The sequence below is a fragment of the Legionella feeleii genome, from assembly GCF_001467625.1.
GTDB lineage: Bacteria > Pseudomonadota > Gammaproteobacteria > Legionellales > Legionellaceae > Tatlockia > Tatlockia feeleii.
This window is the reverse complement of the sequence record NZ_LNYB01000080.1, coordinates 188433-303775: the sequence shown is the minus strand read 5'-3', so window position 1 is coordinate 303775 and position 115343 is coordinate 188433. Positions and strand designations below refer to the sequence as shown.

The following is a 115343-nucleotide window of genomic DNA, read 5'->3' as shown; positions in this document are numbered from 1 at the left end:
TTTGTCTGCCGTTAAGCCCTATTTGCATCGAACACCGCGTCAAATGGCTCTCTTACTCCCGCTAACCGGGCCTCTGGCTGGACCAGGCAATGCTATTCGTGATGGTTTTGTCAGCGCAGCGGAAAGTAATCCTGCTTCAGGAGCGAAAATTCGGTTATACGATACGGCGGCAGGAAATGTTTCTGATTTATATCAGCAGGCAGTAGCAGATGGTGCCGATTATGTTGTTGGTCCTCTAAGTAAAACAGATGTTGCCAGTGTTGCAGCCATGGATCATCCTGTTCCGACACTTTTGCTGAATGATATGGAAACAGGAACTAATACAAATGCTTATCGCTTCGGGCTGTCACCTTCTAACGAGGCAAGGCAGGTTGCAGTCAAGGCGCGCAAAAGAGGGTTAAGACGTGCCTTAATCATTGCTCCAAAAGGGAGTTGGGGCGACGAAATTGTTGCTGCATTTTCGTCTCAGTGGCGCTCGAGTGATGGGATCATCTCTGATCAATTGAGATATGCCAATAATGAGGATTTGAATATTGCTGTACGGGATATTCTTCATATCTCTGATAGCCAGGCACGGGAAAAGAAACTTAAACAACTATTGGGCAGTAATATTCAATCAGTTCCTGCACGACGACAAGATTTTGATATGATTTTTATGCTTGCTTACCCTTCAAAAGCACGACAAATCATGCCTCTTTTAAAATATTATTTTGCTGGTGATGTCCCGGTTTACGCTACTTCCACCGTATATAGTGGAAGTTTGAACATCATGAAAGATAAAGATTTGAATGGCATCATTTTCTGTGACATGCCTTGGGTCTTTGCTCATCAGTTGGGGAATAAGAACTGGCCTGAACAACTTAACAGTTATAATCGTTTATATGCTTTAGGTATGGATAGTTATGCCCTGGCTAATCAACTGAATCAGCTATTACTCTTCCCAGCGATGGGTGTTAATGATAAAAGTGGTGCTCTTTATCTGAATCGGGCACAGCAGGTTGCAAGAATTCCTGCCTGGGGACAGTTTAGAAATGGTGTAGCAGTGGCGATGGCCGACTAATACAGACGTATAGGTAAGACAATGTCGCAAAGGATTGGGTATATCGAAGAACAGCAGGCACGGATGCATCTTGCTGCTCAGGGATTGAAATGGGTAGCGAGTAACTATCGATGCCGCTGGGGCGAAATAGATTTAATAATGCGAGAAGGTGCTTATCTTGTTTTTATCGAAGTGCGTGCCCGTACCTCACTTACATTTGGAGGTGCTGCAGCCAGCGTGACTTACAGCAAACAGCAAAAACTTTTAAAAACGGCTACCCATTATTTACTTACAAATAAAATTAATGAAACACAACCCACACGTTTTGATGTACTGACTTTAGATGGCAAGCCTGCAAAAATTGAGTGGATAAAAAATGCTTTTGGTTTGGGCTTTTAGAATAATACAAATTACTTGGGAAACTAAAGATGACACAGATGGAAGACAGAGTTAGGCAACTCTTTGGTATTAGCATCGAAGGGAAAATAGCTGTTGCTGATACTATGTCTGCACTCATAGCCAAGGCAGGGTTACGCTTGGTTAACTGCCTTCTTAACGATGGGAAAATATTGTTGTGTGGCAATGGCGGCTCAGCTGCAAATTGTTTGCATTTTTCTGCTGCCATGCTTAATCATTTCGAAGTAGAACGCCCTCCTTTACCTGTGATTGCATTAAGTACAGATATGGCCTCGCTAACATCAGTTTCCAATGATCATCATTATGATCAGATTTTTGCTCGCCAGATCCATGCATTAGGACAAGAAAAAGATGTCTTACTCGCGCTTTCAACGTCAGGTAATTCGGATAGTATTTTGCATGCTGTCAATGCAGCAAATGATCGTGGGATGGATACGATTGCGTTAAGCGGGCGAGATGGTGGTGTTCTTGCTAATCATCTGGGGCCTGAAGATATCGAACTAAGAGTGCAGGCTGATAGTGCAGCACGTATTCGTGAAACACATTTATTCATCTTGCATTGTTTTTGTGATTTGATAGATCAATCATTGTTTGGTCAAATGTTGGGGTAAGTTATGAAGATTCGCTCAATAATTTTTTTACTCGTTAGTTCATTGCTGACAGGCTGCGTCGCAGCAGTGGTAGCCGGTGCTGCCGCTGGTCTTGTTGTTTATGATCGCCGCAGCGTTGTTACATTAGAAAGTGATGCCCGTATTTTTCATAAGGTTCATACTGCTATAGTTACTGATCCTCGTTTTCGTGATTCACGCATTCTGGTAAGCAGCTTTAATCGTGTTGTATTGCTTGTTGGTCAAACACCAACAGCCTCACTAAGAGTGGTAGCGGAAAAAATCGCGCAAAATACACCGAATGTGAGAAGAGTCTACGATGAGATTTCGGTCGATTATCCCTTGCCTATAAGCCAACGAACAAAAGACACATGGATAACTAGTCAGGTACGTAGCTTAATGTTAACCAAAAAAGGGTTGGAATCTGGCTCCATTCGTGTTGTGACCGAAAATGCTGTTGTTTACTTAATGGGAATTGCTACACGTGAGCAAGCCAATTTGGCGGTCAATGTTGCCAGACAGGTACAAGGTGTTCGTAAAGTGGTTAAAGTCTTCCAATATATTGTCTAGGAACTATGAGAAAACAGGGATGTTTTGTTGTCATTTTTTTAGGCTGCAGTCTTTTGACTGGTTGTCTTGGTGGCGTATGGACCGGGGCTACTTTAGTGTATGACCGCCATAATGTTTATAAAAAACTCAGTGACTATGAGCTTTCCGCAGAAGCTCATCGGGTCTTGTACGGCGATAAAGTTTTTAAAGCAGAGGGTTGCGCAATCGACTTGGCCGTTTTCAATGGAGATATTCTGTTGGCAGGTCATGTCCCCAGCCTGGAACTGCGTGAGACGGCGATTAAACGGATATCGGCTCTATCGGGTTATCGTCGTTTGTTTAACCAAATGGATATTAGCCAACAACCAGGTAACACCTTAGAGGATAGCTGGATTACAACTAAAATTCGCAGTCAGATTTTTGCTGACTCAGCGATTGATCCCAATGCGTTTAAGGTAATTACTTCTGATCGTATTGTTTACCTGATGGGAGATGTGAGGCCAGCTCAAGCTGCTGTTGTCATCAATATAGCCAGGAATACTGCCGGGGTCGAGCGAGTCGTTAAATTACTCAAATACTACAATTTAAGCGTCCAGCCTGTAAAAGATGCCTAATCTGCATTAAAAGAGTGTGGCCTGAGTAGACTCAAGCCACCGTGCGCAGTTCCAAACCAGGAAGTGGCTAACCTGGAGGATACCATTACTTTATCAATGGATGCGACCTTTATCCAGTCGTTTACGAATTTTTCTTAATTTAAAAGCACGCAACAATCCCGTCGAGGAATTTGCTTCGTCTTCTTTGCTATGTCCGTTCATTAGTTGTACAGGGTGAGATTTACAATGTTTTCGATAGGGGTTATGGTTTTTATCATGTTTGTGGTGAAGTCCATCACCGTACCGATTGAGCATTTTTTCCCGCATACTGGCAGCGGTGCGTTGTTGCTTTTCTGACATATCATAATTCCTTACTTCGAGGTAAACACTGCAGGTGACAATAATAAGTGCACCTATTATAAAATATAAGCAATATACGCCTAATATTCCAGCGCAGAACGCCGTTAGGTCGATTACAGATTGGTTGCGCCAAAAAAAAACACCTGGATTTAAAATAATTAATAAGATTAATAAAAATTCAATTTCGAAAGTAATTGATTTAGCAAAAAAAACAGCAAATAGAGACGAAACTTGCTGCTGACGTTGCTTATCCAGCTTGATTACTTTATAATTTGCGCGTTGAAAGATGGGTGAAAATGTGAAAGATAGGCGGAGCGTACGAGGCGTGATAGGCTTGATGGGAGCTCAGCTGGCTACCAGTGTAATAATAGCATTGGTTTTTCTGCTGACTTTCGGAACAAAAGAGGCGCTATCCGCAATATTAGGAGGACTGGTAGCAGTCATACCTTCTATATTGTTCGCAAGGAAACTGTTTCGCTACCAGGGCGCCAGAGCGGCTCGACAAATAGTCAAAAGCTTCTATATAGGTGAAGCATTGAAAATTGTGTCGTCTGTTATCCTGTTTACGCTGGTGTTTGTACTGTTTAAAGTAGCCCCTCTTGCGTTTTTTTTCACTTACATTATGGTGTTGATGAACCATTGGTTCGCACCACTGATTTTTGCTAACAAACAAAATAGGCCAGAAAGTGACTGAAATGGTATCAAGCACCCAATATATCAAACATCATTTAACGTATCTCACCTTTAACCTCAAAACGATGAGTTTTGGTTCGGGTGGTTTTTGGACGGTCAACCTTGATACACTGTTTTTCTCAGTTGTATCAGGTATTTTTATCCTGACGTTGCTGTACATTGGCGCACGCAGGGTAACGACAGGTGTACCAGGCAAGCTACAGAATTTTGCTGAATTAATGCTGGAGTTTGCTGATAATCAGGTTAAAGACTGTTTCCACGGAAAGAATAAATTAATCGGGCCCCTGGCTCTGACCATTTTTGTTTGGGTTTTCCTGATGAATTTTATGGATATTGTTCCAGTTGATGTGCTGCCTATTCTGGCTCAATCAGTTGGTATTCACTATCTAAAGGTCGTACCTACGAATGATCTGAATCTAACTTTTGCCATGTCGATATCAGTTTTCATGCTTATTATTTTCTATAGTGTGAAAATCAAGGGTGTCAAAGGGTTCGCAAAAGAATTAGCCTTACAGCCTTTCAATCATCCCGCATTTATTCCTTTCAACTTATTGTTGGAATTGGTGGGATTGATTGCTAAACCGATTTCGCTTGCACTGCGTCTATTCGGAAACTTATATGCTGGTGAATTGATCTTTATTCTGATAGCCTTGCTAACCTTGAATGCAACTGTATCCTCATTGGCTGGAACAGTTACTTTGGGCGTGGCACAGTTTTTATTAGCTTTGGCCTGGTCAATATTCCACATTTTGGTGATCACGTTGCAAGCGTTTATTTTTATGGTACTGACTATCGTTTATCTAAGTCTGGCCCATGAAGACCATTAATCATTTTTTAATTTAAACAATTGTCCATTAAGGGGATTTATATGCAAGCTGCAAGTTTGATAGCACAAGTTCAAGGTATGACTGTTATCGCAGTCGCCCTGCTGATAGGTTTAGGTGCGTTAGGTACCGCGATTGGGTTTGGTTTACTGGGTGGAAAATTCCTTGAAGGTTCTGCACGCCAACCTGAAATGGTTCCTATGTTACAAGTAAAAATGTTTATTGTTGCAGGCTTACTTGATGCGGTAACAATGATTGGTGTGGGTATTGCGTTGTTCTTCACTTTCGCTAACCCTTTCCTCAGCAATTTAGGTTCTTGATAACACTAAATGGGGGCGGTTTTACGCCCCAAATGCTACAGGAGAAATTACCTTGGATATAAATTTGACCTTGATTGTTCAAATGTTGGTTTTTGTCGCGTTTGTCTGGTTTACCATGAAATTTGTTTGGCCACCTTTGGCTAAAGCAATGGAAGAGCGCCAAGACAAAATCGCTGACGGCTTATCCTCTGCAGAGCGTGGCCGTAAAGAATTGGAACTGGCCCAACATCGTGTCCGTGATGAATTAAAACAAGCCAAATCACAAGCTTCAGAAATTATTGAAAAAGCAAATCATCGTGCTGCTCAACTCATTGAAGAAGCTAAAGAAGAAGCGAAACTGGAAGCACAGAAGCAAGCCAAAATTGCTCATGAGCAACTACTGCAAGAGATCAATCGTGCGAAAGAGAACTTGCGCAAGCAGGTAGCTCAGTTGGCAGTAGCTGGTGCTGAAAAGATTCTTATGCGTGAAATCGATAAACAAGCGAATAGCGCGTTATTGGATAACCTGATTAAAGAGATTTAACATGGCAGATACCACAACGATCGCTAGACCTTACGCAAAAGCAATTTTTGAGCACGCGCTGGCTGTCAAAAAACTTAGCCAATGGTCTGAAATACTGCATAGTTTGGCAATATCAGTGTTGGATGATAAAGCCACGCAATTTATTACCAATCCTGCAGTAACAGAAAAACAGCAGACAGAACTATTAATGATTCCTTTTGCAAAAGCTAGCGATAAAGAAGCAACAGCAATAGAAAGTCTGATAGCATTGTTGGCTTATAATAAGCGCTTGATGCTATTGCCTGATATTAAAGTGTTGTTTGAGGTATTGCGTGCCGAGCAAGAAAAAACGCTGGTAGTTAAAGTTCATAGCTTTTCAGAACTTTCAACTGAGCAACAACAGCATTTAATCAGTTCACTTAGCCAACGGCTACAACGCCAGGTCACGCTTGATGTCAATGTTGACCAATCACTGCTGGGCGGTGCGGTTATTCAAGCTGGCGATTTAATTATTGATGGCTCGGTGCGAGGCAAATTAAGTAAGCTTATCACCGATTTAGCCGCCTAGAGAGAGGATAGATTTCATGACAGAACAAGTAGCGTTAAACCCATCTGAAATCAGTGAATTAATCAGAAAGAAGATTGAAGAATTCAACGTTGTTTCCGAAGCGCGAAATGTAGGAACCATTGTTAGCCTGAAGGATGGTATTGTTCGCCTTCACGGCCTTGCCGACGTTATGCAAGGGGAAATGATTGAATTCCCTGGGGGAGTCTATGGCCTGGCACTAAACTTGGAGCGCGACTCAGTCGGTGCGGTAATCCTCGGGGATTACTCAAGCCTGTCTGAAGGCCAAAAAGGAAAGTGTACTGGTCGTATTCTTGAGGTTCCTGTAGGTAAAAATCTCCTTGGACGTGTCGTCGATGCACTTGGTAATCCAATTGACGGTAAAGGACCTATTGAAGCCGCCAAGATGTCTCCCATTGAAAAAGTGGCTCCTGGTGTAATTGCTCGTCAATCAGTTGATCAGCCAGTACAAACCGGCTTGAAAGCAGTTGACGCGATGATTCCAGTCGGACGTGGTCAGCGTGAATTGATTATTGGTGACCGCCAAACTGGAAAAACAGCTATCGCTATTGATGCGATCATTAACCAGAAGGGTACTGGAGTAAAATGTATCTATGTAGCCGTTGGCCAAAAGGCGTCTTCAGTAGCAGCCATTGTGCGCAAGCTGGAAGAACATGGCGCTATGGAACATACCATTGTAGTCGTTGCCGGTGCTTCTGATTCGGCTGCCCTCCAGTTTATTGCTCCTTACGCCGGTTGCACCATGGGTGAATATTTCATGGAGCGCGGTGAGGATGCTCTGATTGTTTATGACGATTTAACCAAACAGGCATGGGCATACCGACAAATATCGTTATTACTCCGTCGCCCACCAGGTCGCGAAGCGTATCCTGGGGATATTTTCTATCTGCATTCACGTTTACTCGAGCGCGCAGCAAGAATCAACGCGAAGGAAGTCGAGAAATTGACCAATGGTGAGGTGAAAGACAAAACGGGTTCACTGACCGCGTTGCCAATTATTGAAACGCAAGCAGGTGACGTATCGGCCTTCGTACCAACCAACGTAATTTCGATTACAGACGGACAGATTTTCCTTGATGTCGATCTATTCAACTCTGGCGTCCGTCCTGCAATCAATTCCGGTTTATCTGTATCCCGGGTTGGTGGTGCAGCACAGACCAAAATCATGAAAAAGCTGGGTGGTGGTACGCGTTTGGCCCTTGCCCAATTCCGTGAGTTGGAGGCCTTCTCACAATTTGCTTCTGATTTGGATGATGCAACACGTAAGCAACTGGAGCGTGGACAACGTATTACTGAGTTGATGAAGCAAAAGCAATACTCACCCCACTCCGTAGCTGAAATGGCTGTGTCCCTTTTTGCCGTAGAGAAAGGCTATCTGGATGATGTTCCAGTTACCGAGGTTAACGCATTTGAATCAGCATTACATGGCTTTATGCAGGCTTCACATGCGGCACTTTTGCACAAGATCAATGAATCTGGTGCTTATGATGGTGATATTGAATCCCAATTAAAGGCAGCTGTCGAAGACTTCAAACGCACTGGTAGCTGGTAAATTCACTAGCCACCTTTGTCAGGCAGAGGTGGCTTAATTGATTACGCAGGTTTTTTTAGCAAAAAATCTGTTAATTAAAGGCGAAGCAAGATATGGCTGGAGCGAAAGAGATCCGTACAAAAATTGCGAGTATTAAAAACACGCAAAAAATAACTCGCGCGATGGAAATGGTTGCCGCAAGTAAAATGCGCAAAACGCAAGATAGAATGCGAGCATCCAAGCCCTATGCAAACAAAATATATAAAGTTGTTAGACATCTGGCTCGCGCGACATCTGAATATAGACATCCATTTATGACCGTGCGTGACATTAAGCGTATTGGTGTCATTGTCGTAACTACGGATAGAGGCTTGTGTGGTGGTTTGAATGCTAATTTACTGCGCGAAACAATACGCCACATGCGCCAGTGGCAGCATGAAGGCAAAGAAATCGATGTTTGCGTTATTGGCAGGAAAGGGCAAGCATTTTTCAAACGGGTTGGTGGAAATATTATCGCTTCTGTTGATCAACTGGGTGATAAACCCAGCGTAAAGGATTTGATTGGCGTGGTAAAAGTCATGCTGGACGCCTTTGATAAGGGTGAAATAGATGCGTTGCACATTGCGTATAATGAATTTGTTAATACCATGACGCAAAAACCGACCATTAAACAGCTTTTACCCTTACCTGCTTCTGAAGAAGATAGTAAAGAGCTTGGCCATCATTGGGATTATATTTACGAACCCGATGCCAAAGAATTATTAGACGCTTTGTTGGAGCGCTATATCGAGTTGCAGGTTTATCAGGCTGTTGTGGAAAATATTGCCTGTGAGCAAGCTGCAAAAATGATTGCAATGAAGAGTGCAACTGATAATGCAGGTGAGTTAATCAAAGAATTTCAATTAGCGTATAACAAAGCTCGACAAGCTGCTATTACTCAGGAATTGGCAGAAATTGTCGGTGGTGCGGACGCTTTATAAGAGGGCATATGATGAGTTTAGGAACTGTAGTTGAAGTTATTGGCGCGGTTGTCGACGTTGAGTTTCCTCGTGATAACGTTCCCAAAGTTAACGATGCGTTAAAACTCGTTGAAGGGGATCTGGTATTTGAGGTGCAACAGCAATTGGGTGACGGTGTTGTTCGTACTATTGCAATGGGTACCACTGATGGTTTGAAACGTGGAATTCAGGCTAGAAATACTGGCGAACCAATTCAAGTACCTGTTGGTAAGAAAACCCTGGGTCGTATTATGGATGTACTGGGACGTCCGGTCGATGAAGCTGGTCCTATCGATGCTGATGAGCATTGGGCAATTCATCGTAAGGCACCAAGCTACGAAGAACAAGCTGGTAGTCAGGAATTGCTGGAAACCGGTATCAAAGTTATTGACTTGTTATGTCCTTTTGCCAAGGGTGGTAAAGTGGGCTTGTTCGGTGGTGCCGGTGTGGGTAAAACCGTTAACATGATGGAGTTGATTCGTAACATCGCCATTGAACACAGTGGTTATTCCGTATTTGCCGGTGTGGGCGAGCGTACTCGTGAAGGGAACGACTTCTATCATGAGATGAAAGATTCTAACGTTCTGGATAAAGTATCATTGGTTTACGGACAAATGAATGAGCCACCAGGAAACCGATTACGCGTAGCCTTGACTGGTTTGACCATGGCGGAAAAATTCCGTGATGAAGGACGTGATGTACTCCTGTTTATCGATAACATTTATCGTTATACGCTTGCCGGGGTTGAAGTATCTGCATTACTTGGCCGGATGCCATCTGCAGTGGGTTACCAACCAACACTGGCAGAGGAAATGGGTATGCTGCAAGAGCGTATTACCTCCACCAAGACAGGCTCTATTACCTCCATTCAAGCTGTCTATGTTCCTGCGGATGACTTGACCGACCCTTCACCTGCAACCACCTTCGCGCATTTAGATGCGACAGTCGTTTTGTCCCGTCAAATCGCTGAGCTGGGAATTTATCCAGCCGTAGATCCATTGGATTCTACTTCACGTCAATTGGATCCATTGATTGTTGGTCAAGAGCATTATGATACGGCTCGTCGGGTTCAACAAACATTGCAGCGTTATAAGGAACTGAAAGATATTATTGCTATTTTAGGTATGGATGAGTTGTCTGAAGAAGACAAGCGTGTGGTTTCCCGTGCCCGTAAAATTCAGCGTTTCCTTTCCCAACCGTTTTTCGTTGCTGAAGTATTCACTGGTTCTCCTGGTAAATATGTATCACTAAAAGATACTATCAAAGGATTCCAAGGTATTCTGGCTGGTGAGTATGATGATTTGCCTGAACAGGCATTCTACATGGTTGGTAGCATCGAGGAAGCTGTTGCTAAAGCGAAAACCCTATGAGGCAAACAAACATGGCAAGAACAACGCACTTGGATATCGTTAGTGCTGAGCAAGAAATTTTTTCGGGTGTTGTCGAAATGGTTATCGCCACAGGCGAATTGGGTGAGATCGGAATTGTTCCTGGTCACGCCCCTTTATTAACCGTGCTTAAACCCGGAGAAATTCGTGTTACACACCAAGGTGGTGCACAGGAAATCTATTATGTTTCTGGTGGTATGCTCGAAGTTCAGCCTCATTATGTAACCGTGCTGGCTGATACAGTCGAGCGTGCGGAAGAAATTGATGAAGCTGCTGCACTGGCTGCAAAAGCACGCGCAGAAGAGGCAATTACTCATAAAGGTGCGGAGCTGGATTATTCAAGAGCAGCAGCAGAATTAGCTCGTGCAGTTGCACAGATTCGTGCAATCCAAAAACTACGCAAGAAAACTAAATAAGGTTTTATTCAGATTTTTTTGCCAGTCCCAGGTAAGAAGCCCATGAGATTGAGTCAAAGCAAAACTAACTTCGCTGGAGGTTAGTTTTGCTTGGCTGATTGGCTACCATTTTAAATTGATCTACTAATTTTCCTGGACGCTTAGAGCTACAGGTTTTTTTATTTGTTTACAAAAAGTTATTCTTTTAATTCACAAGGTTATCCACAGGTTCGACGTAGCCTAGAAGAAAATATTTGATTTAAATCTTATTTAAATCAATAAGTTATATGTTTTGTCATGATTTCACAAAAATTTTATTAACAGGTTATTCATTTGTTTAGTTCGCGCTAATGATGATTAATTGTTAAAATAGCTTTTCTTATTAACCCTATTTGCACTACGATGATAGTTATTAGCAAATTGAAGTATAAAATCCCAGTGTTATGAACGATGCCATAGAACGTAAACCACTTACTGAATTTACTGAAAAAGCCTATCTTGATTATTCCATGTACGTTATTCTCGATAGAGCCCTACCCCATATTGCTGATGGTCTAAAACCAGTACAGCGACGTATTGTCTATGCAATGTCGGAATTGGGTTTGAAAGCCAGTGCAAAGCATAAAAAATCAGCACGTACCGTGGGGGATGTCCTCGGTAAATTCCATCCTCATGGCGACTCAGCCTGCTATGAAGCAATGGTATTGATGGCTCAACCTTTCTCTTATCGTTATCCTTTTGTTGATGGGCAAGGTAACTGGGGTTCTGCAGATGATCCGAAATCTTTTGCTGCAATGCGATACACCGAAGCCCGTTTGTCAGCATACGCTGACTTGCTTTTAGCGGAGTTGCAGCAGGGAACCGTCGATTGGATTGATAATTTTGACGGCACTCTACAAGAGCCTTCGTTATTGCCGGCCAGATTACCCAATGTACTGCTCAATGGTGCAACAGGAATTGCGGTCGGTATGTCTTCTGATATCCTGCCTCATAACCTTACAGAAGTTGCTAATGCCTGCATTCACTTACTTGATAATCCCAATGCAGATTTAACTGCTGTGTGTAACCACATTAAAGGTCCTGATTTTCCAACAGAAGCAGAAATTATTACACCCAGCCATGTAATTCGTACTATTTACGAGACAGGTGGGGGATCAATAAAAATGCGGGCGATTTATCGTCTGGAAAAACATGATATCGTGATTACAGCCTTACCCTACCAGGTTTCTGGCGCAAAAGTAATAGAACAGATAGCTGCACAAATGCAGCAAAAGAAACTGCCCATGGTTGAGGATTTGCGCGATGAATCCGATCACGAACATCCAACTCGTCTTGTTATCGTACCGAAATCAAATCGAGTGGATGTCGAAGGTTTAATGTCACATTTGTTCGCTACGACCGATTTGGAGCGCAGTTACCGCATTAATTTCAATATGATTGGTTTGGATGGCAAGCCGCGTGTTAAAGGGCTACTAACCATTTTACAAGAATGGTTAACTTATCGTCTGACAACCGTTAAGAGACGTCTGCAGTTTCGCCTCGATAAAGTACTTGAACGGATCCATATCCTGGAAGGCTTGCTGATAGCCTATCTGAATATTGATGAGGTGATTGCCATTATTCGAGAACATGACAATCCTAAACAAGAGCTTATTGCACGGTTTAAATTAAGTGAAAGGCAAGCAGAAGCTATTCTGGAGATGAAGTTACGACATCTTGCCAAGCTGGAGGAAATCAAATTACGTGCAGAATTGGATGACTTGAATAATGAACGTGATTCCTTGCAGACAATTTTAGCCAATGAAAAGCGGTTAAAAGCCCTGGTGAAAGATGAAATTACTGCTGATCGTAATCAATTCGGGGATGCCAGACGAGCGCCATTGGTTGAGCGTCAGGATTCTCAAGCGTTGAAAGAAGAAGATATTCTTCCTAATGAACCCATCACGGTAGTGCTTTCACAAAAAGGATGGATTCGGGCCGCGAAAGGCTATGATATTGATGGCCGTGAATTAAGTTACAAAGCGGGCGATGAATTCAAAGCGCAAACGAATGCCAGATCTAACCAGCAAGTTGTGTTTTTTGATAGTGAAGGTAAGGTTTATACTTTGCCCGGCCATGTTTTACCCTCTGCACGCGGCCAAGGAGAACCCTTAACCGGTAAGTTAAACCCCAGTGATGGGATGCATTTTGAAGCGCTTATTAGTGGTGAGGCAGAGGATTGGGTATTATTAGCCAGTGATGCTGGATATGGTTTTGTTACCCAATTGAAAGAGCTCTATGTTAAAAATCGCAACGGAAAAGCCTGTATTAAATTGCCTGAAAACAGCCGGGTATTACCACCACGCTTATTTGTAGCGAAAGAATCGCAATTTATCGCCTGCGTTACCAATGCAGGACGGTTACTTGTGTTTTCAGCAAGTGAGTTACCGGAACTTTCCAGAGGCAAAGGGAATAAATTGATTAATATCCCCTCTGCCAAGGCACAACAACGCGAAGAGTTTGTCATCGATCTGCAAATATTATCTGCTGATGATTCCTTAACCGTGTATGCCGGTAAACGTCATTTTACCCTGAAAGCGACTGATCTTGGCCATTACCAGGGTGAGCGAGGCCGTCGTGGTAATCGCTTGCCGCGTGGTTTGCAAAATGTGACGGCCATGCAGGTATCTGGTAATACCACCGGTGCGTAAGCTTCTATGAAATTATCGGCTCGCACGCTCCATTTTATTTTGAATTGCTGGCCGCCCTTTTGGGGGGCTGGAATCAAAGTAGAGAAAATTGCTAAGGATTTTTCTTTTGCTCAAGTCTCTCTGGCTTTCCGTTGGTACAATAAAAATTACATGCGTACTCAATTTGGTGGCAGTTTGTATTCAATGACAGATCCTTTTTTTGCTCTCCTGTTGATCCACCGTTTAGGACCTGATTACGTTGTGTGGGATAAAGAAGGAGAAATTAACTATATCAAGCCAGGAAAAGGCCGCGTTTATGCTGATTTCACTCTGGATAATGAACAGCTGGATGCCATAAAACAGGCTCTGAGTGAAAATAATGGTAAAACATTACCCATTTTCCATACTCAGATTTATGATGAAAGCAAACAGATCATTGCGACGGTCAAAAAAACGCTTTATGTGAAGCGTATTCAGAAAAATAAGGTCGATTGAAGAAATCCAGGCCTTCTTATCTTAGAGTGCCTTTTGTAATAAGACAGTCAACGCGCTCTTAAGCTTGGTGTCTAAATCAGTTATTGGTAGCGTAGCAAGTGCAGCATGGCGGTAGAGTTCATTTGCAAAGCAATTTTTCAAAGCCTTTAAATGCCTGCTAATAGTATTGAAATCGCCACGTGCCAAGGGACCGGTAAGTGCATTTTTTATCTCGCTTGCTTGTTGCACATTATTAAGGCTGCTAGTCATCAAATTTACGATCATTTGTTGAGCCGGCTTGGCCTCAATACCTGCTTCTTGCAGTAAATCAGCGGCAGTTGCTGCCAAAGTTACCAGATAATTAGAGGCAATGACTGCAGCCGCATGATAGATAGCCTTGCCATCCGCTTTAATGGGAATAATCCTTGCCCCCAATGTTGTGAATAGCGGGGTAAGTAATTCAACCGCCAGTTCATCACCTTCAATAACACAATCGCAATGCATAAAGGCACGTTGATCCAGATTCCCTTCGCTAAATGCTTTTAATGGATGGAGACTGGCAATATGACAGCCACGGGTTTTTAGCGGCATTAATTCAGCAGAACTCAAAACACCACTGCAGTGCACAATAAAGCAATCTGTCGGTACTTGTTCCTTCAATTGCTCGGCAATGGAGTAAATAAGATCATCGGGTGTAGTAATAAAAGTTAAATTCACTTTAGGCAGATCAGCTAACTGGGTAACTGCAAAGCCTGAACCGATTTGCTGGATTGCTTGTTCAGCGCTGTCGAGGGTGGTGTTGCAAACTGCGGCAAGCTGTGCCAAACCGGAGTTAGTCAGAGCTAAGGCAATATTTTTTCCTAAGCGACCAGCGCCAATAACATTAAACTGCATAACAACGTTTCTCACTAATCAAATCTATTTCCAAGCTTTGTCAAAGAAAGAGTTAAGATGAAGGTTTTTTATTCTTTTTGCAAGTATTGATGCTTGTGTTGGCAAGCTAGATAGAAGAACTTAGTTCGTCTTTACAAATGATGTATAATGGCAACAAAGTGATTCAAAAACCTACTTACCTTGTATTATCTCCATGAAGCGAAAAGCCTTACTCCTTGTTTTAGCGCTCGTTTTTCTAGAATGGCTAGATTTCAGTCTTTATCTTTATTTAGCTAAATCAGTGTTTGCCGTGAAGTTTTTCCCGCCTTCTGAGTATAGCCTGGAACTGACTTTTGCTTTGTTTGCTGCAGCCTATTTTGCTCGCCCTGTGGGGGGGTGGCTTTTTGGTTGTAAAGCTGATTTGAGTGGTCGTCGTAATCCAATGGTATTTTCAGCTGCACTGATGGGTTTGGCTACATTAGGTATCGCCCTTTTGCCGGATTATGCACAAATAGGCTTATGGGCTACTTGGGGTTTACTTTTATTACGCATGGCACAAGGTTTAGCGTTGGGAGGAGAAATAAATACTTCTGCCATGTTTTTAGTCGAGCATCATCCTCACAGGGTGTTGTTAGCAGGCGCCTTGGTTGCAGCAGGTGGTGCTTTCGGTATGTTTATAGGAAGTGCTTTAGCAACTTTGTTGCAGTACATTTCATTACCGGAAGTTTGGCGAATCATTTTTGCTTTAGTGGGTTTTGTTTCCTTATGGGTTTGTCATTTACGTAAACAATTACAAGAGTCGCCGGAGTTTCGTAAAAATCAATTGCCGATGGCCGGTATTTGGCGACGTTACTGGCGAGGATTTGTAAATATTGCTGCCATTGCTTTTTTTGTGAGCATAACTGTTTATATCTGCAATGTGTTTTGGGTGTCTTTTGCAATTGATAGGCAGTTGTGGAGTGAGAAGGCTTGTGCATGGACCGGTTCGCTGGCGCAATTGGCTTCGGCCTTATTGGCGATACCTATTGCTTATTTTGCCAAGCCTAAGCAGGTGTATCATTTGATGCGCGCAAGCATGTTGCTGGCAATTATAACTGCTCCGGCCCTTTTTTATTTTACTCTACAAGCAAAGACGGTCGGGGTTTTAATTGCTATTACTGGTTATGCACTAACCAATGCATTAATTTGCGCCTCATTGTATTATTTACTTTATCTTCAACTCCCCGCTCAATACCGTTGCCGTGGTGTCTCCACCATCTGGGCAATAGCCGCAGGTCTTGGTGCAGTCGGACTCCCTATTGCAGAGCAAGCCACCATCATGAAAATCTTTTGGTTACCGGGTTTATTAGTCGCTATGACAGTCACTTTATGCTTCATTCTACTTTCCAACTATCAATACCAGTTTGGGTATTCGACAAATGATAAAATGACAGAGGGACTTTAATAGCGGCAAGATATTAGCCTTTTAAGTGGCTATTATTTTTAATACTCAGATAGGACAGTAAGGTTACGAACATCATCGTTAAAATAGTAATTAAAGCGATGGGCCCATAAATTTCCATATGACTTGAGGCACTGAAAGGTTCCAGTATTTGTATCAAACTTTGGATCCCATAAATTGCCACGGCTTCCAACCAGAAGAATCGATTAGAAAAGACATTTATTTTGCTTGCTTGTTCAAGATCATATTTAGCAATGTAAAGAGCAAAAAATTGAAAAATAAGATAAACGACCAGAAACCAGCCAAAATAATTTTTTAAAGGGACACCAAAATAACTGCCTGCCTCTTTCCATACCCATAAGGAACCAACAGTGGATGCCAATGGATCCATGCAGAGATCCCACATAACCATGATGAATGCTGCAATCAAGGGGATTAAAAAGATTTGTTTCCCTTGAAGCCTCTTGGCGTATTGATCGAGCAATATATGGGATAAAATCCAGGAAGCATAACCAGTTCCAAAATAAGCCAACATGATAATAAGAGGGACTTGAAATAAACGTGGCCCCGCTAATTTATCGTAGTGGTAATAACTAAAAGGAAAACCGGTTTGAATGCTAAGGGCCTCGAAAAAATGACTGACAAACCAGGTAATGATAAAAAATATCAGCAGATTCTTCATCCCGTAACGTTCTTTGCCATGTAGTGAGACAGCAATAAAAATAGAAAAGACGAGTACGATGGGTACAATATCCCAAGCCAGTGGGGAATGCCAAAAAACGGAGGCAACAGTAAGAATAAGATAAATAACAATAAATGCCCATCTGACTGGATTAAAGCCTTCCATAGGGTTTTGTTTGTTAATCATAAAGTACGTCCCTTTTTAATAACAACTGTCCTGAGTCAGGTCGGGTTATCTACCTTGATTTCTAGTACTTATCTTATATGACTATGCCTGCGATAGGAATCTTTGAGTTGATAGTATCGGATGACGATAAGAATGATTTCTTAAGCAAATTCTATTAACGGAAATTAAGAGCAGCTTGAGGTTTAAATTTTAAATTAATTGTTTTTTTTTAAGTCCTATTAATTGGAAATTAAACCTTAGATGATTTTGCTATCCTTAAAGTTAAATTTAAATCCACAAAGACTTTTTATAACTCAAAAAGGCAATTCAACGAGTCCATTAAATCATCAAATTAATTTATGACGACTCAATATTGTCATAATAATACCATTGAACTGGGTGTCCATTTCTGCTTAATATGAATATTCCTCTGGAATCGGACTCTAAGGAATGGATCAATGACCCTGCCAGTGAAGGCGTTACGTTATCAACAGTTAAAATTTTTGGGAGCTACAACGCCCTCTGGTCATGAGGTTTCGGAAGTTGAATTTGTTGATGTTGATGGCCAAACAAAGACCGGATTTTTTAAACCTTTGGATAGCACCTATCCACCCTTACTTGCCAAGTACTCTGTCGCTATCAGTGTAGCGCTTCGTCTTGCACTCGGTGATCGTGCAGCGGAAGATCGTCTTGTTTTTGATGATGAGGGCAAAATTGTAGGTTCAATATCGATTAGTTTAACCAACTTTAAACCCTTGCTTTGTTCACTGGAAACAATTCCTGCTGATCCACAAAAGAGGGAGCAGGTATGCCCTTCTGTGGCTTCGTTACTGCGTTACAATGTCGTTGAATGGCTGGTCGCTGCCTTCCACTACAAATGTGATGATCGTCATCCTGGTAATATTGGCCTCGTCGGCATGATTGACTGGGATATGTTTCTTTACCATATCACTTCCATTATTAAAGGCCAACGCTTGATTGATGGCATTCTCAAGGAGGCGCCGGAAAAAGGGATGAGGTTAAAGTCGACCAATTTGGATAATTTTCCAATCCTTGACGATAGAACACATTGGCCTTCTAATGCACTCCCAGGCAATCTTAATGTTAATAAACGTTGCATGTCTTACGCTGCATTTCAAGCCTTAGCCGAGAATCCGTCTACAGAAATTAATGAGAAGACGGTTCATTTTCAAGAGCAGCTTTTTGCTGCATTATTGAAGGAATTGCTCACTTTTGACCCCAATGTATTGCGTGTGCGTTTAGAAGAGTATCTGGGCGATTTACCTTTAGATTATTTTTCTCTTGGCGATGAAAAGAAAGAGAAACTGCAAAAAAGCCACCCTAAATTATTTACGGAACAAGCTGACAAGCAATTATTTATTGATCATATGATGGCAGTTTTACAAGAGCAATATGATGAGTTTTATCGAGCTGTAGTGTTCTATATTGGCTGTGATAAGAACAAAAGTGGTGTGCCTGTCGTCTCTTTTAGCAGTTTTTTGCGTAATAGACCGTCGGTTTATCATGAGATTAAGGGGTGGGCAACGTGTCAAAATAAAAGGATGGATCATTGTTGGAGCCAGTACCAATCGAAGAAATCCACTACTACAACCATAACTCCAGAAACCGGTGATGCAAGCCCTTTGGATGCCTATTGTGTAGGACCCGAGGGGCGATACAATTTGGAAACGCTGGAGCAGCGCTACCATAAAATCTGGCGCGATGCTCATGTACTTCAATTGAATAACATTATTCTTGAGGCGCGTATTTTAGCTCATGAATTGGCCAATAATTTGTCAACGGAGTCCATGCCTTTAGAACTAGGTGAGTCGGTGATGATCGATGAGTTGAGCTCATTAACAGAAGCTTGGCAGCTCCTTGGTGAAACACCCTCTCTTAGTGAATCAAGGCGGATAGAATGCGATTCAAATAGTAGCTTACGTCAGGGGTTATATATTCTGGAACAATTTATTGAGCAATTAAGTAAATGTGCTCATCAGTACTATCGTTTAAATTTAACTGAACTGACGATAGAAAATAATCAGGCTTTTTGTGATGATTTAGCAAAAATAATCAGAGACCATGAAAAGGATATTTATAAGACTTTCGGTAGAAGTACCTGGGCGTTTAAATTTGTTAAAATTGTTGAAGAGTTACAGCGTTACTATGGTGGATTGCATTTTCAACGTCATTTGCGTTCTACCGATGCAGAGTTGTTCACTAGCGTAAGATACGATTATCCTGCTTTACTGAAGCGCTCCCATACGGAAGAGGAAATCGTTAATGCTTGTTTAAGTGCTTTATTTGATTGGGCTAATGCGCTGGATAAAAAGATTCTTGAAGGCCATATTTTGGCAATTATTAAAGAATGCTATCAACCCAGTCCATGGAATATCGTAGCAAACCGTACACGAGCTGAAGAGGTGCAGCTTTATTTAAAAGACTGTGATGACGATGGCGCTAATTGCCTGGCTTCTATTTTAAGTGTAGGTGGACATGAAACCACCTCTTTGAATACGCTGCTCATTACTCATTTGATCCCTGAAATGCTCAAAGACACTATTGGTCAAGTGGATGTCAATCTTATGGGGGTGCGTGATGCTTGTGAGCGCGGTGAGTTTGATGCACTCGCTTATACTTGTAGCGCAACAAAGTACGCACGAGAAGAGGGGCGTTTTACGCATGTTTATACTCATAAAAATATGGCCCAATTTAATAGCGCGGTCTATAGATGGATTAACAGTATGGATGTAAGCGCTTTTCAAAAAATGGTTGAAGCCGCCCTGGGAGAATATGAACCTTACAGGCTTAATTTTCTAAGTCAGAAAAGAAGGGGACCGGAGGTACGAGGTTATCTTTATGACCAGCAGGGTCCGAGTAATCGTCAAGTTCTTGCCAATATTTTTGCCAATGGAAAGGTAAATGAGAATTCATTAAACACGTTCTTATTTAAAAGAGTTATTAAGGCAATGCAGGAAGATTTTAGTCGTTATAGAAATGAATTCCCACCAGGATACAGTACGATAATGAAAATGGATAAGCTGAATATGCAGGTTTTTCTTAATTCGTTGGAAGCGTACGCAGAAATTTATAAGAAAATGAATGAAAAGACAGCCAATGTCGTATCATCTTGCCAATAACATCAAGTGGAAATCTATCATTTAACTATCAAGGCTATGATAATGACGGTCTTTCACGGTATTATTCGCAACTGATTTTATTTTACTTGTTTCCTATGGTTAATGATTATTTAAAAACGTTGCCCCAATATTTGATACCAAAACCGGCTCTTACTCATTTGGCTGGCTTCTTGGCGAATGTACGTACTCCTGCCATTAAAAATACGCTGATTCGGTGGTTTATTCAAAAATATGGTGTGGATATGAAAGAGGCAAGAGAAGAAAATCCCAATAATTACGCTTGTTTTAATGACTTTTTTATTCGTCATTTAAAGCCTGAATGCCGACCTTTTGCCAAAGCCGATATTATTTCTCCCGTAGATGGGGCTATCAGTGAGTTGGGGGCTATCGAAAAAGGACAGATCTTCCAGGCCAAAGGGCGCTATTACACGACAACAGAGTTATTAGCCTGTGAAGAAAGCGTAAGCGGGCAATTCTCACAAGGGCGGTTCGCCACGCTTTATTTGTCACCAAAGGATTATCACCGCATTCATATACCTATTGATGCAACGTTAAGAGAAATGATTTATGTGCCGGGAAAATTATTTTCTGTCCAGCCTACTACTGTGCGTGTTATACCTCAATTGTTTGCTCGTAATGAGCGGTTAGTTGCTTTTTTTGATACCCGGGCTGGTTTGATGGCAATGGTTCTGGTCGGTGCAACAATTGTAGGCGCTATTGGTACCCGCTGGAGTGGGGATATCAAGCGTTCAGTGGAAAAACAATATTTTTCCGCCAATCAAATCACCACCAGTAAAAGTATACGGCAAGGTGACGAAATGGGCTATTTTAAATTGGGTTCAACGGTGGTGCTTTTATTTGCTGATGGTCGGCGTGTGGATTGGCTGGATACTCTGCGTGCCGGAACAAGCATTCGTTATGGCGAATCTTTGGCTGTAATGAAGGATTAGATAGGTTACAGTGCAGAAAACGCCTGACCAGATAATGATAGTTGAATTGCCAATTTTAGAATGTTAAAATCCAGCCGCCCCAGTGCTCTAGATTATTGCCAGGCATGCTGCGTATAGACTTCTATGGATTTTGTACCTCAACATCCAAGAGTATTTAAATTCTCCCCCACGCAAGATAAGGAAATCAAAATGCAAAAAGGTATGGTATCGAAAACGCATACAATAAATATCAGGGCCTCTCACGTAAATACCGGGACAATAGCCCGTCAAACCTGGTTTCCAATTATAAGCGCGAAATGTCAAACCCAAATTGAAAAGCTGGTGCGTGCGGGAGACAAATTCAGTCAGGAAAAAGCTACTCAAATTAGGTTGGCAGTTCAGCGACTCGATGATTTAATTACGTTGAAAGAAGCTATATCAAAACCTGGGGTTACTCGTGTTGACCAGGAGAATGGCGGGGAAAACATGAGAAAATTGTCCCGGGCAGATTTTTCTGATCTGGGAACATTAATACGTTATCAATCCGAAATATGGACTTGGTATGGACCGTATCCAGGGGCTAATAATCCGATAGACTTAAAGGATGAATACGATAATGATCGCACCGATAGGTTTGATAAACTCCATTCAATTCAGGATGCGGTAAATATTTCCTATACCAATATATTTAACCTGGGTTTTTTCAAAATGAATGCCTATTATGGTCCATTATGGGGTAAAACAAATATGCTTGCTGAATTCGAACAAGACATGTCGGCAGGGCTAACACCATCGGGCAATCTACAGTATTAATTGAGCACGTCCCTTGGCATTCTATCGAATTGATGGTCCCAGGGGGCTTAGAGTCGGACCCAACGGGGAAATGCCTGCGGGACCTATGTCAAACCCTAATGGTAAAAGTGTGTAATCCTGGTCTTTTCACTGAAAAGCAGTGTTTTTAATGGTGATTGTCATACACGTTCCCATTGCGGAGAACAGGCCTTCCTACAGAGTAATACCAGGCAAATTGCGCTTCTTGTACCCGGTACCAATCCAGACAGTTGCGTCCATCGATGAGGGGGGCCTTTCTAAGGGCTTGTGATAAGACCTCTAAGGGAAATTGTTTAAATACAGGCCATTCCGTGGCAATGACTAACGCATCAAGGTTGGGGTTCAAAACAGACTCGGCATCTTCACACCATACAATGGCGGACTCTGCCGTGAAAAGGATTTTTGCTGCGCCCATGGCCGCTGGATCATAGACCCGTACAGTTGCGCCAGCTTCAAGGAGTGCACGTATTAACTCCAAACTACTTGCTTCCCGCATATCATCAGTGCCTGGTTTAAAGGCCAGCCCCCAGATGCCAATGGTTTTATTCTGGAGGCCATGATCAAAATGCCTGAATAATATATCAATGGCCCATTTTTTTTGTACTTGATTAATAGTCTCGATTGCTTCCAATAGGCTTGTCTCGGCATGAATGGCTTTTGCCGTGTGCAGTAAGGCGCGAGTATCTTTGGGAAAACATGAGCCGCCGTAGCCAATGCCTGCCTGTAAAAAATGGGGGCCAATACGGTGATCTAACCCTATTCCTTGTTGAATGTCATCGATATGAGCCCCCATTTTTTCTGCAATACTGCCAATTTGATTAATAAAACTGATTCTGCAGGCAAGCATGGCGTTGGCTGCGTATTTCGTCAATTCAGCGGAGCGTCTACTCATACAGAGAAGAGGGATCCCTTGATCTGTCAGTGGCTTATACATCTCTTGTAGTGGTATGAGTGCAGATTTTTCTCCACCAATTATAATCCGATCGGCATATAGAAAGTCATTAACAGCACATCCCTCCCGTAAAAATTCAGGGTTGGAGACAACTTGAACACGATAGGAAGCATGGCGGCGCAATAACCCATCAGAAATTCGCTGTTGTATAATATCGCCGGTTCCTACAGGGACAGTGGATTTGATTATTAATGTTGCGTCTGAGCAAATTTCATTAATAAAAGAATCAATTACTGAGAATACCTGGGATAAGTCCGCACTTTGGTCAGGCAACTCAGGAGTTCCGGTTGCAATTATATGCAAACTGCTTTGCTGGATTGCCTGTGTTAACGAGCTGGTAAATTGTAAGCAGCCGTTTTGCAATTGTTCTTGTATCAACTCAGGGAGTTGTTCTTCATAAAGAGGGCAACGACCTTCTTGCAGATCACGAATACGCTGCGTATGAATATCAACACAAAGAACCTGATGCCCAATTTTTGCAAGACATGCCGCAGAAACCAAGCCGACATATCCCGCACCATACACTGAAATAATCATAGCCGTTGTCCTCAAGGATTTGTGTGGAAGATATTCATGCTGAATTAGAACAAATTTGTATGTATAAATACTTCTGCAATTAGCGTGTTTTCATTAAATCCTTTGTGTTGCTAATACTACATATTGCTTGAGGCTGGATAAAATAATAGAACACCAAGTTTTGCTTTATGTGCAGAATTTCCTGGAGATATAGCTTACAAGAAAACACTTCTTTTAACATTAGCTTTTTAAGGAGGGGAGTAAAAAAGAAACGGGTAATTCTTAAACTCTTTAAATCGCAGTGGCATGATTCACTTTACGCTTGGTCTTGGCAACGCCTGGTTGATCAAAGGGATTAATACCCCAAATAACACCCTGCGCAAAAATTTTATGTTCATATAGTGCAACCAGCGCGCCGATAGTATAGGGTGAACACGAATCTAAATGAAGGTGGTTCATGGTTATATTTCCGGGAGTAAAATCAGAAGCACTATCAAAACCAGTTTCACCTTTAGCTAATAAATTTATCTTTAAATTACATAGCTCATTAATAAGTTGCCCGTTATTTGGTTTTAGTGAAATAAAATCGGCTGTAACTTTATGTGTGCCTTGAGATAGTAATTGGTAATAACTATGTTGCGCTTGATTCCCTAAGCCACCCCAGACGATAGGGCCAGTTTTGTAATTCACTGTACGTCCATATATATCAACAGATTTACCATTGCTTTCCATGTCGAGTTGTTGAAGATAGGGAACAAAGAGTTCAAGATTTTTGGAATAAACCCAAAAGAGTAAATTGTTAATGTGTAAAAAATTATTATTCCAGATGCCTAAAAGTGCCAGAAGTATGGGTAAATTCGTTGAAATATTACTGTATTGAAAATGGTTATCCATCTCATGAGCTCCCGCAAGAAGCTCGCTAAACATTTCAAAGCCGATGCCAATAGCTGTGATTAAGTTAATTGCGGAACACAGTGAGTAGCGCCCCCCTACCCATTCCCAAATTGGAATAATAGTCTTAATCCCATATTGAGCTGCCTTTTCCTGATTAGCTGTTACGGCGATTACATGGTTTGCCACATATTGTTTGTTGCCTAGCCATTCTATGGCTTTTTTAGCATTATAGAGTGTTTCTTGAGTGCTAAAAGATTTTGAAGAGATAATAAACAAGGTGGTTTCTGGTTTTAAATGGCCAAGTGCATATTGAAAGTTAGAGGGGTCAGCGTCTGATATAAAATGTAGGCCCAGGCTAGGGCTAATATATTCTCTTAGGGCATTAACGCAAAATCGAGGGCCTAAATCTGATCCCCCTATGCCGATGTTAACGATATCTTTTATAGGTTCCCCAGAAAAACCAAGCCATTGTTTGCTTCTAATCTTCTCTGCAACATGCTGTATAGTTTGGCGTGCTTTCAAGATTTCAGGCATCACATCCTGTCCATCTACAAAAACAGGGGTACCAGCAGGTGCTCGAAGCGCGGAATGCAAGGCGGGCCGGTTTTCGCTTATATTAACTTTTTCTCCTTGAAACAGACCTGTTATTTTGGTGAATAACTCTCGCTCTTTGGCTAAATCAAAGAGAAAAGATAATGTTTCTGTAGTGATACGTTGATAGGAATAATCAAGTTGGATACCACAGGTTTTCGTCATAAAATCCTGGGTATGTACGCTGGGGTTAAAATCACTTAATAGTCTAAATTTACGAGCATCGGCATGTTGCTGTAATGTCTTCCAGCTGCTGGTAGAAGTAAGGTGCATTATATAGAAATATCCATATTTTTGAGACTTGTCGTATTAATTTTAAAAAAGCATAGTGTACTTTAAAAGTTACTGAAGAAAAACATCACTTTATTTGAGAGAAGGCGCTCTTGAGCGCTTAAACGTTTAAAATTAATATGGTACCGAGAAGAGGACTCGAACCTCCACGGGGTCACCCCCACTAGCACCTGAAGCTAGCGTGTCTACCAATTCCACCACCTCGGCATAGGTCGCTAAAATACTCAAGATCAGTTAAGCTGTCAATCTTTATTGGGCCTGCTCTTAAAAATAGACCAATTAATTTTGTCTATGAGGTGAAGTCTGGTAAAAATTTTAGTGGATACTCTTCGGGCGTATGAGATGGCTATACTTAATTTAATTGAAAAATCGGTTGATTGTTGTTTTGCTTTTCTACCACGAAAAAAACCAGATAAAAACGTACTATCAGAGGTTTGCCTTATTGCCCACCGGGGTGCACATGATAAGAAACTGCAATTAATAGAAAATACTGACGCCGCCTTTGAACGTGCTTTGGCTTTAGGATGCTGGGGTATAGAACTTGATATTCATGCGACAGCAGATGGTGTGTTGGTAGTCAATCATGATCCTACCCTAACGCGGCTTTGGGGTAAGGATCTCGCCATCAGAGACCTAAGCTTTACGGCTTTGCGTAAATTGGTCCCTACTCTGCCTAGCCTTGCTGAAGTGATTGATCGATATGGCAAACGGCTTCATTTATTCATTGAGCTTAAGGCGCCTTTTACTCAGGAAGCCGCGTTGATTTCTACCTTAAGACCATTGACCCCCTGTATTGATTACCACTTACTTAGTTTGAATGAACCCCTCTTTGCTTCTTGTTCAAAGTTGCCACGTGAAGTGATGTTGTTAGTCGCCGCCCATAACAATGTTACCCAGTTCTGCCAGCTCAGCTTAAAGAGGTGTTATGCTGGGGTCTTGGGTCACTATTTACTATTGAACAATAATAAAATTAACCAGTTGCGCTCAGCTAATCAGCGGGTTGGTGTGGGTCTTGTTGATTCAAAATTTGGCTTATATAGAGAGTTAAATCGTGGTCTGCATTGGGTGTTTAGCGATAATGTCAGCTTGCTTCGTTCTTGTTTGCAGGAGTTAGAAACAGGAAATCGAGTGTGAAATGAAATTGGTTGGCGGCTCATTGTTTCTAATAAGTGACACTCAGGCCAAGAGGCCTGAGCGTCATTGAAATGGAGCCACTTAGCGAGGATTTACCATTTCTTCAGGTTTAACATAGTCATTGAATTGTTCAGCGGTTAAAAATCCGAGTTTTACGGCTGCCTCTTGCAATGAAATGTTTTCATGATGAGCAGTTTTAGCAATTTTAGCTGCTTTATCATAACCAATATGCTGGTTTAAGGCGGTTACCAGCATGAGAGAGTGGTGGAGGTAGTAATCAATGGTTGTCTTATTCGCCTGTAAACCCTCCACACAAAACTCTTGGAAAGAATGACAGGTGTCGGCTAACAGGTTTAATGAATGCAGGACATTAAATATAATGACGGGTTTAAACACGTTTAGCTCAAAATTACCTTGGCTGGCAGCAATAGCAACCGTCGTATCATTGCCGATTACCTGAGCGCAAACCATGGTCATTGCCTCGCATTGGGTAGGGTTCACTTTGCCAGGCATAATCGAAGAACCAGGCTCATTTTCAGGTAGAATCAATTCGCCAATACCGCAACGTGGACCTGAACCCAGCCAGCGTACATCATTAGCAATTTTCATTAATGCACAGGCTAGGGTTTTCAGTGTGCTATGGGCTATTACCAGGGGCTCATGTGAAGCCAAGGCTGCGAATTTATTGGCGGCAGAGATAAAAGGCAGTTTGGTAATGGTGGCGATATGGGTTGCCGCTTTAACTGCAAATTGGGGATGGGTATTTAAGCCTGTACCGACAGCGGTGCCGCCCAACGCCAATTCATACAGTTCAGGCATTACCCCTTCGATGCGATGGATACAAGCGTCCAATTGCGCGACATAACCAGAAAATTCTTGTCCCAGGGTTAGTGGTACAGCGTCTTGTAAATGAGTTCGGCCAATTTTTACAATGTCTTTGAAGCTGTTCATCTTGGCAGCCAAGGCATCACGCAAGTTACGTACAGCAGGCAGTAGTTTATTATGAAAGGCAATTGCCGCGGCAATATGCATCGCAGTAGGGAATGTGTCATTTGAGGATTGTGACATATTGACATGATCATTAGGATGGATTGGTGTTTTACTACCTTTGATGCCACCTGCCATTTCAATTGCGCGATTGGAAATAACCTCGTTAACATTCATATTGGATTGAGTGCCGCTACCCGTCTGCCAGACATGGAGAGGAAAATGTTCATCTAATGAACCGCTGCTAACCTCCTCTGCTGCTTTAACAATTAAATCAGCTTTATCTTTGGGCAATTTGCCAAGCTCAAGATTAGTAAGCGCTGCTGCTTTTTTCAAAATACCGAAGGCGTGTGATACTTCAATCGGCATAATATCGCGGCCAATATTGAAGTGATGCAAGGAACGCTCTGTTTGCGCTCCCCAGTATTTATCGGCGTCAACAGCAATTTCGCCCATACTATCTGTTTCGATACGCGTGCTAGCCATCGTAATTATTTCCCCTTAGATAAAAACAAAATTCTAGCATAGAGCATCCGGTCACTTAATTAATTTTTATAAGAATAGGTAATTAAATTGATTATTCACCTAAGAGGATGAAATCGTATGTATTTTTTAAATACTGCCTTCCGGACCATGCTTTAACTCCATGAAATCTGACGTATACTAGGGCAAAATTGCCTGCTGCGAGTAAACGTGAGAGTTGTTCGTATTTATCAACCTGGACCCTATCATTGTGGTCAGGAGTTCGAGTTATCCGCTGAGGCGGCACAACATGTCGGTGTGGTTTTGCGTATGCAGCCAGGCCAACAAATTGTCCTATTTTGTGGGGATAATCGTGAATTTGATGCAACCATTGCCAGTGTGCACAAAAAGAAAGTCCTTGTTACTGTGCTAACAGAACGAAACGTTAATAGGGAGTCGCCAAGAATCATTCATTTAGCCCAGGCTGTTTCAAAGGGTGAGCGTATGGAGTTTGTCGTGCAAAAAGCAGTGGAATTGGGTGTTACTGCGATTACTCCTCTTATTACGGCGCGCTCGGTGGTCAAATTAGACAAAGAGCGAATGGAAAAGAAGCTTGCGCAATGGCAGACCATTGCGGTTTCCGCTTGTGAACAATCAGGGCGTAATCAAATTCCTGTTATTACACCTACTCTCTCTTTAGACGATTATTTAAAAAAAGAGCAGGCCTCCTTGAAATTTATTTTATATCCTGAGGCGGCAAAGACCTGGCGAGATTATAATTTTTCCCAGGCAGACATTGCTTTGTTAATCGGACCTGAGGGTGGATTTAACCAAGAAGAGATCGAACATATTTTTTCTTTTAATTTTAGGCCCTTATGTTTAGGGCCACGTGTATTACGTACAGAAACTGCGGCAATTGCAGCGATTAGCGTGTTGCAAGCTATCGGCGGTGATCTATAATGCTAGTCAGACAATTTAATCAAGAGGTTTTTCATGAGCGATAACATTAAGACAGTTACTGATGGCAGCTTTGAGCAGGATGTATTGAATTCTACTAAGCCCGTGTTAGTGGATTTTTGGGCTGAGTGGTGTGGTCCTTGTCGTGCATTAACACCAATCCTGGAAGAGGTGGCGGCTAATCACAGCGATAGTATCAGTTTTGCCAAAATCAATATCGATGAAAACCCACAAACGCCTTCTAAATATGGTGTTATGAGTATTCCGACACTTATTTTATTTAAAAATGGCCAAGTCGAAGCAGTAAAAATGGGTTTGCTTTCCAAGTCGCAATTAAGTGCTTTTGTTGAGAGTAATGCCTGATTTTAATCAATTCCATCTTCTCTCCAGCTTATAATTAAAGATGGAGAGATAAAAAAACAGTGGATCTCTTGGAAAAGCTATGTTAGGCTCTTAGTTCAATATGTGGCTATACTCAGAGCCGCCACTTCAAGTTAACCCAATTTAGTTTTATAGCGCTACTGGTTTGTTGCTGTATAGTATAAGATGGGTAAAGTAAGTCTGGCGAACTTAGAGTGATGCCAAGTTGTCCTTCCTAAAATTATCTCGGAAATCCATTTCGTTTAACCAACACATCAAGTGAGAAGTATGAATCTTAGTGAACTTAAGCAATTACCCATTGCCGATCTTGTTAATATCGCTCAAGAAATGGGGGCTGAAAATACTGCCCGCATGCGTAAACAGGATATTCTTTTTGCCATCCTCAAAGCACATTCGCACAAAGGAGAAGATATTCTTGGCGGTGGAGTTTTGGAAGTATTAACCGATGGTTTTGGCTTTTTGCGATCTGAAGACGGCTCCTACCAGGCAGGGCCGGATGATATTTATGTTTCTCCCAGCCAAATAAGACGGTTTGGTTTGCGTACTGGAGATACCATAACAGGCAAAATTCGGCCACCTAAAGACAATGAGCGTTATTTTGCCCTGCTGAAAGTCGATCAAATCAATTTCGACTCACCAGAAAGCGCTAAGCGTAAAATTTTATTTGAAAACTTGACTCCTTTATTCGCTACCCAGCGGTTGGTCATGGAACAAGGAAATGGCAGTACAGAAGATCTGACGGCTCGTGTTGTTGATCTTTGTGCTCCTTTTGGTCGTGGTCAGCGTGGCCTTATCGTTTCTCCGCCGAAAGCGGGTAAAACATTAATGCTACAGAACCTCGCCCATTCGATTGAGAAAAATTACCCTGAATGTTATCTGATTGTGTTATTAATTGATGAACGTCCAGAGGAAGTTACCGAAATGCAACGTTCGGTAAAAGGTGAAGTGGTAGCAAGTACTTTCGATGAGCCAGCGAATCGCCACGTACAAGTTGCGGAAATGGTTATCGAAAAAGCAAAACGTCTGGTTGAACATAAGCGTGATGTGGTTGTTTTACTTGATTCTATTACCCGGTTAGCGCGCGCTTATAACACCGTTGTTCCTTCATCAGGAAAGGTGCTGACAGGTGGTGTGGATGCTAATGCTTTACAGCGACCCAAGCGTCTTTATGGTGCTGCACGTAATATCGAAGAAGGTGGTAGTTTAACTATTATAGCAACAGCGCTGGTGGATACTGGTTCCAAGATGGATGAGGTGATTTACGAAGAGTTTAAGGGAACCGGTAATATGGAAATCCACTTAAGCCGTAATATCTCCGAGCGCCGTGTATTCCCTGCCATTAATATCAATCGTTCTGGTACACGTCGTGAAGACCTGTTATTGAGTCCGGAAGAATTACATCGTACCTGGATTCTGCGTAAAATTCTGCAATCTATGGATGAATGTGATGCCATTGAGTTCTTACTCGAGCGCATGAAAAATCACAAGACAAATGCTGAATTTTTTGAAGCGATGAAACGCCAGGAATAAAGTTGGTTTCGGTGTTGCTGGGAGTCGCTATTTGCGCAGCCCTGCTTCACCCCGTTCTCGCGGATAGACAGGCGACTTAAGTTTACCCTTTGTTTTTGTATGAGGTCGCCTGTACCATAATCAACGCAATTAATTTTCCCGAATTCTTACTCATGAAATATGCTGATCTTCGTGACTTTATCGAGCAGTTAGAAACTCGCGGCTTATTGCGTCGTATCGCTTATCCTGTATCGCCAAATCTTGAAATGACGGCTGTCAGTGATAGGGTTTTACGAGCTGGAGGGCCAGCATTACTGTTTACTCATCCTAAAAATAGTACGATGCCTGTATTGACCAACTTGTTTGGTACCGTTGAACGGGTAGCACTCGGCATGGGTGAAGAAACTATTACAGCCTTGCGTGAAATAGGTAAACTTTTAGCTGCATTAAAAGAGCCTGAACCACCAAAGGGTTTTAAAGATGCATTCAGTAAATTACCGCTGCTCAAACAAGCTTTGAATATGGCACCAAAATACGTCAGTAGCGCAGCATGCCAGACTCATGTTTGGGAGAAAGATGAGGTGGATTTAGCTCGCTTGCCCATTCAAACCTGTTGGCCGGGTGACGTTGCACCACTTATTACCTGGGGATTAGTGACTACTAAAGGACCCCATCAGCCACGTGAAAATATAGGGATTTATCGCCAACAAGTAATAGGCAAAAATAAACTAATAATGCGCTGGTTGTCACACCGTGGGGGCGCTTTGGATTATCAAGCCTGGCAGAAAGCCTATCCTGGCGAGAGATTCCCGGTTGCGGTAACGTTAGGTGCTGATCCTGCAACCTTGCTGGCAGCGGTTACTCCTGTACCTGATACGTTATCAGAATACGCTTTTGCCGGGTTATTGCGAGGGCAACGTACACAACTTACTACCTGCATTGGTAGTGATTTACATGTGCCGGCCAGTGCTGAAATTATTTTGGAAGGGTTTATTGAGCCCGGCTTGGAGGCTGATGAAGGACCGTTTGGCGATCATACTGGTTATTATAATGAGGTGCAGTCTTTTCCTGTATTAACTGTTGAACGAATTAGTTATCGCGACAAGCCTATTTATCATAGTACTTACACGGGTCGGCCTCCTGATGAACCGGCGATTTTAGGCCTGGCTCTCAACGAGGTATTTATTCCTTTACTACAAAAACAATTCCCGGAAATTGTAGATTTTTACTTGCCTCCAGAGGGATGTTCTTATCGTTTAGCGGTTGTCACCATTAAAAAACAGTATCCTGGCCATGCAAAGCGAGTAATGATGGCGGTTTGGTCTTTTTTAAGACAGTTTATGTACACCAAATTTGTTATTGTCTGTGATGACGATATTGATGCACGGAATTGGCAGGATGTAATTTGGGCTATAACTACTCGTATGGACCCTTTGCGCGATACGGTAATGGTTGATAATACACCGATAGATTATCTTGATTTTGCCTCACCAGTCTCTGGTTTGGGTTCGAAAATGGGAATGGATGCAACCAATAAATGGCCAGGAGAAACTCAGAGAGAATGGGGTACGGCAATTACTATGGATAAAGGCGTCTTAGAGCGAGTCGATAATTATTGGTCTCAACTGGAATTGGATACATGAGTAGTACTGTTGTTAGTGCGCGAATAGAGAGTATTACTCCCCTTACCGATACTATTTTACAAGTTATTTTGCTGCCTGAGCGCTATGTTGATTACCAGGCAGGACAATATTTGCAAATTTTATCTGGCGGTGAAGAATTAAGTTATTCAATTGCTAATGCACCCTTAGGTTCCTGCAAATATGAATTACATATACGCCATAGCCAGGGGAATGCCAGTAATCAACGTCTACTTGCTGAAATCAGGCAACGAGGGGTAGTAACTATTCGGTTACCACTGGGTGAGTGTCACTTGGACAAACTACAAACTACACGGCCCATTTTATTTATTGCCGGGGGTACAGGATTTGCGCCCATTAAGGCAATGATAGAGCAATTGCTGGCAAGTGGAGATAAACGGCCCTTTGAGTTATTTTGGGGTGCACGTTCGCAAAGCGATTTGTATCTCGATGATAAGGTTATACAATGGCAGGCTCATGTGGAACGCTTTCGTTATTTTTCTTTATTTTCTAACACGAATAAAGAAACACTGATCTCTAAAGTACTTGAGCATCACCCTAACGACCTGAGTAAATGGCAGGCAGTCATTGGCGGGCCTTTTGATATGGTTTATACCATCAGAGATTGTTTAGTGGCTGCCGGGTTACCACGTACACAACAATTCGCAGACGCGTTTAGTTTTGAAGAAAAAGGAAGCTAGTAAATGGAAACTTTATATCAACTATTAGGATTATTAGCTGCAGGGTTAATTGTCTGGGTGTTATATCGCAGTATCAAAGGGCGTCCTGAGCAATTTAGTCGTGAAAATCTCAGTAAAAGCTTTTCCACTATGGGTGTATTAGGTGTTCTGCTCATTGGCTTTGTTGCTTTATTAGTTTTTGTGCTAAGACATACCTAGATGGTACAACTTCTCCAGGGTTTGTTGATATTTCGCTAGCTTGAGTCGAGAAACGTTAATTTACGAGCATCGCAGGAAATTAATGTTTTTCGGCCCAGATAGTAGAAATATCACAGACCCTAATGACGGCTTGCATTACTATAATAGTTCCCTTGTCGTTCATTCAGATAATGACCAAGAAGAGGGTTATTGATTGCTGAAGAGTCAGGGGCTTTCCTTAGTAAGCATTCTTCTACATACGTTATCAAACTGCTTTCATCAACCAATAAGCGATACCAGGGATTCCGGGTCGCAAAGGCCCGCTTAATTGCCTGGGGATTATAACGGCCAGATGCCTGGAAAAGTGGATCGACATCAATAATGACAGCACGATAACCCTGTTGTGTATGAATTACCTGCTCACCAACATTAAATTTTGCTGTTTTATTCATCGCTTTCTCCTGGTTTTAGCCAGTCCTTGCGTTTTTACTCTGATATCGGTTAGCCTCGATAAATCTTGAATTTGCTGCAATAAAAAGTATGAATAAGGATATCACGCGCTATAAGGTGCACTTTGTAACGGTTGCCCTTCTTCTTAGTTATGCTTACATTCATACAGCCCTTACTGGTGTCTATACTGAAGCACCACTGACGGAATTAATCGATTTTTCGGTTCGCTTGCCTTATGGACAGCGAATATTAGTACCCGCCTTGGCCCATTTTCTTGCTTATATTCTGCCCTTGGAAGTCGATCAATTATTCTTTTTACTGGAATGGTTATTTGTGAGCCTTTTCTATTATGCCCTCACTAAATTACTTGCTTATGAATTTGAGCCACGGGCAGCGCAGTTACTAAGTTGGCTATTTATTCTGCTTTTGCCTTTGATAACAGTCATTAATTTCCGTTTTAACAGTGATGGTGATGCCACATTTTTTTATCCTTGTGATTCTGCCGCGCTTTTTTTTATGGCTACCGGCTTTTTATTTTGCCTGCGTGCGCAATGGTTTTACCTAATCCCTTGGGTGTTTTTAGCCACGTTTAATCGCGAGAGTAGTATTTTGCTGGTTTTATTGATACCTGCTCTTTATTGGCAACATCCCCGCACAATTTTTAAGCCCTTAGTGTTTGCGATCTTCGCTTATCTTTTGGCACGTTTTCTTATTGTGATGAGTTTACAGGACATTCCGGGGCAGTTAATGGAGTGGTACTTTCGTGGTTCTTCTTCCACATATTTTGAAGTTAATTTGCTATGGTTGTTCAATGAACAGAATATTTTTTTATTTATCTTTTGTTTTGCGGGGTTACCATTATTTTGGTTTGCTTTTTATGACTTTATCCCTACGCAATATAGACCCATTCGTTATGTTAGCCTTTGTTATTTTCTCGGCCTGTTACTGGTTGGTAGTTTCATGGAAGCAAGGATCTTTAGTGAAATTATAATTCTTCTTTATTTGCCAGTTTGCGTAGCCATACGTTGTTGGCTCATTTCATCAGAGCCCAACTATGCCCCTGTAAGAAATTTTGCTTATTATCTTAATAGATATAGTGTGCTTGCTATTTTAATTGTTGTTTTGTTATTTAGTCCAACCTGGAACAAACTGGTTATTTGGTTATCTCATCATAGTTACTAATTATTTTGCTTGGGGTGTATTTTGCCAAAATAATGCCTAGCTCATATAAAAGACAAAGAGGAACAGCCAGCATAATTTGGGAAAAAACATCCGGCGGGGTCAACAGCATGCCTATTGTGAACGCAGCGACAATGACGTAAGGCCGCACTTTTTTCAATGCGTGAACATCAATCCACCCCAAACGAACCAGGGTCAAACAGAGAAGTGGTACTTGGAAACAAAAACCAAAGAGTAATAACATTCGGGTAATAAAATCGAGGGCATAAGTCATATCAGGCATAAATTTAACGCCTAAAGGAACTGCTTTGGCAAAAAACTGAAACATAAAGGGCAAAACCAAATAAAAACAAAATAAAACCCCCAGAACAAATAATAAAAGACTACCTGTCAGTGCCCCGCGCAAATTGTAACGTTCATGCCGATAAAGCCCTGGGGCGACAAAACACCATAATTGCAAAAGCGCAAAAGGCGCGGTGCACAACATGGCGGCATCAGCGGCAAGTTTGATAGGGGTTAATACCGGAGAGGTAATTTGAGTGGCGATTAGCGAGTCTTCTTTCGGTAACGCATTGATTAAAGGAGAAATAAGAGCATGAAACAAATCATTTGCACAGAAAAAAAATAATAAAAAAAAAGAGAAAAAAGTAATAATAATATGTAGTGCACGTTTACGAAGCTCTAGCAAATGACTTAACATGAGCACTATTTCTCTTCTCGATACCTAACTCACTAACCTAACATGGCTATTCGCCAAGTGATAGTTTTTTATTGATTGGCAAGCAAAAAAATGATTTTAAGGATAGAATGGGCTCCGATATAAAAATGTTAATTCTTTGTTTTAGGTGAAGAAGTGAATCATCGCCCCCGAAAACGGTTTGGTCAAAATTTTTTACAAAACAAGCATATTATTACTGATATTTTAAATGCTGCGCATTTGCATCAGGACGATAAGGTCGTTGAAATTGGTCCAGGGTTAGGTGCGTTAACCCAGCCTTTATTAAAACAGCTCAATCATTTAATAGCGATTGAAATCGATACCGATTTACAGGCTCACCTGGCTACTTTGCCTACGGCTACCGAAAAATTGGATATAGTCCCTGCCGATGCTTTAACGGTTGATTATAGCCAATGGGGTAAAGAGCTGCGCATTTTAGGTAATTTACCGTATAATATCTCCACCCCTCTACTGCTTCATCTTCTTGATTATGTACAATGGATTGAGGATATGCACTTCATGTTGCAAAAGGAAGTTGTTATGCGCTTAGCGGCGCAGCCTGGAACGAAAGCATATGGACGACTAAGCGTTATTGTCCAATATCATTGTGACGTGGAGCATTTGTTTGATGTGCCGCCAGAGGCGTTTAACCCTCAACCTAAAGTGGATTCGGCCATTGTGCGTTTAACACCCTACCGATCATCACCTTATCCAATAGTGGATACTAACAGGCTTGAACGGTTAGTCGCACAGGCATTTTCCATGCGGCGTAAGACGTTGGCAAATAATTTAAAACCCCTATTTAGTGCAACCCAAATAACAGAATTAGGGCTCGATCCCCTTTCGCGCCCCGAACAAATAGCAGTGATAGATTACGTACGACTAGCGAAATTTATGGTCAATTAGTGTAAAATATTAATAAATGCTGAATTTGGAGGCTGATTTGTTTCATCGTCCCGGAAAAAAGGCAGGATCGTTGAATGCCAAACCACTCAAGGATTTGACGCGTATTACGCCCGCCGCGCTAATATTAGCGGAAGAAAAACGCAAGACGCTCATGGTGCAAATTCGTGAGGCGAACGCTCTGGAAGAAGTGCGCTTCGACAGCCTATGCTTGAGTCTAGTGCATAATCTAATTAATCATTGCCAAAATTTACCTGACACGTCTAATAGTTATTATTCACAACAAGGTGGTTTGCTAGATCACGCATTAAACCGCACCGAAGCTGCACTAAGTCTTTTTCGCCAGTACCTCGTACAAGAAGGCGGAGCCGAATTATCAGAAGAGCAGAAATTGTGGCAATACGCACTGTTTTCTGCCGCTATCTTACAAGGTGTAGGTAAACTCTATATCGATTATAGCCTTGATTTATACGATAACAACGGCCAGTTTTTAAAGCAGTGGAATCCCTTACTGGAAAGCCTTGTGGCGGTGGGGAGTCATTATAGTTATGAATTCCAAAAAGAATCGGACGATGAGTTCCGCCGCCGCCTTAATATACTGATAGCGCGATTGTTAATGCCGGCTGGTGGTTTCGCCTGGATTGCTGCAAATCCGCAAGTATTGGCTGTATGGCTTGCTTTGCTCAATGAAGATGCTCATGCAGCGGGAACGTTGGGTGCGATTCTAATCCGTGCAGATGCAATTGCTATTCAGCGGTATTTTAATCAAATGATGCTGCGTAATTATGGTTCACGCGGGAATCGCTATGGACGAGTGGGCACTTTTACCGGGGGTGTACCTGAATCAGTAGCTGAAATAGAACAGCAGATTGGAGTAGAGTTTATTCAGTGGCTTACTCGAGCTTTAGAGGCAGGTCGTATTCATGTCAATAAAGCACCTTTATTCATGGTGCCAGGTGGTATGTTGATGACACCAGAGATATTCCAACTCTTTGTGCGAGAGCATCCCGAGTATAAAAATTGGCAGGCGATACAAAAAGGCTTTTTATCTTTAGGCTTACATAGTGTAGCGGCGGATGGTAGTGTTTCCACACGTTTTGAGCAAACCTCTAATCAACAAATGCATAATGGTATTGTTTTTGTGAATTATGCTGTTGCGCTTCCTGCCCAGGTTCAGTTGCATAACTTGAATACCGGTAAATCGGTGGCGATTTCGGCAACTGAGTTGGTCAATCAAGCTCAATTTAATAACCATTTTACCCGACAACAGAATGCACATATTGCCAATGCGTTACAGCATTTGACAGTGGCGGGCCAATGGCAGGCAGCGCCAGTCGCCCCTCCTCCACAGGCTTCGATACGCCCAGGGGTACTTAACGGTGCCTGATTATGTAATAGGCGATGTACAAGGTTGTTATGAACCCTTACAGCGCCTGCTTGCTCATGTCGATTTTGATGAGAAGGTTGACCGTTTATGGTTTGTGGGAGATTTGGTCAATCGGGGGCCTGAGTCCCTGGCTGTTTTACGTTTTATTAAAAATTTACCTCTTTCTGCGCGGATTACGTTAGGTAACCATGACTTGCATTTGTTAGGTAAGCTTTTTGGCGGCCATCCCTGGAGTAATCATGATGATACTCTGCATGATATTTTAGTTGCTAGTGATGGTGAAGAGCTTGGGCATTGGTTACGCCAGCAGTCAATCTTATACCACGAACCGGAATTAAATATTGTCATGTGTCATGCAGGGATTGCTCCTGTTTGGGATTTAGCTTTGGCAAAATCCTGTGCCCTTGAGTTAGAACAGGTTTTGTCTGGTGCCGATTATCGTAGCTATCTAGCCGAAATGTATGGGAATGAGCCTGGTTACTGGTCATCCGATCTGGCAGGTATTGAGCGATTACGTGTTATTACCAATTATTTTACCCGGATGCGTTTTTGCGATAATCAGGGGCGCCTTGTTCTCAATTACAAAGGAACCATTGCTCAGGCTCCTGCCGGGTTAATACCCTGGTTTGCCGTCCCAGGCCGTAAAAAGATCAATGCGGATCTTGTTTTTGGTCATTGGGCTGCATTGGGCGGACTGTGTTCGGAGCCATCGATTTATGCAATTGATACTGGCTGTTTGTGGGGTGGTCAATTAACGGCATTACGTTTGCAGGATAGGCAGCGTTTTTCTGTTCCTGGTCTTAAATCCTGAACCAGGGATAGCATTAGATCTCTTGTGATACGACCTGGTTTTTTCCAAGCTCTTTTGCTTTATAAAGCATTTTATCAGCGGTTGAAACAATTCTGTTCAGATCGGGCTTATGTCCGGGGACAATGCAGATAATACTCATACTAAGTGTGATATTGAAATGTTCATTTTTTTTGGCAAACGCGTCTCTAATGGAATGACATAGACTCTTTGCCTGTTCCATATCCATGTTTGCCGCAATAATAGCAAACTCATCACCTCCCAGACGTATAATAAGATCGTTGGCGCGGCGTAAAGAGTTTTTTAGCACGCCTGCAACCAAACATAAGAATTTATCGCCGTAAGGGTGGCCAAAGGTGTCATTAAGGTATTTAAAATTATCAATATCAAGCAAGATAAGAATTAGAGGATAAGCGTTGCGTTTAGAACGATCCAATTCTCTGGCCAGAGCGGTGTCAAAGTAACGCCTATTGAATAAACCGGTTAAGGCATCGGTGACTGACATGGTCCGTATTTCCTCATTTGATTTTTCTAATTTTTTATTAGAGATAAATAATTCATTAATCAGAGAATCTTTTTGAGTATTTAATTGGAAAATTCTATTCACTAAATCGTAATTAATTTTGGCAATAACAAGGAGCATAACAACAAATAATAAAAACATGGTTGCCAAAATACTTCTTTCGGTCTGCAGAAAAGAATAGTTGTAAATTATAACCGGTAAGAACATGGGTAATATATAAACGTAATAAGCAGGTAGAAAAGCTGATAGCGATGCGACTCCTCCAGCGGCCATACCACCTAGCACCAAAATAAGCACACTTTCATGAACTCCGGTAAGAAGAGGTAAAAAAATTAAATAACTTGATCCCCAGACACAACCGTTTAGAAAGGTAAGGGCTAAAAAAATAAATAGGGAATGGTGCAGCCCTGATAGATATAGCTTTCGCCTAAGTGCTTTTTTACAGTAAGCAAAGCGGATTACACTGGTGATGACTACTGCCATAAACCAGTAAAGGATGAAGGGAAATGGAATTTGGTTGTAAAACAAATCAAAAGAAAGCAGAGCTGCTACCAAGATATTAAATGGAATGGCATTTAATGAATTCTCTATTAATAACAAATAGTTATCGATTTTCACTGAAGGTGGTTTTAATCTATCCATAATAAAACCAGGGTTATATCCTTATACTGATTAATATAGTTTAGTGGTCGATTTTTTGCCAAATCCGGATCGTCTCTAATCTTCAGTACAACATTGAATCGCCTGACATTTTTCAGCCCCATAACGCGTAAGCATGTGATATACTCGCGCCGCGGTAAAGGATTTCGTAAATTTTTGGAGAGCTATATGAAGCTAGCACGACTCGCTGTTTTATTGATGGCAGTAAGCGGTAGTTTAGCCGCTGAAGATGTTAAACTCGTAGGGACAATTACACAAACAGTTAAATCCCCCCCTTCCTCCCCAGTGACCATGAAAGCTACTCGACGCGCAGTAGTCATACCCAAAGCCCAGATAAAAAAAATTACCTTACTCAAAGTAAAACTTTCAGAACGTGCCAGGCAAAAGCTTGTCCATAAAGCACAAAATGCATTGACTGATATAAAACAATTGGTTCATCCTGCCGAGGAGCCTATAGCAGGTAACTACCCCATGCAGATTCAACTTGGGATGAATAATGTGCCAGTATTAAACCAGGGGGCCCACGGTACCTGCACAACGTTTGCTTGTACAGCAGCAATCGATGCTGCTTTAAACAAAGGCGACTACATTAGCCAATTGTGCCAGTTACAGCTGGGTAGTTACCTGGAAAAATCAGGTTATGCTATCAGTGGCTGGGAAGGTGCTTTCGGGCGTACAATCATGAGCCAAATGGAGATTTTTGGTATAGTGAGCAAAGAGCAACAGGCTGCTCATAGTTGTGCTGGTATGTCAGAGTATCCTCTTTATGAAAATGCCCCGGCAGACTCTACAATGAATGTTGAGGATTTTCATCAAATTAGTGAGCGTTTGGATGACAAGCAGATTGTTTGGTCGCCTATATTAGATGTTTATCAAGCCTTTACGGATCGTACCAATGGCAGGAAAATCCTTAATGACGTGAAAGCCAGTCTGAGAGCCGGCGATCGATTGATTTTGGGCGTGTTGTTAGTAGATCTTGATATAGGAACAGTAGGGGCAGTAGGGACCCATAACGCAGTAGAGGACACCTGGTTATTAACACCTGAAATTGCTCTGGATATTTTGCTGAACCCAAGCTTTGCCGGCCATCAGATGATTATTACTGGTTATGATGATAATGCGGTAGCTGTTGATAATAGAGGTCATGAGCATCATGGCTTACTGACATTGCGTAATTCCTGGGGTGATAAAATTGGTGATCAGGGCGATTTTTATATGTCGTATGACTACTTTAAATTGCTGGTTACGGAAGTACTGCGTATTCGCAGTGCCTCACTGTAATAGTCTTCGTCATTAGCAGCCTTAAATAAGGCTGCTAGATGCCCTTCTGGCGATGGAGGTAAATTCGCTTTCAATTTCATCTGCCATGGCTTCTGTCGATGACTTGCGGGTAAGCATTTTGCCTAAAAAGCTTTGTTGCCTTAGCTGACTAATGACATCCTTATAAGTTGCTCTCCACCGATGGATACTAATGAGAGCATCAGTAATATTATCATTTGAAGAAAAGCCCGCTTGCTCAATATACAATTCTTTTAACGCTTTAAATTTATCCCGAGTGTTTTGCTCGTAGGGCGCTTTAGTCAATAGCGCTTCCATTCGCGTATATATTTTGGTTAATAACGCCGTTTTTTCTTTCCCTGCTCTATAGGCGACGGGAGGAAGGGGGAAAACGTAAAAGGGATCAGCAGGATCGCCGCCTGTGAAAGTGGTTGCTAAGGGCAGCCCCCAAAAAAAGAATCTGGAAATATTATCTCTTAACTTATTGATTCCCAAAACATACGCAATTAGTTCAATTGCTGTGTGTCTGCAGGTATTGGTTATTTTTAAATTATGAGTAGAGGCAACTATTCTTCTTTCCTGCTCGGTGTTTTCTGGGCCAAACTCATCCTGTTGGATAATTTCCCTAAATTGCAAAATACTTGTTCCTCCTACCTCCCTGGCCGGTAAATAGCATCGAATAGCTTCGGATCGTTTACCATCGGCCTCTTTCCGATGTACCAAGGCCATGAGCTTAGTGAATTGCAAGTATTGGTTGTAGCTTATCGCATAGGCTGCATAACTGATTTTTCCGTATGGATGGAGTGATTCTTTGCGTAATTCAGCTTCAGCTTGTGAAAACAACTGTTTCATTGCCAATTTACATTGTGAACCAAAGTTCCCGCCATAGTCTTTATCAACGGCATTCGTTTTTCCCACTCGAGCAAGTATTTTTGGCTTGTTATCTTGCATGATACCAAGCATAACAAAAGAATGAATGCTGTCTTGACACAGCGCGATAAAAAAATCACCACTCGCATTGTCAACAGCAATTTCTCCCTCTGCCAAGGCTGGCAGGTCTGTTAATGGCTCTGCAGATGCCGCCGCAGGTGGGTCTGCTTCCATGGAGTTTGGGATAGCTGGTAAGTCTGCCAAGACATTAATTTGTAGAGGATTGACAGGTTGCCCCCTATTTCTTCGGCGGGTAGACATTATCAGACCTCTGAAGACTGTAATGGGGTCGATTATAAAGAACGCTCATTAATAAATCAAAATGCTTCGCATAAGCCCTATGTGCTTTGCCTGCAAAATTAGCTTAGTCGTCGCCAAGACGAAGATGCAAGCTTTAAGTCTAGATAAGCAAGTAGGCAAATTTTAATTTGTTGAGCTTAACGGGCGAATTGTTGTTTGCTGTAAGCGACTCGTGCGGCAACAGACTCTTTTCCTTCTGCAGCTCGAGCTTCGATTTGTCTGTAGCGTTTAAGGCCGCCTTCGCGGTTGGCGATTTGAATGTTTAAGCCGGGGCGAGCGTTGAGCTCCAGCATAAGTGGCCCATGCTCTTTGTCAAGGACGATGTCAACACCTAAATAACCCAAGCCAGTTAGCTCATAGCAGCTGGCAGCAATTTCTAAAATCTTATCCCAATAAGGTACGGTAATATCAACGATGGGGGCCAGCGTGTCGGGGTGGAAGTCAATCGCGTCATTGTGAAATACACCGCCCAGCGTTTTGCCTGTAGCCAAATTAATACCTACTCCGATGGCACCCTGGTGCAGATTCGCTTTACCGCCTGATAAACGAGTAGGCAAACGCGCCATGGCCATGGCTGGATAACCTACCAGGGTAATAATACGAATATCAGGGATCCCTTCGTAACTCACTTCCTTAAAGACAGGATCAACAACGACACGATGCTCTATAATCGCGTAATCACTGTGGCCGCCTAAACTATAGGCGCCCGATAATAAGCAGGATAAGTGATAACTCATTTCCTGCAAGGTAGTTAATTTGCCATTAATTTGGCGATATCGTCCAAAAACGCGATCAGTAACCACCAGGATGCCATCGCCCCCTGCACCATGTGCTGGTTTAATTACAAAATCTTTATAGGGTTGCAAAATTTGCTCAAGATTCTTTATTTGATGTTCGCTTTCAATCGTTTCATATAAGCGAGGCACGGCTATTCCGGCTTCCATTGCCAGTCGCTTGGTTTGCAATTTATCATCAACCAGGGGATAGCGTTTGCGTTCATTGTATTTAAGAACGTAATCACTATTTCGTTGGTTGATACTCAGGATGCCGCGCTGGGATAAACGGCGGTACAAATTCCACATTAGTGTTCCCCGCCAAGTACTTTAAAGCGAAACAATTCCGTAACTCGGTACCCGCGGTATTGGCCAAACCATAAAATCAACGCCAGAAGAACCAGTAATAATTCAGGGAAAGCAAAAATTAAATACTGCATGGGGGGGTAATTCATTGCACCAAAAGCAATAACTGCTGCAATAAGGCTGCCTACCCCTGATTTAATTGCATCGGAGGCTCCGCGCTCATCCCAGGTTATACACATGCGTTCAATGGTCATGGTGAGAATAACCATTGGGAACAAAGCCACGGATAAACCAGAATCCAAACCTAAATTTTGGCATACCACCGAGATAAAAATCATGAGCAAAATAACAACAGTAAGAATAGCAGCTAACCTTGGGACCAAAAGGAGACGGAGTTGATCGAGGTAAAACCGTGCCAGTAAACCAAATGAAACAATAATAGTAAAAAGAGTGATTCCCCAAACCACGTGTGTTTCACGAAACGCGAGCGCAATTAACACGGGCATGAAGGTTCCGAATGTTTTCAAACCCACAAAGTTACGCAGTAACAAAATGATAAAAGCGCCAATGGGTACCGTAAGTAAAATCTTATAGGTTTCCTGGACATTCACTGGTAATTGCAACAGCGAGAAACGGAGTAGCTGCGAATCAGTTTGCAGGCCGCGTGCCTTGGCAATGGTTAAAGCATTAATAGGGGTAGGAGACACCGTCAAACTAAAGATTGGTTTTTTACCGCCAACCACTTCAAAGAGTGGATCAAAGCCATACTGCCAAACAAGGAAATTTTTGGGGAAACCAGCCCCACCGGTGCGAGGGTTGATGTAAACCCAATCTTTTCCATTGTAAACCACCATAAACAACTTAAAGTCAGCTTTATTTTGTTGATTCAAATAAATGCCTTTGACTGGCATGGCATAGATTCGGGCTTGATTTAAGATGGTAATCGCAGCTTTTATAACGTTTTCATCATTAAATTCATTGCCCACCAATAATCTTGCATTACCGTCTTTCTTATTTAATTCCTTAATGGTTCCTTGCGCAAAGGTTTGAATGTCAGCAGAGGATTGACGTACTTGAGTGGTAATGGTGTCGACGGCCGATTTCTGATTTTCAAGAAGCGGTTGCGCTTTTACTATAGGTGGTTTGCCCAATGAAGATTCATTGTTATCTATTTCACGAAAGATAGCGCGATAGTAGAGAGATTGTGCCCCGCTACTACGTCTAAGCGACCATACTGTTTGACGGTTATAACCATTCAGATTGGTCGTTACCCCATAATTATGGGAAACGAAATATTCATCCAGAATTGCAAAATAGGGAGGCATATAGGGAATAGTAAAACTTGCCTTAACAGGGGTATTACGCTCCGCTGTAAAACGCAAATTGGCTTCCACCATCCAACTGTTCACTGTTTCTGTATCAGTTAAAGGAACATCCAAGACAAGATGACGGTAAAAGAACAGTCCTATTCCTACTAAAAAGAGGGTGAGGATTAAGCCATAAACATGGCGTTTATTTGACTTCATTTTTTTCTACTTTCTCGGTTCTCATCATAAAGGCTTGACTTGGGTCAACCAGTCCATTAAAGGCAATAATTGCGTCTCTACCAAGAAGTAGCGGGTAATTAAAGCGTTTGCGATTGGTTAAATTAACAGGTATCGCACGAATTTTTTCACCAATTTTAATGTTTATCAAAACGATCGGCCGCTTGATTGGTTCAGCCGCTAAATTTTCCCCGGCACGCACTTTTATTCTAACTTTACCCAGGTATTCGCAGGTAAATTCGACTTCACCTTCTTTGCCGGGAACTTTAAAGCGTAAATGGGGTTTCCCGTTTTTTTCTACTTCATGGATATCAATAGCGCTAAGCGAAGCAGATTTCGCACCAGTATCTAATTTGGCTGATAAAGTCATGTTTTTATCGATCAGAGTCGCTTTTTCAACATAGCCATAAATCTTTTTTTCATCTGCTGCCATGGAGCATCCCGCTAAGATTGATAAAACTAGAACAAATAAATTACGCCAACGCATTAAAAAAACCTTTAAATAATCGTGAAAAATACCCGCAATACTAGCAGATTTGTGGGCCTACGCCCAGAGCTAGATCGTGCAAATGCAGAGCAAGTACTAGTATACGGATTTTTGCTCGCAAATCTACCATGCTGCGCAGTATATATTCTTTCCTGGGGTTTAAAATAAGCTATTTATTACTTTTGGTAAGACTCCTCAATTTCCAAGAATCTTCTGGACGCGATAAATTGATCGGCAAAGCGCTGTATATATCGAACGGCAATTATTCTTTTAATCCCTTAAGCAAAAAACTGGATTTTAAAATCACTTCATCAATATAAACCTTAGGGCTTAGTTGAAGAAGATAATGAATGGTTTCAATGATATCCTGGCAGAGAATTTTCTCGTCATCTGGGAAATCAGGCATCATTCTCGTCATATCTGTGTCAATAACGCTGGGGCAAATGGCTGTTACTCTAATATTGTCTTGACATAACTCAAGACTGAGGGACTGGCTATAACCGACTACACCATACTTGGTCATGCAATAAGCACCTGAACGTGCGACAGGCCGCTTACCTGCGTAGGATGCCATGTTAAAAATATAGCCTGATTGTTGTTTTTTCATGTAAGGAACAAGGGTATGAACCATATTATAAATGCCACGCAGATTGACATCGATCATGGCATTAAATTCAGCTGGCTCGATTGCACTACTACCAAGGGACCAAAGTCCAGCGTTATTAAATAAAACATCGATAGTTGGATAGCGTGAGGCAAGGTATTGAGTGCATTTGGAAACGGCTTCATAGTCGCTTACATCGAGAGCAAATACGCTGGTCTTGATAGCAAATTTGTCAGTTAATTCCTTACTGACTTCAGTCAATAGTGCTTTATTTCTGGCAATTAAAGCCAGGTCAAAACCTTGCTCGGCAAAATAATAGGCGGCACGTTTCCCGATACCTCTGCTTGCGCCAGTAACGATTGCTAATTTGTTCATAGAATTAATCAATTAGGGAAAAGCAGAATGGTCAAGCTACTCGATTATAATAATTTGTGCAAGTTTGTTAGTCATTATAAAGACAAACAGGTAAATTTCGTTGCATAATTTGCCATTAGGTCTTGGTGGTCAATAATCTTCGCTGCCCCTTTCTTGGCGGTATGTGCTATATAGACTATAACAAGATTAATTTTTTTAGCTTTTTCAGGACTTATCCCTATTAAGTTACTGGCAAATTAAACCTTGGTTGTGAAAGCCTGAAAGTAACTGGACAGCAGTCATCATGAATATCATAGAATTGTTAGATGTTTCACTAAGAGATGGGGGGCATAGAACTAACTTTCATTTTAAAAAAAATGAGCTGCAAGCAATTTTAACTTCCCTCGATAATTCCGGTATTGAGTATATTGAAATTGGTTACCGCAATGGCTCCATTGCTCCTATTGAGAATATTGGTCCAGCAGGGTTATGTGAAAAGGATTATCTTCTTTTTTGTACTTCCCTGCTAAAAAAAGCAAAAACTGCCGTCATGGCGCATCCTAAGAACGTAACAGCAGATGATATTAAGGAATTAAGGGACTGTGGTGTCCAATTACTTCGAATTTGTGTTATCAAAGGTGATGTGGAAGAGGCGTGTCCACTCATTGATATGGGAAAACAATATGGTTTGGCAACCTCCGTCAATTTTATTCATACCTCACATTATAAAGAAAAGGAGTTGGATGAAGTATTAGCGAGAGTTAATCCGCATAAGCCAGATATGATTTATTTCGCTGATTCGAATGGTAGTCTATTGCCTGCAAGAGTTGACCAGATTTACCGTAAATACAGCAGGGAATATTCGATTCCTTTGGGTTTTCATGCCCATGATAATTTAGGATTAGCCCAGGTTAATACTTTGGCGGCAATGAATGCTGGAGCACACTATATTGATGCGTCACTTGCTGGTATGGGCAAGGGTATAGGCAACTTAAGAACGGAGTTTTTTACTGCGTATCTACATGCCATAAATATTAAAAAATACAGACTTGCTCCTGTTTTAATGGCAGCAAATTATGTGCGTAAGGCTCTGGGGATCGGCAGTGAAGAGATTGAAATGGACGAATTTATTCGTGGCATTTCTGATTTTTCAACGGCAGAAATGAAGAAATTTAAAGAAACTACCGATACGCTGAATTTATTGTAGTCGGGGAAAACATGCTGGTAAATAAACATTTCCTGTCAAATCAAGCGCTATTTTTATATGCTCTGCTAGCTTAATCTAAACTTGGGATTAATATGAGAAAAAAAATATTAACTATTGCTCCGGTTATGCCTCAGCAATCTGATATTGAATCTATTGCAAGTACGCTTTCCTTTTTAGAGGTAGTGTACCAGATCGATTTTATCGACCCATTAGCAATTAACGAGACTTTTTCTGTCAATACTTCCAATGAAGTTTATTATCAGCTTTGGCAAGATCATCTCAAAAAATGGTTAGCAACTTATGATGCATTCTTTGGGTTCTCTTTTGGCGGGGTTATTTTGCAACAATGTTTTTCTTTATTTGCTGACAGCAAAAAACCCATTGTTTTATTTTCTACCCCGACTTTTGCTGATAATGCCCTGCAAAAAAAACTGGGTGATGTTATTGCGCTTTGTAAAGCAAATCGAGTGAATGATGCTCTGATTTCTTTATATAAAGAGGTTTTTTCTCCCAATGAGGCACCCTTGCAAATTCTTCCAGAAAACAGGGTGATGAGTGCAGCTAATCGGTTGATTTTCGGTTTGCAACGTGTTTTAGATACCGATGCAACAGCAATTTTAGAACAAACGATGGTTGACCATTTACATTTGATAGGTGAATGCTCAGCGCTAGTCAATAAGGAAAATGTTTTGGCTCCAGGAATAGGTGATTTATGCATTGTGCCACAGGCAGGAATGCGTGTATTACAGGACAATCCCTCTTATTGCAAAAAACTGATCTTGGAGAGATTAAATAGTGAAACCTAAGAAAGTACTCAAGATAGCAGTTTTACCAGGTGATGGGATAGGTGTTGAGGTTATTGAGGCAGCAATACCTGTCTTTACAGCCCTTAAGATACCAGTGGAGTTAAATTTTGGTGAGGTAGGCTGGTCCTTTTGGCAAAAAGAAGGGAATCCCCTTCCTGAAAGAACATGGAAACTAATTAACCAGTCAGATACCACCTTGCTTGGAGCAATTACCAGCAAACCCAAACGGGAGGCTATACAAGAGCTAGCCCCAGAGTTTAAGCAGGCTAAGCTCAATTATGTATCCCCAATTATCCAATTAAGGCAAAAATTGGATCTTTTCGCTAATGTTAGACCTTGTTTTAATATTAAGAGGGATGTAAAGGATTTTAATTTTTGTATTATTCGTGAGAATACGGAAGGCTTATATTCTGGTTTTGACTATTATCCGTTGCCTACACAATTGCATAGTCTCCTGGATGAAAATAAACATTGGCAAAAAATCGCAAAAAATGAAATTAGCTGTACGTTGCGTCTACAGACCAAGGTAGGATTAATACGTTTGTTTGAGTTTGCATTCAAATATGCGAATGAGCAAGGAATCAAACGAGTCACCTTTGCGGATAAACCCAATGTTTTACGCCAGAGCAGTGATTTTGCCCGCGAACTTTTCGAGGCGGTATCCAGTCAGTATTCACACATTACCGCCGATATTTTGAACATAGATGCAATGGCTTTATGGCTGGTAAGACGGCCAGAAGAATTTGGCGTTATTGTTGCAGAAAATATGTTTGGTGATATTTTGTCTGATTTAGGGGCCGGTGTAATGGGCGGTCTTGGTTTTGCGCCAAGTGCGAATATTGGAATCAAAGGTTGTTATTTTGAACCAGTGCATGGGAGCGCGCCCCGCATCGGGAGCAATCGGTCAAATCCGAGTGCAATGTTTTTAACTATTGGTTTGTTATTGAATCACTTTGGTTACACGGAAGCCGCAGAAAAGATTAAGCAGGCAGTTGCAGCAATTGTGCGGCAAGGTAAATTTGTAACCTATGATGTAGGTGGTCATGCCACTACCCAAGAGATGGCACAGGCTATTATTGAGCACTGCTTAAACCAGGCCGAAGAAACTGACATGACAAAGAAAGAACAGGCTTCCCCTATTAGAGGGCAAGAGAGCAAGCAACAGATTGAGGCTTTGAGGATGTTTAACTCTGCCGAAATTGCGGATGCACTTGATGCTTGCGGTGTGGAAGGGGCTATAACCAATCTTAAACCGTTATCCCCAGGCGTGAAGTTAATAGGTCCTGCTTATACCATTAAATATCTACCTTACGAGCAGCAACCAGATGCATTTAAGGGGGCAGCAAATTATATCGATGCGGTTCCTGCCCAATCAGTCATTGTTATTGATAATCAGGGACGCAATGATTGCACTACTTGGGGAGAGATTTTAACCCAGGTTGCCCTAAAGAAGTCCATAAATGGTACTATAGTGAATGGTGCCGTAAGAGATGTTAAGTTTATTCGCGAGGCCAGCTATCCGGTATTTTGTACGGGTTACTTTATGCGCTCGGGTAAAAATCGTGTATACATGGCAGATGAACAATGTCCTTTGAACATTAACGGCATCGCAATCAAGCCCGGCGATATTATTTTTGCTGATGATAATGGTGTTTTGGTTATCCCTGCTTATTTAGTGACAGAAATCATTGAGAAAGCTCACAATATAAAAATTACGGAACAACGAATTAATGCGGCTGTTCAAAGAGGAGTCAGCCTGGAGCAGGCACGTAAGGATTATCGTTATGATCAACCTTGGCTAAAACATAGTGATGAGTAAACTTTTGCAGAAGTTGGCAGATTACCAGTTTATAGATATTCATTATCATGCTGAACCCGATCTTTATCAGCGGCGTTTAACTGCGCTTGAGGCAGGAAAAATTTACCAGTCTTTACAAGGAATTGTGGTATTAAAGAGTCATTTGGGGGCTACGAGCGTTCAAGCAACCTTGGCACAAAGACAAGGATTACCAGTTCTACCCTCTTTAGTTTTAAATCATATTGCTGGGGGGATAGATTATCGCGTAATTCTGAGGGCTCTGGCAGAGTATCAACCTTTAATACCTGCTAAAATGATCGTGCATTTTCCCACAATTACAGGCCGCAAATTTCAATCGAAATTACCTCGGCAATTGGTTCATCCGGCTTTAAGTGAGCAGTGTTTTGTTGGAGAAACAGTATTTGATGAGAGAAAACGCCTCAGGCGAAAAGTCATCGACGTTTTGAAAATGACACGGGATTATCCCCTTGTTTTATCGACAGGTCATGCTTCCAAGGACGAAACCTACGCTTTGCTTGATGCTTGCGTTAGGTATAGGGTTCCTGCGTTATTACTAAATCAGCCTGCCCACCCTTTAACGGCTTTAATTGCTGAAGAATTACAAGAAATTAGTCAACATGATTTTGTTTGGATTGAACAAACGGTACTTACTCATTTACTGGGGCATCAGGATAGCGATGATCTGGCAAAGGTTTTACGTCAGGTACCGCGGGTTATTTATAGTTCTGATCTTGGACAAACCAGTCAAATGGATATTACTGACTGGATTAATTATTCGGCAAATCTTTTTGCTGAGATGGGGTTATCAAGCCAGCGAAAAGAGGCTCTGTGTCGTACTAATGCGTTGGCTTTACTAAGTTTATGACGATTAGGGGCTGTTGACAGCGCTTTTGACCCAAGCTGGCGAAGTGCCAACAGACCCAGGTTAACTAACCTTTGTGTAGCGATATAAAAAGCAGGATCTATTTTTTATATCGAATGCACATTAATTCGCAAATAGTTCGTTTAAAAATAACTCCATACTGATCCAGGAACGGCGATCGGCGGTTTCATTATAATGGAGACCCATCTCATCGTCGTTCGCTTCTGGATTAGTGAAGGAATGGGCAGTAAGGCCATACATATGGATTTGCCAATCGGCTTTTCTTGTTGTCATTTCCTGAGCAAATTGATTGACTTGTTCAGGTAAAACCAGGGGGTCGTCATAGCCATGTAAAACCAGAATTTTGGCTTTAAGTTTGGTCGGCTCCTCTTCTTCTGGTGCGGTGAGTATCCCATGAAAGCTGACGACTCCTTTTACATCAGCGCCGGTACGAGCCAGATCTAATGCGCATAAACCACCAAAACAATAGCCGATTACTGCGATTTTTGTCTTATCCACCTGGGGTAATTGGGTCGCTGTATTGAAAGCCGCAAGGATACGGGCAGCTAATTTTTTGCGATTTTGTACAAGTGGTGTCATTAATGCTCTTTTTTCTATCTTGTCCTGCCCCAATTGTGCCTGGCCATACATATCGATAGCAAAGCCAATAAAACCCATTGTGGCTAATTTTTGGGCTTTATTACAGGCATCTTCATTACGTCCCCCCCAATCATGGGCAACCATCACACACGGTTTTGGATTTGCAGGGTTATTATCATAGGCGATGAAACCACGACAAATGGTTTCGTGATCTTGGTAGGTAATTTCTCTGGTTAGAATCATATTAACTTTTAGTTGGATCGGAAAAAAATTGCCTAACTGTAATGGAAAAAACGATTGATATACAAGTATCTGCTTCGCCAACTGGCCGGCTCTTTGGAGCTTGGGGCGGTTCTATTTTTTGGTTGCCAGGGTTGACTGATTCTCTGTGTCTTAATTTCAAGCAAAAATGAAAATTTAAGTTGTTATTTAGCGCTTAATTACGTACAATTCTGTCATCTTAGCCGTTATCCATGGTTAATCATGACGCGCCATGGCTATTTTCGGTTGTTCAGCAAACAAGTTCCATTTTTTATAGATCTTTGCCCATGAGTAATAAACGCCCAGTAGAGTTAGCAGCTCGACTGCACAACGCAGGCGCTGTCTACGTGTTTTACGGGGCGATAGATGGCTTGAGCCTCTCCTACAGCATGATCAAATACCTTTTTGATCTTCTTTTCACTACCGGTGAAATTTCCTCTGCAGACGCGATGCGTGACTGGATGATGTCGCAAGAAGGGATGGAGGCAGTTGCGGCAACCTCAGTAAGTCTGGTTGTGTTTTCCATGCTGGCTAATCATTTCAGCGATAACGATGCCAATTTATTTAAGCGCTATATAGCGGTAGTGTGGCCTTATGGCCGTGATGCCATGAAAGGGCTAAAAAATGCTTACAAAGGGGTGCGTAGCACTCTTATGGTCTTTGAGCTATTAAATTTAACCCAGGATTTGAGCCATCTTATCGTTCCTGTCGGCCTGTTATTAGGCGGTTTGTCAGTACTGAACCGTTTATGGTTCCGCATGCTGGTCGGTCAAGACCGTAAAGACATGACGAAAGCGAATACCACATTAGCTTCGGCGATCCAGAAAGGTCCCGGATTATCTGAAGAGGGGATGGCTGCCGAACGCAAGAAAATAAACAAGCACTCTGAGCGGGTGCGGACAATGGCTTTACTCTCAGCTGGTTATGGCGGCATTGTTGACGGCCTTTATCTCTATGTTGGTGTTTTGGGTATTTGTAGCTTGGCGCCTGCTGTGCTGGAAGCGATGAGCGTATTTTGTGCGATCTATTTTCTAGCTTGTGTAGCAACACGTATTTATGAAGAATATTATTTTCAACAGTTACTCTCTATATCCGAGCTAAGGGTTGAGTTGGCCATACAGGGTAAAGGGATAGAATCGTTACTGAGCCAGCTTGCGTCTTTAAACACAGACATCTCCAAAGCAAAGGAAGAGGAAGAAGTTGCAGATCTTGTCTTGCGACGAAAGAAACTTGTTGAGAGTATTGCTGCAGCGGTGGAAAAGTTTAGAAATCAGCGTGAGGAACTTCGTTCTTTATCTTCTTTATCCTATCCCACTGCCGTTTTAGCCGGATTAAGAAATGGTCTGGCAGCTTATGGTGCGCTTGCCAGCGCCATGTTTGCTGTATCAACGTTGCTTGTTTTATCCTCAACGGCTTTTCCGCCAAATTTACTGGTTACTTGCATCTTATTGGGCATGATTTGTCTTGCAGGTTTTGTAGTACAGTCGGTAGATGTTGCCCATAACCATTATGCTATAAAGCAAGAAGAAAAGCTTTTTGACGACAAGTTTCTCCATGTATCGAAAATATTGAGTCAATTCAAAGAGGAAAACCACCGTCTTTGTGACGTAGGAAATTTAGACAAGGTTCAGCAAGTTGTTGCGGATGGACAGAAGGTGGAAGGTCTGCCTCAGTCTGAGATTATGCCATGGTCTGAGGTGGGACGCTCCTTTTTTTCTGGTATAGGTAAAGGGACTAAGGCAATAGGGTTTACTCTCTATGCGTTACAAGAAGTAGATGAGCATGGCCGTTATCATGATACGCCAATCATGATGGGCTTGATGATGGTTAGTGCTGTTGCCCATGCCCTAATACTTGCTCTTCGAGCTTTTGCGCGCGGCTTAGGCCGTCCGCCGGTCGATGCTTATCCCGAGGAGCAAGCAACGCCAAACGATTCCGCTGTGACTGATAAACAGAAACTGGATGTTGGTAGTGAGCATCTTGATAAAATTAAAACCGATGCGTCTGATGTAAAATCAGGGTTGCCTGCTACTAGTGGCGGGGATCGTCGTAGGACGTCAATATTTGGTCATCATTATGCAACTGTAAGAAGGAGTTTCTTCTCTGCTTCCGCCCCTGACCTGCTGGTTCCCGATCTAACAACGACTGGTCCCAATACTGATTTATCCTCAGATAAGGTTGTGGCTCCTGAGGTGCCTTCTCGTACTACTACCCAGATTCCCCGTCTTAGACGCACAAAAAGTTTTTCAAGTTTCTTCTTCGGAGAGCAACCGGTTAACGACACTGTGACTCTTCGCGCTTCTGATGATTTAATCCTGCCGTCACCTTACCGTACTATGTAAAGCTCAGGATTTAATGCAGGGTCGTTATACATTTTAAATTGATGGTATACTCTAAATGTGCGTAGCTTGCTGTTTATTTCTTCTAGCAGCTGCTGTAAACAGGTAATCAGTTGTTTTTGCTGTTCAAGAATGATTTCCCATTTGCGCTGGCAATTTTGACGATGAGCATCATCAACATCCATGCGTTTGCTTTGTAAAGCCATGTGGTAAGCTTTAAGTGCGAGAATAGATAATCGGTCTATCATCATTCCTGGTGTTTCAGAATGCACAGGACACTCCGAGGGGCTGGCGGGTTGTAAGGCAGTAAATAACCATTCATCCATCGCTTCCATACGATTATTGCGTTGTTGATTAAAATGATCAATTTCCCGTTTGGCACGATAAACAAATTCAAAGCCTGCATCATCGCGCCTGGCTTTATCTTCTGCCAGCCACAACTGATAATTGAAGGCGTGATTTTCTTCGACCAGACGTAAAAAACCTTGTTGATTCAAGACAACACCACTTGCTTTCCAACGTACAATGCTATCTTGCTGTAGGGTGGCAATTTCAGTGACCTGGATTAAATTGCTCATGACACACTCCGCCAGAGGTAATTCAAAAAGAGGGTATATTAACATGCATTTAAAAGGAGTGCTTGTCTGTTGACTTTTCTGATTATCTTTAAGTTAGAAAAAGGAAGGATTAGACTATTTTTTTTGGGCTAGAATTCGGTCTAGTGCATTGGCAAAAGAAGCTTTCTCCTTGGCACTATAGGTTGCTGGCCCTCCAATGTTAACGCCGCCTGAGCGCAGTTGCTCCATCATGTCCCGTATGCCCAGGCGCTGTTTGATATCATTAGCAGTATATAATTCTCCGCGCGGATTGAGCGCAAGTCCCTTTTTAGCAATAATGGCGGCAGCCAGAGGGATATCAGCAGTGATGACCAGGTCATTTGCTACGACTTGTTGCACAATATAATTGTCAGCAGCATCAAAGCCTTTTTCAACACGAACAGTAGTAATAAAGTGTGAGCGTGGAATTATTAAAAACGCGTTAGCCACTAAAACTAAATGAGTTTTTGTTCTTTCTGCTGCTCGAAAAAGAATGTCTTTAACAGCGTTGGGGCACGCGTCGGCATCAACCCATATTTTCATCAACAATATTTAACCAAAATAGCGTTTATAGATTTTTAGATAAGAACCGTCTGCTTCAATATCCAAAAGTAATTTATTAATTGTTTCAATGAGCTCTTTATGCTTTTTATTAGCCATTATGCCATATCCTATACCAATAGGTATCTCATTTCCTACTAACTTAAACAAGTGACTATTGCTTACAACCCAATATTTCGCCGCCCCTCCATCTGTGATCACAATATCTATCTTGCCATCTGCCAGAGCTTGAAACACTTCAGAAAGTGTTGGATATTCGATAATGACAACTTCATCATTAAATTTTTCCAGGACTAGCGCTTTAAATAGGCTACCCTCTACAGAACCTACTCGTTTATTGCGAATATCATCAATTCCGTGAATTTGAGAGTCAATATTGGTAATAAATTGCCCTGTACTTTTCATATAGGGTAAAGAGAACAAGTAATTAATACGCCTTTGTTCTGTGATACTAATGGAACCAAGACCCAAATCTATTTCATTGGTTAGAAGTTTCGTGAATATCTCGGCGAATGTTAAGGGTATATAATGACAATCAGTCTGCATACGCTTACAAAGTTCCATCATGATATCAATTTCAAAACCAAAGAAATGATTTTTCTGATCGGCCTCCATTTCAAAAGGAGGGTTATAGGGTAAGATGCCAATATTAATTGTTTGAGCGTGTAGAGGGGATAATAGAAGAACGGTGAGGAATAAAATAATTTTTCTCACATTGAAATCCTTTAATTTTTAGAAAAGATTACTTTACTTAGGTATGATTGCCAAGGTAGCTTTTGTAAAAATCGGTATATTGGGAGGTAATATGAGATTTGTCTTTTCTCTGGTACTTGTTTTATTAATGAATACAGCAAATGCTGATGAAAATATGCCCCTATCTTGTAAACCTATAACGGTAGACGGTGAGTCAGTGATGCTTTCTGCGGAAAAACCTGTTTTAGTGATGATTCATAATCAATCTAAAACGGATTTATGGATCACTCATCCTGTTTCCGATCCCAGCGCTAGTGCAGGATGGAGCAGTCGTTTACAGTCTGGTAATTGGTCGGCCCTCGCTCTCGATAAAGAGTCATTTGAATTGACTTGCATTGAATCGAAGCCAGGCCATGAGCAGCAAGTTCCCTGTGCCGGGGTTATTTCAGCCTGTCGATGGTCCTCAATGACGATGCCGGCACAGACAACGGGTACTTTTTGGGCTGGTGAAGATATGAGCTTATCTGCTTTAACTGCTCATTTAGGTAGTCGTGGTTTTGAATTACCTCCTTCGCCACAATAAGTGGTAGACTCAAATTAATTTCTATAAAAAAGTGGTGAATGTGAGTAAAAAATCGAAGGATCCTTTCTATAAAAGGGAAAAAGAAAAATACGCTATACCCATACCTAGTCGTGAATTGATTATGCAGGTACTGGAAGAATTTGGCCGTCCAATGTCGCGTAATCAATTAATCTCTAAACTTGAGGTAGACGAGGCAAGTGAACAGGAGGCCCTGGGGTTCCGCTTAAAGGCCATGTTACGCGATGGTCAAATTATGCAGGATCGCCGAGGTCGTTTTTGTCTTTTGCGTCGTATCAATTTGCAACGTGGTACCGTACAAGGTCATCCAGACGGTTTTGGCTTTTTCATCCCTGACGATGAGGGCCAGGATATGGTCTTGTCTGCAAAAGAGATGCAAACAGTGATGCATGGTGATTTGGTTCTCGCGTATCAAACCGGTGTCGATCGACGCGGACGTCCGGAAGGTAAAATTCACGAGGTTATCCAGCACGCAAATACAACTGTTGTAGGGCGGTATTTTACCGAACATGGCGTGGGCTTTGTTATTCCTGATAATAAGCGTTTGACGCAAGATATTTCCATTCCAATTGAATTTGCTGCGAATGCTAAAAATGGACAAATGGTATTATCAGAAGTGATTGCTTTTCCAAGTAAGCGTAATCAAGCGATTGGTAAAGTGATCCATATCCTTGGTGATCATATGGCACCAGGTATGGAAATTGAAGTTGCGATTCATGCGCATGGTATTCCTGCTGAATGGCCTGATGACGTGATTGCAGAAGTCTCTAAAATTCCACAGAGGGTAAGTGAAGAGCAATTAAAGGGACGTGCTGATTTAAGGGAGTTATCTTTTGTTACGATTGATGGTGAAGATGCCAAAGATTTTGATGATGCAGTCTATTGCTATGCCAAACCCAAAGGTGGTTATCAGCTTTATGTGGCAATTGCTGATGTGAGTCATTACGTAGAGGCAGGATCTGCTTTGGATAAGGAAGCGGCAAGGCGTGGTAATTCAGTCTATTTTCCTGGCCAGGTCGTTCCAATGCTGCCAGAAGCGTTATCCAATGGTATTTGTTCCCTTAACCCCAAAGTAGATAGACTCTGCGTAGTTGCGGAAATGGCCATTTCCGCAGATGGGAAAATAACCCGTTCGCAATTTTATCGTGCTGTTTTTCATTCAAAGGCTCGTCTTACTTACACCCAGGTAGCGCAATGGTTAAAAGAAGGACAGGCGGATGAACAACATCAGGGCCTATGGCCGGCATTACAAGCATTAAACAACCTTTATAGTGTTTTATTACAGGCACGTAAAAGCCGAGGGGCAATCGATTTTGAGACGACGGAAACACGTATTGAATTTGATGAAAATAGGAAAATACAACGGATTGTGCCAGTCATTCGCAATGATGCACATCGTCTGATTGAAGAGTGTATGTTGGCGGCTAACGTGGCTACCGCGCGTTTTTTGGAAAAAGCAGAAATCCCTACACTCTATCGTGTTCATTCATTGCCAGATGAAGATAAGATTGCTGCGCTGAGATTATTTCTTGGTGAGCTTGGTTTACAGCTTGGTGGTGGTAAAAAACCTCATCCTAAGGATTTTCAAAAAACAATGGCTGCCATACAGAACAGGCCAGAGAAACACATTATTGAAACGGTCATGTTGCGCTCATTGAAACAAGCACAATATGTTGAAGAAAATGATGGCCATTTCGGTCTGGCTTACCCAGCATACACGCATTTTACTTCACCTATTCGGCGTTATCCGGATTTATTAATTCATCGTGCTATTACGCATCTGATTGATAATAATAGTGTGGAAGAATTTACTTATAGCGGCGAAGACATGAGTCGTTTGGGTAAGCATTGTTCTTCTACTGAGCGACGTGCTGATGAGGCAACAAGAGAAGTCGTTTCCTGGCTTAAATGCGAGTATATGCAAGATAAGTTGGGACAAATTTTTCAAGGTACCATTTCGGCTGTGACAGGATTTGGTATTTTTGTTGAGTTAGATGAGATCTACGTGGAAGGTTTGGTTCATGTGACGTCGTTACGAAATGACTATTATGCGTTTGATGCAGTGAAGCATCGTTTAATTGGAGAGCGCAGTGGGCAGGTGTATCGTTTAGGTGACAAAATGACTGTTTTAGTGGCACGAGTTGATTTAGACGAACGTAAAATCGATTTTGAACCTGCAGAAACAGGGGCTGTAGATGACTGAGCATTATATTTATGGTGTACATGCGGTCACGGCACTCCTTGGCAATCGCCCGGAAGCAACTAAAAAATTAATTATTAATCAGGAACGTATTGATAAACGTCTACAAGAAATACTTGATTCAGCAGTCAAATATCAAATTCCGGTAGAAAAATTATCAATCCAAAAAATGAACCAACGTTTTACTGAGTTTGTTCATCAGGGGGTGGTAGCTATTGCAGCAAATTTACCTGATTATGGCGAGAGCGATTTACCTGCCTTACTTGCAGCAAGTAAACAGCCTTGCCTTTTATTAATTTTGGATGGGGTGACTGATCCACATAACTTGGGTGCCTGTTTGAGAACAGCAGATGCTACTGGAGTGGATTTTGTGATTATTCCAAAGGATAAGAGTGCAACGATTACTCCTGTTGTCAGCAAGGTTGCCTGTGGTGCTGCGGAGTCTGTTCCAGTAGTACGTGTCACCAATCTTGTTCGTGCTATGGAAACGATTAAACAGGCAGGTGTCTGGATCTATGGTGCAGCTGGTGAAGCAAGTGAGAGCCTTTATACAACAGATTGTAAAGCATCGATGGCAATAGTAATGGGCGCGGAAGGTACCGGCATGCGCCGTTTAACTCGCGAACACTGTGATGGTTTATTTTCTTTACCAATGCTAGGGGCTGTAAGTAGTCTAAATGTATCAGTCGCGACAGGTGTTTGCTTGTATGAAGTAGTGCGCCAACGCAAACAGTGATAATAGATTGAAACAATCCTCGCCTGTCTTCAGTTTAGGGTGAAACATTAGAAATTTGCATGGTGTGCCGTCCTGAGGGTAGTTGGTCTAATATAAATCAGCATTCTATAATAAGGTTATGTAAAAATTGAGGTTGACTATGCGCTCAGCGGAAAATTTTACTAATGCTGGAAAATTAAAAAAAATTAACTGGGCAGCTGAAAATACCCCTGCGCATTGGCTAAGGGGTGAGCCGTTTTTAACCTATTTGGGTAATACCTACATTATAGTGACTGCCGACGTTGAGCGTTTCACGATCAAGGCTGGGCTGTCACTTAAAGATAAAATTAAGGATGAACAGCTCAAGTTGGAATGGGCCCAACTTATTGATGAAGAGATTGCTCATGCCTATCAGCATACCTGTGTTACTAACGATCTAAAGCGTCATAAATACCCTATTAAATTTATGATGAAATACTCAAAAGGATTATTTTGGTTAATATCCAGGCTAAGTATTAAAAGTAAATTGGCTTTTGTTTTAGCTATGGAGTTTTATGCGCATGAATTAGCTACGTCTGCTCTGGAAAACAATCTTTTTCCAGTCGATGAACTGGCAATCTATGATTTTTTAAGATGGCATGCATTAGAGGAAATGACTCATTCCAGTGTTTGCTTCAGAGTATATAAATATTTCGGTGGCGGTTATATTCGACGTGTAACCATCCTGCTTTTTTTCACTTTTTATGCCTCGTTTACAACCCACTTTTTTTTGCCGCTATTTTTCTTTGCTGATCTGGCTCAAAAGCGTAAAGTGAAGTTTAAAAATTTTAATATGGCTTACAGGTTTATGTATGGACGTAAAGGTGCGCTATGGGGAAGACTAAAAACTTATTTAGCCTTCTTTAATCCAAGATTTAATCCATGTGACACTAAAGAGTTAAGTCTAAAAAAAGAAGGAAATAAGGATAATGTCTAAAGGATCGCTGCCCTATTTTGATTTTCTTATTTCGGAATTGGCGCAAAGAGAATCGTCAATTGAAAAGAGTTTTGGCAAGCATGTGCATTGGGGATATTGGCCTGATCCCTCGCAAGCTCAGTGTAATCATGATGATTATTATTTGGCAGCTCAAAATTTAACAAAGAAAATCTGTGCGATTGCTGATATAAAAAATGATCAAGCCATCCTGGATGTAGGTTGTGGGTTTGGCGGAACCATTTCCGAGTTGAATAGTGATCATTCGGGTATGGTATTAACGGGATTAAATATCGATAATCGGCAACTTGCCCGTGCTAAAAAACTGGTAAAGGCATCTGGTAATAATACAGTTAACTTTATAGAGGGAAATGCTTGTGCCCTTCCTTTTAAAGACAATGAGTTTGATAATATACTGGCTATTGAATGTATTTTTCATTTCCCCTGTAGAAAAACGTTCTTTCAAGAGGCTAACCGCGTACTGAAACCAGGGGGTAGCATCACTTTATCAGATTTCATACCGCATCTATTGTTCCTTCCTAACTGCTGGGCAATGAATTTACCTTTCGTTAGAAAATTTAATTTTTTTGGATCGTGCAATCTTAACTATACCCTTAATAGATATAGACGCTTGGCATCCGCGCATGGTCTTAAGATGGAGGTTTGTGATATAACAAAAAACATATCACCAACCTACCAGTATTTGCGTTACCTGACTAAATCTGTCCATTTGGAAGAGCCTTATAAAAGCTTGGTAGGTAGTTTTACGTTGGGTATGCGATTTTTATCGTGGACGCATTTATTAAGTTATAAAATACTTTCTTTTAAAAAACCTAATTAATATCAGAATCAGTATTATTATCCTTTTCTTTTCTGATATTAATTCATAGCCTTTCATAGAAAGTGACCGCCTTTCAATATCCATGACCTGCCCGGTGCAAATATGAATGGCGGTGATAAGCTTACTGTCCGACAAATTGCCTGATGGTCCTTGTTAATCGAAGGACAAGTTCATCAATTTCTTTTTCGTTAATGATAAGAGGAGGTAATAGCCGGATAACTGTATCAGCAGTGACATTGAAAAGTACCCCATTCGCAAGACCAATAGTTCGTGCATCAGTAGCGGGCCTATCAAGTTCGATTCCTAACATGTATCCTTTGCCACGGATTCCACGCACACTGGGATGCTCGCCTAGCTCTAGCATTAATTTCTCTTTAAGCAGGGCAGCGTGACGAGTCACTAAATCGCAGAGTTGGTCACGTTCGATAACATTTAAAACAGTCAATGCTGTAGCGCAAGCAAGAGGATTGCCGCCAAAAGTTGAGCCATGATTACCTGGTTTAAACAGGTCGCTGGCTTTTTTACTCATCAGGCAGGCACTAATAGGGATTCCATTGCCTAACCCTTTGGCAGTAGTAATTATATCCGGTTGAATATTGGCGTGCATGTAAGCAAAAAATTTACCTGTACGGGCATTACCGGTTTGGATTTCATCAACGATAAGAAGCCAGTCATGTTCCTTGCAGAGTTGCGATACCGCGCGTAAATAAGAATCATCTGCTGCATAAATCCCGCCTTCCCCTTGGATGGGCTCAAGCATGACTGCGACTACATCATCACGGTTTGCTGCAATGGTGCGTATAGCATCAATATCATTAAAGGGGGCGCGGATAAACCCGGGGACTAGTGGTTCAAAGCCAGCCTGTACTTTACGGCTCCCTGAGGCGGTTAGCGTCGCCATGGTACGCCCGTGAAAAGCGCGCTCCATAACAATAATGGAGGGTGTTTCAATCCCTTTTTTGTGGCCATACAGGCGAGAAAGTTTGATGGCTGCTTCATTGGCTTCTGCCCCCGAATTGGCAATAAAGATTTGCTCCATTGCAGATAGGGCAACTAATTTTTCAGCGAGTAATTCTTGTTCTTTAATATGAAAGGTATTCGAGGTATGCAGTAATTTTGCTGCTTGCTGTTGGATGGTCCGGGTTACATCTGGGTGAGCATGCCCCAACCCGCAAACGGCGATACCGCTTAATCCATCTAAATAGGCTTTGCCTGCGTCGTCATACAACCATACACCCTCACCATGAGTAAAGGTGACCGGCAACGGGTTGTAACTGGTAATTAATGCCATCAAAAACTCCTTTATTAGACTTCTTTCGAAACGCTACGGCATTGGCGTATTACGTCGTCGATACGGTGCTCAAAACCCATGTATTAACATGGGATGCCCAATCCTCCAAAAAACTGATCGAGCAATCCTATGGTGTTACTTAACGCATGTTACTCTCAACAAACTCCCAATTTACCAGGGACCAAAATGCCTTGATATAATCTGGGCGTACATTGCGGTAATCAATGTAATAAGCGTGCTCCCATACATCACAGGTTAACAAGGCCTGCTGTCCTGCAGTCATTGGAGTACCGGCATTACTCGTGCTGGTAATTTTTAAGCTACCATCTTTTTCTTGTACTAACCAAGCCCAGCCAGAACCGAAAGTTGTTGCCGCAGTTTGGGTAAATTGTTCTTGGAAGGCTGCGAATGAGCCAAAATCCTTTTTGATTGCATCAGCCAGTTTTCCAGTTGGTTCACCCCCACCATTAGGACTTAAACAATGCCAGTAGAAAGTATGGTTCCAAACTTGAGCCGCATTATTAAATATGCCGCCAGAGGATTTTTTGATAATCTCTTCCAGGCTTAAGTTTTCGTACTCGGTACCAGGAATAAGTTTATTGAGATTAGTAACATAGGCATTATGATGTTTACCGTAGTGGTATTCCAAGGTTTCCTGCGAAATATGAGGTTCTAGTGCATTCATTGCATAAGGTAATTGTGGTAAGGTAAAAGCCATTTGGAAACTCCCTATATTGATTGAGTGCTTAAGTTTAGCAGGATGGTAGACATATTCAATGTTGATAACTCAAGGTATTGGCCTCCTTATCCCAGTGGCTTTAGTTGCTGATTGGTCTTATTTTTGCCATAATTAAAGCTGTTTTTTTATATTTTTTAATAGGTGTCTAAGTGGATACAATTGATAAGATTAAGCAACAGATTAGCGAAAACGCTATTCTATTATATATGAAAGGCACCCCTAAAATGCCTCAATGCGGATTTTCAGCGCGCGCTGTACAATGTATCGATGCTTGTGGTGTGGATTTCGCTTATGTTGATGTGCTAGCCAATCCAGATATTCGCCAAACCTTGCCTCAATATGCTGATTGGCCTACATTCCCGCAATTGTACGTGAAAGGTGAATTAATAGGTGGTTCAGACATTATTTTAGAGCTTTATCAGCAAGGTGAGCTTGAGTCATTATTACGAGATGCGGTTGCCCTTTAAAGTTGGTTATTTATATGCGTATCCGGTGATGCGCATCATTAAGGAGAATATAGATGAGCGTTTTGGTTGGACGTAAAGCCCCTGATTTCACAGTTCCTGCTGTCTTGGGGAATGGCGAAATAACAGATAAATACAATTTGCATGAAGCATTGAAAGGAAAATACGGTGTGGTGTTTTTCTACCCACTCGATTTCACTTTTGTTTGTCCTTCAGAATTAATTGCTCTTAATCATCGTATGGACGAGTTTAAGAAGCGTGGTGTTGAAGTGGTGACCGTATCTATTGATTCGCAATTCACCCACAATGCTTATCGTAATACAGCTGTGAAAGAAGGTGGTATTGGTCCGGTACAATTTACCATGGCGGCAGATATGACTCATACAATTTGCCAATCTTATGGTGTCGAACATCCGATTGCGGGCGTTGCTTTTCGCGGTGCATTTATTATCGATAAAAATGGTATGGTGCGTTCACAAATCGTGAATGATTTACCTATTGGCCGTAATATCGATGAATTGTTACGTGTCATTGATGCCGTACAATTTTTTGAAGAGCATGGCGAAGTTTGCCCTGCTGGTTGGCAAAAAGGCCAGGCAGGAATGAAAGCCTCTCCTAAAGGAGTGGCCGAGTACCTTGCAGCCCATTCTGACAATCTCTAATACTAGTGCACATGCCAGTTTAAGAACTGGTATGTGCATCACGCCATGTGTTCAACATAGTACAAAATAATTCTGCTGTTTTCTCGGCATCGTAAATTGCTGAATGAGCTTCATTGCTGTCGAAAGCAATTCCTGCTGCTTGAGCCGCTTTTGCCAATACCGTTTGACCATACATAAATCCTGCTAGTGTAGCAGTATCAAAACAAGTAAATGAATGAAAAGGCGATTTTATTTCTGTTCGTTTGACGGCTTCCTTTATAAATAGTAAATCGAACCAGGCGTTATGGCCAACCAGGACAGCACGCTGACATTTGCTCTTTTTTAAGGCTTGATTAATAGGAGCAAACAATGTTTGTAAAGCCTGTTTTTCATCAACGGCAAAGCGTAAAGGTTGGAAAGGATCAACTTGAATAAATTCGAGTGATTTGGCATCCAGTTCGGCACCTTCAAAAGGTAAAATATGCTCAAAATAGGTGGCTGTTGGTGTAAAGCACCCTTGCTCATCAACATCGATTAACACGACACACATTTCTAATAAAGCATTTTTAGAGGGGTCGATACCAGCGGTTTCGACATCAACAACAACAGGCATAAAACCACGAAATCTATTCTTTAATTGTGTTCTTAGGGCAACATCACGTGGGCTCATGCGGACTCCATTGTAAAGTTTCACCAGCAGCGACGGGAACCACCGAGTCCAGTCCGAGAGGTAATGTGTCCGGTATGTGTTGTACCTCTTTTCTTAGTATAAGCTGAGTTTGGTTAATCGGCAGATGATAAAATTCAGCGCCAAAGCGCCCCATGAAGGCATCGAGTTTTGCAAGTCGATTTAATTCATCAAAAACCTGGGCATACATAGCGACAGCAAAGGGGGCGGAATAAATACCAGCACAGCCACAAGCATTCTCTTTGTTGCTTTTAGCATGCGGTGCACTATCGGTACCGGCAAAAAATTTTCTATTACCGCTTGTGGCTGCTTGTTGTAAAGCTCGTTGGTCGCTTTCGCGTTTTAAGATGGGTAAACAATAATAGTGGGGTCGAATACCGCCGGCCAATAATTGATTACGATTATATAATAAATGATGTGGGGTTATGGTTGCTGCGACGGTTTCAGGGGCCTGTTTAACAAACTCTACCGCTTCTTGGGTAGAAATATGTTCCAGCACTACACGCAGTTTAGGAAAATTTTTAATGAGGGGTTTAAGGCAGCTGGTAATAAATTCAGCTTCACGCTGAAAAATATCCCCTTGAGTCACTTCGCCATGAATTTGCAAGACCAGATCCTGTTGCTGCATGATTTCCAATAAAGGATAAATCGCATGTAGCGAGCGTGCTCCTTCCTCAGAATTAGTAGTGGCGCCAGCAGGATATAGCTTGGCTCCCAAAATATAAGGCTGCTGCTTAGCTTGTGCTAAATCCTCGGGAAGGACTTGCTCATTTAAATATAAAGTCATAAAGGGCGTAAAATTTTGGTTACCCAACGCCGCCACTATGCGTTCACGGTAGGCTAACACAGCAGCAACTGAGGTTAGAGCGGGTTTCAGATTAGGCATAACCAGTGCACGGGAAAAATGCTGTGCTGTTGCTGGTGCAGTATGCTGCAGGAGCAGGTCATCGCGAAAATGGACGTGCCAATCATCCGGGCGAGTAATCGTTAAGGTTTGCAAAGTAAAGGTTCCTCTAAAAATGCCGATACGAAAGCATATCATGGTTTGGTCGACTGGATGAGCAAAAAATGGCATTTAAGCGCTTCATCACATCAGGAGTTTTAGGGAGTATTTTCCTTTACTGTTGGCCTATTAATAGCTGCCTGGCTGGTATCAGTGTCGAGTATGCGAGCCCTATGGGCGATGAAAATTGGCGAATGAGTGGCAATCGCTTACGTTGTGGTTTGTCTTTGACTGTCCCCAATTATGGTATTGCCTACTTTGAACAGTACGCTGCAAAACCAAGTCACTTTATTCTGAGTAAATGGCAACAAGTGGAACGACGATTACCTGCTGTAGTATTTGCTGCCCCTCCGGTTTGGAAACCTGGGGGCAATTCTTATCTCATCGCAAAAACGTCAGTAAATCCTGGTGAATATGGTCTGTATCTCCCACGCGATCCAGCGATGAAATTATTAACCTATTTGGCACAAGGATACCAAACAAGATTTCAATATCAGTCAGAACAAGGATTTGCAGTGACGGTTTCGCTGTCGCCAGCAAACTTCCAAAAGGTGTATGCAAAATATCAGCGTTGTCTGGGTAATCTTCTACCCTTTGATTATGCCAGTGTGCGGGAAAGTATATTACTCTTTAATACGGACAGTGATGAGTTAAGCGATGCAGCAAAACAACAATTAAAGAAAGTTGCTGAATATTGTCGGGCTGACCCTATGGTTAAACGGGTGAAAGTGGCAGGTTATACCGATGACACCGGTAGAAAATCTTATAATAACGCCGTGTCAGAGGGACGGGCTAAATCAGTAGCCAATTATCTATTAAGCCTTGGTGTGCAGCAGAGCCGTTTATCAGTTACCTGGTATGGCGTGCAAAATCCGGTAGCTCCAAACGACACTGAAGAAGGAAAAGCTGCTAACCGTAGAGTGGTCATAAAGCTATATAAATAAATCTAACAGTCTCCCTCTCATTAGAAAAAATCATTGCACGAAATACACTTTATCTGATAGAGTCAACTAACCTTAGCCAACCTATTGATTCGAAATATTTAATATTCTCTATAAAAATATTTTTTTATGGCGGATATTAAATTTGGTTTGCTAGACGAAAGGCTTTTTTTCTTTATTGTCAGGCATAATTAATTTGCAAATTACGTAAGTGATAGTGAATTAATTAGTGTGGTCATAAAAGAGTCATTGTCGTGTTGTAAAGTAAATTATTTATCGAATTAATAGAGAAATTTTGTAGAAATAGTGTTGACTTTGATAAAGTAGCGCTTGATAATTTGTCCATGTACGTTCTCGGATAGAGCGATGATTGCGTACTGTAGTCAACACCAAGTTGTGGTTTGACGGCTAAACGGGAAATTAATAATAAAAAAGTGGAGATGAAGCATGTTAAATTTGAAGAAAACAGCGGTAGCTGTTCTTGCTTTAGGTAGCAGTGCAGTATTTGCTGGAACCATGGGTCCAGTTTGTACCCCTGGTAACGTCACCGTTCCTTGCGAAAGAACTGCATGGGATTTCGGTGCTTATGCCCTGTATCTTGAGCCTGTCTATGATGCTGACTTCGGTTACCGTCGTCTGAATCCTTCTGTTGTTGATGGCGTTTCAACTCGTTTTGGTGACCTGGATCCTGATTGGGGATGGGGCTTCAAGATTGAAGGTTCTTACCACTTCAGCACTGGTAACGATTTGAACGTTAACTGGTACCATTGGGAACATGAAACTACCCATACTTATGCTGGTGCCTTCTCATTCAATGGCTCTAACTTCGGTCCTTTCAGCGTTTACAACCGCTTCGAGCCTAAGTGGGATGCAGTTAACATCGAGTTCGGTCAACACGTAGATTTCGGTGAGTTCAAAAACATCCGTTTCCACGGCGGTTTCCAATACGCTCGTATCGAAACTGACTACAGAGATGCTGTTACAGGCGTTTTCTTGAACTCAACTAACCACAGATACAACGGCTTCGGTCCTCGTGTTGGTATGGACATGTCTTATGACTTAGGTAATGGTTTCGCTATCTATGGTAACGGCGCAACTGCTATCCTGGTTGGTGACAGCAAGTTCAACAGCAACGTTGCTGTATTCCCAGCTTCTTTCAGCTTCTCTGGTTCTAAGACAGCTATTGTCCCTGAATTAGAAGCTAAAGTAGGTGCTAAATACACTTATGCTATGGCACAAGGTGATTTAACCCTGGATGCTGGTTGGATGTGGGTTAACTACTTCAACGCTAACCACTTCGTTAATGCAACTGACGTTAGAGAAAGTGACTTCGCTGTACACGGTCCTTATGTTGGTTTGAAGTGGGTTGGTAACGTGTAATTTGTCAACCGACAATGTTTTATTAAAGCCCATCACTTGTTGATGGGCTTTTTTTTGAGATAAATGGAGTGATCATGCTGAAAAAAACAACCATAGCTATTCTTGGCTTGGCAGTCAGTAGTGTTGCCACGGCGGGAATGTATTCAACTCCTCCAGCGCCTTCTTGCGCTCCTGGGGATGTCACTGTTCCTTGTGCAGCAAGTCAATGGGATATTGGCGCGCAAGCTCTTTATTTAAAGCCAATTTACGATGCTGAAAAAGGTTATGATTACAACAGCACAACAACTACAAATGGCGTTAAGGAATGGGATGGTGATTGGGGTTGGGGCTATCGTTTGGAAGGTTCCTATCACTTCAATACTGGAAATGATATTACTATGACTTGGATGCACTACGATGTGGATACAAGAAATAGTGGTTATTTTGGAGTAACACCATTTTCTGCAACGAATGTTCCTTATAATTTGTTTCTTGACAACAAATTCGATCAAGTGAACTTGATCCTGGGGCAACATACCGATATGGGGTTGTTAAAAAATGCCCGCTTTTACGGTGGATTACAGTACGCAGACATTCGAATTCATGCTGTAAATAACTATACAGCAACACCTTTGGCAATTGCTGCACTTGCTCCTGCAGGTTTTCGCCAAACCCGTGATTCCGAGTTTAACGGTGTAGGTCCTGTTGTTGGTGTTGATTATGCTTATGATTTGAATCCAAGCTTTAGTATAACTGCCAATGCAGCTACCTCTATTCTGTATGGTTCAAGTCGCTATTCTGGTGGCTTTGTTTTCGCTCCAAGCGGTTTGGTGCGTAATGATGTCTATGCAAGTAAGAAGTCGATTGTCCCAAGTCTTGAAGCCAAAGTAGGTGTGAACTATGCCTATGAATTGGCGCAAGGTGTGCTCAATCTTGAAGGTGGTTACCAGGTTGTTAACTATTTTAATGCCTTACCAACTAGAAAATTTACGGTTAACGGAGTTGTTCCTGGCACTATCCGCATTCCAACAAACAGCGATTTTGGTCTTTTTGGTCCCTACTTCGGTTTGAAATGGGTTGGCAATGCCTAAAATTGATAGTTAATACTCCTTCCGAGGCCCATGAAAATGGGCTTTTTTTTTGCCTGCTGTTTTTAATGTTTTCCATTCATAAGTCCATAAGAATCAAACAATAAATATTGTGCACAATCACTGGCCAATAAGTTCAATGCACGATATAATCGCCTCGCCAAACTATCCAGGAAGTAAAAAAAACATTCAGGAGTACTCCTCGTGAAACATAAAGTATTAATAATGATCGCGCTCGCGATTTTCTCAGGCTCGCTTTTTGCTGCAAATAATGAACAACTGCAGCGCGAAATTTTACGTTTACAACGCCAGACACAGGCACTACAGACTCAATTAAACCGTTTGCAAAAACAGTTAGTGACTCAATCTGTAAATAAGCCTGCGGTGAAGAAGGCCAGTAAACCCAAGCAAGCTGGCAAAACGACATCAAGCAGCAAGCCTGTACGGGCAAGACAACCTGTACCAGTTAAAAAGAGAGTAATCAAAAGGCCGGTAGAAGTAGGCCGATCTCAGTCTGCAAAGCCGCCTGCGCGGCATAGCGATGAACCAATTAAATCGTATCATACAAGCGCACTAACGGTTCATACAGTAGATGACCATCGGGATTCAAGTAATTTTTACCCTACAGCCTTACTTGCTGATGGAAAAGTAATTACCTTCATTGCAGGAACTCCGGTAGTAACCGCTCCTTATACTGGTGATAGACCTGCTTTTGATGGTTCAGATTATATCGTCAATATTTCAAGTATTAACCGAGATATTCGCTTAATGCAGCAACGACGCCGTCTTTACCGTGCATATGAAAGTATAGGGTACCCGGTTCCTAATGTCCCTATTATTGCTTTAAGTGGAAAAGCTGAACCTGTTGCCAACTTTAACCGGTCCTATGCAGGCAACACCACTGGTGATATCGATTTAGGTTCTAGTGAGTTTGATGTTGCAGCAATGTTGAATGATAAGGTAGAAGCATTTATGTCGGTTGCTTACGATGAAACACCACCGTTGGTGAGTGGTCCCCGCGTTAGCAATTCGGCTTTTCAATTAAACATGGGGTTTGTCAATATTGGTGATTTGGATCAATCCCCCTATTATTTCACTGCGGGACAATTATACGTACCCTTTGGCCGTTACTCCAGTGCAATGATCAGTTCTCCTTTGACCTTACGATTGACCAGAACAAAATCTCGGCCTTTCATTCTCGGTTATAAATCGCAATATGACTCTGGACCTTACGCCGCTGTCTATGGTTTCCGATCAGATACTACACTGGGAAAATCGGGTGTAGGCGGGGTCAACCTGGGTTATACGATCAAATCAGGTGATATGGCTGGGGAAATTGGAGCGAGCTATATAGGTTCGATCGATGATTCCGCAGGAATGCAGGACACTGGTTCGTCTCCTGGTACAACCTTTGGTGGTTTTAGTTCGATAACCAATGGTAATGAACGAGTAGGTAAAGTACCGGGTTTAGGTGTTCATTGGAACATGAATATCGATCGCTATAACTTTACTGCCGAATGGGTGGGCGCTACAAAGGCCTTTAGAACACAAGATTTAAGTTTTAATGGCCGAGGAGCAAAACCACAGGCTATCCAGTTAGAAGCTGGCGTAACCTTTATGAGTTTTTGTAAGCCCTCGTCGTTCTCAGTCGGTTATCAATGGACAAAAGACAGCTTGGCCTTAAATTTACCCAAGCGGCGGTTGGCTGGCGTATATAGTATTTCGATATGGAAAGATACCGTTGAAAGCCTTGAATATCGTCATGACAACGATTATAGAATCAACCAATTCGCGAATGGTGCATCACCTCCAAATGTGGTCAACCAAAATACAATTGGTACTGGCCGATCTTCAGATACGATACTTGCCCAAATCGGTGTGTATTTCTAAAAAAGAGTGGAATCAGTTTTATTACCGCGCAGTCAATTGCGCGGTAAGCGTTTTCAGAGTCTTCCTTAAAATCCTATAGAACACGGCTTATCCACAAAAATCCTGCTATGCTTAATCAAATAAGTGGTAGAACAGGATGTTTTATGCGGATTCTACATACCATGCTGCGGGTTACAGACCTGGACAAATCCATTGCTTTTTATACTTCCATGTTAAATATGAAATTAATAAGCCATAGGGAATATCCTGAAGGGCGTTTTAGCCTGGTTTTTCTTGGTTATCCTGATAATCCTGGAGGAGCACAATTAGAGCTTACTTATAATTGGGATAAGAACAGTTATGAGAAAGGTGATGCCTACGGGCATATTGCGATTGCCGTGGATGATGTCTATCAGGCTTGTGCTCGCATTAAAGCCCAGGGCGGGAACATTGTCAGGGATGCAGGCCCCATGAAATATGGCGATATTATTTTAGCATTCGTTAAAGATCCAGATGGTTACCTAATCGAGCTTTTGACTGACAAGGGTACGATGTCATGAGCGGGAAATTGAGACATCGCTTACTTGTATTGTTAGGTTTACTGGTTATTCTATTGCCCGTGATTGCAGCACCTGGGAAAGTGATTGAACTCAACGTTAATGGGGCAATAGGCCCTGCTACCGCCGACTATTTGTCACGTGCTATCCATGATGCACAAAATGGCACAGGCCTTATCTTGATCCAATTGGATACCCCGGGTGGTCTGGATAAATCCACTCGCCAGATCGTACTCGATATTCTTTCTTCCAAAGTACCCGTTGTAACTTATGTTTCACCCAATGGAGCCCGAGCGGCCAGTGCAGGGACTTTTTTGCTTTATGCCAGTACTGTGGCAGCCATGGCACCCAGTACCCATCTAGGAGCAGCCAGTCCTGTAAATCTGTTGGGTGATATGGATAAGACCGATAAGACGACAAAACAGAAATCAACAATGGAGAAGAAGGTCACTAATGATGCGGTCGCCTATATTCGTTCCCTTGCCCAACTCCGTGATCGTGACGCCGTATTTGCGCAAAAAGCAATTCTTGATGCAGCGACATTGACAGCAAATGAGGCTCTTAAAGCAGGCGTGATTAATATCGTCGCTAAAAATCGCGCTGATCTTCTAACCCAATTAAATGGTTTAATAGTGGTCCAGGATAACCAAAGAATTCAGTTAAACACGAAGGAAGCACAGGTAGAGAGCATAACTCCCGATTGGCGAACACGATTTCTACAGATCATTACAGAGCCTACAGTGGCCTACCTGCTTTTACTTTTAGGTATATACGGTATTTTCTTTGAATTGATGAATCCAGGATTTATGCTCCCTGGTGTTGTTGGTGCGGTAGCAATTTTATTGGCTTTATACGCCCTGCAACTCTTGCCTGTTAATTACGCGGGCCTTGGCCTGATTATTCTCGGTATTATACTGATTACCGCAGAGGGATTTACTCCCAGTTTTGGGACTCTCGGTTTGGGGGGGACGGTATCTTTTATTATTGGTTCTGTTTTGCTTATTGATAGTGATCATACCAGTTATCAAATTGCCTGGTCAGCTATTTGGGCGATGGCAGCGGTCAATGTAGTGTTTATATTTGCCTTGTTTACCATAGCGATCAAATCAAGAAAACAAAAAATACAACACGGCGTTGATATTTTACTAGGGGCTGAGGGCCGAACTTTAGGAATCGTCGATCCCTGTGGCCAGGCGGTCATTAGAGGGGAAATTTGGAGTGTGCATGCAAGCCAACCAATTCCCGCAGATAAACGTGTAAGGGTAGTTGCCACTAAAGGTCTACAATTACAGGTAGAAGAGATCAATCATGACGCTGATTCCAATATCAGCAGTAAGGATGCCTAAGGGGAAAATCATGACTTCATTCTTCGGGTTCATTGTAATTCTTGTCATTTTTATACTTCTGGCTGCGTTTCGTGTACTGAGAGAATATGAACGAGGCGTTGTGTTTATGCTGGGCCGCTTTTGGCGGGTTAAGGGACCAGGACTGGTCATCATTATTCCTGGTGTGCAACAAATGGTTCGTGTTGATCTGCGGACAGTGGTAATGGATGTACCCAGCCAAGACGTTATTTCGCGCGATAATGTTTCTGTTCGGGTTAATGCTGTACTTTATTTCCGGGTTGTTGACGCACAAAAGGCAATTATTCAGGTAGAAAATTATTTTGAGGCAACTAGCCAACTGGCACAGACTACTCTGCGTTCTGTTCTAGGCCAACATGAATTGGATGAAATGCTGGCAGAACGAGAACAATTGAATAGTGATGTGCAAAAAATATTGGATGCGCAAACGGATGGTTGGGGTATTAAAGTGTCTAATGTGGAAATCAAGCGTGTCGATTTGGATGAAAGTATGATTCGCGCCATTGCGAAACAAGCCGAAGCGGAACGAGACAGAAGGGCCAAAATTATTCATGCGGAAGGTGAATTGCAAGCTTCAGAAAAACTATTACAAGCTGCGCAAGTACTGGTGAAAGAACCGCAGGCGATGCAATTACGTTATTTGCAAACACTGGCCAGTTTAGCAGGAAGTAATACTTCGACGGTTGTTTTTCCCATGCCGATCGAACTGGGAGAATTTTTGCGGAAAATGAATAATAAATAATGTAAGTTCGATTGGTAGTTTTACTGGAGTGCGTCGACAGGAGAGTAAAAGTAAAACTGCCTTAATGACCTGCGCTTGCTAACAATGATATTCTTTTTCTGCTCTTTCCTTTGGCCATTGTGCCCAACTTTCGTTTGCATCCGGGAACGATTTCTGCGGCATTAGACAATGCTTCCACTGGTGTTATTGTACAATGGGATGTCCACTCTTTTCCATTTCACTGGCAAAATGGAGTTTGAATTTTTCGTTACTGGAACCGGGGGTGGGATTAAAGATAGGAATGCTGATATCCAGTTTGCCTTCGGGATCTGTTTGGCAAATTATTTCCGCAAAAAAGGTCGCAGCGAGTTCAGGATCCCAACCATACACACCAATACCTAACGGTTGAATAAACAGAGGGCGTTGCAGGACCAAGGCGTCATTTATTGCTCCTCTAAGTGCTTCCTTGTATTGTGCCTGCAAATCCTGTTCAGAGAGAGTCTTGGCAAAGGTCAATCCTTTATGCCCCAATTTATCAGGTACGGTGGCTACACCGCCAAGATAATCACCTTGTTTGGCAAGACGGCTATAAGCGGGCATTTCTTGTTTTTGCTGATGGAAATTATCCAATTGCAACTGTAAGGCAGCAATCCAACCACCAGGTCGATTTTCGTGATGAAGATTTTTGTCAAAATATGCTTTAAAGACGGTGAAGCCTGCACCCATACTGGATACCGTGTGGCAGGTTACCGTGCCCGCACAGACAATAAGAGAATTTTTTTTGGGTTTGGCATTAACTGGTGTTTGGATGGGCATAAGATGACTCCAAATAAATGCAAACTAGCTTGATAATATAATATTTTTTTTTAAATGACTGCAATTTTGAGGCGAGATATTCTTTTTACGGTAAAAATAATATACAATCCCGGGTTATTTTGTAACCCAGTTTATAGTTAAAGATTAGGGAACAATCAATGAAATTTAATAAACATCTTTTGGCCTCCTATTTGTTTCCAATTGCAAATCGCCTTTTATCTCCTCTTAATCTGAAATTGTCAACCAAGAATACGCCAAATAGAGATTTTGGCTCCTTTATTGGCCATTTGAAAAGACTTAATTATCATATTAAAACTGTTATTGATGTCGGGATCGCTTATGGTACGCCGGCGCTTCATAAATTTTTGCCAGAAGCAAAATTTTATCTGGTTGAGCCAGTCCCCCACTGTTTACCTTTACTTAAAAAGCTTGAGAATAGTATTGGTGCCACTACTTATAACGTGGCTGCAGGTGCAGAAGATAGTGAAATTGAATTTTTTCTCCACGATGACATTTCTGGCTCGAGTTGTTTACGCCAATGGGAGGGGGAATCGTTTGACGGGAAAAAAATTACAGTGCCTTTGAGGCGATTAGATACGTTGATCCCTCAAACAATAGCACGTCCCAGCTTGTTGAAGATAGATACACAAGGGAATGAGTTAGAAGTATTGAAAGGCTCTAAAGAGCTCTTGGATAAAATTGATATTTTAATTATCGAAACCTCATTTCATGAGTTTCGTAAGGGTGCTCCTGAGATTCATGAAATTATTTCAACCATGGTTGATTTAGGTTATCGCTGTTATGAGGTATTAGAAGGACATTATCGTGCAATTGATAATGCCCTGGCGCAGGTTGATATTGCATTTGTTAAACATGATTCGCAGCTTCGATCTTCAAAATGTTTTTTAGTGAAGAGCAATTGGAAGAATATTTATCAAAGCCTAATCCACAAGCACTAATTAATATTTAATAAGTTGGTTATGAGCCTTCCTTTTAACCAAGGAAGGTCTGTACTTGTAGTAATAAAATGCAATGCCAGCGTGATTTTCTCTGATTGATGTGGCCCGCCAATCAATCCTGTTACTGTGGATAGCTGAATGTTTAAAAATCTACTTATTTTTCCCCTGATCCTGATTTGTGCTGAAATGGCAGTTTTTCTTTCAACGGATATGTATCTGCCTGCTTTACCCGATATGATGCATGATTTGGATGTATCTACCAGTCTTGTTCAACTCACTTTGTCTGCTTGGTTTTTAGGCGGTATGTCGGTGCAATTATTTATAGGGCCTATTTGCGATCGAGTTGGCAGACGTCCGGTTTTTATAACGGGTATGTTAATTTTTGTGTTATCTACCTTCGTATGTGCAATCGCCCCTAATATTAGTGTCTTGATTGCAGCGCGTTTTTTTCAAGGTTGTACAATCTGTTTTATCATTGTTCCAGGATATGCCAGTATCCATGAACTCTATGATCAAAAAAATTCGGTTCGCCTTTTAGCGACTATGAGCAGTATTACGGTCCTTGCCCCTGCTTTAGGTCCTTTCCTTGGCGGGCTTTTGGCGACATTAACGAATTGGCGGTGGATTTTTCTATCTTTATTTGTTTGGGGTCTATTAATTACGGGTTGGGTTCTGGCGCGTATGCCAGAAACCCTGGCGGCTGACAAACGTGCACCACTAAACCTTCCTTTTGTGTTAGGTCAATATAAAAGTATCGTGACAAATTGGCAGTTTATGCATTATTTATTGCCCTATTGGCTGATGTTTTGTGGTTTCATGAGCTGGCTGGTTTGCGGACCTTTTCTGGTCACTAATGAATTTCATTATAAGCCACTTTATTTTGGAATTTTTCAGTTACTGGTTTTTGGCTTTTATATGGTTGCTAACCGATTAGTGCGGTTTCTTGTAGACAAAATGAGGCTTAACCAGCTGATTGAACTGGGCTTGTTTATTCTGTTGGCGGGCAGTCTTTTTTCTATGGCTACGTCGTTGCTCTACCCTTCGCATTTATTTGGGCTAATTGGCGGCATCATGCTTTTTGCTTTTGGTTTTGGGCTTTCTTCCGCCTCCCTGCAACGCTTGGCGATTGAATCATCGGATGCCCCTATGGGTTCACGAATGGCTGTATTATCAACCGGCCTTGGCATATCGGGGCTATTAGCTACGGGATTAGTGAGTCTGACTTATCATGGTAAATTAAGTTCACTTGCCTCTATCCTTTTTGCAACGGCCGTAGGTGCTTCTTTATTGTATCGAAGTGGTAAACGTTACCATTTAAGCCGTATTAATAATGAAGAGCCCTTGGTAAATGAGGGATGAAAAATTATTTCGGCAAAAAAATTTAGGTTGTTTCTGAAAGCTCAAGTCTATTTTTCCGGGGAGAAAAAGCCAGATTTGTTAACCAATTTTTACTAGGTACTTCATACCATTTATAAATAAAATAGGAAATAGATAGCAAACTTAGTAAGGCAATGAAGAACGTTTCAGTTTTATTGAACAAGGTGAATTTCTTGGTTAAATAGATTACACAGGTATAGACGGGAAATTGGATTAGATAAACACTGTAGCTGATATCACCTAACAAGATTAATTTTTTCCTTAACCAAGAGCTCTTCATCTCAATAAAGGGAGTGAGGCTTATAATAGCGATGGTTAAGAGTGAATAACAAAAACGCCCAATACCATAACTTGGATTTCCAACAATTTTATCCAATACCATATAAATAATGAGTAAAATCAAGATCATCTTTACAAGAAGTTGCTGTTTTTGACGCAACTGTGTCTGATAACGCTCATAGAAGATGAATAAAAGAATTCCTGCCATAAAGAAATAGAAATGATTGAGCGGGTTTGTATAAAGGGGCCAACTGGCCACTAATTCCTGAACATGTTCGGTTGAATTATAGGTATAAAGATTAGTGTTGTTTAAAAACTGGTAATCTACTGCCAAAAAAATGGTAAATAAAGTAAGAATAGTTACATAGTTGCGATCATTTTTGGTTAAACAAAGAATAAAAGGTAACAAAAAATAGAAGACATATTCGATACCGATAGACCAACCCCCTCTCACGGGAGTTAAATTAGTATTAATAAAGCCAAAAATAAACAATAAATTATTGGCGTTCATTAATTTTTCACTGGTGTTGGTTAAAGGAGTGACCAGCTGTATTAGCAAAACTAAAGTGATTATGAGGAAAGGATATTTTCCCAGGGAAGGTGCTTTTTTCTCTCCAACCAAACCAAATACAAATAAAGTAGCAACAATTAGCAGGATTGCTGGTGCTTGGAGAGTATTAAGCAACATACAAAGGTAGAATAAAGGTGCTATTCGAGCAAAACGTTTATATAAATAAGTTCCTGTATTCCTGATATTACTAAAGTCTGTTTTGTGATAACTGTAAAACAGGGCAAAGCCGCTAATAGCAAAGAAGCCATCAACGCTTACTATTCCTGCCGTCATAATGCCATGAAACTGTTTTAAATAATCGAGATCTAAAAACTGAATATAATGATAAATTGCCACCGATAGAGCTAACAGGCCGCGTGTAATATCAATCCCATCAATTCTTTTCATGCGTAAATAGTTTTTAAAATAGCCACTATACTTGAGATCCTTCGTTGATTAAATCTTTGGGAAATATTTTTCACTTAAATGCAAAAATAAAAAACATATTGTTATTGGTTGGGTCAATTTGCTGTTGTTAACTATTTTGCCAGTCATTATACGATATAAGTTTACCTTTCTGATCCCTAATTTATCTCTAAATGAACAACTCAATGGGGCGCCTGCGAATAAATGCAGACGGCACAGTCTTTATTAAACCTCGCAAATGACTTTCCCCTTCCCCTCCAAATGCGTTTATGGTAGAAAGTGCTTTTTGATAGCAAAATATACATGGGGCATGACATGTCAATAAAGTCAGATCGCTGGATAGAGAAAATGGCATTGGAACATGGGATGATTTCACCTTATCAACGCGGACAGGTCCGTGAGACAGATAAAGGCCGAATCATTTCTTATGGGGTTTCCAGTTACGGTTATGATGTGCGTTGCGCGGATGAATTTAAAATATTTACCAATATTAATTCCGCCATTGTTGATCCAAAAGCGTTTGATGCGAATAGTTTTGTGGATGTAAAATCCGATGTTTGCATCATTCCTCCAAATTCTTTTGCCTTGGCGCGTACAGTAGAATATTTTCGTATCCCGCGTAATGTACTAACGATTTGTTTAGGAAAGTCAACGTACGCACGTTGCGGTATTATTGTGAATGTCACACCGTTGGAACCGGAATGGGAAGGTCATGTGACCCTGGAGTTTTCCAATACCACGCCACTACCCGCTAAAATCTATGCTCATGAGGGTGTGGCACAAATGCTCTTTCTGGAATCCGATGAAGTTTGCGCGGTATCTTACCGCGACAGAGGTGGAAAATATCAAGGACAGACTGGCGTTACGTTACCGCGCACCTGATTCCATACGACGTTTAGTCGTCTGTGTCTTTGAGTGGGATATGGCCGCGTGATGCGTCCACCCGCTCTCTAAGCTCTTTTCCCGGCTTGAAATGAGGACTATATTTTGCCTCAGTAACTACCTTCTCGCCTGTTTTAGGATTATGAGCATTGCGTGGTGGACGGTAATGTAGTGAGAAGCTGCCAAAGCCCCGGATTTCAATGCGTTTGCCATCAACAAGGGCTTCACTCATTAATTCAAGAATTCGGTTAATGCCATCAGTAACCTGCTTTTCAGGCAGATGTGTCATTTTTGCAGCAAGGTTTGCAATGAGTTGCGATTTAATCATACCCACCTCGGTTAGCCGCGTTGTTAGGGTGTCAGTACCAAGACACAACAGGTGCTGACTTTCTTTATTCTATTTAAGTATAGACACGAAAAGAAATTATTCAATGTTATCAACTAACTGTAATAATATTCTAATTAGTAACACATTGTTACCCATCTTATTAAATAATTTACCTTTTGCAACTAGGGAAAACATTAGTTTACCTTGTTTTTTGCCGATCCTGCCCGGGGAACGCTTGATCTTGGCGTTGTTGGATATAGGCTTTAACGATGCCCCAGCTCATTTTTACCTGGGTTACTGCCTCTAAGGTAAACAAATCAGAACGGAGTGCTTTACTAGTAGTAATGACCAGGGCTCCTGGTTTAATTTGCTCAACAAGTTTACTAATCGCCAACCAGGTTTCGCCAAAAAAAGCAGTTGCATTAATAAAAATAAGATTGGCATCGGCAAAATTGGTTTCTAGAAAGTTACCCTGTATGAATTCAATGCGCGTAGCCTTGGTTTCATAGTCTTGAATGCATTTTAGACGTTGCTGTTGCTGTTGGGCACAGTGGTGTAAAGAGGTAAAAAGCTCAATTCCACAACTTTTTTTTACGTCAAACACCATGATGCAAGCCAATACTGCCTTGCCTGTACCACTGCCCAAATCATAAAAGACAGTGGATGGTCCTGGTTTGCCTAAGGATAGCAGTGCAATAAAGGATTCAAAGTCTATTTCTCCATACACATATTCCGGCGCATCCTGCCTGGTTCTTTCTGCTTTAGATAAGGCAAAACCATCGACATTCGCATACAGTTGTCGATAAACCTTGTGGTGCTTATTAAGGCGCAAGTTTTTTCGCCAGCGTTGTAATTTAATTTGCCGCCGCCAGATTGGCAAAAATAAAAAGAGAGAGCAAATCACAATAAGCGATGCAAGTAACATATTAAATTCGGTAGTCCTTAGGCATGTGAAGTAGAGGTGCTTTTTGAGGCTTCATACTAGCTTCCCCTTGGTTTCCTTAATACAGTGTATAACTTTATTAGAGTGAAATGGTCTATTTTATGCTTTTTTCGCTTATCCGCTGTATTGAGCTTAAAACGGTTTTTCCATGCTTAAAAGCCTGATTATTACGATTCTCTTCGTTTTTCTTATTGCGCTGCTAATGATTTATTATGGGCAAAGGAATTTGATTTACTTTCCAACAAAGGATAAGCCTGATCGCCATGCCTACCAGGCAGGTGATATGCAGCAAATCACCCTGCATACAGTTGATGGATTACGCTTAAACGCGTGGTACAAACCCGCTGCCCTAGGGCAACCTACCTTGTTGTTTCTACATGGTAACGCAGGGCATATTGGCTACCGTATGCCTTTGGTGCGGCAATTTCTGGCGAGCGGTTTGGGGGTATTGTTACTGGAGTATCGGGGTTTTGGCGGTAATCATGGCCAGCCCACAGAACAAGGATTATATCAGGATGGCCGTGCAGCCGTACAATTCCTGCTAAATCAGGGGGTTAAACCCAGCCAATTGATATTCTATGGGGAATCATTGGGTACAGGCGTGGCAACTCAACTTGCTACGGAGTTCCCCATCTGCGCGCTGATTTTACAATCACCCTACACGTCAATGTCAGCAGTCGCTCGATTCCACTATCCTTGGCTGTTAATATCACCGTGGGATAAATACGATTCTCTCGCGCGTATTCAAACTATCCACGTCCCTTTATTGATCCTGCATGGTAAGCAAGATCGCATTATTCCCTATGCACAAGGATTAATCCTTTTCGAACAGGCAAATCAGCCCAAGCATTTGGTGAGTATTGCTGATAGAGGCCATAACGATTTATGGAGCCCTTATTTTACGCAGGAAGTAAAGAGCTTTATTCGCACCAATTGCCATTAATAAGATCTTTATGGGCATGATTCGTGCATTCTAGTGTAAATTTAATGTTAATATTCCCTTAACCTTAATTGATTAGAATGGAATCATAACTCTAGCGTGGAGAACATTGTGCCTACTTTGTCTGTTACATCGACACCAGGCTTTTTTACGCGCCAACTTGGCAGTGTTGCAAAGCCCATTGTCAAAACCTCTTCAGAGCCAGCTTTTGTCAATGTGGGTGGAACTGGCGATTGTGGTTTTAGGTCGATTGCAGCTTGTCTAATTGATGATTATTTATTCAAGAGAAATCTTGTTAATCAACAGATTCTTGAAAGACTGCTTGCGCGTTACTTTGAATATTTTCCTCATCCACAGCCCTTTGGACGTACGGCAAGAGATCGCTTGGAGAGTATGACTAGAAGTCCTTTGGCGATAGCGGAATGTACGCGTCGATTGGCTTATGTTTTACGCCAGATCGCGGTTGATGAATTATGTGCACATCCAGAGAAATATCGCGGTGCCTTTGCTTCTTTTGAGGATAATGATCAGCATGCCAATGAAGATAGGGAAGCAACACCAGAACGGATGCGCCAGGAAACTACCTGGATTGATGAGAGCGCTATTGCCGCATTGGCTAATGCCCTTAAATTGCCCATAGAAGTACACGTGGTGACAAAGAATAAAGAGTTGCCTATGCGTCTGCAATATAATGCTTCTTCTGATGCCACACCAGAGGTGGTAATGCAGTTACAGAATGGACATTATATACCCCGCGTAAGTCAGCCAGCTCGCTTTATGAATATTAGTGAGCAACAAAAGAATATGGGACCATTACAACCTGTCACTCAAAGTGTTCAGGATCCTCCTTTATCTGAAATTCTGGCTAAAATTGCAGCAGAAGATCAGCGTTTGTTGGAAGAATTTGAAAATACTGTCAATCAACTCACTGCCAGTGTAATTGCAGGTGAAGTGACCAAAGAAGAATTGCTTGAAATTTATGTTAAAGGCATGGCAAAGAGTGATTATTTGCAGGGCCGGGTAAAATATGTAGGTCTTGAACACGGGAATCAACGCTTTTTCGAAGCCATTGAGAGTGCGAAACCTGGAGCGAAAATCAAAGCAGTCAGATTGGGTTCTGATAGCCATGATAAGCAAGTTGTTAACGAGTTGGTCCATGCTATTGCACGGGCAATCAGTATTGGTCAATTGGATCCCGGAGTGGTCTTTGCCAAGATTGAACATGACGAAGATTTCAGAATGGCTATGCCGGCTCTTAAATAAAAGTTTATGAAATTGAAACGGCCACCTCGCGTGGCCGTTTTTTTAGAGACTGTTTACATTTCGCTTGCTTCGGGTTTGCTGTTCGAGCGTCGCAGCGGAGCCTAAACGCCAGTATGTGGGCAGCGAAGTGCGGAGCGACAGACCCGAAGCGCCAACTAGTAGACGTTTAAATAGCCCTTAAAGAAACCCCTGTTCTTTCATCCACTCATCATTGGCATGTTTAGACATGTAATTGCGGATAGAGTCCGGCAAAATAACCAGACATTTTTGTCCTTCGCGAAGAGAACTTGCCGCTTGCAATGCACCCCACATGGCAGCGCCGGAAGATCCGCCAACTAATAATCCCTCTTCACGAATTAATTCTCTTGCAACTCGAAACGAATCGGCATCATTTGTTTTAACGTAGGTATCAATTAAGCTATTGTCGAGCACATCAGGAAAGAAATCATACCCAATTCCTTCCACGTGGTAAGGCTTAATCTCGTCACCACCACCAAGAATAGAGCCAATAGGGTCGATACCCACAATTTTAATAGCAGGGTTATATTCTTTTAGTCTTCTGGCAATCCCTGTTATCGTCCCTCCGGTACCTACACCGGCCACTACCATATGCAAATCCTTACCAAAATCGTCAATGATTTCCTGGGCAGTACCCTGATAATGCGCATTTGGATTATCTGGATTGGCATATTGATCAAGGATATGTGAATTAGGAATTTGACGCTGCAAGTCTTTGGCAAGCGAAATATGGCTATCGGGGTCATTCCATGCTGCTTCAGTACGAGTGCGATAAATGGTGGCTCCCAGGCGCTCTAAAACAGACTGTTTCTCCTGACTCATTTTGTTGGGCATGGTAATGACAACGTTATAACCCATGACTGCACCTGCCAGAGCGATCCCAATACCTGTATTGCCTGAAGTGGGTTCAATTAATGTATCGCCTGGTTTGATTCGCCCTTCACGCTCTGCGTTCTTAACCATTTCATAACCGATACGGTCTTTAACGGAGCCGCCAGGATTAAGAAATTCGCATTTAGCATAAAGCTCACAGGCAAGCCTGGCGCCCAGGCGATTAATTTTTACCACCGGTGTATGTCCTATAGTGGCGAGAATGTTTTGATAAATCATAGGTAGGTCCTTGTAATGATTTGCCATTCAGTATACGACAGAGCCTAAGGCTTGCCCACTGTATACGTACTATTTACCTAAGACTTTATCGGAAATTCTATGAGCGATGAGATTTGCTTTGTTAATGGGGATACGCGTGTGCTCCCTGTTTTGAGTTTTCCTGTTTCGTGGTAGATCGCAGGTCGATTTTACAAGTGGGCTTGCAGCAGCTAGAATGGCTAAACAGATGTTAAATCACTCAATTTCAAGGATGACAGCATGAAAAAAATTTTTCCTTTTACGAATCTGACTGTCGCTGTATTGTGTACAGCTCCCTTACTATTAACCGGATGCCAGGGTATAGAAGAACTTTTTACTGATTCTTCCCAGCGCTCCTACGAGCAAGGCCATCATACAGGGGCTGGTTATGGAAGGGCGAATAGATCACAATCACAGTCGCAATCGACTCAATATACAACGACTACCAGTGGCTCTACTTCAACAGGGAAAGCTTCTGTAACACCAGCGACTCAATCAACCACTACCAGCGGCAGTGTTCCTATTGAACCACCTACAGTGCCTACTATAGCGCCGACCACCGCAACATCGACCCCGTCAACAACGCCAGCAGCAACGACCAGTACACCACCCAGTGGTATGGCTCCACCGACAGTTAGTCAATAAAGACCAGGGTCTGTTGACATCTCTACTATCTTGGTCGAAAAGGGTTGATTTCCTGCGCTTCGCTGCTCATTTACTCTCATGTAAACTGTGCTGCGATGCTCGTAAATCAACCCTTTTCGACTCAAGCTAGCGAAATGTCAACGGACCCCAGAGGGTGGGTACCAGGACTCTACTAGATCATTAAATTTTGTCAGGTATTGGAGCTTGAAGCGGAATAATTGATCGTCTTCACGGACCAGACATCCTCGTGTATGCTCGCAGCAAAAGACCAATACGATTTCCAATCAATTTTTGTTGAGTGTAATAAATGAATACATTGAAAGCACAGGCTGCAAAGGCTGCATTAGCTTATGTGGATGATAATATGATAATCGGCGTGGGTACCGGCTCAACAGTCAATTACTTCATTGATGAGCTGGCAACCATCAAACATCGTATCGACGCCTGTGTGGCTAGCTCAAAGGCAACCGAGAGTCGATTACGTGCCGCTGGTATTCCCGTTATCGATTTAAATTCAGCAGGCGATTTACCCATTTATGTCGATGGGGCGGATGAAGTGAACGAAAGGTATGAAATGATTAAGGGCGGAGGGGGCGCACTGACCGGCGAAAAAATTGTTGCAACGGTAGCGCGTCAATTCATTTGTATCGTTGATGAATCAAAACTGGTAAAGCATTTAGGTTCTTTTCCTCTGGCGGTCGAAGTTTTACCAATGGCACGCAGTTATGTTGCGCGTGAAATTGTTAAATTAGGGGGGGATCCGGAATATCGCGAAGGTTTCATTTCTGACCATGGCAATATTATTCTTGATGTTTATAACCTGGAAATTACTGATGCGAGGCGGTTAGAAGACACAATCAATTGTATTCCCGGTGTAGTGGAAAATGGTTTATTTGCTAAACGACTGGCGGATAAGGTTTTGGTTGCCAGCGAAAATGGAGTAAAGGTCATTTGATGAAACAGACTTGAACGATTTGAGTCAATCACAAGAAGTAGCAAATGTTATGAAAGGAATAAAAGGGAATCCAAGTTTATGAACTTTACCAGAATTTTATTGCAAAATATTGTTAGCAGGACAGTTAGCTCCGTTTTCTCTATCATGCTTCTGATAGCTGGGTCACTAATATCCATGTCGTCGTTGGCAGGTGGTATGAATGAGGTTGTAATGTCTGGCAAGCGGGAACTAAAGCCTTGGTCAATAACAGGAAGCCTGGGCTACACCGATTACCAAAATATGTACAAAGCCGATGGTCAAACGGGGATAGGCCGATTTGCTCTTGGCCGAGATTTGCTGATTTACAAGCAATGGATCGTTGGCCTGGAAATAGGCATACAAAATGGCAATGACATGCGCCTTGGTGTTTCCCAGGCTACGCTGGATGAACTTGGCGGTCTTCCGATTCAATCGACGGTTAAACCTGTCCTGGATGTACTCGCCACATTGGAAGTCCCCCTTTGGAATACAAGCGCGCTTTCTGGCCAACTCAAAGGAGGCGTTGCCTATCGTCGTTGGCAATTTAACAATCGTGTCAGTATTAACGATAAGTCGCAATTGGCTGGAGAAGTACAAGCGGGTTTGGGTTATTCAATCAGTGAGTGTACCAGTTTGAGTTTGTTGTATCAGGGAATTTTTGGCAGTAACCCCGATTTTCGTGTTAATGCACTTCAGCAGACAGGTCAGGTCGCTAATATTCCGGTACAACATGGGGTATTGCTTGGTTTCTCAGTTAGAGTTTAATCCATACAAATCATAGGGATTGTGATGAATAAAAAAATAACAATGGTGGGTATTGTTTCAGCGGTAAGTTTTACAACGGCAATCTATGGAGCAAACCCTGCTTCAACACAGTACGTTGATCAAAAAGTTCAGCAAGCTGTCAGTCAGCTTGAGTCGCAAATTGCCAGTATTTCCGGAACACCAGGCCCCCAAGGCCCGCAGGGTCCACAAGGTACAAGTGGTGTGGGTGTTCCTGCAGGAGGGACTACCGGGCAGTTGCTCGCAAAAGTGACAAATGTTGATTATGACACTCAATGGATTGATGGACCCGTTACTTACGCTGTTGGCCAGCAGGCTATGGGAGGTATCGTGTTCTGGGTGGATTCCTCCGGCCAGCATGGATTAATTGCTGCCAGTGCCGATAATGAAGGAGGAGGTACGGTAACATGGCGAAATAGTACTGATGTACTGACCAGGGCCATTAGTGACGGGATCTATGGTGGAAGGCCTAATACGGGACAGATTATGGCGCTGCAAGTTCCGGATGGCAATAATATTTTCGCAGCCCGAGTGTGTTATAATTATGCCATTCAGTCCGATGGCACTAGCGCTTGCGCCGATCCGGGTGCTGCTGGCGCCACTTGTTATGCGGACTGGTATCTCCCTTCAAGATTTGAGCTTAATCAACTTTATTTACAAAGAGCTGTAGTTGGCGGTTTTACTGCTAATAGTTATTGGAGTTCCACCGAAAGTTCGGCAAGCGACGCCTGGTCCCAGAGTTTTGCGCTTGGTAGCCAGAATTTTGTTTTGAAGGATTCTCTGATGCAGGTACGTTGTATCCGGGCTTTTTAACCCGCGCATTCTTAATTTTTTCTTAAGTTATACTCGATATACTTCCCTTATCTGAAAAGGGAGTATGAGATGCGTGTATTAATTGTCGAGGATGGTGCTTTTAATGCGTTTTGCCTAACTCGTTTGCTTGAAAGTGTTTGTCAGCAGGCGCAAGTCACTGTAGTAGGTGATAGTCTTAGTGCCCTCAATTATCTTAGGCACAATACCCCAGCTTTGGTGATTGTGGATGGTCATTTAAGGGCTGGCGATGGACTAAAATGCAATGGTCCCGCGCTGGTTGATGCTATATGGCAAACCAATCCACATCTTCCTGTACTAGCTTGGTCAGATTGTGAGACCATGCGACATGCTTTTGCTGAAATTTTCAAACAATATAACAAGCCCTTTAACGAGCATACTTATTGGCCCAAAGTGGTCAGTCATGAGCGTATCCGTATGTCTTTCTCGTATTTATTGCGTACTGGATCGGGTTCTTTTGAACCCCTGCAACGCAGTGAAAGAGTAGAAATACTTCACGCTTAATTTGTGTCGCTTGGCCTGGCATAACCAAAGAAATGAATTTCCACTTTGTGGTCCTTATTTAGTGGGCTTCATCCCAATCATGGCCGACTCCAATCGAAACGATTAACGGTACCGATAGTTGTACAGTATGTTCCATCAATTCGCGAATGGTTTGCGTTGCGTAATCAATAGCAGATTCGTGAATCTCGAAAACAAGTTCATCATGCACTTGCATCATCATCCTTACAGGTGGTTTTCCCGATGAGTTTTGCCAATTAGCAATTGCAAGCATCGCTTTTTTTATGATATCTGCTGCTGTACCTTGCATGGGAGCATTGATTGCTGTGCGCTCTGCAGCTTTTTGCCGCATTAAGTTGCGCGCATTAATCTCCGGCAGATAGAGGCGGCGGCCAAACAGCGTTTCGACATAACCTTGTTGATGAGCTTGCTTGCGGGTGCGGTCCATGTAGGCAAGTACGCCGGGATAGCGGGTAAAATAAACATCAATGTAATATTGAGCGTCCTGGCGTTCAATCCCCAGTTGCTTGGCCAGGCCAAAAGCCGACATGCCGTAGATCAAGCCGAAATTGATCGCTTTGGCACGGCGACGATGTTCGCTAGTGACCTCAGCCAAATCAACCTGAAAAATTTCACTGGCAGTGGCCGCATGGATGTCCCAACCACAGGCAAACGCTTTAAGCAGATTTTCATCTTGCGAGAGATGCGCCATGATGCGTAATTCAATTTGTGAATAATCCGCTGCCAATAAGACATGATCAGGCGGCGCGATGAACGCTTTGCGAATCAGGCGCCCTTCTTCGTTTCGTATCGGAATATTTTGCAAATTGGGTTCACTGGAAGATAGACGTCCAGTTGCTGCTACTGCCTGATTATAACAGGTATGTACCCGCCCTGTTTTGGGATTAACACGTTTAGGCAAGGCATCAATATAAGTAGATACCAGTTTGCTTAAACTACGGTATTCAAGAATAACTGCTGGCAGGCGATAGTCAAAGGCGAGTTCTTGCAGGATTGCTTCTGCAGTGGATGGCTGCCCGGTGGGGGTTTTAGCCAGAGCCGGTAGCTTTAACTCATCAAAAAGAATTTCCTGTAACTGTTTGGGAGAATTCAGATTAAAAGGTCTTCCCGCTAATTGTATCGCTTCTTGTTCCAGCAAAATGATACGTTCTTTAAGTCGATGACCATGTTTTGCCAAAGTCTCCAGATCGATAAGAACCCCGCCGTATTCCATATTTGCAAGCACAGTAAGCAACGGTATCTCAATGTCATGTAACACGGTTTTCAACCGTTCATCGAGCATGGGATAGAGTTTGTTATGCAATTTTAAAGTGACATCAGCATCTTCTGCAGCATAGGGGGCTGCTTTGCTAACAGGGATTTGATCAAAGCGTAGTTGCTTTGCACCTTTGCCTGCAATGTCCTCAAAACTGATGGTCTTATGGCCTAAATATTTTAACGCCAGGGAGTCCATATCATGCCGCCCTGCGCTGCTGTTTAACACATAAGACTCCAGCATGGTGTCGAAAACAATACCTTGCAGGCTAATACCATGGTTTTTAAAGACGTTATAATCGTATTTTAAATTTTGCCCCAGTTTGCCGATAGCTGGATTTTCGAGAATTGGTTTTAAGCGATTTAGTACCGAGTCACGAGATAATTGTTCAGTACCATCGTTGTGTGTCAGGGGAATATAGACCGGGTTGTTTTCAGTAATGCTTAAGGCTATACCGACAATTTCTGCATCCAGCGAGTCGAGACTGGTTGTTTCAGTATCAACACAAAACAGATCACAAGCCTCCAATTGACAAAGTAATTCATTAAATTGCATTTCATTGGTGATGACGCTAAAGGGAGCTTGTTGTCTTTGTGTGGTGGGTGCCGGACTGGATTGTTGTAACCGCTCTTCCTGCTCTAAAAGTTCTTTTAACCAGGTTTTAAATTCCAACTCTTTGACAAGTGCTATTAATCGTTCTCTATCCGCTGTTTTAGGGCTGAGATCGGAGAGCGTTAATGGCAACTCCACATCTGTTTTGATAGTGACAAGTTTTTTAGATAGGGGTAAATAAGTAAGACTTGAGCGTAAATACTCTCCGATTTTGCCGCTAATTTTATCCGCTGCAACAATTAAATTATCCAGTGTTTCGTATTCCTGTAGCCATTTGGCTGCTGTTTTAGGACCACATTTAGTGACCCCTGGTATATTATCTACACTGTCACCAATTAAAGTTAGATAATCAATAATCTGCTCTGGACTGACACCAAATTTCTCTTTGACACCATCGATATTCAGCAGTTGATTGCTCATGGTGTTGATAAGCGTGACCCGCTCATTAACTAATTGAGCCATGTCTTTATCACCAGTTGAAATCAACACGTCAAGACTTTGTTCGACGGCTCTGTGGGCTAGAGTGCCAATCACATCATCTGCTTCAACGCCTTCAATAATCAATAAGGGTAAACCCATCGCTTGTAGCAGATCAATCATGGGCTTAAATTGATCGTGTAACTCCTGGGGCATGGGGGGGCGGTGAGCTTTATAATCCGGGTACCATTCATCCCGGAAGGTTTTACCTTTAGCATCAAAGACAACCGCGATTTGCTGAGGCTGATAGTCTTTGATTAATCGTTTAACCATATTGGCAACACCATAGATGGCGCCAGTAGGTTGCCCTTTAGAGTTGGTAAGTGGTGGTAATGCATGAAAGGCACGAAAGAAATAAGAAGAACCATCTACCAAAATTAAGGGTGCGGTCATTATTCTTGAGCCTCGTACTGATCCAGGCGTGCGTTCAGTTCTGCAACTTTTTCACCTAATCCTTTCAAGTTTTTGCGCATTATAGGAATACGAGTGACAGATAGTTCCTGTTCAATGGCTTTATCTTTAGGACGAGCGGGACTTCCCAAATAGATATTGCCCTGCTTTAAATGTTTTTTGGGAGGTACACCGGCACGGGCACCTAGAATCACGCCATCATCAATCCGGACATGATCACTGACTCCCACGTTAGCTGCAAAAATGACGTGACTACCACTGGTTGAGCTTCCTGCTATACCAGTAAAGGCGCAAAGAATATTATGTTGACCCAGCTTTACTGAGTGGGCTATTTGTACCAGGTTGTCAATTTTTGTTCCTGCCCCAATAACCGTTGCGTCTAATGTGGCTCGATCTATTACTGTATTTGCACCAATCTCAACATCGTCTTCAATAATTACCCGGCCTATATGAGGTACTTTCAAATGCTGGCCGTCAGTAAAAGTATAACCAAATCCATCTGAACCAATTACTGTTGAGGCATGAATAGACACACGGGAGCCAATTTGGCATTGGTGGTAAATGGTTACATGCGGGTGTATGGTGGTATCGGTACCGATGATTACGTCGTAGCCAATATTGACATGCCCTTTAATAACCGTGTTATCCCCTATGACAGATCCTGCTTCAATGGTTACATAAGGACCGATAGAGACGTTTTTACCGAGGGTGACATCTTGCGCAATCACTGCTGTAGGATGTATACCTGGGGTTGCCTTTCTCGGTGGATGAAAATGGTTTAATAATTGAATAAAGGCTTTAAAAGGATGCGAAACGCGTATAAGAGCTTTACTTTCACTATTATATTGGCCATTAACTAAAATGGCTGCAGCATCGGATTTTTCGGCGAGTTGGAAATTATCATCACTATCTGCAAAAACCAGCGATCCAGCAGTAATATTATTGATTGAGGCGAGAGAGGTAATAATAATTTTTTCATCACCAACAACAACACCTTGAACTAAATTAGCTATCTCATACAACGAAGCATTCATTAATCGGCCTTATAATTACGCAAAATAGTACGATTATACTCCGATGCAGCTTCAGTTGCGAATCATGTTTCAGAAGAATGTTGAGGAAACGAGTTCCTCAACGACAAAAAGAGTATTTTTTGATCAAATTGGTTATTAATATCGACGTAATAACAAGGCTGCGTTTGCACCGCCAAAAGCAAAGTGATTGGATAGGGCAATATCAATGCGTTTCTTACGTGCGTGATTTGCCACATAATCCAAATCGCAAGCCGGATCAGGCTCGTGCAGGTTAATTGTTGGCAAGAGGGTATCGTGTTGTAAGCTTAAAATGGTAGCGATGATTTCCATTGCTCCCGCAGCCCCAATGGCATGGCCCGTCATAGCCTTTTGTGCTGTTACAGGTATTTCATAGGCACGATTGCCAAATACGGTTTTGATGGTTTCTGTTTCAGTAACATCATTGAGTTGGGTGCCGGTACCGTGAGCATTAATGTATTGCACATCACCTACAGCCAGTTTTGCATCATCCAGGGCTGTTTGAATAGCACGAACCTGCCCTTGTACAGTCGGTGCAGTGACATGATAGGCATCACAACTTGCACCGAAGCCAATAATTTCCGCATAAATTTTGGCGCCACGAGCTTTAGCGTGCTCCAACTCTTCCACAATTAAAATGCCAGCCCCATCGGCCATGACCATACCATCACGATTTTTATCAAAAGGACGACTAGCCAAAGCAGGATTTTCATTTTGTGTGGACATGACGCGAAGTTTACACCAGGCAGCCATAATGGTTTCCCACAGCAGCGATTCGGTCCCGCCACAAAGGGCGAGCGTGAGGCGGCCATTAGCGATTTGGTGATAGGCGTTGCCTATTGCTTCTGCAGAAGAGACACAAGCATTGGAGATTGTGGAATTAGGTCCGCCAAGACCAAAGGCGATAGCCACGTGATTAGCTACTGAATTGGGCATGCCACGAATGACACTCAAGGCAGGAATTTTTTTCCACCCTTCACTATAGAAGGATTGATAAGCTGCTTCCAATTCAGGTGTTCCGCCCAGGCTTGTACCGATATAAGTCGCTGCCTGTTGTAGCTCCGTTGCTGTTAAGCCCGAACGTTCTATGGCATGGTGAGCACAATAGAGTGCATATTGTGCCACACGTGGGTAGCGCTTGCTTTTATCAAATTCGGGCAAATGAGCCAGGGATAAATTGGTAATTTCACCACCAATTTGAGTGGGATAAGGGGTTGGATCGTAGCATTGGATACGCTTTATACCACATTGACTATTCGTTGCGGCTTCCCAGAAGGATTCAAGCCCGTTACCGATGGAGGAAATGATCTCCATCCCAGTGATGACAACCCGTTTTTTCATTCCATATCCTCTTAGCCCATATCCACTTGGCGTCGTCCTGCCGCAGTAAAACGCAATACTAAAGGGACGACAGAAAATCTGTCAAGGCGAATCCTCAGCTTTTTCGTGATCGAATGCTTTATTTACAAATCAATGTCTTATCCTGTTTAAGGAGTTGTTGATAAAGCGCTTCAACCAGCAAATGGGCGTGATCGTTTTCACCGTTAGTAGCACTGTTAAATAAAGCGCTAATAATAACCTGATTGCAGGGTACATAGATATACAGGGCGCGATAACCTAAGGTTTGTCCCTCATAGCGCCAGTAACGGCCTATTTTGCTATCATAAGTTTGTACAATACCTAAACCAAAACCCTGTGGGTTTTTGACATCCGTTTTAGCCAGTGGAGAACCGGTCGGAATAGCAATGAGCGTCTGCATTTTCTTTTTCTGGGCTGGGGTCAGCAATTTACCATCAATAAACAGATGCTCTATCCAATGAATGACATCCTCACTATTAGCCACCAGGCCTCCCGCAGCGCCAGCCCAACTTAGATTATTCTCGGTTACATCTTGCCCCAGTAATTCAGGATTCTCGTAAACATTATAGGAGTATCCTCTTACCAGGCGTTGCAAGACCTCAGCAGGATAATCAGGAAGAGGATAAAAAGTATTTTGTAATTTTAGAGGGGTGAGAATTTTATCGCTTAACAAATTTTGAAAAGGGGTGTTATAGACTTTACTAAGAATCATATCTATTAAAGCATAGCCGGTATTACTGTAAAAATAGCCCGGTTTGAGGGGAGGATTAAACCGGGTGGAGTAAACTAAATTAATGAGGTCTGACTGACTCCAATATTGCCGCAGATTTTTACTCGTTAAATAATTAAAACGAGGCGTATCGGAATAATTGGGAATACCGGTGCTCATATTAAGTAAGGCGTCTAATTTTAATTGGCCCCAATGGGAATAAGCAGAAAGATAACTATTGAGCCGGTTCTCGAGTTTAAGTTTCCCTTCGCTTTCAGCCATCACTGCAAGGGCAGCAGTAAACGATTTAGTAATACTGCCAATATTAAAGAGGTCATCTGCGCTGATAGGTTGACTGCCTGCTTCAAGCGAGCGATTACCCGCTGTATAAGTACTGATTTTATCTTTCGTTCCAGTCCTAATAGAAACCTGGATAGCGGAAAACATTTCTTGTGGTCCGTATTGACGTAGATGCCCTTTGATAAGGGTGTCAGGAGTAATCGTTTCGTTTGTTGCAGCGCTGCAACTGATTACAGCAAATTGAACAGGAAGAGCTAACAATACAGTCAATAATTTTTTCATAAGTCAGTAGTCAGTCGGGAATTTATCCATGTTAAAAAACTTGTTTAAACTAGCATGATTAGGAAAGCGTACGCAACTTATCAATGGAAATAGTCCAGTAATCATTCGCATCCTTGGTTTTAAAACCATGGCGCGTATAAAGATTAAGAGCACCCTGATTAGAGGTTTCAACATCGAGTGCCAAATGAGTTTTTCCGTGAGACAGGGCATGATTAATACACCAGGCTAACAACTCACTGCCCAAGCCTTGGCGTTGATAAGCAGGCAAGATTGCTATGTCAGACAAAATAGCGTCATCGGATTGCCAACGAATATGTGCTTTACCAACCGGCTTTTCATGGAGTGAGGCGAGGAAGATGACGTAATTATTATCACTGAGCAGGCTGTTAAAACGTGCAGCCATATCAGTTTGTTTGGCAGCTTCAAAACAGGCTTCATCAATCACCGATAAAATGGGAATATCCGCCTCGGTTGCCTGCCGCATCGTCAGTTCACGGCGGGTAATTAAAACAGGCTCATAACTGTGTCGTTGCATATGGTATTCACTACTTTGGTAATGAAAACCGAGTCTGGATAACCATTCATCATTGAGCTTTGCTGGTGTAGAAAAAATGACTGTATTGATTTGCTTTGTAAATAATAAGGGCATGATGCTTTGTAGCATTTGTGTCGCAATACCCTGTCGGCGATAAGTAGGGTCAACGATAATACTTACTTCACAAGCATCTTCATAGAAAAAATAAACACTCAAAAATCCCGCTAAATGATTGTCTTGGTAATAGAAGACATTATTGTCGGTCGCTCTTTTTTCAATGAGCAAATGACGATAGAGTGGAGGTACACCGCCATCTGACTCACGGCATAGGGCAGCCAGGTCATCAATAGCGCTTAGTTGGGTGTCACTTACATGATTATTACAGATCAGCATGGTCTTGTGGGTAATAAATAAGTTAGCGCATATCTTGTCAGATTTTTTTAAATTGTCCTAGGGGCTGTTTATATTTCTACAGTCTTGGCGCTTATGGTCCCTATTTTCTGTGCCTCGTTATTCACATACCGCGTTGATCGCCGTTGCGATGTTGAATTTCAAGAGTATTCAAGCTAGTAAAATATAAACAGCCCCCTCATCACAGAATTATTTTTTCTGGTTATAATTTCCTATTACTGAACCAGGCTCTTAGCACAGAGGTTGCCAGAGGAATAACAGGAGAAGCTCATGAAAACCAGAGGACGGTTATTAGCTGCCATCGCTGTTTTTTTCTGGGGAGCGGCTTATGTTTGGGGCAAGCTTGCTATGGATTGGTTATCCCCTTTTGCAGCATCCACGGCGCGCTTTGGTTTTGCGGCATTCATTATGTTGATTATCACCGTATTTATTAACAAACCCGGCCGTTCTCAATTTAAGGGCCACTGGCTGCATTATTTTTTACTGGGTTTTATTGGGATTACCTGTTTTCAGGGTTTTCTATTCTTGGGGGTGTATTATTCGTCACCTGTCAGTGCTGCTGTTATCATGGCGCTGTCGCCTGCCTTGACGGCGATTCTGGAAGGTTTAATAACCAGGCAAATGCCTCCCGCAGCGACGATATTCGGGATAGTGATTTCAATGGTTGGTGCGGTCATTGCTATTTTGGGAGCTAGTCCGCAAGGGTTAAGTCATTTTCATTTGAATGGCGGGGATCTCTTTGCTTTTATTGCCTCTCTCTGTTTTAGTTTCTATACCGTTGCTTCGCGTCGATGGCTAATCAAACAAGTTTCATTACTATTTAACGTTACTCTTATCGTCACGATAGGAGCAATTTTTTTATTACCTCTGGGACTTAGTTTCTTGCCGGATAGTTTTCCACCCTCAATGACACCTGTCTGGGCACTAGTAGGACTAATCCTTGGTTCTACGGTTAGTGCTTATCTATGTTGGACGCAGGCAATTGATCAAATTGGTGTGTCGGAGCCTAATCTGATGTTTAATTTCATGCCAATTGTGACAATAGGTTTATATTCACTGCAGGGGAATCTACCTACGCTGTTGCAACTGGCAGGGGCTCTTTTAGTAGTGGCCGGTGTGAGTTGGGCGATGTTACCTAACAACAGGAGGAGTTGACATTTCTACAATCCTGGCGCCTATGGCTTGATATTCTGGGCTTCTCTGCGAAGCTCGAAAATCAAGCGCAAGCTAGCGGAATGTTGCCCCTACTCCCCGGTATTTAAAAAAATTAACTAATCATAAAAAAGATCACAAACACGACACTTAAAATAATTAATAAGTGATTCACTGCCTGGCGCGTAAGTAATTTAAGTAGGGTATAGAGAATGATCCCACCGCCTATGCCATCAGCAATTGATGCTGTAAACGGTATCATCATGATGGTAATCATGCAGGGGGCTATTTCACTAAAATCAGTGAGTTTTAATTCACCCAAATGTTTCATCATACAACAGGCTACATAAAGCAATGCAGGACCTACAGCATAATTGGGGATCATTTTTGCCAATGGGAAAAAGAACAACATTAAAATGAACCCTGCAGCAATCACCAACGCGGTTAATCCCGTGCGGCCGCCTGCTTCAATACCCGCTGCTGATTCAATAAAAGGAGACGTGCTGGCTGAACCTAGCAATCCTGCTGCTATGGAGGCTGTTGCATCAGCGGTTAAACTTTTGCTGAGACGATGCTGATAATCGGGTTGATGTTTAAAAATGGATGGATTAAGCAAACCAATTAAGGTTCCCGTTGCATCAAATACAGCAATGAGGAAAAAGGTAAAAATTGCTTTAAGTGCGGTTACGTTCGTTAATCCTGAAAAATCGAGTTTCAGGAAAGTCGGCGCTATGGAGGGCGGTAACGCAACCAAACCTTGCCAGCTGGTCAAACCCAGCAGCAAACTCAGAATACTGATGCAAAGGATACCAATAATGATTGCTGCTGGAATTCGGTAATAATCCAATACCAGAATTAATAGGAAACCGGCAAAGAAAAGTCCACTTTGCGGGCGACTAATATCGCCCAGATGCATCAAGGTATATTTGTTACTAATAATAAGCTGGTTAGATTCCAGGGCAATTAAGGCAATCAACAAACTGATTCCAATTAAGATAGCTATTTGCAAATTATGTGGAATTGCTTCAATCAAGAGGCGCCGTAAACGGGTCAGACTGATAAAAAGAAACATGACTCCCGAGATAAACACCATGGCTAAAGCGTGTTGCCAATCCACGCCTAGTCCTTGCACAACACTGTAGGAAAAATAAATATTAAGAGCCATCCCCGGCGCTACTCCTATGGGAGTATTAGCGAGAAGACCGGTCAGGGCACAAGCAAAGGCGGTCACCAGACAGGTCGCAGTAAAAACAGAACCTTGGTCCATACCGGTATGTTGTAAGATGCTTGGGTTCACAAAGGCTATGTAAACCATCGTTAAAAAGGTAGTGGCTCCTGCTAAAAATTCTTTTTTCAGCGAGGTATTTTCTAGCAGACGGGATTTTAAGGTATTCATGATGGCTTTGCTTGAGGCAAAAGGAGATCCTACAAAAGATAAGGGAGAGTTACTAGGGGGTGTTGGCATTTCGTTAGCTTGAGGACTTATGATTTGATTTTCGGGCATCACAGCACAGAGAATCAAATCATAAGCGCCAGGATAGTCGATGTGTCAACAACCCCCACTGTCCTCAGTGTTTTACTTGTAGTGATCAGACATGGATATTGAGAACAGCAAGAACAATTTCAATTGTAATTAAAACAATAATAATAATTTCTAAGGTATGGGAATGACGTGTTTCCAGGTAATCGTTAAACATATCGAAAATTTCATTCAAGGTGTCTAACCGATGGTTAATCGCGTTGACGCGGCGTTGAATATGTAAATAACGCTCCATCATGATGAAATATTCCTCGAGTGTCGGATGCTGCCAGAAATATTTGGGATGGTAGAGGAAGTTGGAAATTAAGTTGGTTTCGCTTTTTGCGCCCAGAATTTCTCCGATAACCTGGATAATCTGGCTACGGCTTATTGGCATTTCTCCCTTATTGGAGAGACTCTGAATCATTGGGTTGTATTTCTCAATCAGTGCTTCAATGATGGTTTCAAAATACTGCAATTTTGCTGATTGGGAAAATCCATAAGACAGGCTTAATTTTAGCTCATCACTATCTGTATCGATGGTTAAGCAGTCCACATCAAAAAAATCATGGGGCTCTATGGCTGTTTTATCACCGATTTTGTAGCTGAACTCATCCCGCACTAAAAAAGGAACGGGTTTTTCACCAAACATTTTGATGATATTGAGATAAGCTTCGATTTGATGGCGTTTGATTCCCCAGGAAACGATCGTACCATTTTTAAAGACAAAGATTATATGATTATGATTACTGTTATGGCCAAGCTTTAATATGTCACGCGTTTTATTGGAATGATAACCATCCAGGGTGGTTTTGATGTAATGATCTAACCGTGTTAAATCAATCGAGCTGGCAATGCAGTATGTTAAGCATTCCATGATTATAAATAGCCTTTTGGAAGTAGATTATAGCTTGTGATATCAATAGGGAGCCTGATATCACAAGTCAGCAAACTAGTAATAATTATAACTGAAGTATAACGAGACTACACGCTTTCTGTTTCGCGACCAGTCTCAGTCTCGCGGCCACCTGTTTCTGTTTCGCGCCCGGGATAGGCTTTTTTTCTATCGGTCATGCCACTCAGCCATTTTGGGCAAACCTCCAGCACTTCAGCAATTTTATCCAGTTGCTCGGCCGGTGGTAATAGATGACCAAAGATCATTGCATTGGCCAAATGGCGGGTGACGCCAAATACCTTTGCAACTGCTTTTGTTTTTTCCGCTAATTCCTCGGGAAAACCTAGTAATGATAGCTCACGGTTAAATCGTTGTGAAAACACTTTACTGTTCACTTTTCACTCCATGAAAAAAATTGTTTTATCAGCCTTCCAGGGCCTGTTGACATTTCACTCACTTGAGTCGAAAAGCATTGATTTACGAGCATCGCAGCACAGTTTACAGGGTAGTAAGTGAGCAGCGAAACGCAGGGAATCAATGCTTTTCGGCCAAAAGGGTAGAAACGTCAACAGACCTTAGTTGATAAGCCGCGCCCTTTTTCATACCCGTCAGTCCCTGATACAGGTAAGTCTGTTATAACTTATTTTTTTTCTGGCGCAAAGTATTTTCTATTTATTTTAAAAACAATTAGTTACCTTTAGCAGGCTTTGGTCATTTTTAATAATTAGTTGCCTTTTTTTTATTCATTTCAAAGGGTTGAAAGGGAGTTGAAAAACCATGGCGATTATTTTTTAACATAAAACGGCCATGACAGTATTCGCATAGTCAATTCCATTTAAATAGGCCTGACTATAATCCTGTGCTGTAAAGGTAGTGTAATCGAGCAGATCAAAGCGGCCCTGTTCATAATGTTGAGTTAGCGAGAGCAATTGACCGAGAATGCCACGTTTGTGTAGTAAGGCGTCATTGAGTTCTTCACTAAGGGGAATTTTACTGAGTAAGGAGGCCATGGGTTCATTTAAAATAGCGTCGAGTGCGGAAAACATCCCTACAGTATAGGCTTGCTGCGAATTCACCAAGCCTGAAGTGCGAGCCAATACCTGGCACATTTTAGCCCGAATTAAAGTCCGCTCTAGTAAATCATAAGTAACCTCATCCAGACTTGATACTAAAATCAAACTGATCCAGTTGCGTATTTGGACAAGACCGAGCTGCTGAATGGCTTCTAGCAACGAGTCGATTTTTTTTCCTATATACATTGCTGGTGAATTGGCAAGGCGCAGAATGCGGTAACTCAATTTGGGGATCTGCAGAATGATTTCTTCCACGCGCTCTATTTTCACATCAGGGTGATGCAGCTCCGCTAATAATTTTAGTAAGTAAGCTTTGTTCTCTGATAATTCCTGGCCTTGGATTGGGCGTGGGAAATTGAGAAAAAAACCTTGGAAATAGTAAAAGCCAAGCTTTTTGCACAGTGACAGTTGTTTCTTATCTTCAATTTTTTCGGCCAATAATCGACCTTTAAAGTTTTTAAGTAAGGTCAACTGTTTTTTGATCTCGCTCTCACTTAAATTAAGGACATCGATTTTTATGATCTGGGCTAAGTTAATTAAAGGGATCAGTTCGTCACGAAAAACGAAGTCATCGAGGGCAAATTTGAATCCCTCTCTAACCAGTAATTTAATGGTATCCAGGAGTGGTTCGTCAATAACCGTATGTTCCAACAATTCAATAATGACTCTATCTTGGGGCAATAGCAGTGGAATTTTTTGTAAAATATGGTTGCGTGTAAAATTGATATAGCAGGGAAGTTTACCGACCACTGAATCCAAACCCAGGTTAGTAAAAAGATGAGACAGGACAAAAGAGGTTGCGTTGTCTCCTGCCTGATTATCCTGTGGGTCAATATTAGATTGCAAATCATCGCCATTGCGATACAGGAGTTCGTAGGCGCAAACGGAACCTGCTGCATCATAGATTTCCTGGCGTGCAAATAATATTGGAGTCAGTTGTTGAGTCAAGTTAATAACTTATTGCTAGGGTCGTATTATTAGTATAATCAATTAAATAGCGCTTATTATGATTTGTGGTGAATATATTTTTTTAAGCGGTGATGGGCGGAAAAATTTAAGGGCTGATTTCTCAACAGAGGTTGCCCCTTGCTGAATCAGCCCTTATGAGAAATTGGATCAGCTTAATTCTCTCTATGACTCATGGTGACCATAATAATTCAAATCCAATTCCCTTGCTGCCTTCACATCATCCAAACGTTTAACAGGCAGGCTATGAGGTGCATTCCTTAATAAGTCTGGGTTTGTTTGTGCTTCATGACGAATAGCCTGCATGGCGCTGATAAAGCCGTCTAATTCTTCCTTGCACTCGGTTTCAGTCGGTTCAATCAACAAACATTCCGGTACTAGCAAGGGGAAATAGGTTGTTGGCGCATGAAAGCCATAATCCAGTAACCGTTTCGCCAAATCCATTGCACTGACGCCAAACTCTTTTTTCTCCTGCCCCATAGTCAGAATAAATTCATGGGAAGCACGTCTGCCAGGATAAGCGGGTTTAAAACCGGCTTCGGTTAATTGGGAAAGTAAGTAGTTGGCATTGAGAGTAGCAAATTCAGATACGCGCAATAAACCTTCTTTACCAAGAACACGGGTATAAAAATAAGCACGCAATAAAATAGCGGCATTACCCATAAAACAGGATAAGCGGCCAATACTTTGCGGGTAGTCAGTTCTTGTTGCCCAGCGGTAGGTTTCTTTTTCTTTTACTACAACCGGGAGCGGTAAGTAGGGAAGCAGGCGTTTTCCGACTGCGACAGGACCTGCCCCTGGCCCACCGCCGCCATGGGGGGTGGCGAACGTCTTATGCAGGTTTAAATGCATGACATCAAAACCCATATCCCCAGGTCTTACTTTACCCAAAATAGCATTCAGATTGGCACCGTCATAATAAAGTAACCCGCCAGCCTGATGGACAATTTCAGCAATTTCTTTAATCTGGCGCATAAATAAACCAAGCGTGGAAGGATTGGTTAACATAATGCCCGCTGTTTTGGGACCTACTTTGGAGCGCAGCTGTTCCAGATCGATATCACCATCTTTTGCCGTAGGAATTTCAACTACTTTAAAACCACACATAACGGCCGAAGCGGGATTAGTGCCGTGTGCCGCATCAGGGATAAGGATCTCTTCACGGGTCGTATCGCCACGTGATTGATGATAGGCCTTAATCATTGCCACACCAGCAAACTCTCCCTGGGAGCCGGCCATGGGGGTTAAAGAGACGCCAGCCATGCCGGTAATTTCGGTCAGATAAAGTTGTAATTCATAAAGTGCTTGCAGAAAGCCCTGGCTGCTTTGTTCTAAGGCTAGAGGATGGCGATTACTGAATCCTGGAATGGAAGCCGCTTTATGCACCCCGCGAGGGTTGTATTTCATCGTACAGGAACCCAAGGGGTAAAAGTTGGTATCAATAGAAAAATTTTTCTGTGACAAACGGGTATAGTGGCGTACTACCTGTAATTCAGAGCAGGCTGGCAGACGCGGTGGGGTTTGGCGTAAAAAATGAGCTGGAATAGCAAATTGCTGTTCGGTGCCTTGGGGAGCCTGGGCGGTTGCCTGGCGGGTAGCTTTAGAGCGTTCAAAGATTAACATAATTTGCCTTCCGTTTCTTGAATGAGGTCTTTGAGTTCCTCACGATGTTTTACAGGAGTAAATTCAATAATCTGGTAATCAGCAATTTCAGCAAGGTAATAAGGGTCTTGCTGCAACATGGCTTCCAAATGCGCTTTGTCCCTGGTTGTAGCGATAAGAATACTGCCGGTGCGCGGTTTCATTGGCCCGGAAGCCAGAAGTAAACCTTGCTTGTAATGGTAATCCAGAAATTCGCGATGTGCCTGCAAATACTTATCTACTTCACTGATCGCTGCTTTGTAGGTTAGCTGTACAATAAACATCAACTACCTCGCTTAGACATAATTTGTTTGAGTGAATTGGCATAATGAGCAATTTCCTCATCTGTACGCAGCTCTGTCGCACAAACCAGGATGGTATTTTTTAATCCCGGATAATGAGACTCCACGGGATAACCGCCAGCAATGCCTGCGTCATGTAACTGTTGGAGTACCGAAGCAGCAGGTTGATTAAAACGTAGAAGGGTTTCATGAAAACAAGGTGCTGAAAATACTTTTTCTACGCCCTCAATTTGGCTCAGTGCTGCAACCAGGGTTTGAGTGTTATGATGGCATTGGCGAGCGACCTGTTGCATGCCGTCAGCACCAAGAAGACTCATATGAATGGTTGCTGCAGTGACCAGCAAACCTTGATTGGTACAGATATTGGAAGTCGCTTTACCCCGTCTTATGTGTTGTTCGCGCGCTTGCAAGGTAAGACTGAAGCCTGTTTTGCCATCTTTATCGAGGGTACGCCCTATCAGGCGCCCTGGCATTTGACGAACATGCTCCATGCGTGTGCTAAAAAATCCAAAATATGGGCCGCCTGAGGCAAGCGGGGAACCAAAGGGTTGCCCTTCACCACAAACGATATCGACACCACGAGAACCCCATTGCCCAGGTGGTTTTAAGAGGGCAAGAGAAATTGGATTAACGCAGGCAATGCTCACTGTGCGATTCGCATAGGCCCAATCACTCATTGCATCGACTTGTTCCAGGCAGCCAAAAAAGTTGGGCTGGGCAATAATTAAGGCGGTAATATCTTCGCCTTGATACTTGTCCAGGGCAGATAAAGCCGTGATCCCTTCTTTTTCATCAAAAGGCAGTGTGATGACTTCAATATGTTGCGTACGCACCACAGTTTCCAGCGTTTCACGATATAAGGGGTGAACGGTACCGGCGACCAGAACGCGATTGGTTTTACTGTGTTTATTCACGCGTACCGCCATCAAAACCGCTTCAGCGAGAGCCGTGGCACCATCGTACATCGACGCATTGGCTACATCCATGCCGGTTAATTCGGCCATCATCGTTTGGTATTCATAGAGTAACTGCAATGTTCCTTGACTGGCTTCTGCCTGGTAAGGCGTATAGGCAGTTAGAAACTCACCGCGTGATGCAATATCCCACACTGCAGCCGGGATATGATGCTCATAGCTGCCTGCACCAATAAAACAAATGCCATTTTGGTTTTTATCTGCTAAACGTTGGGCTTCTTTTAGCATCGCCATTTCGCTGAGGCCGGCAGGTATATTTTTTAGTTCGCCATAGAGCAAAGACGAGGGAATTTCATCAAACAGGTCTTGTGTTTGTTTGGCTCCAATGCTCGCCAACATGGCTTGCGTATCTTCGTCTGTGTGTGGAATATAAGGCATTATTAGTGTTCCTCTGCTATCTCGTTTTGATATTGTTCGGCATTTAACAATTCATTTAACTCAGCTGGATTATGCGCTTTTAATTTGACTAACCAACCAGCTCCATAGGGGTCGCTGTTAACCAGTGCGGGATTAGCACTCACTTCCTGATTAACCGCTACAACTACACCGCTGATTGGAGCATAGAAATCGGAGGCCGCTTTTACAGATTCAACAACGCCCAATTCATCCCCGGCTTTAAATTCGTCACCTGTTTCGGGCAGCTCTACAAAGACCATATCGCCTAGCAGTTGTTGAGCATGTTCAGTGATACCGATGGTATATTCATCCCCGCCGCTTTTTAGCCATTCATGTGTGCGGGTAAATTTTAAATCTGTCATTATCCTTTCCTCATTATTATTCTTAAATTATAAACGTTAGCGATGAAGTCAACCGCCCTACAATATTTTTCCGCGCTTAACAAATCGCGGCTTACCCACTTTCGCGGGAATTAATTTACCGCGGATATCAACCATGACTTGTTCACCGGTATTTGCAGGTACACGCGCCAGGGCAATGGATTTTCCCAGGGTGGGCGAATAAGTGCCGCTAGTAATAACACCGTCACTTTGTCCGTCGACCACAACACGTTGGCCGGTACGCATAATCCCTTTATCCTGCATAACCAAGCCGACCATTTTGCGTTTAACGCCATGCTGTTTTTGTGACAATAAAGCACCCATCCCGATAAAATCGCGATCTTCTGGCAGCCATTTTACAGTCCATTCCAAACCGGATTCCAAGGGGGTAGTTGATTCATCCATATCCTGGCCATATAGCAGCATGCCAGCTTCCAATCTTAAGGTATCGCGTGCAGCCAAACCGCAGGGTTTAACGCCAATTTGCAAGAGAGACTGCCAGAGATTAATTGCTGCATCGTGGGGCAGAATAATTTCAAAGCCGTCTTCACCGGTGTAGCCCGTGCGGGCAAAAAACCAGTTGTCGACATCAACACATTCGAAATTGGTTAGCGTAGATACACCGTCGCTTTGAGCAGGGGTCAGAATAGTCATTATTTTGGCTATAGCTTCCGGACCTTGGACAGCTAGCATGGCGAGTTCGTTTCGCTCTTGCAGGCCTACAGAAAATCCTTCGCTTTTGGCGCGGATCCAGGCCAGATCACGTAAACGGGTTGCTGAGTTCAAGACAACACGGTAATTATCAGAGGCGCGTTGATAAACAATTAAATCATCGATGATTCCGCCATGCTCGTTACACATACAACTGTAAAGTGCACGTCCCGTATGCTCGAGTTGATCGACATCGTTAGTCAACAACTTACGCAAAAATTGTCGTCCGCCTGCGCCTAGTACATCAACAACCGTCATATGAGACACATCGAACATACCGGCGTGTTGCCGAACGTAATGGTGCTCCTCCAGTTGTGAGCCATAATGCAAGGGCATTTCCCAGCCATGAAAATCAACCATTTTAGCGCCAAGTGCCAAATGATTAGCATGCAATGGTGTTTTTGCAATCATATAAATCCCTCTTTTCTGCGCGTTGGTGCGAATGATTATACCGAGATGAGTTATAACGACAAGTGGATGACACATCATTAATCTCATTGTTTAGGCCTGCCATAATTTTTCGCAGTTTTCAGATAGAAAATAATCTGATAATCCATTATTCTTCTTGCGCGCTTATCATCAGATAAACAAGGGGATTAGAATGTTATTCAAACAGTTAGGTTATGCCGCATTACTAGGTCTAACAGTGGTTAGTCAAGCTGGCTTCGCTGCAGATGCGATGGTTTTTAAAAATGAAAAGGGTTCTGTTTTAGAATTAACGGTTGCGAAAGAAGGTAATGTGACAGGCTATTTTACTACCGCTGTTGCTTCGAAAGAATGCCAGCAAGCAATTGGTCAAAAACGTCCTTTGGTTGGTTATCTGACAGGTAATGCGTTTACTATCAGCATTGATTACCCTGACTGTGGTTCAGCACTAAGTATTATTGGCAATATTGCTGAAAATAAGAAATCACTGGATACGACCTGGGTCGTTGCCCACCAGGCACTGAACAATCAGCAGCCAAACCTGGGAGCACGTTTCATTGGTCATAATTCTTACACACGGGTCAATTAAGTCTGACTATCCTTAAGTAGCGCGGAGCCAGGTACCAGAAAGGCTTGCTCCGTTGCTTCTCAGGCATACTTTTTGCGTGTGAAGAGCGTAATACCTATCACTCGGACAGCGATAGAGTTTACTCAGGGAGGATTGAGATGACAGAAGAAATCAGTACGCGCTCCTGGGGTAGCCGTATAAAAGATGCTTTTATAGGTGTTTTTGCCGGTATCCTTTTAATTATCGGTTCTTTTGTCCTGACATTCTGGAATGAAGGCCATGGCTTGCATAGGGCTCAATCGCTGATAGAAGCCCAACGCGTATTAATTTCTGTTCCTGATGCCCCTGTTGATAATAAAAATAACCTTCGTGTTGTCTATTTCAGTGGTTTGGCAACGACCAAAGATATTCTGACAGATTCTTTCCTTGGCATTAAAGAAAACGCCATTGGCCTCACGAGAACTGTAGAAATGTATCAATGGAAAGAATATACCGAAACCAAAACTGAATCGCAGATGGGCGGCTCAGAGAAAACAACGAAAACGTATAATTACAAAAAAATCTGGTCACAAAAACTGCTTGATAGTTCGTCGTTTAACGATCAGGCTGGGCATCAGAATCCTGCGGCAATGCCCGTTGAGTCACAACAGCAATATGCTCAGACAGTCACTGTGGGAGATTTCTTGCTTCCACAAAGCCTGATTGGTGAAATTAGTGAAACAAGCCCTGTTAACCTTTCCAAAGTGAATCTCTCCGCGATCCAGAAACAAATCAATAAGCCAGTCCATTATGTAAATAATCAACTCTACGGGGGAGCGGATTACCAAAATCCGCAAATTGGCGATCTACGCATTAAAGCAACGGCGGTTTTACCTCAAACGGTTAGCATTATTGGCCAACAAACAGGAAATACCTTACAACCCTATATGGCCAAAGCGGGGCAAGAGGTGATACTCCTGACTTCCGGACAGGAATCACCAGACCAAATGATTCATGATGCGCTGGTTGAAAATCGAATTATCACCTGGATCCTGCGTCTGGGTTCCCTGCTCGCGATGGTTGCTGGATTTTCCCTGATATTAAAGCCGTTGGTTGTCCTGGCAGATGTACTACCCCTATTAGGTTCTATTATGGGATTTGGTACGGGCTTGATTGCTTTTGTTTGCGGTTTTGTCCTTTGGTCAATCGCAACGGCAATAGCCTGGTTCGCTATCAGGCCGCTTTGGTCTCTTGGTATTATCCTTGTTGCCGTAGTGGTCAGCTACCTCTTTATTATGCGTCGGCGGCAAACGCAAGCATTAAATAAAACAACTCAGCCAGCAGAAGCAGATATTAAAGATAATCTCTCAAAATGACTGTCATTGTACGACATAAAAGCACGAGGCTTTTGATGTCGTACGGATTAATTACTGCGTTTTTTGCAGTGTTGAGCTTGATGGGTTTTTTATAGTCGCCTTTGGCCTTTTAGGCACAATAGGTGCTTTCATGCCTGTTGGCGCTATACCTTGCAACAATAGTTCATTGGTGCTTGGTCTACCTACGCCATTAGCGTCTTTACAGCGTTGTGTGTGGCATTTAATTTTGCAATTGCCGTCAACGCAGCCGTAGCAACCCCAATCAGGCCAGCAGCAAGCCCAGTTACCTGTTTCTGAACCGGTCCAGCTACCACCGGACAATTCGCAAACCCCTTTGAGATCTTCTCCACCGCCGCTACCGCCTGATTGCTGCGCAAACGCGTTGAAGGATAAGCTGCTGCTGATGAGTATTAAAATAGTAAATAGTCTATGCATGATTACTTCCTCCGCTGAAGTTGAACTGCACAGAAGCGGTTAGCTAGTCCATTACCACTCATGTCAAGCATAGTCCTCCAATTTTGTCTTGTAAATAAACACCATGGCCAAAAGTAACAATGGACTCATTCGAAAACTCGCTAGCGAATCCTTTGCTTAACTCGGGTATTTGCTCTAGGATAAAGTATCATTGCTCATAGGAATATCCGTGACGAATTGGCTTGTGTCTTGGCATTGGCTGCTTGATCTTCTTTGGTTAATTTTTTTACTGGTTTTGTTGCGGCATTTCTGGCGGGATCGGCAATCATTACAGCAAACCAAATTCTGGCTCATTACTAAAGGACGTATCACACGTTTTGTCTGGACTCGTGAAGGACACCAGTTGTGGCCGAAAATAGAATATACTTATCAGGTTTTTGATAGGGATTTTATTGGCGAATACCTCTTTTTGGACACGTCACACAATAATCCTAATAGTAAATATGCGCGTAAAGTGGCCTATCGTGCTGCGATCGCCTTTGAAAAAGACGAAGAAATAGATATTTTTTATAATCCCAATAATCCGGAGCAGGCCGCTCTCGATGTGACCATGCCCCGCAAATTAAATTTGATTATTATCTTGCTTGTTTTGTTGATTATTGTGCACCTTGGGGTGGTTGGGTATCACTTGTTGTAGCAGTGCTATCGACGTCTTGCTTACATTGGCAAGGTGGCGTTATCACCTGGGCCTGCAGACTACTGATAGCAAAACCTCGTACACCTTGTCCTGATGGTGCCCGGTTAAAGTTAATGGTAACCCGCAAGTTTTGTTTTTGTTGGTATTGAGGGTTTCTGTAAACAACGAGTAAGGGCATGACAGCTTGCCACTGCGCGGCATTTATCACCTTGATTTCAGGGGGTAACGTTGCTACTGCACTGACGAAATAAGAATTTTTTTGCACTGCATCAGGGAGTTTGGACGCATTGAGTGCTGCACTATAGGCCGTCCAGCCTGCAGCAGTAAAATATTTGGCGATTTCTCGTTGCCGGTCAATAAAATTTTTATAATTGAAGGTATAGGTAGCGACAATGGCTTCGTTGACCCATACAGCCATCTGGGTATCATCGGACGCTGGTGCAGCCCATGTCAAAGAGCAGGAAAAAAGGGTGATTAATACGGCATAGAGCTTAATGTATCGCACTGTATTCTCTCGTAAAGATTTTTAGTTAATTGTAGACGGGTTTAAAACACAAAAAAACCCCGGCTGAAAGCCGGGGAAAACGGGTGTCCGACATTCTCGTACGGACACTACTCTGCATAAAGAGGGAAAGCAGAGTAGAGCACTCGGGGGAATGCTCACTTATTAGACACATTTGTTTGAAAAAAGTTCATCTGAAATAAAATAAATTATTAATTTTAATGGGTTCACAATGACAGACTATATACCGATAAGCCGGTATTTATGGTATTTTATGCGGTTTTGGGTTATTCAATAAGTGACTTAGGCCTTTTGCAAAATCCATTCTTTAATAGCCAATCAAAATTCAGGTATCTCTTTTGATTGGATAAGGTATAGTTCGGTTCAATGGCGTGAATATAATGAGGGGGGCATTGTGCGCAACAGTCGTTTTTACTTTGCCAACCGCGAAAATGTCAGTCGCTTTATTAACCGCTGGGATCTGCTGCTCCTGATCCTTATTTTTTCTGTATTATTTTTTCTTGGCTGGGCAGGCAAACAGATGGCAAGCCCCTATCAATTGGGGGAGCCGCTACCCATTTCACTTGAGCCGTCAAAATTACCCTTTTATGCTTTACGTACCGTGTTACGTATGTTTATTGCCCTGGCCTTGTCTATTATTTTCACGTTTATTGTCGGTACCTTGGCAGCAAAAAACAGGCGTGCTGAACAAGTTGTTATTCCAGCAATCGATGTTTTGCAATCCGTGCCAGTATTAAGTTTTCTATCCATTACCGTTACCGGTTTTATTCATCTTTTCCCCGGCAGTTTATTGGGGCCGGAATGTGCCTGTATTTTTGCTATTTTTACAGCGCAGGTATGGAATATTATTTTTGGATTTTATCAATCGTTAAAAACCTTGCCTCATGACTTAAAAGAGGCTTCGGCTATGTTCCAATTATCAGCCTGGCAGCGTTTTTGGAAGGTTGAAGTCCCTTTTTCCATGTCCAGTTTGTTGTGGAATATGATGATGTCTATGTCCGCAAGCTGGTTTTTCGTTGTTTTATCCGAGGCAATTGCTGTCGCTCATCAGGATATCCGTTTACCTGGCGTGGGTTCTTATATTGCCCTGGCTATCGAAAGGCGTGATTTGCATGCGGTAGGGTATGCTATTTTAACCATGGTTATTGTTATTTTTCTCTATGATCAGATTCTGTTTAGACCACTTATAGCCTGGTCAGAAAAGTTTAAAATGGAACAAGCGCCGGATGAGGAAGAATATCAATCCTGGCTCATTGATTTGCTGCGCGGCAGTCGATTAACCAAGCGCTTTGGCAAAGGGCTCAATATTGTCAAAGATAACTTTGTTAATGCCCAGTGGTTTCGCCGTAGAGGGCCGAAGGTGGTGAAAGAAGTCGATTTCCACCGTCAAAAACACCTTGATTGGCTATGGTATGCAGTCGTTTGGTTGGTCATTATTGGCAGTGGCTGGTTATTGCTGGAATTCATTCTTGCCGAACTGAAGGTCAGCGAGATTGTCCACGTGTTTCTTCTTGGGGCTGCTACCGGTACTCGCGTCATTGTTTTGATTATTATCAGTTCTCTCATTTGGATTCCCGTGGGGGTCTGGATCGGGTTGCGGCCGCGCCTCGCGCAAAAAATACAGCCGGTCATCCAGTTTGTAGCCGCATTTCCTGCTAATTTATTCTATCCTTTATTTGTAATTGCCATTGTACGCTTTAATTTAAGCGTGGAAATTTGGGTAACGCCGCTGATGATTCTGGGTACGCAGTGGTATATTTTATTTAATGTGATTGCCGGGGCATCAACCATTCCGCGAGATCTTTATCTGGCGGCTGATAATTTTGGTGTGAAGGGATGGCAATGGTGGAAACGACTGGCTTTACCCGGTATTTTCCCTTTTTATATCACTGGCGCAATTACTGCGGCAGGCGGTGCCTGGAATGCCAGTATTGTGGCAGAATGGGTCAGCTGGGGGAGCACCACGTTAAAGGCAACCGGTTTAGGGGAATATATACAAGCCAGCACGATTGCCGGTGATTTTCCGAAAATTGCGTTAGGTACGGCAATGATGTGTTCCTATGTCTTGGCGTTTAATCACCTAATTTGGCGCCCGCTCTATCGTTTGGCGGAAGAGCGCTTTCATTTTAATTGAGGCTTCGATGTCAGAAACCATTATTGCTCTTGAAAATTGTCGTAAATCCTTTAAAAAAGCATCTGAGCAAGATTTACTGGTGCTTGAGGATGTCAATTTTAAATTACAGGAAGGCGAAATTGTCGCCATGCTGGGTAAATCAGGCTCCGGCAAGTCCACCCTTTTGCGTATTATTGCCGGGTTGGTACCACCCTCATCAGGAAAAGTAACCTATCGCGGTAAAGCCGTCACCGGACCCGTACCGGGTATTGCGATGGTTTTCCAATCCTTCGCGCTGATGCCTTGGCTGACTGTACTGGAAAATGTGGAGCTGGGTTTGGAAGCCCAGGGGGTAGGTCGAGAGGAGCGTCGCCATCGCGCTATTGAAGCGATTGATACCATTGGGTTGGATGGTTTTGAGTCGGCTTTCCCCAAAGAGTTATCAGGGGGAATGCGGCAACGGGTAGGTTTTGCACGTGCTCTGGTGACCAATCCCGATGTGTTATTGATGGATGAGCCTTTTTCTGCGCTTGATGTGTTGACAGCAGAAAACCTGAAATCGGATTTACTCGAATTATGGCAAGAGAAAAAGACCAACACGAATGGTATTTTGTTGGTCACGCACAATATTGAAGAAGCGGCAACACTCGCTGATCGAATTGTTATTTTTGGTTCTGATCCTGGTTATATTCGCGCTGAATTACAGGTTACCCTGCCGCAACCGCGTGAACCTGATACACCGGAGTACCATGCGTTGGTTGATAAAATCTATACCTTGATGACCACTGGTCCCAAGGAAAAGGCAAGGCGTGCCCAACGCGAGCGGCAAATTGGCCTGGGCTACCGTTTGCCTGATGTAGAACCTTCAGAATTATCAGGCCTTATCGAAACGATGAAATCCTTTGAAGAGCGTATTGATTTACCTGAGCTTGCTGATGAGTTAATGATGAACATTGACGATTTGTTCCCTATCCTCGAAACACTGGAAATTTTGGGTTTTGCCAAAGTTTCAGATGGGGATATCCAATTGAGTGAACTGGGTAAACAATTTTCTGAGGCCGACTTGCAAGAGCGTAAGCAATTGTTTGCCAGACGTTTATTAGAAAAAGTACCTCTGGCACGTTATATTCGCCGCGTCCTGGATGAAAAAATTGGTCATCGCGTTTCCGAGGAACGCTTCCTGAGCAAGTTGGAAGATTATTTAAGTGAAAAGGAATCAGAGCGGGTATTGCGTACCATGATTGACTGGGGACGCTATGCAGAGATTTTTGCCTACGATTTTACCAGCGGTATTTTAAGTTTGGAAAATCCGGGTATCTCTGGTTCTACTAAAATTAACTAGGGTTAGTTCGATATAAAAGCAGAATTCTGTTTTATATCGCTAGACGAAATAGCGTGTGTGAAGCCACCGGAAAATCCGGTGGCTGGTGGTACATCAAGCTGTTTTTTGATTGGCTTTCGCTAACAGAAAATCAAGAATTTTAAACAAACGCTCTTCACTTTTTGCCATTTGCAAATCAGTCTTGTATTGGTTGTTAATAACAACAGCAGGTACACCGGTGATACGGAAACGAGCCATAGAAGCTGTTCCTGCAGTCACTTTCATATCAATAGTGGTTGAGTTTTCAAAGGCACTTTTTGCAGTCGCACTTGCTACGCCTTGGGCTGTGAAAAAATCAATCATGGCTTGATTGGTATTCAGTGACTGTTTATTGTCCTGGATCGCCTTAAACAAAGCCGGGTTGAGTTTTGCTTCCAAGCCTAGAACATTCGCGGTGTAGTAAGCCTTAGCGTAATAACTCCAATCTTTATGAAACACGACTGGTACACGGGAGAATTGAATTTTATTCCCCTGTTTCTTTACCCAGCCAGCCAATGAAGGCTCAATACGATAGCACCAGGGGCAGCCATAACTAAAAAATTCTGTTACAGCGATTTTATTCTTAAGGGGTGTTGTATTGCCGTTGACTACTTCATAGTCTTTTCCTGCCACAAAATCGTCAGCGAAAGCTAACGCTGGCAGTAATAAAGCAATTAATAAAAAACGTTTTAACATAGTTTCTCACTTCAAAATGTTTGAGAACGTGCAGTTTACATGAAACACAAGTGTATTTGTATTTTTTCGCAATAATTGGACGGGTTGCATTTCGCCAGGTTGGGCGTTTATAGCTGATGTTCGGGCATCGCAGCGGAGCATACACGCCAGTATGTGAGCAGCGAAGCGGGGAAAAACAGGCCTAAGTGGCCAGTTAGTAGAAATAATAGGGAGGGGCTGTTTAGATTTCGCCAGGTTGAGTGCTTAGGGTTTGATGGTTGAGCATCGCAGCGGAGCATACTCGTCAGTATGTGGGCAGCGAAGCGGAGAAAAACAGGCCTAAGTGGCCAGTTAGTAGAAATAATAGGGAGGGGCTGTTTACATTTCGCTAGGTTGAGTGCTTAAGGTTTGATGGTTGAGCATCGCAGCGGAGCATACACGTCAGTATGTGAGCAGCGAAGCGCAGAACATCAAACCTTAAGCGCCAAACTAGTAGAAATTTAAACAGCCCTTAATGGAGGCCCTGCATGTAATAGGCCACCGCAGCCATATCCTCTGGACTCATACGTGCACTTATATCACGCATAATGGAATTCAAATCATTTTTGCGTTTTTGATCTTTAAAGGCTTGAAGTTGCTGTATGGTATAAAGCGCATGTTGCCCTGATAACACGGGAAACCCTGCCTGCTCGTTACCTGTCCCTCTGGGGCCATGACAGGCTATACAAGCAGTAATGTGTTTATCGAAATCGCCGCCGCGATACAATTGCTCACCCCGTTTTAAATATTTTTTGGGCACAGAGCCTTCTGGCAAAGGGAGTTTGGCATAATATTCAGCCAATGCTGCCATATCCTGTTCATTGAGGTTGGCAAGGATTGCTGTCATCGTTGGAGCATTACGAGTAATGCCTTTTTTGAAATCGAGCATTTGTTTGAGCAGGTATTTTGCATGTTGCCCTGCAAGGCTTGGCCACTCGGGATTAGTGCTAATTCCTTTTGCACCATGGCAGGCAACGCAGAGCGCCGCTTTTTCTTCAACCGAAGAAGCAACCTCAGCAGCCTGGATCGCGCATGTGTAGAATAGTACAACAGCAAACACGATTTTTTTCATTCTTTTTCCGAAGGTTTTATCTCATTTAATGGTACACTGCCTGAGCAAAAATCCCAAAATGAAATTGAAAAATAATGTTAAGAAATCCATATACTCAGGCCAGTTTTTTAAAAAGCGCAGCGCGTGTTGAGCATCTCCCTCCTGACGAGGGCTTTGAAGTCGCTTTTGCTGGACGCTCGAATGCCGGTAAGTCCAGTGCCCTTAATTGCCTAACCGGTATCAAACAACTCGCCCGTACTTCGAAGACACCGGGGCGTACACAATTAATCAATCTCTTTAGCCTGGATGACCAACGGCGTTTGGTCGATTTACCCGGCTACGGTTATGCCCAGGTTGCCCAGCAAGTGAAGCAGGATTGGCAGAAAAATTTAGCGCATTACCTTGAAGTGCGCCAATGCTTAAAGGGCCTGGTGTTGCTAATGGATTGCCGCCATCCGTTGAAGGATTTGGATAAGATGATGGTTGACTGGTCGTTAGACCGCGAATTACCCGTCCATATTCTACTGACCAAGGCAGACAAATTAAGCCGCAGTGACGTTAAAAATACTGTGATAAAAGTGCGCCGCCATTACCAGTTAATGGAAGAACTTATCACCGTCCAAGCCTTTTCTTCATTGAAGAAAGAAGGGGTTGATGAGTTGATTACCAAGTTAAATGAGTGGTTTGGTTGGTTATCGACTTAAAGTCATTGTAGGTCGGGCTTTGCTGGCCCGACATGCTCAGCCTACATTTACTATTTATAAATTAAATCCCTTGCTTCAGAGCGCCATATTCCCTTAGCGTCTCAAGAACGCCCGCCATATAGCCTATTCTATTTGCCTCTA

114 protein-coding genes and 1 tRNA gene (2 of these 115 cut by a window edge) are annotated in these 115343 nt (G+C 42.4%); 68 read left to right on the top strand and 47 right to left on the bottom strand.

The features are described 5' to 3' along the window. The 5 genes in view from Lfee_RS09060 to Lfee_RS09040 are tightly spaced (at most 29 nt apart) and all read left to right on the top strand, a layout consistent with a single transcriptional unit that may run on beyond the window. Positions 1–1060, top strand: partial view of a penicillin-binding protein activator gene (locus Lfee_RS09060; protein WP_058445983.1) — the 3' portion only. 743 nt of this gene lie to the left of the window's left edge; the window shows 1060 of its 1803 coding nt (coding positions 744–1803); the start codon falls outside the window, past its left edge; the stop codon is at positions 1058–1060. A gap of 21 nt (positions 1061–1081) precedes the next feature. After that, positions 1082–1438: a YraN family protein gene (locus Lfee_RS09055; RefSeq protein ID WP_058445981.1), complete on the top strand. Its 357-nt coding sequence runs from the start codon at positions 1082–1084 to the stop codon at positions 1436–1438. Positions 1439–1467: 29 nt separating this feature from the next. Beyond that, positions 1468–2067 carry a D-sedoheptulose-7-phosphate isomerase gene (locus Lfee_RS09050; RefSeq protein ID WP_058445979.1) on the top strand — a complete coding sequence of 200 codons (600 nt, stop codon included), beginning with the start codon at positions 1468–1470 and terminating at the stop codon, positions 2065–2067. Positions 2068–2070: 3 nt separating this feature from the next. Beyond that, the gene (locus Lfee_RS09045) at positions 2071–2634 is read left to right on the top strand and encodes a BON domain-containing protein (RefSeq protein ID WP_058445978.1); all 564 of its coding nucleotides are present in this window, start codon (positions 2071–2073) and stop codon (positions 2632–2634) included. 5 nt (positions 2635–2639) lie between these two features. Next, positions 2640–3227 carry a BON domain-containing protein gene (locus Lfee_RS09040; protein ID WP_058445976.1) on the top strand — a complete coding sequence of 196 codons (588 nt, stop codon included), beginning with the start codon at positions 2640–2642 and terminating at the stop codon, positions 3225–3227. 93 nt (positions 3228–3320) lie between these two features. Here Lfee_RS09040 and Lfee_RS09035 read toward each other — a convergent pair whose 3' ends face one another. After that, complete coding sequence (locus Lfee_RS09035; RefSeq protein WP_058445975.1) at positions 3321–3566, bottom strand: hypothetical protein; 246 nt, start codon at positions 3564–3566, stop codon at positions 3321–3323. A gap of 298 nt (positions 3567–3864) precedes the next feature. Between Lfee_RS09035 and Lfee_RS09030 the strand changes: the two genes are divergently transcribed. From Lfee_RS09030 to Lfee_RS08980, 11 genes are all read left to right on the top strand, one after another. Next, positions 3865–4260 carry an ATP synthase subunit I gene (locus tag Lfee_RS09030; protein WP_175055124.1) on the top strand — a complete coding sequence of 132 codons (396 nt, stop codon included), beginning with the start codon at positions 3865–3867 and terminating at the stop codon, positions 4258–4260. Position 4261: 1 nt separating this feature from the next. Continuing rightward, positions 4262–5086, top strand: coding sequence for a F0F1 ATP synthase subunit A (gene atpB / locus Lfee_RS09025; protein ID WP_082646612.1), 825 nt, complete (start codon positions 4262–4264; stop codon positions 5084–5086). A gap of 41 nt (positions 5087–5127) precedes the next feature. Further along, complete coding sequence (gene atpE, locus Lfee_RS09020) at positions 5128–5403, top strand: F0F1 ATP synthase subunit C (RefSeq protein WP_058445973.1); 276 nt, start codon at positions 5128–5130, stop codon at positions 5401–5403. A gap of 52 nt (positions 5404–5455) precedes the next feature. Further along, positions 5456–5926: a F0F1 ATP synthase subunit B gene (locus Lfee_RS09015; protein WP_058445972.1), complete on the top strand. Its 471-nt coding sequence runs from the start codon at positions 5456–5458 to the stop codon at positions 5924–5926. Between the two features lies 1 nt (position 5927). Beyond that, a complete protein-coding gene (locus Lfee_RS09010) occupies positions 5928–6473 on the top strand; it encodes a F0F1 ATP synthase subunit delta (protein WP_058445971.1) in 546 nt (181 codons plus the stop codon). Positions 6474–6489: 16 nt separating this feature from the next. Continuing rightward, positions 6490–8043: a F0F1 ATP synthase subunit alpha gene (gene atpA / locus Lfee_RS09005; protein ID WP_058445970.1), complete on the top strand. Its 1554-nt coding sequence runs from the start codon at positions 6490–6492 to the stop codon at positions 8041–8043. Positions 8044–8135: 92 nt separating this feature from the next. Next, a complete protein-coding gene (gene atpG, locus Lfee_RS09000; RefSeq protein ID WP_058445968.1) occupies positions 8136–9002 on the top strand; it encodes a F0F1 ATP synthase subunit gamma in 867 nt (288 codons plus the stop codon). 11 nt (positions 9003–9013) lie between these two features. Next, positions 9014–10390, top strand: a complete 1377-nt coding sequence (gene atpD, locus Lfee_RS08995; protein WP_058446307.1) for a F0F1 ATP synthase subunit beta — start codon at positions 9014–9016, stop codon at positions 10388–10390. Between the two features lie 11 nt (positions 10391–10401). After that, on the top strand, positions 10402–10824 hold the full coding sequence (locus Lfee_RS08990; protein WP_058446305.1) for a F0F1 ATP synthase subunit epsilon: 423 nt from the start codon (positions 10402–10404) through the stop codon (positions 10822–10824). Positions 10825–11246: 422 nt separating this feature from the next. Then, entirely contained in the window at positions 11247–13493 is a 2247-nt protein-coding gene (gene parC, locus Lfee_RS08985; protein WP_058445966.1) for a DNA topoisomerase IV subunit A, read from the top strand. A gap of 6 nt (positions 13494–13499) precedes the next feature. After that, positions 13500–13967: a DUF4442 domain-containing protein gene (locus tag Lfee_RS08980; protein WP_058445964.1), complete on the top strand. Its 468-nt coding sequence runs from the start codon at positions 13500–13502 to the stop codon at positions 13965–13967. 21 nt (positions 13968–13988) lie between these two features. On the opposite strand, the gene Lfee_RS08975 is transcribed toward Lfee_RS08980, so the two are convergent. Then, on the bottom strand, positions 13989–14840 hold the full coding sequence (locus tag Lfee_RS08975) for a Rossmann-like and DUF2520 domain-containing protein (RefSeq protein WP_058445961.1): 852 nt from the start codon (positions 14838–14840) through the stop codon (positions 13989–13991). Positions 14841–15033: 193 nt separating this feature from the next. On the opposite strand from Lfee_RS08975, the gene Lfee_RS08970 reads away from it, so the two are divergent. Continuing rightward, entirely contained in the window at positions 15034–16263 is a 1230-nt protein-coding gene (locus Lfee_RS08970; RefSeq protein WP_058445959.1) for an MFS transporter, read from the top strand. Between the two features lie 13 nt (positions 16264–16276). Here the strand turns inward: Lfee_RS08970 and Lfee_RS08965 are convergent, their stop codons facing one another. Beyond that, positions 16277–17128 carry a carotenoid biosynthesis protein gene (locus Lfee_RS08965; RefSeq protein WP_058445956.1) on the bottom strand — a complete coding sequence of 284 codons (852 nt, stop codon included), beginning with the start codon at positions 17126–17128 and terminating at the stop codon, positions 16277–16279. A 437-nt stretch (positions 17129–17565) separates the two neighbouring features. Here Lfee_RS08965 and Lfee_RS08960 point away from each other — a divergent pair, with 437 nt between their 5' ends. The 3 genes from Lfee_RS08960 (at position 17566) to Lfee_RS08950 (ending at position 21989) form a co-directional block, all read left to right on the top strand. Then, the gene (locus Lfee_RS08960) at positions 17566–20247 is read left to right on the top strand and encodes a hypothetical protein (protein ID WP_058445954.1); all 2682 of its coding nucleotides are present in this window, start codon (positions 17566–17568) and stop codon (positions 20245–20247) included. Between the two features lie 95 nt (positions 20248–20342). Then, a complete protein-coding gene (gene asd, locus Lfee_RS08955; RefSeq protein ID WP_058446304.1) occupies positions 20343–21197 on the top strand; it encodes an archaetidylserine decarboxylase in 855 nt (284 codons plus the stop codon). Positions 21198–21320: 123 nt separating this feature from the next. Then, positions 21321–21989: a hypothetical protein gene (locus tag Lfee_RS08950; RefSeq protein ID WP_131753132.1), complete on the top strand. Its 669-nt coding sequence runs from the start codon at positions 21321–21323 to the stop codon at positions 21987–21989. A gap of 145 nt (positions 21990–22134) precedes the next feature. On the opposite strand, the gene Lfee_RS08945 is transcribed toward Lfee_RS08950, so the two are convergent. The 3 genes from Lfee_RS08945 to Lfee_RS08935 all read right to left on the bottom strand — a co-directional run bounded on the left by Lfee_RS08945 (position 22135) and on the right by Lfee_RS08935 (position 25458). After that, complete coding sequence (locus Lfee_RS08945; RefSeq protein ID WP_058445950.1) at positions 22135–23496, bottom strand: UDP-glucose dehydrogenase family protein; 1362 nt, start codon at positions 23494–23496, stop codon at positions 22135–22137. Positions 23497–23766: 270 nt separating this feature from the next. Then, positions 23767–25236, bottom strand: a complete 1470-nt coding sequence (gene pgi / locus Lfee_RS08940) for a glucose-6-phosphate isomerase (protein ID WP_414092962.1) — start codon at positions 25234–25236, stop codon at positions 23767–23769. Between the two features lie 135 nt (positions 25237–25371). Beyond that, positions 25372–25458 (bottom strand) — tRNA-Leu (locus Lfee_RS08935). 135 nt (positions 25459–25593) lie between these two features. Here Lfee_RS08935 and Lfee_RS08930 point away from each other — a divergent pair. Beyond that, on the top strand, positions 25594–26385 hold the full coding sequence (locus tag Lfee_RS08930) for a glycerophosphodiester phosphodiesterase (protein WP_058445946.1): 792 nt from the start codon (positions 25594–25596) through the stop codon (positions 26383–26385). Positions 26386–26466: 81 nt separating this feature from the next. On the opposite strand, the gene fumC is transcribed toward Lfee_RS08930, so the two are convergent. Further along, the gene (gene fumC, locus Lfee_RS08925; protein WP_058445944.1) at positions 26467–27858 is read right to left on the bottom strand and encodes a class II fumarate hydratase; all 1392 of its coding nucleotides are present in this window, start codon (positions 27856–27858) and stop codon (positions 26467–26469) included. Between the two features lie 207 nt (positions 27859–28065). On the opposite strand from fumC, the gene Lfee_RS08920 reads away from it, so the two are divergent. The 6 genes from Lfee_RS08920 (at position 28066) to Lfee_RS08895 (ending at position 33220) form a co-directional block, all read left to right on the top strand. Continuing rightward, on the top strand, positions 28066–28794 hold the full coding sequence (locus tag Lfee_RS08920; protein WP_058445942.1) for a 16S rRNA (uracil(1498)-N(3))-methyltransferase: 729 nt from the start codon (positions 28066–28068) through the stop codon (positions 28792–28794). A gap of 33 nt (positions 28795–28827) precedes the next feature. Then, positions 28828–29154 (top strand): thioredoxin, encoded by a 327-nt coding sequence (trxA, locus tag Lfee_RS08915; RefSeq protein WP_058445940.1) that lies wholly within the window; start codon positions 28828–28830, stop codon positions 29152–29154. A gap of 285 nt (positions 29155–29439) precedes the next feature. After that, positions 29440–30702, top strand: coding sequence for a transcription termination factor Rho (gene rho / locus Lfee_RS08910; protein WP_058445938.1), 1263 nt, complete (start codon positions 29440–29442; stop codon positions 30700–30702). Between the two features lie 152 nt (positions 30703–30854). Beyond that, positions 30855–32324 (top strand): 4-hydroxy-3-polyprenylbenzoate decarboxylase, encoded by a 1470-nt coding sequence (gene ubiD / locus Lfee_RS08905; RefSeq protein ID WP_058446302.1) that lies wholly within the window; start codon positions 30855–30857, stop codon positions 32322–32324. Beyond that, positions 32321–33022 (top strand): NAD(P)H-flavin reductase, encoded by a 702-nt coding sequence (locus Lfee_RS08900; protein WP_058445936.1) that lies wholly within the window; start codon positions 32321–32323, stop codon positions 33020–33022. Before ubiD ends, Lfee_RS08900 begins: the two co-directional genes overlap by 4 nt. 3 nt (positions 33023–33025) lie before the next feature. Further along, positions 33026–33220, top strand: coding sequence for a hypothetical protein (locus Lfee_RS08895; protein WP_058445934.1), 195 nt, complete (start codon positions 33026–33028; stop codon positions 33218–33220). Between the two features lie 119 nt (positions 33221–33339). On the opposite strand, the gene hspQ is transcribed toward Lfee_RS08895, so the two are convergent. Next, a complete protein-coding gene (gene hspQ / locus Lfee_RS08890) occupies positions 33340–33651 on the bottom strand; it encodes a heat shock protein HspQ (RefSeq protein WP_058445932.1) in 312 nt (103 codons plus the stop codon). 88 nt (positions 33652–33739) lie between these two features. Between hspQ and Lfee_RS08885 the strand changes: the two genes are divergently transcribed. Then, positions 33740–34831, top strand: a complete 1092-nt coding sequence (locus Lfee_RS08885; RefSeq protein ID WP_058445930.1) for a hypothetical protein — start codon at positions 33740–33742, stop codon at positions 34829–34831. On the opposite strand, the gene tatC is transcribed toward Lfee_RS08885, so the two are convergent. Then, positions 34803–35528, bottom strand: a complete 726-nt coding sequence (gene tatC, locus Lfee_RS08880) for a twin-arginine translocase subunit TatC (RefSeq protein WP_058445928.1) — start codon at positions 35526–35528, stop codon at positions 34803–34805. The two genes, Lfee_RS08885 and tatC, sit on opposite strands and share 29 nt — an antisense overlap. Positions 35529–35681: 153 nt before the next feature. Here tatC and rsmA point away from each other — a divergent pair, with 153 nt between their 5' ends. The 3 genes from rsmA to Lfee_RS08865 are packed head-to-tail and all read left to right on the top strand — an operon-like array spanning position 35682 to position 38647. Beyond that, a complete protein-coding gene (rsmA, locus tag Lfee_RS08875; RefSeq protein WP_058445926.1) occupies positions 35682–36452 on the top strand; it encodes a 16S rRNA (adenine(1518)-N(6)/adenine(1519)-N(6))-dimethyltransferase RsmA in 771 nt (256 codons plus the stop codon). A 16-nt stretch (positions 36453–36468) separates the two neighbouring features. Then, positions 36469–37836, top strand: a complete 1368-nt coding sequence (locus Lfee_RS08870) for a conjugal transfer nickase/helicase domain-containing protein (protein WP_112854709.1) — start codon at positions 36469–36471, stop codon at positions 37834–37836. Next, entirely contained in the window at positions 37829–38647 is an 819-nt protein-coding gene (locus Lfee_RS08865) for a symmetrical bis(5'-nucleosyl)-tetraphosphatase (RefSeq protein WP_058445924.1), read from the top strand. The genes Lfee_RS08870 and Lfee_RS08865 overlap by 8 nt, the downstream gene beginning before the upstream one ends. A gap of 13 nt (positions 38648–38660) precedes the next feature. On the opposite strand, the gene Lfee_RS08860 is transcribed toward Lfee_RS08865, so the two are convergent. Beyond that, on the bottom strand, positions 38661–39809 hold the full coding sequence (locus Lfee_RS08860) for a GGDEF domain-containing protein (RefSeq protein ID WP_058445922.1): 1149 nt from the start codon (positions 39807–39809) through the stop codon (positions 38661–38663). 186 nt (positions 39810–39995) lie between these two features. Here Lfee_RS08860 and Lfee_RS08855 point away from each other — a divergent pair, with 186 nt between their 5' ends. Further along, on the top strand, positions 39996–41108 hold the full coding sequence (locus tag Lfee_RS08855; RefSeq protein WP_058445920.1) for a C1 family peptidase: 1113 nt from the start codon (positions 39996–39998) through the stop codon (positions 41106–41108). 21 nt (positions 41109–41129) lie between these two features. Here Lfee_RS08855 and Lfee_RS08850 read toward each other — a convergent pair whose 3' ends face one another. The 5 genes from Lfee_RS08850 to Lfee_RS08830 form a co-directional block, all read right to left on the bottom strand. After that, positions 41130–42296 (bottom strand): hypothetical protein, encoded by a 1167-nt coding sequence (locus tag Lfee_RS08850; protein WP_058445919.1) that lies wholly within the window; start codon positions 42294–42296, stop codon positions 41130–41132. Positions 42297–42472: 176 nt separating this feature from the next. Further along, positions 42473–43417, bottom strand: a complete 945-nt coding sequence (locus tag Lfee_RS08845; protein ID WP_058445918.1) for an alpha-L-glutamate ligase-like protein — start codon at positions 43415–43417, stop codon at positions 42473–42475. Further along, positions 43417–44940, bottom strand: coding sequence for an inactive transglutaminase family protein (locus tag Lfee_RS08840; RefSeq protein WP_058445917.1), 1524 nt, complete (start codon positions 44938–44940; stop codon positions 43417–43419). Before Lfee_RS08840 ends, Lfee_RS08845 begins: the two co-directional genes overlap by 1 nt. Further along, entirely contained in the window at positions 44927–45391 is a 465-nt protein-coding gene (locus tag Lfee_RS08835; protein ID WP_112854716.1) for an ATP-dependent zinc protease family protein, read from the bottom strand. The genes Lfee_RS08840 and Lfee_RS08835 overlap by 14 nt, the downstream gene beginning before the upstream one ends. A 316-nt stretch (positions 45392–45707) precedes the next feature. After that, positions 45708–46424, bottom strand: coding sequence for an SDR family oxidoreductase (locus Lfee_RS08830; protein WP_058445915.1), 717 nt, complete (start codon positions 46422–46424; stop codon positions 45708–45710). 283 nt (positions 46425–46707) lie between these two features. Here Lfee_RS08830 and Lfee_RS08825 point away from each other — a divergent pair, with 283 nt between their 5' ends. From Lfee_RS08825 to Lfee_RS08810, 4 genes are all read left to right on the top strand, one after another. Next, a complete protein-coding gene (locus Lfee_RS08825) occupies positions 46708–47610 on the top strand; it encodes a beta/alpha barrel domain-containing protein (protein ID WP_058445914.1) in 903 nt (300 codons plus the stop codon). 92 nt (positions 47611–47702) lie between these two features. Then, positions 47703–48416, top strand: coding sequence for a hypothetical protein (locus Lfee_RS08820; protein ID WP_058445912.1), 714 nt, complete (start codon positions 47703–47705; stop codon positions 48414–48416). Next, on the top strand, positions 48406–50235 hold the full coding sequence (locus Lfee_RS08815; protein WP_058445910.1) for an isocitrate/isopropylmalate family dehydrogenase: 1830 nt from the start codon (positions 48406–48408) through the stop codon (positions 50233–50235). The genes Lfee_RS08820 and Lfee_RS08815 overlap by 11 nt, the downstream gene beginning before the upstream one ends. Beyond that, on the top strand, positions 50228–51100 hold the full coding sequence (locus Lfee_RS08810; RefSeq protein WP_058445908.1) for a DUF6282 family protein: 873 nt from the start codon (positions 50228–50230) through the stop codon (positions 51098–51100). Before Lfee_RS08815 ends, Lfee_RS08810 begins: the two co-directional genes overlap by 8 nt. 120 nt (positions 51101–51220) lie before the next feature. On the opposite strand, the gene Lfee_RS08805 is transcribed toward Lfee_RS08810, so the two are convergent. Continuing rightward, on the bottom strand, positions 51221–51940 hold the full coding sequence (locus Lfee_RS08805) for a dienelactone hydrolase family protein (RefSeq protein ID WP_058446296.1): 720 nt from the start codon (positions 51938–51940) through the stop codon (positions 51221–51223). Between the two features lie 305 nt (positions 51941–52245). Here Lfee_RS08805 and Lfee_RS08800 point away from each other — a divergent pair, with 305 nt between their 5' ends. Next, on the top strand, positions 52246–54300 hold the full coding sequence (locus tag Lfee_RS08800; RefSeq protein ID WP_058445906.1) for a hypothetical protein: 2055 nt from the start codon (positions 52246–52248) through the stop codon (positions 54298–54300). Here the strand turns inward: Lfee_RS08800 and Lfee_RS08795 are convergent. The 3 genes from Lfee_RS08795 to Lfee_RS08785 form a co-directional block, all read right to left on the bottom strand. Next, positions 54285–54875 (bottom strand): DUF4254 domain-containing protein, encoded by a 591-nt coding sequence (locus Lfee_RS08795; RefSeq protein WP_058445904.1) that lies wholly within the window; start codon positions 54873–54875, stop codon positions 54285–54287. The two genes, Lfee_RS08800 and Lfee_RS08795, sit on opposite strands and share 16 nt — an antisense overlap. 114 nt (positions 54876–54989) lie before the next feature. Then, positions 54990–55436, bottom strand: a complete 447-nt coding sequence (locus tag Lfee_RS08790; RefSeq protein ID WP_058445902.1) for a YaiI/YqxD family protein — start codon at positions 55434–55436, stop codon at positions 54990–54992. Between the two features lie 9 nt (positions 55437–55445). Beyond that, complete coding sequence (locus tag Lfee_RS08785; RefSeq protein ID WP_058445900.1) at positions 55446–56168, bottom strand: transporter substrate-binding domain-containing protein; 723 nt, start codon at positions 56166–56168, stop codon at positions 55446–55448. A 91-nt stretch (positions 56169–56259) separates the two neighbouring features. Here Lfee_RS08785 and Lfee_RS08780 point away from each other — a divergent pair, with 91 nt between their 5' ends. The 5 genes from Lfee_RS08780 to Lfee_RS08760 all read left to right on the top strand — a co-directional run bounded on the left by Lfee_RS08780 (position 56260) and on the right by Lfee_RS08760 (position 61477). Next, positions 56260–56730, top strand: coding sequence for a hypothetical protein (locus Lfee_RS08780; RefSeq protein WP_058446289.1), 471 nt, complete (start codon positions 56260–56262; stop codon positions 56728–56730). Positions 56731–56770: 40 nt separating this feature from the next. After that, complete coding sequence (rnr, locus tag Lfee_RS08775) at positions 56771–58951, top strand: ribonuclease R (protein WP_058445899.1); 2181 nt, start codon at positions 56771–56773, stop codon at positions 58949–58951. After that, positions 58944–59684 carry a 23S rRNA (guanosine(2251)-2'-O)-methyltransferase RlmB gene (gene rlmB / locus Lfee_RS08770; RefSeq protein WP_058445897.1) on the top strand — a complete coding sequence of 247 codons (741 nt, stop codon included), beginning with the start codon at positions 58944–58946 and terminating at the stop codon, positions 59682–59684. Before rnr ends, rlmB begins: the two co-directional genes overlap by 8 nt. 139 nt (positions 59685–59823) lie before the next feature. Next, positions 59824–60639 carry a metal-dependent hydrolase gene (locus tag Lfee_RS08765; RefSeq protein WP_058445895.1) on the top strand — a complete coding sequence of 272 codons (816 nt, stop codon included), beginning with the start codon at positions 59824–59826 and terminating at the stop codon, positions 60637–60639. Continuing rightward, the gene (locus tag Lfee_RS08760) at positions 60632–61477 is read left to right on the top strand and encodes a class I SAM-dependent methyltransferase (protein ID WP_058445893.1); all 846 of its coding nucleotides are present in this window, start codon (positions 60632–60634) and stop codon (positions 61475–61477) included. The genes Lfee_RS08765 and Lfee_RS08760 overlap by 8 nt, the downstream gene beginning before the upstream one ends. Positions 61478–61598: 121 nt before the next feature. On the opposite strand, the gene Lfee_RS08755 is transcribed toward Lfee_RS08760, so the two are convergent. Together Lfee_RS08755 and Lfee_RS08750 are read right to left on the bottom strand one after the other, a co-directional pair. Continuing rightward, positions 61599–62768 carry an aspartate aminotransferase family protein gene (locus Lfee_RS08755; RefSeq protein WP_058445891.1) on the bottom strand — a complete coding sequence of 390 codons (1170 nt, stop codon included), beginning with the start codon at positions 62766–62768 and terminating at the stop codon, positions 61599–61601. Between the two features lie 139 nt (positions 62769–62907). Further along, on the bottom strand, positions 62908–63486 hold the full coding sequence (locus tag Lfee_RS08750; protein ID WP_058445883.1) for a superoxide dismutase: 579 nt from the start codon (positions 63484–63486) through the stop codon (positions 62908–62910). Between the two features lie 170 nt (positions 63487–63656). Between Lfee_RS08750 and grxD the strand changes: the two genes are divergently transcribed. After that, positions 63657–63974 (top strand): Grx4 family monothiol glutaredoxin, encoded by a 318-nt coding sequence (gene grxD / locus Lfee_RS08745; protein ID WP_058445881.1) that lies wholly within the window; start codon positions 63657–63659, stop codon positions 63972–63974. A gap of 53 nt (positions 63975–64027) precedes the next feature. After that, positions 64028–64633: a peroxiredoxin gene (locus Lfee_RS08740; protein ID WP_058445879.1), complete on the top strand. Its 606-nt coding sequence runs from the start codon at positions 64028–64030 to the stop codon at positions 64631–64633. Between the two features lie 19 nt (positions 64634–64652). Here the strand turns inward: Lfee_RS08740 and rnt are convergent, their stop codons facing one another. Next, the gene (rnt, locus tag Lfee_RS08735) at positions 64653–65282 is read right to left on the bottom strand and encodes a ribonuclease T (protein WP_058445878.1); all 630 of its coding nucleotides are present in this window, start codon (positions 65280–65282) and stop codon (positions 64653–64655) included. Further along, on the bottom strand, positions 65269–66300 hold the full coding sequence (pyrC, locus tag Lfee_RS08730; protein WP_112854710.1) for a dihydroorotase: 1032 nt from the start codon (positions 66298–66300) through the stop codon (positions 65269–65271). The genes rnt and pyrC overlap by 14 nt, the downstream gene beginning before the upstream one ends. A 68-nt stretch (positions 66301–66368) precedes the next feature. On the opposite strand from pyrC, the gene Lfee_RS08725 reads away from it, so the two are divergent. The 7 genes from Lfee_RS08725 to Lfee_RS08695 all read left to right on the top strand — a co-directional run bounded on the left by Lfee_RS08725 (position 66369) and on the right by Lfee_RS08695 (position 74223). Then, the gene (locus Lfee_RS08725; RefSeq protein ID WP_058445876.1) at positions 66369–67247 is read left to right on the top strand and encodes a flagellar protein MotY; all 879 of its coding nucleotides are present in this window, start codon (positions 66369–66371) and stop codon (positions 67245–67247) included. A 444-nt stretch (positions 67248–67691) separates the two neighbouring features. Next, positions 67692–68624 carry an Lpg1974 family pore-forming outer membrane protein gene (locus tag Lfee_RS08720; RefSeq protein WP_058445874.1) on the top strand — a complete coding sequence of 311 codons (933 nt, stop codon included), beginning with the start codon at positions 67692–67694 and terminating at the stop codon, positions 68622–68624. 74 nt (positions 68625–68698) lie between these two features. Further along, positions 68699–69694, top strand: coding sequence for an Lpg1974 family pore-forming outer membrane protein (locus Lfee_RS08715; protein WP_058445872.1), 996 nt, complete (start codon positions 68699–68701; stop codon positions 69692–69694). A gap of 201 nt (positions 69695–69895) precedes the next feature. Beyond that, entirely contained in the window at positions 69896–71581 is a 1686-nt protein-coding gene (locus Lfee_RS08710) for an LbtU family siderophore porin (protein WP_058445870.1), read from the top strand. A 143-nt stretch (positions 71582–71724) separates the two neighbouring features. Then, positions 71725–72120: a lactoylglutathione lyase gene (gene gloA / locus Lfee_RS08705; protein ID WP_058445868.1), complete on the top strand. Its 396-nt coding sequence runs from the start codon at positions 71725–71727 to the stop codon at positions 72118–72120. Further along, entirely contained in the window at positions 72117–73463 is a 1347-nt protein-coding gene (locus Lfee_RS08700; protein WP_058445866.1) for an NfeD family protein, read from the top strand. Before gloA ends, Lfee_RS08700 begins: the two co-directional genes overlap by 4 nt. A gap of 10 nt (positions 73464–73473) precedes the next feature. Then, the gene (locus tag Lfee_RS08695) at positions 73474–74223 is read left to right on the top strand and encodes a slipin family protein (RefSeq protein ID WP_058445865.1); all 750 of its coding nucleotides are present in this window, start codon (positions 73474–73476) and stop codon (positions 74221–74223) included. Between the two features lie 183 nt (positions 74224–74406). On the opposite strand, the gene Lfee_RS08690 is transcribed toward Lfee_RS08695, so the two are convergent. Then, positions 74407–75018, bottom strand: coding sequence for a hypothetical protein (locus Lfee_RS08690; protein WP_058445863.1), 612 nt, complete (start codon positions 75016–75018; stop codon positions 74407–74409). Between the two features lie 158 nt (positions 75019–75176). On the opposite strand from Lfee_RS08690, the gene Lfee_RS08685 reads away from it, so the two are divergent. Further along, positions 75177–75977 carry an FkbM family methyltransferase gene (locus Lfee_RS08685; protein ID WP_058445861.1) on the top strand — a complete coding sequence of 267 codons (801 nt, stop codon included), beginning with the start codon at positions 75177–75179 and terminating at the stop codon, positions 75975–75977. 138 nt (positions 75978–76115) lie between these two features. After that, positions 76116–77336: a multidrug effflux MFS transporter gene (locus Lfee_RS08680; protein ID WP_058445860.1), complete on the top strand. Its 1221-nt coding sequence runs from the start codon at positions 76116–76118 to the stop codon at positions 77334–77336. Positions 77337–77358: 22 nt separating this feature from the next. Here Lfee_RS08680 and Lfee_RS08675 read toward each other — a convergent pair whose 3' ends face one another. Then, entirely contained in the window at positions 77359–78591 is a 1233-nt protein-coding gene (locus Lfee_RS08675) for an acyltransferase family protein (protein ID WP_058445858.1), read from the bottom strand. Between the two features lie 333 nt (positions 78592–78924). Here Lfee_RS08675 and dcd point away from each other — a divergent pair, with 333 nt between their 5' ends. Next, a complete protein-coding gene (gene dcd / locus Lfee_RS08670) occupies positions 78925–79491 on the top strand; it encodes a dCTP deaminase (protein WP_058445856.1) in 567 nt (188 codons plus the stop codon). Positions 79492–79504: 13 nt separating this feature from the next. Here the strand turns inward: dcd and Lfee_RS08665 are convergent, their stop codons facing one another. Both Lfee_RS08665 and Lfee_RS08660 read right to left on the bottom strand, forming a co-directional pair. Further along, the gene (locus Lfee_RS08665) at positions 79505–79867 is read right to left on the bottom strand and encodes an integration host factor subunit beta (RefSeq protein WP_162262677.1); all 363 of its coding nucleotides are present in this window, start codon (positions 79865–79867) and stop codon (positions 79505–79507) included. A gap of 151 nt (positions 79868–80018) precedes the next feature. Next, positions 80019–80744 carry a class I SAM-dependent methyltransferase gene (locus Lfee_RS08660; RefSeq protein ID WP_058445852.1) on the bottom strand — a complete coding sequence of 242 codons (726 nt, stop codon included), beginning with the start codon at positions 80742–80744 and terminating at the stop codon, positions 80019–80021. Positions 80745–80910: 166 nt separating this feature from the next. On the opposite strand from Lfee_RS08660, the gene Lfee_RS08655 reads away from it, so the two are divergent. Both Lfee_RS08655 and Lfee_RS08650 read left to right on the top strand, forming a co-directional pair. Next, a complete protein-coding gene (locus tag Lfee_RS08655; protein ID WP_058445850.1) occupies positions 80911–81705 on the top strand; it encodes an alpha/beta hydrolase in 795 nt (264 codons plus the stop codon). Positions 81706–81813: 108 nt separating this feature from the next. Beyond that, the gene (locus Lfee_RS08650) at positions 81814–82965 is read left to right on the top strand and encodes an OTU domain-containing protein (protein ID WP_058445848.1); all 1152 of its coding nucleotides are present in this window, start codon (positions 81814–81816) and stop codon (positions 82963–82965) included. 177 nt (positions 82966–83142) lie between these two features. Here Lfee_RS08650 and Lfee_RS08645 read toward each other — a convergent pair whose 3' ends face one another. Beyond that, positions 83143–84093, bottom strand: a complete 951-nt coding sequence (locus Lfee_RS08645; RefSeq protein WP_058445846.1) for a pyridoxal-phosphate dependent enzyme — start codon at positions 84091–84093, stop codon at positions 83143–83145. 258 nt (positions 84094–84351) lie between these two features. On the opposite strand from Lfee_RS08645, the gene Lfee_RS08640 reads away from it, so the two are divergent. The 5 genes from Lfee_RS08640 to Lfee_RS08620 all read left to right on the top strand — a co-directional run bounded on the left by Lfee_RS08640 (position 84352) and on the right by Lfee_RS08620 (position 87847). After that, positions 84352–84756, top strand: a complete 405-nt coding sequence (locus tag Lfee_RS08640; RefSeq protein WP_058445844.1) for a hypothetical protein — start codon at positions 84352–84354, stop codon at positions 84754–84756. A gap of 307 nt (positions 84757–85063) precedes the next feature. Then, complete coding sequence (rpiA, locus tag Lfee_RS08635; protein WP_058445842.1) at positions 85064–85711, top strand: ribose-5-phosphate isomerase RpiA; 648 nt, start codon at positions 85064–85066, stop codon at positions 85709–85711. A 78-nt stretch (positions 85712–85789) separates the two neighbouring features. Continuing rightward, positions 85790–86494, top strand: a complete 705-nt coding sequence (locus Lfee_RS08630; protein WP_131753130.1) for a hypothetical protein — start codon at positions 85790–85792, stop codon at positions 86492–86494. A gap of 24 nt (positions 86495–86518) precedes the next feature. Further along, positions 86519–87325: an Lcl C-terminal domain-containing protein gene (locus Lfee_RS08625; protein WP_058445840.1), complete on the top strand. Its 807-nt coding sequence runs from the start codon at positions 86519–86521 to the stop codon at positions 87323–87325. A 69-nt stretch (positions 87326–87394) separates the two neighbouring features. After that, complete coding sequence (locus tag Lfee_RS08620; RefSeq protein ID WP_058445837.1) at positions 87395–87847, top strand: response regulator; 453 nt, start codon at positions 87395–87397, stop codon at positions 87845–87847. Between the two features lie 58 nt (positions 87848–87905). Here Lfee_RS08620 and polA read toward each other — a convergent pair whose 3' ends face one another. The 5 genes from polA to Lfee_RS08595 all read right to left on the bottom strand — a co-directional run bounded on the left by polA (position 87906) and on the right by Lfee_RS08595 (position 95250). Next, the gene (gene polA / locus Lfee_RS08615) at positions 87906–90602 is read right to left on the bottom strand and encodes a DNA polymerase I (protein WP_058445835.1); all 2697 of its coding nucleotides are present in this window, start codon (positions 90600–90602) and stop codon (positions 87906–87908) included. After that, a complete protein-coding gene (gene lpxD, locus Lfee_RS08610) occupies positions 90602–91654 on the bottom strand; it encodes a UDP-3-O-(3-hydroxymyristoyl)glucosamine N-acyltransferase (protein WP_058445833.1) in 1053 nt (350 codons plus the stop codon). The genes polA and lpxD overlap by 1 nt, the downstream gene beginning before the upstream one ends. 135 nt (positions 91655–91789) lie before the next feature. Then, positions 91790–93013: a beta-ketoacyl-[acyl-carrier-protein] synthase family protein gene (locus Lfee_RS08605; RefSeq protein WP_058445831.1), complete on the bottom strand. Its 1224-nt coding sequence runs from the start codon at positions 93011–93013 to the stop codon at positions 91790–91792. Positions 93014–93131: 118 nt separating this feature from the next. Continuing rightward, complete coding sequence (locus tag Lfee_RS08600) at positions 93132–94322, bottom strand: serine hydrolase domain-containing protein (RefSeq protein ID WP_058445829.1); 1191 nt, start codon at positions 94320–94322, stop codon at positions 93132–93134. A 58-nt stretch (positions 94323–94380) separates the two neighbouring features. Continuing rightward, complete coding sequence (locus Lfee_RS08595) at positions 94381–95250, bottom strand: GNAT family N-acetyltransferase (protein WP_058445828.1); 870 nt, start codon at positions 95248–95250, stop codon at positions 94381–94383. 288 nt (positions 95251–95538) lie between these two features. Between Lfee_RS08595 and Lfee_RS08590 the strand changes: the two genes are divergently transcribed. Beyond that, positions 95539–96423, top strand: coding sequence for a DMT family transporter (locus Lfee_RS08590; RefSeq protein WP_058445825.1), 885 nt, complete (start codon positions 95539–95541; stop codon positions 96421–96423). 112 nt (positions 96424–96535) lie between these two features. Here the strand turns inward: Lfee_RS08590 and Lfee_RS08585 are convergent, their stop codons facing one another. The 9 genes from Lfee_RS08585 to gcvT form a co-directional block, all read right to left on the bottom strand. Then, positions 96536–97816, bottom strand: coding sequence for an NCS2 family permease (locus Lfee_RS08585; protein ID WP_058445823.1), 1281 nt, complete (start codon positions 97814–97816; stop codon positions 96536–96538). Between the two features lie 193 nt (positions 97817–98009). Beyond that, positions 98010–98816, bottom strand: coding sequence for an RMD1 family protein (locus Lfee_RS08580; RefSeq protein ID WP_058445821.1), 807 nt, complete (start codon positions 98814–98816; stop codon positions 98010–98012). 107 nt (positions 98817–98923) lie between these two features. Next, entirely contained in the window at positions 98924–99229 is a 306-nt protein-coding gene (locus Lfee_RS08575) for a hypothetical protein (protein WP_058445819.1), read from the bottom strand. Between the two features lie 396 nt (positions 99230–99625). Continuing rightward, positions 99626–100855, bottom strand: a complete 1230-nt coding sequence (locus Lfee_RS08570; protein WP_058445817.1) for an EAL and HDOD domain-containing protein — start codon at positions 100853–100855, stop codon at positions 99626–99628. A 183-nt stretch (positions 100856–101038) separates the two neighbouring features. Continuing rightward, entirely contained in the window at positions 101039–102496 is a 1458-nt protein-coding gene (gene gcvPB / locus Lfee_RS08565; RefSeq protein WP_058445815.1) for an aminomethyl-transferring glycine dehydrogenase subunit GcvPB, read from the bottom strand. Next, positions 102490–102798, bottom strand: a complete 309-nt coding sequence (locus Lfee_RS08560) for a YciI family protein (RefSeq protein ID WP_058445813.1) — start codon at positions 102796–102798, stop codon at positions 102490–102492. Before Lfee_RS08560 ends, gcvPB begins: the two co-directional genes overlap by 7 nt. Then, on the bottom strand, positions 102798–104168 hold the full coding sequence (gene gcvPA, locus Lfee_RS08555; RefSeq protein ID WP_058445811.1) for an aminomethyl-transferring glycine dehydrogenase subunit GcvPA: 1371 nt from the start codon (positions 104166–104168) through the stop codon (positions 102798–102800). Before gcvPA ends, Lfee_RS08560 begins: the two co-directional genes overlap by 1 nt. A gap of 2 nt (positions 104169–104170) precedes the next feature. Continuing rightward, complete coding sequence (gene gcvH, locus Lfee_RS08550) at positions 104171–104548, bottom strand: glycine cleavage system protein GcvH (RefSeq protein ID WP_058445809.1); 378 nt, start codon at positions 104546–104548, stop codon at positions 104171–104173. A 57-nt stretch (positions 104549–104605) separates the two neighbouring features. Next, entirely contained in the window at positions 104606–105688 is a 1083-nt protein-coding gene (gene gcvT / locus Lfee_RS08545) for a glycine cleavage system aminomethyltransferase GcvT (protein ID WP_058445807.1), read from the bottom strand. Positions 105689–105878: 190 nt separating this feature from the next. On the opposite strand from gcvT, the gene Lfee_RS16715 reads away from it, so the two are divergent. Together Lfee_RS16715 and Lfee_RS08535 are read left to right on the top strand one after the other, a co-directional pair. Further along, the gene (locus Lfee_RS16715) at positions 105879–106292 is read left to right on the top strand and encodes an avidin/streptavidin family protein (RefSeq protein ID WP_058445805.1); all 414 of its coding nucleotides are present in this window, start codon (positions 105879–105881) and stop codon (positions 106290–106292) included. Between the two features lie 137 nt (positions 106293–106429). After that, positions 106430–107626, top strand: coding sequence for a TMEM43 family protein (locus Lfee_RS08535; RefSeq protein WP_064088251.1), 1197 nt, complete (start codon positions 106430–106432; stop codon positions 107624–107626). A gap of 51 nt (positions 107627–107677) precedes the next feature. On the opposite strand, the gene Lfee_RS08530 is transcribed toward Lfee_RS08535, so the two are convergent. Then, entirely contained in the window at positions 107678–108061 is a 384-nt protein-coding gene (locus tag Lfee_RS08530) for a hypothetical protein (RefSeq protein ID WP_058445803.1), read from the bottom strand. 208 nt (positions 108062–108269) lie between these two features. Between Lfee_RS08530 and Lfee_RS08525 the strand changes: the two genes are divergently transcribed. Further along, positions 108270–108737, top strand: coding sequence for a DUF3592 domain-containing protein (locus tag Lfee_RS08525; protein ID WP_238584904.1), 468 nt, complete (start codon positions 108270–108272; stop codon positions 108735–108737). Here the strand turns inward: Lfee_RS08525 and Lfee_RS08520 are convergent. Next, positions 108697–109242 (bottom strand): DotI/IcmL family type IV secretion protein, encoded by a 546-nt coding sequence (locus tag Lfee_RS08520; protein WP_256593787.1) that lies wholly within the window; start codon positions 109240–109242, stop codon positions 108697–108699. The genes Lfee_RS08525 and Lfee_RS08520 overlap by 41 nt on opposite strands. Before the next feature lie 412 nt (positions 109243–109654). On the opposite strand from Lfee_RS08520, the gene Lfee_RS08515 reads away from it, so the two are divergent. Next, positions 109655–111394 (top strand): ABC transporter permease, encoded by a 1740-nt coding sequence (locus Lfee_RS08515; protein ID WP_058445802.1) that lies wholly within the window; start codon positions 109655–109657, stop codon positions 111392–111394. Positions 111395–111401: 7 nt separating this feature from the next. Continuing rightward, a complete protein-coding gene (locus Lfee_RS08510; RefSeq protein WP_058445800.1) occupies positions 111402–112715 on the top strand; it encodes an ABC transporter ATP-binding protein in 1314 nt (437 codons plus the stop codon). A gap of 93 nt (positions 112716–112808) precedes the next feature. On the opposite strand, the gene Lfee_RS08505 is transcribed toward Lfee_RS08510, so the two are convergent. Further along, entirely contained in the window at positions 112809–113429 is a 621-nt protein-coding gene (locus Lfee_RS08505) for a thiol:disulfide interchange protein DsbA/DsbL (protein ID WP_058445797.1), read from the bottom strand. 490 nt (positions 113430–113919) lie between these two features. Beyond that, positions 113920–114519 carry a c-type cytochrome gene (locus Lfee_RS08500; protein WP_058445796.1) on the bottom strand — a complete coding sequence of 200 codons (600 nt, stop codon included), beginning with the start codon at positions 114517–114519 and terminating at the stop codon, positions 113920–113922. A gap of 74 nt (positions 114520–114593) precedes the next feature. On the opposite strand from Lfee_RS08500, the gene yihA reads away from it, so the two are divergent. After that, the gene (gene yihA, locus Lfee_RS08495) at positions 114594–115202 is read left to right on the top strand and encodes a ribosome biogenesis GTP-binding protein YihA/YsxC (RefSeq protein WP_058445795.1); all 609 of its coding nucleotides are present in this window, start codon (positions 114594–114596) and stop codon (positions 115200–115202) included. Positions 115203–115263: 61 nt separating this feature from the next. Here the strand turns inward: yihA and Lfee_RS08490 are convergent, their stop codons facing one another. Next, positions 115264–115343: the end of a hypothetical protein gene (locus Lfee_RS08490; protein ID WP_058445794.1), read on the bottom strand. 418 nt of this gene lie beyond the right edge of the window; the window shows 80 of its 498 coding nt (coding positions 419–498); the start codon falls outside the window, past its right edge; it ends in the stop codon at positions 115264–115266.

Bases quoted from the DNA above. Each gene is read 5' to 3' on its own strand.
- atpD (WP_058446307.1), top strand. From the start codon at position 9,014: ATGAGTTTAGGAACTGTAGTTGAAGTTATTGGCGCGGTTGTCGACGTT.
- Lfee_RS08765 (WP_058445895.1), top strand. From the start codon at position 59,824: ATGCGCTCAGCGGAAAATTTTACTAATGCTGGAAAATTAAAAAAAATT.
- Lfee_RS08755 (WP_058445891.1), bottom strand. From the start codon at position 62,768: ATGGCATTAATTACCAGTTACAACCCGTTGCCGGTCACCTTTACTCAT.
- Lfee_RS08820 (WP_058445912.1), top strand. From the start codon at position 47,703: ATGAGAAAAAAAATATTAACTATTGCTCCGGTTATGCCTCAGCAATCT.
- gcvPA (WP_058445811.1), bottom strand. From the start codon at position 104,168: ATGCCTTATATTCCACACACAGACGAAGATACGCAAGCCATGTTGGCG.
- Lfee_RS08620 (WP_058445837.1), top strand. From the start codon at position 87,395: ATGCGTGTATTAATTGTCGAGGATGGTGCTTTTAATGCGTTTTGCCTA.
- Lfee_RS08530 (WP_058445803.1), bottom strand. From the start codon at position 108,061: ATGCATAGACTATTTACTATTTTAATACTCATCAGCAGCAGCTTATCC.
- yihA (WP_058445795.1), top strand. From the start codon at position 114,594: ATGTTAAGAAATCCATATACTCAGGCCAGTTTTTTAAAAAGCGCAGCG.
- Lfee_RS08810 (WP_058445908.1), top strand. From the start codon at position 50,228: ATGAGTAAACTTTTGCAGAAGTTGGCAGATTACCAGTTTATAGATATT.
- Lfee_RS09040 (WP_058445976.1), top strand. From the start codon at position 2,640: ATGAGAAAACAGGGATGTTTTGTTGTCATTTTTTTAGGCTGCAGTCTT.
- Lfee_RS09055 (WP_058445981.1), top strand. From the start codon at position 1,082: ATGTCGCAAAGGATTGGGTATATCGAAGAACAGCAGGCACGGATGCAT.
- fumC (WP_058445944.1), bottom strand. From the start codon at position 27,858: ATGGCTAGCACGCGTATCGAAACAGATAGTATGGGCGAAATTGCTGTT.
- Lfee_RS08675 (WP_058445858.1), bottom strand. From the start codon at position 78,591: ATGAAAAGAATTGATGGGATTGATATTACACGCGGCCTGTTAGCTCTA.
- Lfee_RS08750 (WP_058445883.1), bottom strand. From the start codon at position 63,486: ATGGCTTTTACCTTACCACAATTACCTTATGCAATGAATGCACTAGAA.
- Lfee_RS08960 (WP_058445954.1), top strand. From the start codon at position 17,566: ATGACCCTGCCAGTGAAGGCGTTACGTTATCAACAGTTAAAATTTTTG.
- ubiD (WP_058446302.1), top strand. From the start codon at position 30,855: ATGAAATATGCTGATCTTCGTGACTTTATCGAGCAGTTAGAAACTCGC.
- Lfee_RS16715 (WP_058445805.1), top strand. From the start codon at position 105,879: ATGTTATTCAAACAGTTAGGTTATGCCGCATTACTAGGTCTAACAGTG.
- lpxD (WP_058445833.1), bottom strand. From the start codon at position 91,654: ATGAATGCTTCGTTGTATGAGATAGCTAATTTAGTTCAAGGTGTTGTT.
- Lfee_RS08830 (WP_058445915.1), bottom strand. From the start codon at position 46,424: ATGAACAAATTAGCAATCGTTACTGGCGCAAGCAGAGGTATCGGGAAA.
- Lfee_RS08655 (WP_058445850.1), top strand. From the start codon at position 80,911: ATGCTTAAAAGCCTGATTATTACGATTCTCTTCGTTTTTCTTATTGCG.
- gcvH (WP_058445809.1), bottom strand. From the start codon at position 104,548: ATGACAGATTTAAAATTTACCCGCACACATGAATGGCTAAAAAGCGGC.
- trxA (WP_058445940.1), top strand. From the start codon at position 28,828: ATGAGCGATAACATTAAGACAGTTACTGATGGCAGCTTTGAGCAGGAT.
- Lfee_RS08630 (WP_131753130.1), top strand. From the start codon at position 85,790: ATGAACTTTACCAGAATTTTATTGCAAAATATTGTTAGCAGGACAGTT.
- Lfee_RS08535 (WP_064088251.1), top strand. From the start codon at position 106,430: ATGACAGAAGAAATCAGTACGCGCTCCTGGGGTAGCCGTATAAAAGAT.
- polA (WP_058445835.1), bottom strand. From the start codon at position 90,602: ATGACCGCACCCTTAATTTTGGTAGATGGTTCTTCTTATTTCTTTCGT.
- gcvPB (WP_058445815.1), bottom strand. From the start codon at position 102,496: ATGTTAATCTTTGAACGCTCTAAAGCTACCCGCCAGGCAACCGCCCAG.
- gloA (WP_058445868.1), top strand. From the start codon at position 71,725: ATGCGGATTCTACATACCATGCTGCGGGTTACAGACCTGGACAAATCC.
- Lfee_RS08790 (WP_058445902.1), bottom strand. From the start codon at position 55,436: ATGAAAATATGGGTTGATGCCGACGCGTGCCCCAACGCTGTTAAAGAC.
- Lfee_RS08740 (WP_058445879.1), top strand. From the start codon at position 64,028: ATGAGCGTTTTGGTTGGACGTAAAGCCCCTGATTTCACAGTTCCTGCT.
- Lfee_RS09050 (WP_058445979.1), top strand. From the start codon at position 1,468: ATGACACAGATGGAAGACAGAGTTAGGCAACTCTTTGGTATTAGCATC.
- Lfee_RS08860 (WP_058445922.1), bottom strand. From the start codon at position 39,809: ATGGATAGATTAAAACCACCTTCAGTGAAAATCGATAACTATTTGTTA.
- Lfee_RS08835 (WP_112854716.1), bottom strand. From the start codon at position 45,391: ATGGCAGCAGATGAAAAAAAGATTTATGGCTATGTTGAAAAAGCGACT.
- Lfee_RS08850 (WP_058445919.1), bottom strand. From the start codon at position 42,296: ATGTCTACCCGCCGAAGAAATAGGGGGCAACCTGTCAATCCTCTACAA.
- Lfee_RS08590 (WP_058445825.1), top strand. From the start codon at position 95,539: ATGAAAACCAGAGGACGGTTATTAGCTGCCATCGCTGTTTTTTTCTGG.
- Lfee_RS08855 (WP_058445920.1), top strand. From the start codon at position 39,996: ATGAAGCTAGCACGACTCGCTGTTTTATTGATGGCAGTAAGCGGTAGT.
- rnt (WP_058445878.1), bottom strand. From the start codon at position 65,282: ATGAGCCCACGTGATGTTGCCCTAAGAACACAATTAAAGAATAGATTT.
- dcd (WP_058445856.1), top strand. From the start codon at position 78,925: ATGTCAATAAAGTCAGATCGCTGGATAGAGAAAATGGCATTGGAACAT.
- Lfee_RS08580 (WP_058445821.1), bottom strand. From the start codon at position 98,816: ATGGAATGCTTAACATACTGCATTGCCAGCTCGATTGATTTAACACGG.
- Lfee_RS08845 (WP_058445918.1), bottom strand. From the start codon at position 43,417: ATGTGGAATTTGTACCGCCGTTTATCCCAGCGCGGCATCCTGAGTATC.
- gcvT (WP_058445807.1), bottom strand. From the start codon at position 105,688: ATGATTGCAAAAACACCATTGCATGCTAATCATTTGGCACTTGGCGCT.
- Lfee_RS08680 (WP_058445860.1), top strand. From the start codon at position 76,116: ATGTTTAAAAATCTACTTATTTTTCCCCTGATCCTGATTTGTGCTGAA.
- Lfee_RS08690 (WP_058445863.1), bottom strand. From the start codon at position 75,018: ATGCCCATCCAAACACCAGTTAATGCCAAACCCAAAAAAAATTCTCTT.
- tatC (WP_058445928.1), bottom strand. From the start codon at position 35,528: ATGTTAAGTCATTTGCTAGAGCTTCGTAAACGTGCACTACATATTATT.
- Lfee_RS08950 (WP_131753132.1), top strand. From the start codon at position 21,321: ATGGATTTTGTACCTCAACATCCAAGAGTATTTAAATTCTCCCCCACG.
- Lfee_RS08715 (WP_058445872.1), top strand. From the start codon at position 68,699: ATGCTGAAAAAAACAACCATAGCTATTCTTGGCTTGGCAGTCAGTAGT.
- Lfee_RS08560 (WP_058445813.1), bottom strand. From the start codon at position 102,798: ATGTTTATTGTACAGCTAACCTACAAAGCAGCGATCAGTGAAGTAGAT.
- atpE (WP_058445973.1), top strand. From the start codon at position 5,128: ATGCAAGCTGCAAGTTTGATAGCACAAGTTCAAGGTATGACTGTTATC.
- Lfee_RS08825 (WP_058445914.1), top strand. From the start codon at position 46,708: ATGAATATCATAGAATTGTTAGATGTTTCACTAAGAGATGGGGGGCAT.
- Lfee_RS08645 (WP_058445846.1), bottom strand. From the start codon at position 84,093: ATGATTTATCAAAACATTCTCGCCACTATAGGACATACACCGGTGGTA.
- Lfee_RS08965 (WP_058445956.1), bottom strand. From the start codon at position 17,128: ATGATTAACAAACAAAACCCTATGGAAGGCTTTAATCCAGTCAGATGG.
- Lfee_RS08700 (WP_058445866.1), top strand. From the start codon at position 72,117: ATGAGCGGGAAATTGAGACATCGCTTACTTGTATTGTTAGGTTTACTG.
- Lfee_RS09010 (WP_058445971.1), top strand. From the start codon at position 5,928: ATGGCAGATACCACAACGATCGCTAGACCTTACGCAAAAGCAATTTTT.
- atpB (WP_082646612.1), top strand. From the start codon at position 4,262: ATGGTATCAAGCACCCAATATATCAAACATCATTTAACGTATCTCACC.
- Lfee_RS08760 (WP_058445893.1), top strand. From the start codon at position 60,632: ATGTCTAAAGGATCGCTGCCCTATTTTGATTTTCTTATTTCGGAATTG.
- rlmB (WP_058445897.1), top strand. From the start codon at position 58,944: ATGACTGAGCATTATATTTATGGTGTACATGCGGTCACGGCACTCCTT.
- Lfee_RS08600 (WP_058445829.1), bottom strand. From the start codon at position 94,322: ATGAAAAAATTATTGACTGTATTGTTAGCTCTTCCTGTTCAATTTGCT.
- Lfee_RS08505 (WP_058445797.1), bottom strand. From the start codon at position 113,429: ATGTTAAAACGTTTTTTATTAATTGCTTTATTACTGCCAGCGTTAGCT.
- Lfee_RS09045 (WP_058445978.1), top strand. From the start codon at position 2,071: ATGAAGATTCGCTCAATAATTTTTTTACTCGTTAGTTCATTGCTGACA.
- Lfee_RS08840 (WP_058445917.1), bottom strand. From the start codon at position 44,940: ATGAAGTCAAATAAACGCCATGTTTATGGCTTAATCCTCACCCTCTTT.
- Lfee_RS08975 (WP_058445961.1), bottom strand. From the start codon at position 14,840: ATGCAGTTTAATGTTATTGGCGCTGGTCGCTTAGGAAAAAATATTGCC.
- Lfee_RS08895 (WP_058445934.1), top strand. From the start codon at position 33,026: ATGGAAACTTTATATCAACTATTAGGATTATTAGCTGCAGGGTTAATT.
- Lfee_RS08625 (WP_058445840.1), top strand. From the start codon at position 86,519: ATGAATAAAAAAATAACAATGGTGGGTATTGTTTCAGCGGTAAGTTTT.
- atpA (WP_058445970.1), top strand. From the start codon at position 6,490: ATGACAGAACAAGTAGCGTTAAACCCATCTGAAATCAGTGAATTAATC.
- Lfee_RS08500 (WP_058445796.1), bottom strand. From the start codon at position 114,519: ATGAAAAAAATCGTGTTTGCTGTTGTACTATTCTACACATGCGCGATC.
- Lfee_RS08990 (WP_058446305.1), top strand. From the start codon at position 10,402: ATGGCAAGAACAACGCACTTGGATATCGTTAGTGCTGAGCAAGAAATT.
- Lfee_RS08900 (WP_058445936.1), top strand. From the start codon at position 32,321: ATGAGTAGTACTGTTGTTAGTGCGCGAATAGAGAGTATTACTCCCCTT.
- Lfee_RS08595 (WP_058445828.1), bottom strand. From the start codon at position 95,250: ATGCTGATCTGTAATAATCATGTAAGTGACACCCAACTAAGCGCTATT.
- Lfee_RS08510 (WP_058445800.1), top strand. From the start codon at position 111,402: ATGTCAGAAACCATTATTGCTCTTGAAAATTGTCGTAAATCCTTTAAA.
- Lfee_RS08605 (WP_058445831.1), bottom strand. From the start codon at position 93,013: ATGAAAAAACGGGTTGTCATCACTGGGATGGAGATCATTTCCTCCATC.
- Lfee_RS08585 (WP_058445823.1), bottom strand. From the start codon at position 97,816: ATGAATACCTTAAAATCCCGTCTGCTAGAAAATACCTCGCTGAAAAAA.
- atpG (WP_058445968.1), top strand. From the start codon at position 8,136: ATGGCTGGAGCGAAAGAGATCCGTACAAAAATTGCGAGTATTAAAAAC.
- Lfee_RS08805 (WP_058446296.1), bottom strand. From the start codon at position 51,940: ATGATTCTAACCAGAGAAATTACCTACCAAGATCACGAAACCATTTGT.
- Lfee_RS08945 (WP_058445950.1), bottom strand. From the start codon at position 23,496: ATGATTATTTCAGTGTATGGTGCGGGATATGTCGGCTTGGTTTCTGCG.
- Lfee_RS08930 (WP_058445946.1), top strand. From the start codon at position 25,594: ATGGCTATACTTAATTTAATTGAAAAATCGGTTGATTGTTGTTTTGCT.
- Lfee_RS08695 (WP_058445865.1), top strand. From the start codon at position 73,474: ATGACTTCATTCTTCGGGTTCATTGTAATTCTTGTCATTTTTATACTT.
- Lfee_RS08870 (WP_112854709.1), top strand. From the start codon at position 36,469: ATGCTGAATTTGGAGGCTGATTTGTTTCATCGTCCCGGAAAAAAGGCA.
- hspQ (WP_058445932.1), bottom strand. From the start codon at position 33,651: ATGAATAAAACAGCAAAATTTAATGTTGGTGAGCAGGTAATTCATACA.
- asd (WP_058446304.1), top strand. From the start codon at position 20,343: ATGGTTAATGATTATTTAAAAACGTTGCCCCAATATTTGATACCAAAA.
- Lfee_RS08685 (WP_058445861.1), top strand. From the start codon at position 75,177: ATGAAATTTAATAAACATCTTTTGGCCTCCTATTTGTTTCCAATTGCA.
- Lfee_RS08800 (WP_058445906.1), top strand. From the start codon at position 52,246: ATGAGTAATAAACGCCCAGTAGAGTTAGCAGCTCGACTGCACAACGCA.
- Lfee_RS08780 (WP_058446289.1), top strand. From the start codon at position 56,260: ATGAGATTTGTCTTTTCTCTGGTACTTGTTTTATTAATGAATACAGCA.
- Lfee_RS08720 (WP_058445874.1), top strand. From the start codon at position 67,692: ATGTTAAATTTGAAGAAAACAGCGGTAGCTGTTCTTGCTTTAGGTAGC.
- rpiA (WP_058445842.1), top strand. From the start codon at position 85,064: ATGAATACATTGAAAGCACAGGCTGCAAAGGCTGCATTAGCTTATGTG.
- Lfee_RS08725 (WP_058445876.1), top strand. From the start codon at position 66,369: ATGGCATTTAAGCGCTTCATCACATCAGGAGTTTTAGGGAGTATTTTC.
- rho (WP_058445938.1), top strand. From the start codon at position 29,440: ATGAATCTTAGTGAACTTAAGCAATTACCCATTGCCGATCTTGTTAAT.
- Lfee_RS08980 (WP_058445964.1), top strand. From the start codon at position 13,500: ATGAAATTATCGGCTCGCACGCTCCATTTTATTTTGAATTGCTGGCCG.
- Lfee_RS08885 (WP_058445930.1), top strand. From the start codon at position 33,740: ATGAATAAGGATATCACGCGCTATAAGGTGCACTTTGTAACGGTTGCC.
- parC (WP_058445966.1), top strand. From the start codon at position 11,247: ATGAACGATGCCATAGAACGTAAACCACTTACTGAATTTACTGAAAAA.
- Lfee_RS09035 (WP_058445975.1), bottom strand. From the start codon at position 3,566: ATGTCAGAAAAGCAACAACGCACCGCTGCCAGTATGCGGGAAAAAATG.
- Lfee_RS08660 (WP_058445852.1), bottom strand. From the start codon at position 80,744: ATGTTACTTGCATCGCTTATTGTGATTTGCTCTCTCTTTTTATTTTTG.
- Lfee_RS08795 (WP_058445904.1), bottom strand. From the start codon at position 54,875: ATGAGCAATTTAATCCAGGTCACTGAAATTGCCACCCTACAGCAAGAT.
- Lfee_RS08640 (WP_058445844.1), top strand. From the start codon at position 84,352: ATGAAAAAAATTTTTCCTTTTACGAATCTGACTGTCGCTGTATTGTGT.
- Lfee_RS08970 (WP_058445959.1), top strand. From the start codon at position 15,034: ATGAAGCGAAAAGCCTTACTCCTTGTTTTAGCGCTCGTTTTTCTAGAA.